Genomic DNA, 93001 nt, shown 5'->3' with positions numbered 1-93001 from the left:
CACGTTTCCCCTGACGACCTCGAGGGGCGAGCCCACTTCCGATGCACAGGGGACAGCCCCGCCCCGGCTGTCCACAGCCTCGTCCGGCCGAGGGGTCGGGGGCACCGATCCGGGCCACAACCTCACCATGCTCGAACTCGACTCCATCGACCCGCGTGACCCCCGGGTGATCATGCGCCACGAACTCATGGCGGCCGGCTACGACGGTCGTCTCATCGCTCGCCTGTGCCGGTCCGGCCTGCTGCACCGCGTCCGGCACGGCGCCTACACCGACGGCGCGGTCTGGACGATGTTGGACGGCTGCGAGCGGCGCCGGCTCACGGCCCGGGCGGCGCTCCGCAGCGCCCGGTCACCCGTCATGCTCACCGGACCGAGCGCGGCCGACGAGCTCGGCGCACCGGTCTGGGACATGGGGGACGAGACCCACTTCGCCCGCCTCGACGGACGCGCCGGTCGACGGGAGGCCGGGATCGTGCAGCACCGGACCCGGGTCCTGGTCGGCGACCTGACCATCCGCAACGGCCTACCGGTCGCGAGCGGCACCAGGACAGCCGTCGACATGCTCACCCTCACGGACCCCGAGCATGCGCTGGTCACGATCAACGGCCTGCTCCACACGGGAGAGACGACCCTCGACCTGATCGGGCAACGTGTCGAGGGAATGGCGATGAACCCGCACACGCTGAACGCCCCGATCGTGCTGGGCCTGGCAGAGCCTCGGTGCGAGTCCGCTGGCGAGACACGCGCGATGTTCCTGCTCTGGCGCCACCACCTGCCGCGCCCCCAGGTTCAGCTGGTGATCGTCGATGCCCGCGGGCGGGTCGTCGCTCGGGTCGACTTCGCCTGGCCCGAGCTCGGCGTCTTCCTCGAGTTCGACGGGCTCGAGAAGTACCACCGCTTCCGACGCGAGGGCGAGTCGATCGCGGAGATGGTGCTCCGGGAGAAGCGGCGGGAGGAGCTGATCTGCGGCTTGACCGGTTGGCGCTGCATCCGCATGACCTGGGCCGACCTGCAGCGTCCGGCCCGGACCGCCGCCCGGATCGCCTCCACCCTCGCCGGCCAGGCGTGGGCCGCCTGAGCGGCCGGGTCGTCAGGGGAAATGTGCAGGACACGCCGGGCGCTCCCGGCGTGTCCTGCACATTTCACCGGCCGACCGGCGAAACGAACGACGTCAGACGGCATCGCCGACCTGCACCCGGGCCTCGTCCGCCTCCTGGTCGGTGGCCATCAGCTGGGACTGGCGCTCGGCCTCGACCCGGCGCAGGTAGTGGTCGACCTCCTCGGCGGTGCGGGCGGCGTCCCAGCCGAGCTCGTCGGCGACGAGGGTGGCGACGGCGGGGGCGGCGGTGACGCCGCGGTCGAAGGTCTCGATCGAGATGCGGGTACGGCGGGTGAGCACGTCGTCGAGGTGGCGCGCGCCCTCGTGGGTGACCGCGTAGACGATCTCCGCGCCCAGGTGGTCGGCGGCGCCATCCACCGGCTCGCCCAGCTCCGGCCGCGCCTCGACCAGCGCGAGCAGGTCGTCGATGCGGCCGCCGTACCGCTCCAGCAGGTGGTCGATGCGCGCGATGTTGAGCCCCGACCGCCGGGCCAGCAGCACCCGCTGGTTCTGGCGCGTCTCGTAGTCGGTGGCCCCGAGCAGCGGGACCCGGTCGGTGATGGAGGGGCGCACGGTGAGACCCAGCTGCGACAGCGAGTCCGCGGCGGCGTCGACGGCGTCGCGGCCCATCACGCGGTACGTCGTCAGCTTGCCGCCCGCGATCAGCACCAGGCCCGGCACCGGCATGGCGACGGTGTGCTCGCGGGAGATCCGCGAGGTCGGCTCCGACTCGCCGGACAGCAGCGGCCGCAGCCCGGCGTACACGCCCTCGACGTCGTCGTGGTCCAGCGGCTCGCGCAGGATGGAGTTGACGTGGCCGAGCAGGTAGTCGATGTCCGAGCGGGAGGCCGCGGGGTGTGCCTTGTCGAGGTCCCAGGGGGTGTCGGTGGTGCCGATGATCCAGTGCCGGCCCCACGGGATGACGAACAGGACCGACTTCTCCGTGCGCATGATGAACCCGGCCTCGGAACGGATCCGGTCACGGGGCACGACGAGGTGGATGCCCTTGGACGCCTGCACGTGGAGGGCGCCGTGGCCACCGAGGAGGTCCTGGATCTCGTCGGTCCAGACGCCGGCGGCGTTGACGACCACCTTGGCGCGGATCTCGAGCTCGGCCGAGCCCGGCGCCTCCAGGTCCCGCGCGCGTACGCCGACGACGCGCTCGCCCTCGCGGAGGAAGCCGGTCACCTTCACCCGGGTGGCGACCTGGGCCCCGTGGGCGGCCGCGGTGCGGGCGATGGTGAGGACCAGGCGGGCGTCGTCGACCTGGCAGTCCCAGTACTGGATGGCGCCGGCGAGGGCGTCGGGGTCGAAGTCCGGGGCGATCCGGGAGACGCCCTTGCGGGTCAGGTGCCGGTGGTGGGGCAGGCCCATCCGGTGCTTGCCGACCATGGCCATGCCGTCGTAGAGCGTCAGGCCGGCGCCGATGTAGGGCCGCTCCCACACCCGGTGGGTCAGCGGGTAGAGGAACGACACGGGCCGGACCAGGTGCGGGGCGAGCCGGGTCAGGAGCAGGCCGCGCTCCTGCAGGGCCTCGCGGACCAGCGCGAAGTCCATCATCTCCAGGTAGCGCAGCCCGCCGTGCACGAGCTTGCTGCTGCGGCTCGACGTGCCACTGGCCAGGTCGCGCTGCTCGACCAGACCGGTGCTGAGGCCGCGGGTGACGGCGTCGAGCGCGATGCCGGTGCCGACGATGCCGCCGCCCACGACCAGCAGGTCGAGCTCGGGCTGGGTGGAGTCGGACATCGCGGCGATCGCACGCTCCCGAGCCTGCGGGCTGAGTGCACTGGGGTCCTCGGCACGGCGCTGGGTCATGGACCCAGTGTGTCAGGGGCCGGTCGCCGGAAACCCCGGGCGAAGGACCCGAAAGTGCCGTTGACTGGTCCCATGCGCAGGTGGGTCGTCGTCGGAGCCTTCCTGCTCGCGCTCGCCGCGGCCGGCTGCGACGACCAGGGGCCGGCCGACATCGGCCAGGACCCCCAGGGGGCGCCATCGACGCCCGCGCCCGGCCCGACCGACCCGGTGACGACGGACAGCCCCACGACCAGTCCGACCGGTCCGCGCACGGTCAGCATCGTGATGAGCGGCGACCTGCTGTGGCACAACACGGTCTGGTTCAGCGCCGCCGAGGACGCCCACCGCGCCGGCACCGGAGCGCCGTACGACTGGGACCCGATGTTCGCCTGGCTCAAGCCGACCATCGAGGACGCCGACCTCGCGATCTGCCACGAGGAGGTCCCGTTCGCGGCGCGGGGCCAGGAGCCCGAGTCCTACCCGGTCTTCGCGGCGCCCCGCTCGATCGGGCCCTGGATCGCGAGCATGGGCTGGGACGCGTGCACGACGGCGTCCAACCACAGCTGGGACCAGGGCTTCGAGGGCGTCGAGACGACCGCCGACCTGCTGGACCGCAACGGGGTCGCCCACGTCGGCACCTTCCGCAGCGCCGCCGAGCGGGACCAGCCGGTCATCATCACCACCGCCGAGGGCGTGAAGGTCGGGCTCGTGGCCGGCACCTTCGGGCTCAACGGGTTCGTCGTCCCGCCGGAGCAGGACTTCGCCGTCTCGATGTGGGACGCCACCAACCTCCTGGACCAGGCGCGGGCCGCGCGGGAGGCGGGGGCCGACGTGGTCGTCGTCCACGTGCACTGGGGCATCGAGTACGACCACAGCCCCGACGCCGCGCAGGTCGAGCTCGCCCGGCAGCTGACCGCCTCGCCGGACGTCGACCTGGTGCTGGGCGAGCACGCCCACGTGGTGCAGCCGATCACCAAGGTCAACGGCAAGTGGGTCGTCTACGGGATGGGCAACGCGGTCGCGCAGAACGAGGTCTCGATCCCGTCGAGCTACGAGGGCATCACGGTGCACTTCGACCTGGCCGAGCAGCCGGACGGCGGCTGGCGGGTCGACCGCGCGTCCTACCTGCCGACCCAGTGGAACCACTACGTGCCGGGCGACCCGATCCGCATCACCCGGGCCACCGGCTCGCACCTCGCGTCGATCCGCGCCGCCGTCGACGGAGTCGGCCACAACGCGGGCCTGCAGGAGGACTGACCCGGGCGGCACCAGGCAGGCCTACCCGACCACGACCTCCACGCGCTGGAACTCCTTGAGCTCGGTGTAGCCCGTCGTGGCCAGCGACCGGCGCAGGGCGCCGATCAGGTTCATGGTGCCGTCGGCGACGCGCGAGGGCCCGAACAGGATCTCCTCGGTCGTGCCGACCGTCTCGAAGCGCACCCGCTCGCCTCGCGGCAGCTCCCGGTGATGGGCCTCGGAGCCCCAGTGCAGCCCGCGGCCGGGCGCGTCGGTCGCGCGGGCGAACGGCGACCCCACCATCACGGCGTCGGCGCCGCAGGCGATCGCCTTGGCGATGTCTCCGGACTTGCCGATCGAGCCGTCGGCGATGACGTGGACGTAGCGGCCGCCGGACTCGTCGAGGTAGTCACGCCGCGCGGCGGCGACGTCGGCGACCGCGCTCGCCATCGGCACCGCGACGCCGAGCACGGTGCGCGTCGTGTGGGCCGCTCCCCCGCCGAAGCCGACCAGGACGCCGGCAGCACCGGTGCGCATCAGGTGCAGGGCCGCCTGGTGGGTGGCACAGCCGCCGACGATCACCGGCACGTCGAGCTCGTAGATGAACTCCTTGAGGTTGAGCGGCTCGGACTGGGAGGAGACGTGCTCGGCGGAGACCGTGGTGCCACGGATGACGAACATGTCGACGCCCGCGTCCACCACGGTCTTGGCGAACTCCTTGGTCCGCTGCGGGGAGAGCGACCCGGCGACGGTGACACCCGCCTCCCTGATCTCGCGCAGGCGCTCGCTGATCAGCTCGGCCTTCACCGGCCCGCGGTAGATCTCCTGCAGCCGACGGGTCGCGTCGTCACCGTGCAGGCCGGAGACCTCCTCCAGCAGCGGGTCCGGGTCGTCGTACCGGGTCCAGAGGCCCTCGAGGTTGAGCACCCCGAGGCCGCCGTACCGCCCCAGCGCGATCGCCGTGGTCGGCGACATCACCGAGTCCATCGGCGCCGCGAGCACCGGGATGTCGAAGCGGTAGGCGTCGATCTGCCAGGCGGTGCTGACCTCCTCCGGGTCGCGGGTGCGCCGCGAGGGCACGATGGCGATGTCGTCGAAGGAGTACGCGCGCCGTGCCCGCTTGGCACGCCCGATCTCGATGTCCGTCACCGGCCCAGCCTACCGAGGCGGCTCGGCCGCGCGTCCCGGGCAACCGAACCGGACTGCCACCGCGTCGGGCTGGGTATGGAAGCCATGACCGGCGGACGGCCGGCCACGTTCTCGGGAGGGTCGTTGTCGGGGGGCCAGGCGGTCGACTTCGACGACTTCGTCGCGGCGCGCTCGACCGGGCTGCTGCGCACGGCGTACCTCCTCACCCGCGACCACGCGCTGGCCGAGGACCTGCTGCAGACCGCCATCACGAAGGCCTGGTTCGCGTGGTCGCGGATCGAGGGCGAGCCCGAGCCGTACGTCCGCAGGGTCCTCGTCAACACGTTCGCCTCGTGGTGGCGACGGAAGTGGAACGGCGAGCAGGCGTGGGCCGAGCCACCCGAGCCCGAGCCGTCGCCGGACGGGGGTGCGGACGCCGCGGTCGACCGGCGCCACGACCTGTGGGTCGCCATGGGACGGCTCCCGCGCCGGCAGCGCGCCGTGGTCGTGCTGCGGTTCGTCGAGGACCTCAGCGAGGCGGAGACGGCCCGGCTGCTCGGCATCTCGCCCGGCACCGTGAAGAGCCAGACCAGCAAGGCGCTCGCGAAGCTGCGGATCGACCCCGCGCTCGCGCACCAGGAGGAGGAGCGATGAACACCCTCGACGACCTGCGCACGGTGCTCGGCGACCGTGCGGACGACCTCCGCGACGACGACCGCTACCTGCGCCCGGCCGCCGTCCGGGAGCGGATCCGCGTCGCCCGCCGGCGCCGCACGGCGACCGCCGCGGTCGTCGCGGCCGCCGCGGTCGCGGTGACCGCGATCGGGGTCGGCACCCTGCGCGGCGGCGACGCCGTCGAGCCGGCGAGCCGGGTGGTGGGCGTGGACGTGCCGTCCCGGGTCTCGGTCTACGGGTTCCCGTACGCCGTGTCGCGCACCCTCGACTTCCCCGCGGGCCGGCCCCGGCTGCTGCTGAGCGACACCGCGGACGACCGTGCGGTCTCGCTGGTCGCGCGCGGCCTCGGCCGCGGCTCCGCCACGCTGTACGCCGACGGCGAGCCCGTCGCCCGGGCCTTCGGTGACCAGGACGTGGAGGTGCCCGTCCCGACCGCCGCGACGCGGTTCCGGGTGCGGTTCGACCGGGCCCCGGCGTCCGCGCGGGCCGGGGTGGCCGTCTACGACTGGACCGGCGAGCTGGCCGACGGGGTCGCGGACGCGGGCGGGAAGGCGGTGTTCCGCCGGGCCATGGGGGCCGACCGGCTGCTCGCCGGCGCCTTCTCCGAGCCCGGCAGCTCCACGGTGAGCGTGCCGTTCACCGGAGCCTTCGACGGCGTGCGGTTCTCGGAGTACTGCACCACCGACCAGAAGGGTCTCTGGCTCAACGTCGAGGTCGACCACCAGGGCCCGATCAGCGGTCCCTGCCGCGAGGACGGGCGGGACCCCGGATCGGCGAGCGCGACCTTCCTCGGCCACCGGGTGCGCGACCGCGTGGTCCGGGCCTACGTGACACGCGGGGCCGAGGGCCCCGTGGTCCGCTCCGCCTCGACGGTGGTCGGCGTCGCGGTCTACACCACGCCGTCGGCGCCGCGGGTGCTGGGGATGCGGGTCGCACCGAGCGTCGAGTACGGCGGGCGCACCTGGGTCCTGGACTCCGTGGAGACCGCCCCCCTGACGCTCGACACCCGTGAGGACGTCGTCATCGGGCTGGTCGCAAGGGGCGCCGCGGTGCACGCCGACTGGCACGGCCGGCTCGTCAGCGGGACGTCGGCACGGCTCGGCGCCACCTCGGGCCCGGCCTCCACGCTCGCGACCGAGCTGCTCGCCGGCGACCGCTACCGGATCGACGTCCGCGGCGGACAGGGCCGCCTGCTGGTCTACCGCCCGGAGTAGTTCGGCGCCTCGACGGTCATCTGCACCCCGTGCGGGTGGCTCTCCTGCAGCGAGGCCTGGGTGATCCGCACGAAGCGGCCCTTCTCCTGCAGCTCGGGGACGGTCCGCGCGCCGACGTAGAACATCGACTGGTTCAGGCCGCCGATCAGCTGGTGCGCCACCGCGGAGAGCGGGCCGCGGTAGGCGACCTGGCCCTCGATGCCCTCCGGGACGATCTTGTCGTCGCTCTCGACCTCGGCCTGGAAGTAGCGGTCCTTGGAGTAGGACTTCTTGCCCCGGCTCGACATCGCGCCGAGCGAGCCCATGCCCCGGTAGGACTTGAACTGCTTGCCGTTGACGAAGACCAGGTCGCCCGGCGACTCCTCGCACCCGGCGAGCAGCGAGCCGATCATGACGCTGTCCGCGCCCGCCACCAGGGCCTTCGCGATCTCACCGGAGTGCTTGAGCCCGCCGTCGGCGATGACCGGCACGCCTGCGGCCTTGCACGCGAGCGCGGCCTCGTAGACCGCGGTCACCTGCGGCACGCCGACGCCGGTGACGACGCGGGTGGTGCAGATCGAGCCCGGTCCGACACCGACCTTGACGGCGTCGGCGCCGGCGTCGACGAACGCCTGGGCGCCGTCCTTGGTCGCGACGTTGCCACCGACCACCTGCACGTGACGGGTGGCGGGGTCGGACTTGAGCCGCTGCACCATGTCGAGCAGCATCCGCACGTTGCCGTGGGCGGTGTCCGCGACGAGCACGTCGACCCCGGCCTCGATCAGCGTGCCGGCGCGCTGCCAGGCGTCGCCGAAGTAGCCGATCGCCGCGCCGACGAGCAGCCGGCCGGCGTCGTCGTACGACGCGTTGGGGAACTGCTCGCCCTTGACGAAGTCCTTGACGGTGATCAGGCCGGTCAGGTGGCCCTGGTCGTCGATGAGCGGCAGCCGCTCGCGCTTGTGCTTGCGCAGCAGCAGCGTGGCGTCCTCGCGGCTGATGTCGGACGGTCCGGTGATGAGCGGCATCGGCGTCATCACCTCGTCGACCTTGGTCGTCGCCCACTCCGCGACCGGCGTGAAGCGCAGGTCGCGGTTGGTGATCATGCCGAGCAGCCGGTGGTCGGTGTCGACGACCGGGAAGCCCGAGATGCGGTACTCCCCCGCGAGCTGGTCGAGCTGCTCGAGGGTCGCGTCCGGGCCGATGGTGACGGGATTGGAGATGATGCCGGTCTGGGTCCGCTTCACCAGGTCGACCTGGTAGGCCTGGTCGTCGATCGAGAGGTTGCGGTGCAGCACGCCGAGGCCGCCCTGGCGGGCCATGGCGATCGCCATCCGCGACTCGGTGACGGTGTCCATCGCGGCGCTCACCAGCGGCACGTTGAGGCTGATCTCGCGCGTCAGCCGCGTGGTCAGGTCGATGTCCGTGGGCGCCAGGTCGGAGTGACCGGGCAGCAGGAGGACGTCGTCGTAGGTCAGGCCCAGGGTGGCGAACTTCTCGGGAACCTCCACCCCCACAGCCTACCGGCGTGCGGGGCTCAGGCCCGCAGCGGCTTGAGGTCGCGCACCGGGATCCGCACCGTCAGCGTGTCCGCCGCCATCCGGATCCGTCCGCGGAGCCCGGCGGCCATGACCATCGGCAGCACCGCCTGGTTGTCCGACCGGGTGGTGAGCACGATGTCGGTGGCACCCAGCCCGCTGGCCAGCCGGGCGGCGTCGACGAGGAGCCGGGTCCCGATCCCGCGGCGCTGCCAGCCGGTCTCCACGCGCAGGACCACCTCGCGCACGCCGCCGTCGAGGGTCTCGGGCCGGACCTCGGCCACCCCGACGGTGACCTCGTCGACGGTGGCGGTGACCGTGAGGCCGTCCGCCGCGTACTGCGGGCTCGCTCCCCCGCCGACCCGGCGGCCGGTCCCCGGCGCGACGACACCGCGGCCGCGCTCGAGGACGTCGGAGACCAGGTCGGCCATCGCCGCACCGCGCGCGTGCTCGGTCGCGGTGAACGGCGCCGTGCGCCGCACCTGGACCTGCACGTCGCCCACGACCATGTCCATCACGTCCTGCTCGGGCGCGTCCGGGTCCGGCGCCGGCTCGGACTCGGCGTCGAAGAGGTGCGCCACGACCTCCGGGAAGGACATCGGCTGGGACAGGATGGCGCGGGCGGCCTGCACGTAGCGGGTGGGCTGGTCGGTCAGGGCCGCCTCGGTGCACGGTGCCGCGCTGACCGAGTGGCCGCCGGACCGCTCCAGGAAGTCGGCGATCTCGGGCTCGTGCCAGTCGTCGGGCGTGCGGAGCACGAGTTCGTCGGTCACGGACTCGACGCCCGGGAAGATCTGCAGCCCGAGGATGTTCACCCCCGCTGCGCCGCAGGACTGGGCGAGCGACGCCAGCGCGCCGGGGCGGTCGGGCAGGGTGGTGCGCACTCTCCAGAGCATGGCGCCAGGGTGCGTGGCCGAGGTTGCCGACGCGCTTCCGCCGTGTTTCGGCGGGGTGACGTTGTCGTGGTCGGCCGGTGGGCGGCTGGTGGGCGGCCGGCCGCCGGCTGGCCGCTGGCTGAGGGCTGCCGCCACCGTTTCATCAGGGGATGCAGGTGAGCCCGCACTTCCCATGGTGGGCACACCACGGGAAGTGCGGGTTCACCGACAGACCGTGATGAAACGGCGAACTCACGGTCGGTGCACCGAGCGCGCCGCGCGGCCACGCGGACGTGGCCGGGACGGCACGAGGCCCCGTCCGTGCGGACGGGGCCTCGTGGGTGGACCGGGTGGAGCGTGGCTCAGTGACCGTGCCCGTGGCCGTGGCCGGCGGGAGCGGGCTCCTCCTCCTCGGGCTTGTCGACGACCAGCGTCTCGGTCGTCAGCAGCATGCCGGCGATCGAGGTGGCGTTGACCAGCGCGGAGCGGGTCACCTTGACCGGGTCGAGCACGCCCTGGGCGACCAGGTCGCCGTACTCCTCGGTGGCGGCGTTGTAGCCGTTGCCGACGCCGAGCTCGCGGACCTTGGTCGTGACGACGTAGCCGTTCTGGCCGCCGTTCTCGGCGATCCAGCGCAGCGGCTCGTCGACCGACTTGCGGACGATCTTGACGCCCAGCGCCTCGTCGCCGGTGAGGCCGAGGTCGTCGGAGAGCACCGACGCCGCGTGGACCAGCGCCGAGCCGCCACCGGGGACGATGCCCTCCTCGATCGCGGCACGGGTCGCCGACACGGCGTCCTCGATGCGGTGCTTCTTCTCCTTCAGCTCCACCTCGGTGGCGGCGCCGACCTTGATCACACACACGCCGCCGGCCAGCTTCGCGAGGCGCTCCTGGAGCTTCTCGCGGTCCCAGTCGGAGTCGGTCGACTCGATCTCGGCCTTGATCTGGTTGACGCGGCCCTCGACCTCGGCGGCGTCGCCGGCGCCGTCGACGATCGTGGTGTTGTCCTTGGTGACGACGACGCGGCGGGCCTGGCCGAGCACCTCGAGACCGACCTGGTCGAGCTTGAGGCCGACCTCGGGGGCGACGACCTGACCACCGGTCAGGGTCGCGATGTCCTGCATCATCGCCTTGCGGCGGTCGCCGAAGGCCGGGCTCTTCACCGCGACCGCGTTGAACGTGCCGCGGATCTTGTTGACCACCAGCGTCGAGAGCGCCTCGCCGTCGACGTCCTCGGCGAGGATGAACAGCGGCTTGCCGGACTGGATGACCTTCTCCAGCAGCGGGAGCAGCTCGGCGACGGCCGAGATCTTGCCCTGGTGCAGCAGGATGTAGGGGTCGTCGAGGACGGCCTCCATGCGCTCGGCGTCGGAGACGAAGTACGCCGAGATGTAGCCCTTGTCGAACTGCATGCCCTCGGTGAACTCGAGCTCGGTGCCCATCGAGTTCGACTCCTCGACGGTGATCACGCCGTCCTTGCCGACCTTGTCGAAGGCCTGCGAGAGCAGGTCGCCGATCACGCTGTCGCGGCTGGAGATCGTGGCGACCGACGCCATGTCCTCCACCGACTCGACCTCGCGGGCGGCCTCCTTGAGCGCGTCGCCCACGGCCTCCGCCGCGGCGTCCATGCCCCGCTTGAGGCCCATCGGGTTGGCGCCGGCGGCGACCGCGCGCAGCCCCTCGTGGACCATCGCCTGCGCGAGGACGGTCGCAGTCGTCGTACCGTCGCCGGCGACGTCGTTGGTCTTGGTCGCGACCTCCTTGGTGAGCTGCGCACCGAGGTTCTCGAACGGGTCGTCGAGCTCGACCTCACGCGCGACGGTCACGCCGTCGTTGGTGATGGTCGGCGCGCCCCACTTCTTGTCGAGGACGACGTAGCGGCCCTTGGGGCCCAGCGTCACCTTGACGGCGTTGGCGAGCGCGTCGACGCCGCGCTCGAGGGCACGGCGGGCGCTCTCGTCGAACTCCAGGATCTTGGGCATTTCTCTCCTACGTCAGGAAACTGAACCGGGTCGTGTGCCTGCGCACGCGCCATGGCGCGTCGTCAGGCACACGACCCGGGATGGATCAGGAAACGACAGCCAGGACGTCGCGCGCCGAGAGGATGAGGTACTCCTCGCCGGCGTACTTGACCTCGGTGCCGCCGTACTTGCTGTAGATGACCTTGTCGCCGACGCTCACGTCGAGCGGGACGCGGTTGCCGTTGTCGTCGATCCGACCGGGACCGATCGCCAGGACCTCGCCCTCCTGGGGCTTCTCCTTGGCCGTGTCCGGGATGACCAGGCCCGAGGCCGTGGTCTGCTCGGCGTCGAGCGGCTTGACGACGATGCGGTCCTCGAGGGGCTTGATGTTGACCGACACTACTGATCAACCTCCACTTTCTGGCACTTCGTGAATGAGTTGGGTGGTGCACGTCTGGTGCTTGCGGATGGGGTACGCCGTCGCGGGGGTCGCACCCTGGACGCAAGCGCTGGCACACTCACGGGGAGAGTGCCAGATCAGAAACTAGCACTCTGACCAACAGAGTGCCAGGGAACCCCCCGTGCGGCAGGATCCGACCGTGGACCTCGACGCGTTCCGGTGGCTCCTGACCGATCCCGGCCAGGCGCTCCTCGCCGCCGCGGTGGACGAGGTGGGCACCGGTGGACGGGACGAGCTCGCGGCCCAGGCCCGGCTCCGCCGGGGCGCGACGGCCGAGCACGTGGCCGCCGCGCTCACCCAGGCCACCCTGCGGGTGCGGGCCCGCGACAAGCTCGGCGACCTGGCCGACCGGATGTACTTCACCCCCGACGGGCTCGAGCAGGCCACCCGGCTGCGGGTCGCGGAGCACCGTGCCGGCCGGCTCGTCGCCGCGTCCACCCGGACGGTCGTCGACCTCGGCTGCGGCATCGGCGGGGACCTGGTCGCCGCCGCCCGCGCCGGCCTGGTCGCGGCCGGGGTCGACCTCGACCCCGTGCGGGTCGCGGTCGCGGAGGCGAACCTCGCAGCGCTCGGGCTGCCGGGCGCGGTGGCGGTGGCGGACGCCACGACGGTCGACACGACACCGTTCGACGTCGCGTTCGCCGACCCCGCCCGGCGCACCGCGCGCGGACGGGTCTTCGACGTGGACGGGTGGACCCCACCGTGGGCGTTCGTCGAGGCCCTGCTGACGCGCGACTCGTGCGTGAAGGTCGCCCCGGGCATCCCGCACGACCTGGTGCCCGCCGGGGTCGAGGCGGAGTGGGTGAGCGACCACGGCGACGTCAAGGAGGCGGCGCTGTGGTCGGGGCGGCTCGCGACGACGGCGCGCCGGGCCACCGTCATCGGCGACGGCGGGCTGGCCACGCTCACCGACGAGGACGACCCCGGCGCGCCGGTGCGCGACCTGGGCGGCTTCCTCTACGAGCCCGACGGGGCGGTGATCCGCGCCGGGCTGGTGACCGCCGTCGCTGCCGGGGTGGGCGGTGGGCTGCTCGACGAGCACATCGCCTACGTCACCTCCGACCAGGCCTTCCGCACGCCGTTCGCGCGGGCGTACGCCGTCCTCGAGGAGCTGCCCTACCGCGAGAAGGCGCTGCGGGCGGCCCTGCGCGAGCGCGGCGTCGGCCGGCTGACGATCAAGAAGCGCGGCGTCGACGTCGTCCCCGAGCAGCTGCGCAAGCGGCTGGACCTGCACGGGGAGCAGGAGGCGACCATCGTGCTGACCCGGGTGGCCGGGCACGGCACCGCGCTGCTGGTGCGGCCGATCTGAGCACCGCCTGGACCGAGCTCGCTCGGGCCAGGAGCCCGGTGCCAGGTCGAGTGCCCGCGCGAGCGAGGCACGAGCTCGCGACCGGGCGCACCGAGACCTGACCACGCTGGGGCCGGGCTCGCTCGGGCGAGGAGCCCGGTGTGCGCCACGCCCGCCCCAGGGGCACCACCGGTCAGGGAGTTCATGTCGGGGGTTGCAACCCCCGACAACGTCAGGTTTCCCCGGCTGACCGGGGATTCATCCACTCCCCACGACAGCACGACGCCCGGGAGCGTGTGGTGCTCCCGGGCGAGGTGCGTGGTGACGCGGGTGACGCGGTCCGTCAGGCGGTCAGCGGCGCTGCGCCGGTGACCTCGGCGGTCGCCTCCTTCTCGGCCCGGCGGGCGTGCCGCAGGCCCAGACCCCACAGGGCCAGCAGGAGGACGGCGCCGACCCAGGAGACGATCGCGGCGATGCCGGCGATGGTCCCGATGGTGGCGAACGCGTAGCCGTAGAGGAGCAGGCCGCGCAGGGTGTTGCCCATGAACAGTGTCTGACGCAGCCCGGCGAGCGCCTGGCCTTCCTCGGACGCCTGCTGCTCGGGGGTCATGGTGATGAACTCGCCACTGACCTCCTCGTACGTGCGGCCGTCGGGGGCCGCGTCGGTCTTGCTGGCCTCGTTCATGTGGACCAGGATGTAGTGGTTCGCGAACGCCTTGGCCTCGGGGCCGGTGTCCAGCGCGCTGCCGGCGTAGGGCTTGAGGGCGTCGGCGTCGGCCTGGGGCAGGCCGGCAAGGGCGTCACCCTCGGGCATGGTGATGCCCTGCATGGTGAGCTGCTCGTCGACCTGGTTGCCGATGAAGCTGTGGGCCCACCACAACAGGCCACCGGCCACGAGGAGGACGACGGCCATCAGGAGGCCGGTCCAGGAGATGAACTTGTCGAATGCCGAGCGCATGGTGCGCCTCCTCTTGCTGGCGGGAACTCCGTCGTTCCCGCTCCGTGCCACCACGCTAAGGACGAAGTCCCGGCTCAACTCAGGGCCGGATGTCCACTCCCGCAAGGCGCAAGGTCCCGAGTTGTTCGACTTTCCACTAGTTCGACGGACCCGTCGCCCGCGCCCGCTCGGCACCGATCGTGGTGTCGGCGCCGTGCCCGGTGTGCACGACCGTCTCGTCCGGCAGCGCGAACAGGCGTTCGCGGATGGACGCGACGATCAGGTCGGCGTCGGAGTAGGAGCGCCCGGTCGCGCCGGGGCCACCCTCGAAGAGGGTGTCGCCCGTGAACACGCAGCCCAGGTCGGGCGCGTGCAGGCACACGGCCCCGGGGGCGTGCCCGGGTGTGTGCAGGACCTCCAGCGTCGTGCCGCCGACCTCGATGCGTACGCCGTCGGCCAGGTCGAGGTCCCACAAGTAGCCGTCCGCGGCGTCGGGCCCGCCGTGGGTCAGCTCCCAGAGCGGCCGGTCGTCGGGGTGCAGCATGATCGGCGCGCCCTGCCCGTCGTTGACCCGCTCCCGCAGCTCGGGCGCCACCCGCACGTGGTCGTCATGGGCGTGGGTGCACACGATCGCCTTGACCCGGCGGTCGCCGACGACCGCGAGGATCCCGTCCACGTCGTGCGGGGCGTCGATGACGACGCACTCGTCGTCGTCGCCGACCACCCACACGTTGTTGTCGACGTCGAAGGTCTGTCCGTCGAGACTGAAGGTCCCGCTCGTCACGCCGTGGTCGACCCGGGCGGCACCGGCCATCAGAGGACCACGACCGAGCGCAGCACGCCGCCGTGGTGCATCTTCTCGAACGCCGCCTCAACGTCGCCGATGCCGATCTCCTCGGTCACGAAGGCGTCCAGGTCGAGCCGGCCCTGCCGGTAGAGGTCCACCAGCATCGGGAAGTCCCGGCTGGGCAGGCAGTCCCCGTACCAGCTCGACTTCAGGGAGCCGCCCCGACCGAACACGTCGATCAGCGGGATGTCGGGCACCGTCATGTCCGGGGTGGGGACGCCGACCAGCACCACGGTGCCGGCGAGGTCTCGGGCGTAGAACGCCTGCTTCCAGGTCTCCGGTCGCCCCACGGCCTCGATGACGACGTCGGCCCCGAACCCCCCGGTGAGCTCCTGGATGGCGGCCACGGGGTCGGTGACGGACGAGTCGACGGTGTGAGTGGCGCCCATCCGCTTCGCCGCCTCCAGCTTCCCCGCGTCGATGTCGACCGCGATGATCGGGCTCGCGCCCGCGAGGGCCGAGCCGGCCACCGCCGCCACGCCGACGCCTCCGCAACCGATGACGGCGACGGACCGGCCTCGGGTCACCGCACCGGTGTTGATCGCCGCACCGATGCCGGCCATCACGCCACAGCCCAGCAGGCCCACCGCCGCCGGCCGCGCCGACGGGTCGACCTTGGTGCACTGCCCCGCGGCGACCAGCGTCTTCTCCGCGAACGCCCCGATCCCCAACGCCGGCGACAGCTCGGTCCCGGCATCCGGCCCGTCCGCCAGCGTCATCCGCTGGGTCGCGTTGTGGGTGGCGAAGCAGTACCACGGCTCGCCGCGCTCGCAGGCCCGACAGGTCCCGCAGACCGCCCGCCAGTTGAGGACCACGAAGTCACCGGGCACCACCGAGGTGACGCCGGGGCCGACCGCCTCGACCACGCCCGCGGCCTCGTGGCCGAGCAGGAACGGGAAGTCGTCGTTGATGCCGCCCTCGCGGTAGTGCAGGTCGGTGTGGCACACCCCGCACGCCTGCACCTTCACCACCGCCTCACCCGGGCCGGGGTCGGGCACGTTGATCGTCGTCAGCTCGACCGGCTGACCCTTCCCCCGGGCGACCACGCCCTTCACCTGCTGCATGGCTCCACCCAAGCGGATCACGGGAGAATTGCAACCACCTCGGGCGAGTTCGCGTCTGGGGGGTGTGACGACGGACCAGGCAGGAGTGACGACGGTGGACCGGGACACCGACTTCACGGCGTACCTCGCGGCGCGGCAGGCCCGGCTGCTGCGCACGGCCTACCTGCTCACCGGCGACCAGCACCAGGCCGAGGACCTCCTCCAGACCTCGCTGGCCAAGCTCTACCTGGCGTGGGACCGGGTGCAGGACCGTGGCTCCGTGGACGCCTACGTCCGCCGGATCATGGTCAACGAGAACAACTCGCTCTGGCGCCGGCCGTGGAAGCGCCGCGAGGTCGCCAGCGACAGGCTGCCCGACTCCCGCGGGGTCCACGACGCGTACGACGAGGGGCTCGGTGCGGCCGTGTGGGCGGTCGTGCAGACGCTCCCCCGCCGGGCGCGGGCCGTCGTCGTCCTGCGCTACTACGAGCAGCTGAGCGAGGCCGAGACGGCTGAGGTGCTCGGGATCTCCGTCGGCACCGTCAAGTCCCAGACCAGCAGAGCCCTGGCGGCCCTGCGCGATCGAACACCGGCAGACCTCGACCCGACCCTGCGGCCGGCCAGCGGGGAGGAGCAGTGATGAGCGAGCAGACCCTCGTCCGGGAGCTGGAGCGCCGCGCCGGCGACGTGCACGGTGCACCGCTGACCCTCGACGCCGTGCGGGGCCGGGCCCGCTCGATCCGGCGCCGTCGCCGTGCTGCGGCGGCCGGCGCCGTGGCCGCCGTCGTCGCGCTGGTGCTGGTGCTGCCGGCCGTGCTCGGCGGCCACCACGAGCGTGCCGTCGAGCCGGCGCCGGCCCCGCGCGGGCACACCGCGGTGCTGCACGACGGCGTCGTCACCCGCGCCGACGGGTCCAGGGTGCGCATCGGCGTCGACAGCGCCGATGTCACGAACTTCGCGGCGCTGGCCGACGGGCGCGTCGTCGTCGCGCTGCAGCAGCCCTACGCGGTCCGGGTGTACGCCGCCGACGGCTCCCGGCAGGCGCAGTACGCGGTGCAGGCCAACGTGGTCACCGCGAGCAACGACGGGACCGCCGTCGCCTGGGTGGCCGAGGACTTCACCATCCGTGTCCTGCGCAGCGGCGTGGCCCGCCCCGTCGAGCGTCCCGGCATCCCGATGCCCGGTGAGGCCGTCGGGACGATCGACGCGGTCGTGGACGCCGACCTCCTGCTCGTCGGCGACGGCGCGCGGACGACCAGCGGGGTGACACCGGACGGTGAGGGGTCGGTGGTGCTCCCGACCGGCCTCCCGCGCAACGCGCGGGTCAGCGACATCAGCCCCGACGGGACCCTGTGGGCGCTGGACTTCGTCCCGGGGCCCGATGAGCAGTTCGGCTGCGCCGGGCTCTTCGACCTGGACACCTACGAGGTGGTCGCCCGTACCTGCGAGACCTCGAGCCTCCGGTTCTCCCCCGACGGGCAGCACCTGCTCGGCACGCGGGGAGACAACAACATGGTCGGCGAGGTCCAGGTCCTCGACCTCGATCTGAAGCGGGTCTGGTCCTCGCGGCTCTCGGGCGCGGTCGTCAGCCGGTCCGCCTGGGCCGACGACGACGAGGTCCTCCTCGCGACGACGGACCTGTCCGGCCGGGACTGGCAGCTGGTGCGGGAGCGGGCCCTCCCGCCGCTGGACGACCTCGACCCGGTCGTCGTGGACGGGCCGGCACCCGGCGGCAACCCCGAGATCGTGGCCGAGTACCAGTTCTCGGACTAGGTCCTGACAGTCGTGATGCTCACCGTGCGCCCGAGCGCACCGTGGGCATCACGACTGCTGCCGTGGCCTCGCGATCAGACCAGGACCTCGGTGACCGGCAGCGAGGAGTCGGCGGGGAGGTCGAGCGACGAGGGCGTGCGACCGCGGGCGACCATCTCGGCGCCGAGGGCCGCGACCATCGCACCGTTGTCGGTGCACAGGCCGGGGCGCGGCACGCGCACCCGGATGCCGCGCGCGGAGGCCCGCTCCTCGGCCATCGCGCGCAGCCGCGAGTTCGCGGCGACCCCGCCGCCGATGAGGATGGCGTCGATGCCCTGGGCGGCGGCGGCGTCCACCGCCTTGCGGGTGAGCACGTCGCACACCGCCTCCTGGAACGACGCCGCGACGTCGGCGACCGGGACCGGCTCGCCCGCCCGCTCGCGCGCCTCGACCCAGCGCGCGACGGCGGTCTTGAGACCGGAGAACGAGAAGTCGAACCGGTGCCGCTCGAGGTCGCGGCGGGAGGTGAGCCCGCGCGGGAAGTCGATGGCGACGCCGTCGCCCTCGCGGGCCGCCCGGTCGATGTGGGGGCCACCGGGGAACGGCAGGCCGAGCAGCCGGGCGACCTTGTCGAAGGCCTCACCCGCTGCGTCGTCGATCGTCGACCCGAGCGGGTCGACGCCCGAGGTGACGTCCTCGACCCGCAGCAGGGAGGAGTGCCCGCCGCTGACCAGCATCGCCAGACAGGGCTCGGGCAGCGGCCCGTGCTCGAGCTGGTCGACCGCGACGTGCGCGGCGAGGTGGTTGACGCCGTAGAGCGGCTTGCCCAGCCCGATCGCGAGCGCCTTCGCCGCGGCGACCCCGACCATGAGCGCACCGGCCAGGCCGGGACCGCTGGTGACCGCGATCGCGTCGACGTCGTGCAGGGCGATGCCGGCGGTCTCGCAGGCGCGCTCGACCGTCGGCACCATCGCCTCGAGGTGCGCCCTGCTGGCGACCTCGGGGACGACCCCGCCGAACCGGGCGTGCTCGTCGACGCTGCTCGCGACCGCATCGGCGAGCAGGGTGTGGCCGCGGACGATCCCGACCCCGGTCTCGTCGCAGGAGGTCTCGATGCCGAGGACGAGGGGCTCGCTCATGGGCACATCCTCACACCTGTCTTCCCATCCGATCCGGGGCGGGCGTACGTTGCTCCGGTCAACCATCTGCTCGACCGCCCTCCACGACACAGGAGCACCATGCGACTCTCGGGACGCACCGGCACGCGCGCGCTCGTCGCGGCCGTCTCATCCGCCACGCTGCTCGTCGGCACCGCCGCGACCGCCACCACCACCTCAGCCCACACCGCGGGACGCGACGACAGCGCGCTCACCCCGCGCACGCACTTCGTCGTGCACCCGCTGAACCCCGACGGGTCGACGCCCAAGCCGCCGGCGAACGGCGAGGCGATCCCCAACATCGACTCGGTGAAGTCGACGATCCGCACCTACTACCACGCCACCAACGGCATCGCGGACAAGTCGAGCTCCCCCTACATCACCGAGCTCACCGGCATCGAGCAGTCGATCCTGGACCAGCTGCCCGACCCGTCTCCGGCGGACCATCTGGCCGTGGTCTTCGACGCCGACGACACCACGCTGTGGACCTACGACATGGAGGACGCGGCGATGCACTTCAACTTCGACCCGGCTCTCCAGAACACCTGGGTCCAGCAGGGCCTCTTCCCGGCGACCCCGGGGATGCCGGCGCTGGTCCAGGAGGTCGAGGACCGCGGGTACGACGTCTACGGCATCACCGGCCGTAGCGCGAGCCAGGAGCAGGCGACCCTCGACAACCTCGCCGACGTCGGCTACGACGCCTTCGACGCCGACAACTTCTACACGAAGTTCGACAGCAGCACCCCGAAGCCGGACTGGCTGGACTGCCACACCAGCACCGACCCGAACGACGACCCGGCCAAGTGCACGACGGTGGAGTACAAGTCCGGCACCCGCGCGCACATCGAGTCGACGGGCGAGACGATCGTGCTCAACGTCGGCGACCAGTACTCCGACCTCCAGGGCGGGCACGCGCAACACAGCGTGAAGCTGCCCAACCCGACCTACTACCTGCCGAGCCCCGACGTCACCGGCGCGCCGGAGAGCGACGCCGACCTCACGCTGCCGACCGCCTTCGACATGGCCGCCGACGGCTCGAGCGGGCTGACCACGCCGGGTGACCACATCCCGAACATCGACAACGTCAAGGCCGAGATCCGCGCCTACCACGGCGCTACGAACGGGATCGCCGACAAGACGAGCTCGCCCTACATCAGCCAGATGACGCGCATCGCGACGGTCTGGCGGCACAAGCTGAGCGTCCTGTGCAGCCAGGGAGTGAAGAAGCGGCAGCACCCGGCCGTCGTGTTCGACGCCGACGACACGACGCTGTGGACCTACGACATGGAGGACGGGGCGATGAAGTTCAACTTCGACCCCACCCTGCAGAACACCTGGGTGCAGGAGGGCCGGTTCCCGGCCACCCCGCGGATGCCCGGCGTGGTGCTCGCCGCCGCCAAGGCCGGCTGCCGCATCGTCGGGCTGACCGGTCGCAACAACGCCCAGCGGGTCGCGACGCTCGACAACCTGGCGCGCTACTACCACGACGGCGCGGGCAACCCGCTGTTCAAGTCGGCCTACTACTTCACCAAGTGGACCAGCAGCGACACGCCGCCGGCGTACGTCGACTGCGGACTGGACGGCAACCCGGCCACCTGCTCGACGATCGACTACAAGGCGTCGACGCGCCGGCACGTGCAGGACGGGCTGCACCTGCACATCGTGGCGAACTTCGGCGACCAGTTCAGCGACCTGATCGGCGGCTACTCCGACCGGGTGGTCAAGCTGCCGAACCCGACCTACTACCTGCCGTAGGAGCAGGTCGGACCCAGGCCCCGACGGAGGACGACCGCGGTGGCGCCGTCGCGGTAGTAGCGGCGGCGCCGGTCGACCTCCACGAAGCCGTGCGCGGCGTAGAACGCCAGCGCCGACGCGTTGTCCTCGCGGACCTCCAGCAGCAGCCGGTCGGCACCACCCTCACGGGCGGTGCCGACCACGGCGTCCAGGAGGGCGGTGGCGAGGCCGGTGCGCCGGTGGGCCGGGTCGACCGCGATCCGCTGCAGCTCGGCGATGTCGCCCGCCACGCTCGCGACCGCGTGCCCGACGACCGCCCCGTCGACCTCGACCACGACGTAGGAGACGGTGGGCAGGTCGCCGGCGACACCGTCGGCCACCAGCGCCTGCGACCAGGCGTCCGGGCCGAGGTTGTCGCGCTCGAGCGCCGCGATCGCCGGCACGTCGGCGGTGGTGGCGGGGCGGACGGTCACGAGACGCGCTTGGGCGCGTGCGGGATGGCGGCGTCCGGCCGGCGCAGGTAGAGCGGCTCGGGGTCGCGCAGCTCGGCGAGCTCCTCGGCGACCGTCCGGGCCAGCCAGCCGGCGCTCGGCGCCGTCGGTCCGACCTGCAGCGGGAACGCCTCGGGGTAGAGCCCGACCCCGGGCCCGACCGCCGGGCCGTCGTCCGCGAGGTCGGCCGGCTTGCCGACCACGGGTCCGTCGAGGCGGACGCCCTCGGCGTCGTACGCCGCCAGGTAGACCTCCTTGCGCCGAGCATCGGTCACCACGACGAAGTCGCGGTCCACGGCGCGCGTCGCCACGGCCTCCACGGCGAGCACGTCGAGCGAGCACACGCCGTAGACCGGGACCTCCAGCGCGAAGCCGAGGGTCCGTGCCGTCACCAGGCCGACCCGGAGCCCGGTGAAGGGTCCCGGCCCGACGCCCACCGCCACCGCCGTCAGGTCCTGCCGGACCAGCCCGGTCTCGCGCAGGGCCCGCTCGATCAGCGGTGCCAGCTGCTCCGCATGCTTCATCGGGCGCTCGGCGGTGAGCTCGACGACCACGTCGGCACCGTCGTGCAGGGCGACGGTGACCAGCGGCGTTGCCGTGTCGAGGGCGAGGAGCACCCGCCGAGGCTAACCCGTTACCGAATCCTTGCTGACTTGTGGATCGCCCGTGGGCCGGACGTGGGAGACCCCGCCCTAGTGTTCAGGAGTCGGTGGGGGACACGCCGGCACCCGGGAGGCCCGACGGGGGGACGGCCGGCCGGTGGACAGCTGCAGACGTCGGACACCATCGCGGAGCGTGGGGATCTGCGAACGCCTGGGGGGAGGCGACGCGGTGGTCCGACAGGCCCGCTCCGCGCGCTCGGATCCCCGAGAAGGCGGGGCGGGCCTTCTGCCGTGCCCACTCCCCCGCCCGCTGCAGCGCTCAGTCGCCCGCGAGCTCGACGACGATGTCGAGGTGGCCGGCGTGGCGTGCGTACTCCGCGACCACGTGGAAGCAGATCCACTCCAGCGTCGGCGGGTCGGCCGCGAACCGACCGCCCGGCGCGGCGACGGCGTCCAGCGGGTGCTCCCGGAGCACCGCGCGGGTGCGCTCGGCCACCGCCCACAGCTGGGCGACCAGCTCCTCGGCCGTCACGTCGGCAGCGACCACCCAGCGCCCGCCGCTGCCCTCGTCCCAGGGCTCGTCGACGCTCCAGTCGCCCCACGGCTCGGCCACGTCCTCGCCGAGGAACCCCCACACGAACCAGCGCTGCTCCATGTGGAGCACGTGGCTGAGCAGCTCGATCGGCGTCCACCCCGACGGCAGCCGCGTCGTGCGCTGCTCCCCAGGTGGGAGCCGCAGGACGCCGTACGCGACGTCGTCGCGCAGCCAGTCGAGGTAGGCCGACCAGCGTGCGGCGCCGGCCGGGCCGTGCTTGCCGGGCTCACCGTCCGCGCGGGCGACGCGCTGGTCGTCGGTCACAGGTCGATCGTGCCACTGCTCGGGAAGCCGTGCTCGATCCCCCACGCGACCGCCTGCGAGCGGGTGGTGACCCCGATCTTCCGGTAGGCCGAGCGGATCAGTGACTTCACCGTGTTGATGCTGAGGTAGAGCTCGCCCGCCACCTCCTCGTTGGACCGGCCCCCGACGATCAGCCCCAGGACGTCCAGCTCGCGCTGGGAGAGTCCGACGTCGCGTCCGAGCTGGCGCCGGCGGTCGGCCTGGTTGTCCAGGTCGGCCTGCGAGCCGTCACCGAGGTGGCCCGCGTCGAACGCCACGATGGCGTGCACGAGCTCGTCGGCCCCGATGCCGAGCGACACCGAGGCGACCGCCCCCATCGCCAGCGCCCGGGCGGCCAGGCCGGGCTGCAGCTCTCGGGAGAGCGCCAGGACCCGTCCCGGGCAGGCCTTCACCGCGGCCTCGAGGTCCGCGCCGTCCCCGTCGCTGAGCGTGAGGACGTCGAAGAGCAGCACGTCGACGTCATCCAGGCGCGAGCCGGGCCCGGGCTCGACGACACGCACCCGGTCGGCGTACGGCGCCAGCAGGCTGCGGACGCCCGCACGGACGATCTCGTGCTGGGTCACCAGGGCCACGCGGATGGGGCGGGGGCGGGCCGCGGACGGCATGCTCATCACCTCAGAGGTCGATCGCAGACCGGATTCCCGGCATCGCGCGGGCCCAAACCCGGACCGGACCAGGCGTGAGGGATCCCACGCCGGCCCCGCCGGGGGCGGCTACTCGACCCGGTTGCCGTCCGCGTCCCAGTGCTCGGCGACCTTCTTGCTCGGCTGCACCCGCGGCGGCTCGCCCGGCATCTTCGGGTAGTCGGGCGGGAAGTTGAGCTCCCCTCCGGGGAGCTCGTCCCACAGTCGCAGCAGGGGCTCGAGCGAGAACGCCTCGTCGTCGATGCTCGCCCACGGGTCGCCGTCCGCAACCCGGTCGGGGACCGTGAAGAGGTTGAAGTCGGCCGGGTCGGTCACGCCGGCCAGCTCGTCCCAGGTGACCGGGGTCGAGACGGGAGCGCCGGGCAAGGGGCGCAACGAGTACGCCGACGCGATGGTGCGGTCGCGGTTGTTCTGGTTGAAGTCCACGAAGATGCGCTCACCGCGCTCCTCCTTCCACCAGTCGACCGTGACCCCGTCGTCCCGTCGGGCGAGCTCACGGCCGAAGCCGATGGCTGCGTGCCGGACGTCGGTGAACTCCCACCGCGGTTCGATCCGGACGTAGACGTGGACGCCGCGGTTGCCCGAGGTCTTGGGGTAGCCGCGCAGCCCGAGCTCCTCGAGCAGCTCGCGGGCGACGCCCGCCACGCGGACCGCGTCGGCGAACGTGGTGCCGGGCTGCGGATCCAGGTCGATCCGCAGCTCGTCGGGGTGGTCGACGTCGGACCGCCGCACCGGCCACGGGTGGAAGACCAGCGTGCCCATGTGGGCGCACCAGACGGGGACGGCGATCTCGGTGGGACAGATCTCGTCCGCGGTCCGTCCGGACGGGAAGGTGACCTCGACGGTCTCCAGGTAGTCGGGCGCCCCCTTCGGCACCCGCTTCTGGTAGAACGCGTCGGCGTCCTTGTCCTGCGGTCCGGTCGCCAGCCTCATCCCGGGGCGGACGCCGGCGGTCCAGCGTTCGAGCGCGGTCGGCCGGTCGCGCAGGGCCCGCATCAGCCCGTCCTCGACGCTCGCGAAGTACTCCGCGACCATCAGCTTGGTCACCTCAGGGGTGCGGTCGGTCGCCTCGTAGACCACCCGGTCCGGGCTCGACACCCGGACCGCCCGGCCACCTGCCACGACCTCGGCCGCCGCTGCCTTCGCCATGCGCACGACCATAGGACACAGGTCCGACGTGGACCTCCGGCTGAGGACGGCCGTCGCCTCCAGCGTCGCCTGGTACGACGACGCGTTCGCCGCCCTCGGCATCCCGGTCGCCCGCCGGGGCGACCTCTGGGTCGCGGGCGGCCTCCACCTGCTCATCGATGCCACCTGGCTGCACCGCCCCGGTTCGACGGGCGTGATGCCCGCCGGGTGGCGGATTGTCGCGGACGCACCGTGGAGCGCCGCTGGACCGTCGGACGCGGAACGTCATCACGATCGTGGTGACAGTTGCTCGGATGTGATGACGTCCCGGCTCGGACTCGCCGACGTTCCTACCGGGGTTGACGCCCAGGACCCGGTCGGCCAGGTCGATCTTGCGCAGGTGGAGGGTGTCCAGCGCGGTCTTCTGCTCGGGGGTGTTCACCCAGCCTGACCGGGGCGGATGCCTTCACGGGCGCGGCGAGAGGACGACCACCGCGGTCTCATGCGGCCGGCGCGCGGCGTACCCCTCGAGGTTCTCGTCGACCTCGCCCCAACGGGCCCACAGGCGGTCGCGCTCGACGCCTGTGGCGCGATGGGCGAGGACCCGGCGCCGACCCTCCCGGGTCCAGACCACGGCCTCCGGGTGCGCCTGCAGGTTCAGCCACCACGCGGGCTCCGAGGCACCCCAGCCGTTCATCGCCATCGTGACCAGGTCGTCATCGTCCTCGAGGTACCCGACCACGACGCGGCGTCGGCGACCACTGCGCCGGCCGGTCGTCGTGAGCCAGAGCGCACCCCATCCGCCGGGCTTGGGTCGCCACAGCCCGACCCGACCACCGGTGAGGCGCAGGAGCAACCGGTGCCCGTGCCAGAAGGTCACGACGAACCACCGGGGCGGCAGCGGAGCCGCTCGCGAGCGACGCTTCTCGGCCACGTCTCGACCTTGCCTCCGGCCCGCGCGACGGTCCAGAGCCGAAGGTCACCGTCAGAGCAGCAGGCTCGGCTCGAACCTCGGCCGTCGGTCGGCGTCGTCCCCGGCGGGACGGACGAACTCGAAGGCGGCGGTGGTCACCAGCTCCGTCTCGTCCCGCTCCCCCAGGCCGGCCGCGCACTCCACGTGCATCGGCGGCAGGTGGAAGGCGTTGCGGCCGACCTCCTCCGGCGTACCGCGGAAGGCGATCGGCCGGCCGAGGGACTCACCGCAGACGCCGCAGATCCGGCTCAGCGCGCACTGGGTGACCCAGCGCCGGGTGGTGAGGCGCTCCGCGAGGTCGGCGAGCGGCGCCGCGCTCACGAGGCGCTCCGCATCCACCTGCCCAGCTCCTTGCGGCGCGGCGGCCGCTCGGCGTCCGACTTGCGCTTGCGCCTGCGCTCCGGAGACGGCGGCTCGGTCATCGCGGGAGCTTGGTTGCTCGACGTCATCCGGTTGGGCAGCGACAGCTTCATGATCGTGCGCAGCGCCTGTCCGTACTGCCGGTGCAGTGGTCCGGTCGTGTAGGGCAGGTCGTACTTCTCGCACAGCTCCCGCACCCGCACCGAGATCTGGGCGTAGCGGTTGCTCGGGAGGTCGGGGAAGAGGTGGTGCTCGATCTGGAAGCCGAGGTTGCCGGACATGACGTGCAGCAGCGGGCCGCCCTCGAAGTTGGCCGACCCGAGCATCTGCCGCAGGTACCACTCGGCCCGGGTCTCGTCCTCGATCTCCTCCTCGGTGAAGTGCATCGCACCGTCCGGGAAGTGGCCGCAGAAGATGATCATGTAGGCCCACAGGTTGCGCGCCAGGTTGGCCGTCGCGTTGGCGACCAGCACGGTCTTCCACTGCTTCCCGGCGAGGGCGGGATGGACCACGTAGTCCTTGAGCACCTGGTTGCGGCCCTTGCGCAGGATCTGCCGGAGCTGCCGCTTCATCTCCCGGGGGTCCTTCTCACCCTTCCGGATCCGCTCGATGTCGAGGTCGTGGAGGGCGACGCCCCACTGGAAGAGCGTGGCGAGCAGCGCGTTGTAGACCGGCTGCCCGAGGTGGTACGGCGTCCAGCGCTGCTCCCGCGCCATGCGCAGGACCCCGTAGCCGATGTCGTTGTCGTAGCCGAGCACGTTGGTGAACTGGTGGTGCACGTAGTTGTGGCTGTGCTTCCACTGCTCGGCCGGCTGGGCGGTGTCCCACTCCCAGTTGGAGGAGTGGATCTCCGGGTCGTTCATCCAGTCCCACTGCCCGTGCATGACGTTGTGCCCGATCTCCATGTTCTCGAGGATCTTGTGGAGCCCGAGCAGCGTGGCGCCGGCGATCGCCGCGGGCACGCGCGTCCGCCTGGACTGCGTCCCCAGCAGCAGGATCACCCGCCCGGCCACCGCCAGGTAGCGCTGGATGCGGATCAGCCGGTTGATGTACGCCGCGTCCGCGTCGCCGCGCGACTCCTCGATCTCGGCGCGGATCGCGTCGAGCTCGCGGCCGAGCTGCTCCACCTCCTCGTCGGTGAGATGGGTGTACTCCTGGACGTCCGAGATCGCCACGTCGGTGTTCCTTTCGTCTCACTGGGTCTCGAGACAGGCGCAGAGCGCCTTCCTCGACCGGTGTGGATGGTCAGATGTCGAGGGTGCAGTCGCCCACGGCGGCGGTGACGCAGGTCTGCACCTGTTCGTTGGGCTGGTCGAACTCCTCGCCGCTGCGCAGGTCGCGGACCCTTCCGCTGACCAGCGTGAGCGTGCAGGTGTGGCAGATGCCCATCCGGCAGCCGTAGGGCATCCCGACGCCGGCCTCCTCGCCGGCCTCGAGGACCGTGGTCGCGCCGTCCGCCTCCACGGTCTTGCCGGAGGTGCGGAAGGTGATGGTGCCGCCCTCGCCGCCGTCCCCGCCGAGGTCGAGGGAGAACCGTTCGAAGTGGAGCCGCTCCTCCAGGCCGGCCCGCTCGAAGTGCTCGGTGATCGCGTCGAGCATCGGGGCCGGCCCGCAGGCGTAGGTCTCGCGCTCGCGCCAGTCCGGGCAGATCGTGTCGAGGTCCGCCAGGTCCAGCATGCCCTCGGTGTCGGTGTGCAGCCGATGGACGGTGAGACCGTCGTGCTCGCGCTCGAGCCGGTCGAGCTCGTCGCGGAAGATCATCCGCTCCGGCGTGGGCGAGGAGTAGTGCATGACGACGTCGGGCATGGCCGCACCCCCGCGTCGGGAGCGCCGGTCCATCGTGCGCAGCATCGCCATCACCGGTGTGACCCCGCTCCCGCCGACGAGGAAGAGCATCTTCGCCGGCGGCGGCTCGGGCAGCACGAAGTCGCCCTCAGGCCGGGCGAGCCGGACGATCGTGCCCGGCTCGAGGCCGTTGACCAGGTGGCTGGACAGCTTGCCCTCCGGCATCGCCCGCACCGTGATCGCGATGGTGCGCCCGTCCCGCCGTGGCGGGGAGCTCACCGAGTAGGAGCGCCACTGGAAGCGCCCGTCGACCTGGACCCCGATGCCGACGTACTGACCGGGCCGGTGGTCGTAGCGCCAGCCCCAGCCGGGCCGGATCACGAGCGTGGCGGCGTCGTCGGTCTCGGGACGGACCTCTTCGACCCGCCCGCGCAGCTCGCGCTGGCTCCAGAGCGGGTGGACCAGGTGGAGGTAGTCGTCGGGGTGCAGCGGGGTCGTCAGCTTCGCACCGGCGCCCCGGATGCGCTCCCACGAGATGGTGGCGGCCATGCGATCCCAGTGAACAGGTGTTCTCTCACTGAGTCAACGCCCGGAAGGGTGGCGCGCGCCACGCCTCTCCCCCGGCCGCGCCCTCAGGAGCCCGGCGACGTGCCGAGCTCCGCCAGCGCCCGTTCGAAGGCCCGGCCGGCGGCCCGCCAGGGCCCGGACGGTCCGTCCGGGCCCACCAGCCCGAGGAGGTGCGGGGTGAGGTCGGCGCTGAACCCCTCGCTGGCCTCGCGCGGCAGCAGCGACGGAAGGTTGTCGATCGCGATGACCTCCAGCGCCGGGTGTCCCCCGCCGCCGTCGACGAGTCGCCGGACCGGCTCGCGCCAGGTGGTGACGGCGGTGTTCACCGGCAGCATGTTGGTCGGGCCGGTGACGTCGCAGGTGACGTCGGCCAGCACGCGCAACCGGCGCTCGTGGTCGAGGTCCGCCTGCTCCACGAAGGGCGTCGTGGGCGTGTGCGTGACGACGCAGTTGACCAGCAGGTCGTGGCCGAGCAGGGCCTGCTTGTGCAGGTCGCGCGTCTCCTGGCGGTCCCACCGGGTGGCCGGCAGCCCGGCGGTCGTCAGGGCAGCCTGCGCCCCGCGCCCGGACCGGCCGTGCGCCCCGGTCACCAGCGCCAGCAGCTCGGCGACCCCGGCCCTGCCGGCGGCCTCGAGCTCCGCGTCGAGCTCGTGCTTGGCCATCGGGGCGAGCGGCGCGACCAGCCGGCCGGCCAGGTGCAGGACGCCGAGCGCGGCGCCGACGTAGCCGGCCCAGTAGCCGAAGGCCACGACCCGCCTCCCGTCCCCGTCGGTGAGGTACTCGACGTCGAGCAGGCGGCCGCCGCCGCGCCGGAAGCGCTCCAGGGTGCTCCGGGCGCCGTCTTGGCCCTTGAAGGCGTGGGCGAAGTAGATGTGCCGGTGACGCAGGGTCGCCGGCTCGTCGGGGAGCTCCTTGATCCCGAGGACGTAGGCGTCGTGGGGCGCGTCGACCCAGGTCCCCTCCCCGACGACGGTCGCGCCGGCGGCGTCGTACTCCTCGATCGGGAAGACGCGTGACACCGACTCCTCGACCGTCACCTCGATGCCGGCGTCGAGCAGGACCGGCACGTCGGCGGGCACGAGCGGCGCCCGCCGCTCGGTGCCACGGGACTCGGACCGGACCCAGACATGGACGGGCTGCATCGGGCCAGGATGCCACCGTCAGGTCCGCCGTCCAGGTCGGGGCTGCCTTCTCCGCCCACCTGATATGTAGTGGCCGCCTGTCAAGAGCAGGGTGAGGCGCCCGTCCCGATCGTTGCGGGGCGGGCGCCTCGTGCTTCGCCGTCGTGGTTGCTGGTGAGCGTGTCGTTGGCGACGCGCGGTCAGACTGATATGCGCGGGTTGGTTACCGCAGGACGGTGCTTTCGGCAGGAGCGGGACCGCTTGTCTAGCGTCGAGCGTCGCGGACGAGGGTGTCGGCTGCTCATAGGTGTTTCGCGGGTCGCTCCACGCGCTGCCACCGGCCGCCGTGAACGACGAAGCAGATCGTGGTCGGCTACTCCTCGAGCACGGCCAGGGACCAGCACCAGCCGGCCAGTTCGCGGGCGATCGCGACGTTGGCGATGGTGGGCTTCTTCTTGCGGTCGATGAACTTCACCCACCGCTGGTGCAGCCGCCGGTTGCCCTCGTCGCCACGAACCCGAGCAGCTGCGGGGGCCAGGTCCCACCGATCCCGCATGGTCTTGCCCACGACGTAGCGGGCACGGTGGTGCCAGGCCGCCTCGACCAGTAGCCGACGCACGTGGGTGTTGCCGGTCTTGGTGATCGACCCCTGAACACGTGAGGACCCGGAGGAGTACTCGCTGGGCACCAGACCGACGAAGGAGCCGATGGTGTTGCCGGTGAACCGGTGCCAGTCACCAATTTCGACCGCAAGTGCGAACCCGGTCAGGGTGCTGACCCCACGCAGGCATCCGAGGCGGTGCACCAGGTCGGTGAACTCGGAATCGCCTGCCATCTGGCCGATCGCGGTGTCGAGCCGGTCCCGGCGAGCTTTGGCCGTCAAGACGTTCTCGTAGTCGGAGTCAAAGGTCAGCCGGGTCGCACGGCTGGTCAGCTGCGGGAGGGCTTGGTGCCGCAGCCAAGCGTCGTGCTTCCCGGTCCATGCCTGACCGCCGTAGTAGACGATCCCGTGGCGCAGCAGCAGCTTGGACAGCCGGTGCCGGGCCCGCATCAGGTCACCACGGCAGTCCTCGCGAGCACGGACCAGGTCGCGGGCGGCCTCTTGGTCCGCGGTGGGAGTCGCCACTGCGGTGATCTCGTCGAGTCGCAGCAGCCGGGCCAGGTGGACCGCGTCCTTGGCGTCGGTCTTGATCCGATCGCCCGAGGGCCTCTGCAGTTTCGATGGCGCCGCGACCACGCACCGGATCCCGGCTGCATCCAGGTGACGCTGAAGCCCGAACCCAGTCGGGCCGGCCTCATAGGTGACCGCCACCGGACCCGGCAGCTCTTCGATCCAGGACCGGATGTGCTCGTGCGAAGGGGTCAGCTTCGCTTGGACCAACTCGCCCGTGACGCCATCGATCGCCGCCGCCGCGACTGATCGTGCGTGCACGTCGAGCCCAACGCTCGTACGCTCGGTGAACACCGGGGCCTCCCACAACTGTTGGATAGGCCGAGCAGGCCAGCCCTACTCGGTAACCCACGACCATTTGTGAGTGGGGCCCCGGCCTACAACCCTCAGCAGCCCTGAGAGGTCACTCCATACCGTCTAGACTGGGCCCATGCCCTACGACGTGGAGAAGACCGACGCGGAGTGGCGCGAGCAGCTCTCGCCCGAGGAGTACGCCGTCCTCCGCCAGGCCGGCACCGAGCGCGCCTTCACCGGCGAGTACACCGACACCGAGACCACCGGCGTCTACTCCTGCAGGGCCTGCGGGGCCAGGCTCTTCGAGTCCGACACCAAGTTCCACTCCGGCTGCGGCTGGCCCTCCTTCTACCAGCCGATCTCAGACACGATCGAGTACCTCGAGGACACCTCGCACGGCATGAAGCGGGTCGAGGTCCGCTGCGCGAGCTGCGGGTCGCACCTGGGCCACGTCTTCCCCGACGGCTACGGCACCCCCACGGGAGACCGCTACTGCATCAACTCGATCAGCCTGACGCTCGAACCCGCCGAGCAGCCGAGCTGACGGTCCGCGGCGGGAACTCTGCCGACATCGCGGTCACGCGAACCCGGAGACGGCTCCCGACCAGGCTGACCGGGATCCGGTACGTCGGACGTCGGGCGCCGGCGATCGGCTCCCCGTCGGCGAGCCACTGGTAGCGGAAGCCCCGTTCGCCGGTCCAGCGCCCCGGGTCCGCCGCAGCCCTCGTACCGACACGCACCGGCCCGGTGATCGACGGCCGCCGCCGGTTGGTCGGTGGACCCGCGGTGCCGCACGGCCCGGCGCCCCGTGCCTGGCAGGCCTGGGGCTGGGGTGCGTCGGCGGTCGGGTCGCCGCACGAGCCGGCATTCAGCTCGGGCAGCTCGACCGCCGGGTCGGCTTCGTGGAGCTTCGCCACCTGGTCGAACCCTGCCTGGACGAGGTTCGACGGCAGCGGCGCGTAACCGTACGGTGCCGCCTTCGACTGTCCCTCGCAGAGTGCGTACTGCAGGAAGTCCGTCAGGGCCTGCCGCTTGCCCGTGGTCATCCGCGGGTCGTCCGCCCCGGTCGGGAGCAGCAGGTAGGAGTACGCCGACAGGGGGTACGCACGTGGGTCCGGATTCGTCCAGACGTCGTCGAGGTCGACCACCAGGTCGCCGCTGACGGTCGCTGCGGTCAGTGCTACCGCCGCATCGCCCGCCGTCGGGCCGACGTAGTAGCCAGCGCTGTTGAGCACCTGGGCTGCGGGGAAGTCGGCCATGAGCGGGTAGGTGTACTCGACGTACCCGATGGCGCCGTTGCCGGCTCCGCTCCGGATCAGGTTCATCACGGCGTCCGATCCGGCCCGGCCCACCATCCGGGTCCCGGCCTGCCTCGGGTAGTACGAGGTCCACCCGGCCCGCCCCAGGTAGGGGCGCCAGAGTCCGGGGTGCTCGTGGTCCAACCACGCGGTCAGCTGCGCGGTGGTGCCCGCGCCGTCGGAACGGACGACCGGGGTGACCGGCAGGGACGGGAATCTCCGGCCGTTGTTGTCCCGCGCGATCGCGGGGTCGTCCCAGCTGGTGACCCGGTTCGTGAAGATCTTCGCGATGGTCGCGCTGGAGAGCCGCAGGTTCCGGATCATCCGGCCCCCGACCGTGAGGTGATAGCTGAATGCCGTGCCGCTCGCCGTGACCGGGACGTAGGCGAAGTCCCGATCGCCGCTGGTGTCGGGCGCCCCGGACTCGTCGACGCCCTGGTACGGGATGTCGGAGATCCCGAAGTCCGTGCTTGCGTGGGCGAAGTCCGAGCGGCCCGTCGAGGAGCCGCGAGCGCTGTAGTCGATCTTCATGCCGACGGAGTCCGCGTCCGCGACCCACTGCTGGAGGAGCAGCTCCGCGCTCGTCGAGCCGGAGCCCTCGATCCGGGCGTACGTCGCGGCGCTCGCGACGGGTGGGGTCGCGTCTGCCGTGGCCAGCAGGGCGGCCAGGGTGATCAGCAGTCCGAGGAGGCGCACGGGCGGACCGTAGGCTCCGGACCAGACCATCAGGTGACGGCACGGCAAACTCCTGGCGCGGTTCGGCCGAGCGAAGCATCGTGCTGCGCATGACCACCACCCCGACCTCCCCTGCCGAGCGCCTCCGCGACCTCTGCGGCGGCCGCGTCCACCTGCCCGGTGACCCCGGGTACGACGTCGCGCGCACACCCTGGAACCTCGCCGTCGACCAGCGGCCGGCCGCCGTCGCCGTCCCGCACTCCGCGGCCGAGGTCGCCGACGTCGTGCGGGCGGCCGCCGCGGCCGGCCTCCGCGTCGCCCCGCAGAGCAGCGGCCACGGCGCCGGGCCGTTCATGCAGCGCGACCTCGGCGACGCCGTCCTGGTGCGGCTGCACGAGCTCACCGGCGTCACCGTCGACCCCGCGGCCCGCACGGCCCGGGTCCTCGGCGGGACCCTGTGGCAGGACGTCGTCGCAGCGGCGGCGCCGCACGGCCTGACCGCCCTGCACGGCTCCTCCCCGGACGTCGCCGTCGCCGGCTACACCCTGGGGGGCGGGCTCTCCTTCTACGGCCGCCGGCACGGCCTGGCCGCCAACAGCCTGCGCGCCGTCGAGGTCGTGACCGCCGAGGGTTCCCTGGTCCGCGCGACGGCCGACGACCACCCGGACCTCTTCTGGGCCCTGCGCGGCGGTGGCGGCAGCTTCGGTGTCGTCGTCGCGCTCGAGCTCGACCTGCTGCCGTACGCCGACGTGTTCGCCGGCATGCTGCTCTGGGACCGCGAGCGTGCGCCCGAGGTGGTGCCCGCGTGGGCGGCCTGGACCCGGGAGGTCCCGGAGTCGGTGACGACCTCGCTGCGCGTGATGAGCTTCCCGCCCCTCCCCGACCTGCCGCCGTTCCTCAGCGGCCGCCAGCTCGTCGTCGTCGACGGCGCGGTGCTCGAGGACGACGACCGGGCCGCGGAGCTGCTCGCCCCCCTACGGGCGCTCGGACCCGAGATGGACACCTTCGCCCGGATCCCGGCCGCCGGCCTGACGGGGGTGCACATGGACCCGCCCGCCCCGGCCCCCGCGGTGGCCGACCACGCCGTGCTCGCCGAGCTGCCCGAGGAGGCCGTAGCGGCGTACCTCGGCGCGGTCGGCCCGGGGTCGACCACCTCGCTGCTGTTCGCCGAGCTGCGCCACCTCGGGGGCGCGCTCGGTCGGCCCGCTGAGGGCGGCGGGGTCACCTCGCACCTGGAGGGCGCCTACGCGCTCTTCTGCGTCGCGATCGCCCCGACGCCGGAGGCGGCCGCGCAGGGAGTCGCCGACGCGGCCGCCGCCTGCGCCGCGATGGCGGCCTGGACGACCGGCACCCACGTCCTGAACTTCAGCGACGTGCCGGTCGACCTGGCGACCGTCCACAGCGATCGGTACGAGCGGCTGCGCGCGGTCCGCGCCGCGGTCGACCCGGCTGGGGTGTTCCTGGCCCAGCACCCGGTCGACTGAGCTACCCCTCGACGTCCACGAGCGCCGGCACCAGCACCACGGTGCCGGCGCCGTGGGCGGCGTCGACCTGGTCCTGCAGGCTGCCGTCGTCGTAGGTGACACCGACGACGACGCGGTCACCCTCGACGGCCGCGGTCTGCGCCCCGGGCAGGTTCCGCAGCAGCTCGTCGGCGACGGCCTGCAGCTCAGCGGGACCGAGGCGCCCGGACGCCGGCGCCCCGCTGGGCGCCGGCTCGGGCGCCGCGTCGTACGCCGCAGCGGGGATCGCGCCCTGGTAGGTGAACGTGGTGCCGTCCCAGAGGCCCTCGACGCGGTACTCGCCCCACCGCACGGAGCCGGAGCGCTCGAAGGTGCCCGGGTGGTCGACCCAGTCCCATCCCTCGATCCGCGGGCCGTCGCACTGGGGCGGCCAGGACTCGGCGACGGCGCCGAGGCACAGCTCGGGCACCCCGGTGTCCATCACGGTCACGAGGCCACGGGTGGTCACCACCCCGGGCGCCGCCGGCACGGCCGTCGCACTGGGCCGGCCCCGGGGCTCCACGGTGTCGTGGCCCTCGGAGCCGCACGCAGCGAGGAGCAGCAGCAGGGCGAGCGTCGGAGCGAGGGTCCTCATGCCGGTCGGACGGCGGGAGTGACCGCCCGGTTCCACGCCCCGGTTCCACGCCCCGGGCCGGGAACCGGGCCGGCAGCCGGGCCGGCACTCGGATCAGGGCAGCCGGTCGACGAGGTCCGCGACCTCGACGCGGGCGCCGGTGTAGAACGGCACCTCCTCGCGCACGTGGCGCCGGGCCTCGGACCCGCGCAGGTGCCGCATCAGGTCGACGATGCGGTAGAGCTCGTCGGCCTCGAACGCGAGGATCCACTCGTAGTCGCCGAGGGCGAAGCTGGCGACCGTGTTCGCCCGGACGTCGGGGTAGCCGCGGGCCATCTGGCCGTGCTCGGCCAGCAGCCGCCGGCGCTCGTCGTCCTCGAGGAGGTACCAGTCGTAGGAGCGCACGAACGGGTAGACGCACAGGTGCGCCTTGGGCTCCTCGTCCATGAGGAACGCCGGCACGTGGCCCTTGTTGAACTCCGCAGGCCGGTGCAGCGCCAGCTGGGACCACACCGGCTCCAGGCGGGACCCGAAGGCCGTGCGGCGGAACCGCTGGTAGGCGTCCTGCAGCTCCTCCGACGTCTCGGCGTGCCACCAGACCATGACGTCGGCGTCGGCCCGCAGACCGCTCAGCTCGTAGGTGCCGCGGACGACGACGCCCGACCCGGCGAGCTCGGCGAAGAGCTTCTCGACCTCGGCGCCCTCGGTCGCCCGGTCGGCGGCGCCGAGCGGCTCGGCGAGCCGGAAGACCGACCACATCACGTAGCGGATGGAGTCGTTGATCTCCCGGACCTTGGCGGCGTTGCTGACCATGCCCTCCATTGTGCCAACCGTGCCGAGCGCACCCGAAGGGACTATCGGCCCGGCTGGTCGCGACCATAGCCCGCCTCGCGGGCCTTGATGATCGCCTCGGCCCGGCCGGCCGCGTGCAGCTTGGCGTAGATGCCGGACACCGCGTTGCGCACCGTCTTGCTCGACACGTAGAGCTCGGCAGCGATCGCGTCGTTCGACCGGCCGGCCGCCAGGAGGCGCAGCACGTCGCGCTCACGGTCGGTGAGCTCGGGGAACGGCTCCGGTTCGGCGGGCGCGGGCCCCGCCGAGGCCGAGAAGTACGACGCCACCCGTGCCGCCAGGCTCGCCCCGAAGACCATCCCGCCGGCCGCGGCCGCGCGGATCGCGGTCAGCACCTCGTCGGCACCCGACCCCTTCAGCAGGTACCCGCTGGCCCCGGCCCGGATCGCGCTGAGCACGGTCTCGTCGTCCTCGTTCATCGTGAGCATCACCACCCGGGTGCCGGGCTGGCGCCCGGTGATCATCCGGGTCGCCTCGATGCCGTCCAGGTGCGGCATCGAGATGTCCATGACGACCACGTCGGGGCGTGCCTCGGCGGCGACGTGCACCGCGTCGCGGCCGTCCGCGGCGGTGCCGACCACGTCGATGCCGTCGAGCGCACCGAGCAGCGAGGCCAGGCCCTCGCGGACGATCTGGTGGTCGTCGACGACCACCACCCGGATGTCGGTCCCGGTCATCGGTCGCTCCTCAGGGGCAGCCAGGCGCGCACGACCGTGCCGCCCGTGGGTGGACAGGTGACCTCGCTGCGGCCGCCGAGCTCCGCGGCCCGCTCGCGCAGGCCGACCAGGCCGACGCCGGCCTGGACGTCGACCGGGATGCCGACCCCGTCGTCGGCGACCTCGACGGCGAGCGCGGCACCGGCGACGCCGAGCCGCACGGTGCACGTCGCCGCCCCCGCGTGGCGCGCCACGTTGGTCATCGCCTCGCTCGCGATCCGGTAGGCCGCGACCTCGACCGCGGCCGGCAGGGTGCCGAGGTCCCCGGCGACCACGGTCGCGGGCGGGTCCAGGGTGCCGGCGAGCTGCCGCAGGGCGCCCACGAGGCCGAGGTCGTCGAGGGCCGGTGGCCGCAGGTCGTGGACCAGGCGACGGACGTCGGCGACGACGTCCTGCACGTGCCGACTGGTCCTCCCGATCTGGTCCTGCGCCGCCGCCGGGTCCCGGTCGACGAGCAGGCGTGCGGACTCGAGCTGGAAGACCACGCCGCTCAAGGCCGGGCCGAGCCCGTCGTGCAGGTCGCGGCGGATCCGCCGCCGCTCCTCCTCCCGGGCGGTGACCAACCGCTCCCGGCTGTCCTGCAGCTCCTCGGCGAGCCTGCTGGTGCGGGCCGCGGTGGCCGCCTGGCGCACCAGGTCGCCGAGCAGCTCCTCGTCGCGCCGGGACAGGCGGCTGCGCAGGCCGCGCGCCGGGAGGACGAGCCGTCCTACCGCGGCACCCCGATAGGCGATCGGCAGGCTCCGCGTCTCGGCCGGGCGGTCGCCGTACGTCGCGACCAGCCGCTCGCCCCCGCTCCGGTCGACCTCGACGCTCACGAAGCCGACGCCGAACGCGTCCGCGACGGCGCGGGCGACCGCGGCCAGCTGCTCGGCGCCCTCGTCGGTGGACTCCAGGGTCGAGGCGAGGCCGGCGACGGCGTCGTACGGCGTGGCGCGCTCGCCGAGGACCACCCGCCGGATCCACCGCCCGAGCCGCTGGCGCAGCGGGCCGTAGAGCAGGACCGTCGTCAACAGCACCAGCAGCACCACCGTGGACTGGTCCATCGAGTCGTCCAGCACGGCGGTGAGGCCGGCGACGACCACGAAGTCGACGACCAGCAGCACGGCCGCGAGCGCCGCGAGCAGGACCGTGCGGCCGAGCAGGTCCTCGATGGAGACCACCCTCGGGTCCACGACCGCGATCGTCATCGCCACCGGGACCACGACGATGCAGGCGAAGAAGACGACGCCGTTCAGCGCGCCCAGGTCCAAGAACACAGCGACGACGACGATCGAGGCGGCGACCAGCGCCCCCCACAGCAGCCAGCGCATCTGGTCGCGCGCCTCGCCGCGGGAGTCGCGGTAGCGCCGCACCACGACGCCGACGGGCACGACCACGCCCAGCAGCGTGGCCGCGTGGAGCACCGCGTTGACCGCCTCGGCGACCGGCTCGAGCGCCCAGATCGTCGTGGGATCGGGGTCGACGCCAGGGGGGAGGTGGCTGGTCGACTGCAGGTACGGCGTGACGGTGACCGCCAGCGCGCTCAGCACCATCACGCCCATGCACGCCCAGCTCGCGACGCCCCAGCGCCCCGGTAGGAATCGTCCGTCGGGGAACAGCAGCGGGAGCACCACGATCGTGGCCGGCAGCAGGGCCGTGAACCGGGCGAGGAACCACACCGCGAACGTCATGGCGGGCAGGGCGTGGTCGGTGACCGTGCCGAGACGGACGTAGGCCTCCGAGAGCCCGTCGAGCGCCCAGAAGAGGCCGACGCCGCCGAGCGCCCACCCGATCGCGCGCGTCGCGCGGTCTCCGGGGTGGCGCAGGACAACCGCGGAGAGCAGGCCGAGGACGAGGCCCAGGAGGCCGGTCCCGATGCCCCGCCCGATCGCGATGTCGTCGCCGAAGGACCAGAGGACCGGCTCGCCGGCCGACCGCAGCCCGAGCAGGACGATCCCGACCACGCAGGCCGCCGACAGTGCGGGCAGCACAGCAGCGACCGGCCAGGAGACCGGTCGCTGCTGCTGCTCGGGCCCGAGTGTCACCGGGACATCATGACCGGAAGGCCCGGTCACCGAAGGTGAACCCGGCGGCGGTGACGACCAGCCAGATCGCCCCGGTCATCCCGGCCAGGTACTCCAGCGGGGAGACGCCGAGCAGGACGGTCAGGCCACCGAGCACCAGGCCGACGCGGCCGATCCAGCGCGGGACGCCGCCGGCGCGGGCGACGACGTGAAGGGCCAGTCCGGCCAGGCCGGCGAGGACCCAGCACCAGGGGATGGTCCCGATCCAGTGGTTGTACATCGCGGCGTTGCTGTCGTCGATGATCCCGTCACCCTGGGCGAACGGCATCATGAACTCGGTGTCGAGGCCGGCGCCGAGGACGCTGACGACCGCGGTGCCGGCGAGGCCGGCGAGGGCCACGACCGGGGCGAGCCCGTCGGGAGAGACGGCCCGCATCCGGCGGAACAGGCCGGCGGCGAAGACGACCATGAGCAGCGCGCCGAGGGTCGTGATCGAGTGGAAGGCGAACATCACGCCGGCCTTGTCCTGCAGGGCCTCCGAGACGCCCGCGGTGGTGCCCGCGAACTCCTCCCGGTAGACGACATCGACCATCGAGGAGGTGACGATCGTGGCCACGCCGGCGAGGCCGGCGCCGAGGCCGGCGACCGCCCAGCGACGGGAGGTGCGGCCGGCGGGGACGGGGGTGAGGTCCGCGCGGACCGGGTTGTCGGTGTGGACCCGGGTGTGGGCCGGGGGGTGGGTGCTGGTGGTGGTCATCGAGGTGACTTTCTGTGAGTGGGGTGTGCTCGATGACCCGAGGTTGTCGGGCCCGGTGTCCCGCAGGACAGGGACAACGGGGCAGACCTGCCGGGATCCCGGTCCCGGCGCCAGGGTCGCGGCAGGGTTGCGGCAGGGTGCGGCAGGGTGCGGCAGGGTGCGGCAGGGTGCGGCAGGGTGCGGCAGGGTGCGGCGGGGTCCGGCGCTACGGCGCCAGCGCGGCGACGGCGCGGTGGGCGGAGCCGATGACGGCGGGGATGCCGACGCCGTCGTAGGCCGCCCCGCAGACGGCGAGGCCGGGCACGGCCGCGACCGCGGACCGGACCCGCGCGACACGGTCGAGGTGCCCCACGGCGTACTGCGGCAGTCCGCCGCCCCAGCGCTGGACGTGGGTGTCGACGGGCCGGGCGGTCAGCCCGACCGCCTCCTGCAGGTCGGCGAGCGACCAGGCGACCAGCTCCTCGTCGCTCGCCTGGAGGGCGACCTCCTCGCCGTGCCGGCCCAGCGACGTGCGCAGGATGAGCAGGTCGTCGCCGTCGAGGGCGTCGGCGCCTGCGGCACGGACCCAGCCCCACTTGGCGAAGGAGAAGGTGGACGCCTTCACCCTCCGACCGTCGACCGGCGGCACCAGGAAGCCCGACGAGTCGGTCGCGGCGAGGTCGGGCGCGTCGGCGGCGCGGAGCGCGAAGGTCACCACGACCACCGACGCCGCCTCCATCGCGGCCAGCTCGGTCGCCGCGAGCGGCGCCGCGCCGGCCAGCAGCCGCGCCGCCGGTGCCGCGGGGACGGCCAGGACGACCGCGTCCGCGGTGACCTCCTCGGCCGCGGTCGTCGGTCCGACGGTCAGCGCCCAGCCGGAGCCCGACCGGCGCAGCTCGCGCACCGTCGCGCCCGTGCGGACCGGCAGCCGGGTCGCGAGGGTCTCGGGCAGCAGGCCCATCCCACCGGTGATGCCGGCGAAGACGGGCGCGTCGTAGGTCGTCGGGATCGTCGCGGCCTGCTCGGTCATCGACCCGCGCTCGGCGAAGGCCACCAGCTGCGGGACGGACGCGCGGGCCGAGAGCCGGCGGGCGTGGCCGGCGTACACACCGCCGAGGAGGGGCTCGACGAGGCGGTCGGTGACCTCGGGCCCGAAGCGCTCGTCGACCAGGTCGCCGACCGACACGTCGCCGTCGATCCGCGAGGCCCCGATCGAGGCCTCCGCACGCACCCGCTCCATGCCCTCGGGCGAGAGCACGCCGGACGCCTCGAGCTCGGGCAGGTCCAGCGGCACGCCCATCAGCGAGCGCGGCAGCGGCCGCAGCGCGCCCCGGGTCCAGATCCTCGACGCGGCCACGGTGGGGTGCTCGATCGGCAGGTCGAGCGCGCGGGCGAGGTCGACACCCTCCGGGCGCCGGTTGAGCATCGCCTCCGCACCGACGTCGACGGTGACACCTGCGACCTGGGCCCGGCGCAGCTTGCCGCCGACCCGGTCGGACGCCTCCAGCACCGTGACGTCGTGGCCCGCGGCGACCAGCTCGAGCGCGGCCGAGAGACCCGCGACGCCACCACCGACGACCACCACCCTGCTCACCCGACCAGTCTTCCAGGTCGGCCGTCGGCCCCTTATGTCGACAAGATTGATATAGATTGGGCGGCCCGAGCCCCCGGAGAGGAGCACGCGGGTGCGCATCGAGCAGCTGGAGTACCTCGCGGCCGTGACCCAGTACGGGTCGCTGCGACGGGCCAGCGAGCGTCTCCACGTCTCCCAGCCGGCGCTCAGCGAGGCGGTCTCCAAGCTCGAGCGCGAGCTCGGCGTCACCCTGCTGGACCGGCGCCGGTCCGGGTCGCGGATCAGCCGCCGCGGGCGCGAGCTGCTGCAGCCGATGGTCGAGGTGCTGGAGGCGGTCGAGCGGTTGCGCGTCGCGGCGGGCGACCAGGCGACGGGGCACCACGTGGTCAGGGTCGGCACCGTCAGCGCCGCGACAGCCACCCTCCTGGTCCCCGCCATGCACGACTTCCGGTCCGCCCACCCGGGCAGCACCGTCGAGGTGGTCAACAGCCAGCAGGCCGGGGTCAACCAGGGCGTCTCCGAGGGTGCCCTCGACCTCGGGCTCGTCAACGTGCTGGCGGGCGACGACCCCCCGGTCGACCTCGTCTCCACCGGCCTCGTGCACGGTCGCCCGGTCGTCGTGCTGCCGGCCGACCACCCGCTGACGGCGTACGACGAGGTGACGACCGACCAGTTGCGTGCCGAGCCGTTCGTGGCGATGCGCGAGGGCTCGCTGATGCACCGCTTCGTCCACCGACTCTTCGGCTCCCGGCTGCCGTCGGTGTCCTACACGACCGACGGGTCCGAGCTGGGCAAGGTGATGGTCGCCCAGGGCCTCGGCCTCACGGTGCTCCCCGACTACAGCGTGGCCGGTGACCCGATGGAGCGGGCCGGTCTGATCGCCTTCCGGCGGCTGGCCGACGACACGTCCTCGGTCAGCCTGGTGCTGCGGAAGCGACGACAGCAGCACGTGTCGCGCCGGGTGCGAGACCTCGAGACGATCCTGCTCCAGCACGCCCGGGCGCACGCCGGCCACCCCGAGCGCTCCCCAGGAACGGATCGGTCGGGAACCGATGGCCCGGGAGGCACGTCCCAGAGCGCATGACCCCACGCGCCGCCGCTCCCGCCCTCGCCGTCCTCTCGGTCCTGCTCGCCGGCGCCCTGGTCGGCTGCAGCGGTGGTTCCTCCGGCGGCGACGGCGGGTCGACCGCCGCCGACGCGTCGGTCGTGGGGGGTGCGCCCGCGGCCGAGCTCCAAGACAGTGCGGGGGGCGCGGCCGACTCCGTGTCCGCGGTCGGCCGCGACCGGGCCGAGACCGGGCCCGGTGTCCCGGCGCAGGCGGTGATCCGGCACGGCAACGTCGCGCTGCGCGCCGACGACGTGGCGGACGTCCAGCAGGAGGTGCAGAAGGTCGTCGACCGCTACGCCGGCCAGGTCACCGAGGAGAAGACCACGACCGACGACGACGGGAAGCCGGCGTACACCCGGATGGTGCTGCGGATCCCGAGCGAGCGCTTCTCCGACACGATGGACGCGCTCCAGGGCGTCGACGGCGCGGAGCTCGAGTCGGCGAACAGCACCGAGGACGACGTCACGACCAAGCTGATCGACACCCGCACGCGGGTGGCGGCGCAGAAGCGCAGCATCGCGCGGATCACGGTGCTCTTCGACCGGGCCGAGAGCATCCGCGACATCATGGCCATCGAGTCCGAGCTCTCCCAGCGGCAGGCCGACCTCGACTCCCTCGAGCGGCAGCTGGCCTACCTGGAGAGCCAGACGTCGCTCTCGACGATCACGGTCAGCATCGACGAGAACCCGGCCCCGGCGCCGGCCACCGAGGACGGCTCCGGGTTCGTCGCCGGCCTCTCGGCCGGGTGGGACGCGCTCGCGGCGTTCGCCGTCGCGCTGGCCACCGGGTTCGGCGCGGTCCTCCCCTGGCTGGTCGCCGCGCTGGTGCTCGGGCCGCCGGCGTACCTGCTGGTCCGCGCGGTGCGCCGGCGGCTCAGCTCCCGTAGGACTGGACGAACTCCGTCAGCCGCATGAGCTGGTCGGGGTCGGTGGTCGGGATGACGCCGTGCCCGAGGTTGAAGATGTGGCCCGTCGCGGCGCGGCCGGCCTCGATGACCTCCGCGGCGCGGGCGGTCATCACGTCGGTGGGCGCGAACACCAGGGTCGGGTCCAGGTTGCCCTGCACGCCCCGGTCGCCGACCTTGCCGATCGCCTCCGCGAGCGGGGTGCGCCAGTCGACCCCCACCACGTCCGCGCCGGCCTCCCCCATCAGCCCGAGGAGGTTGGCGGTGCCGACGCCGAAGTGGATGCGCGGCACGCCGAGCGCCCCCGCCCGCGCGAGGACCGCGGCGGAGTGGGGCATCACCTGGTCGCGGTAGTCGCGCGGCGTGAGCGCGCCGGCCCAGGAGTCGAAGAGCTGGACCGCCGACGCCCCGGCGGCGACCTGCACCTCCAGGTAGGCCGCCGAGATGCCCGCGATCTTGCGCATCAGGGCGTCCCAGACGTCGGGGGCGCCGAACATCATGGCCTTGGTGCGGGCGTGCTCCTTGGACGGGCCGCCCTCGACCAGGTACGACGCCACCGTGAAGGGCGCGCCGGCGAACCCGATCAGCGGCGTGCCGCCCAGCTCGGCGACCAGACCCTCGACGGCCTCGGTGATGAACGGGACCTGGTCGGGCGTCAGGTCGGGGATCGCGTCCACGTCGGCGAGCGTGCGCACCGGCTTGGCGACCACCGGCCCGACCCCGGGCTTGATGTCGAGGTCGACCCCGACGGCCTTGAGCGGGAGCACGATGTCGGAGAAGAAGATGGCCGCGTCGACGCCGTACCGGCGCACCGGCTGCAGGGTGATCTCGATGACCAGCGCGGGGTCCATGCAGGACTCCAGCATGCCGACGCCGCTGCGGACCTCGAGGTACTCCGGGAGCGACCGGCCCGCCTGGCGCATGAACCAGACCGGCGTGTGCGGCACCGGCTCGCCCCGCGCCGCCTTGAGGAAAGCGCTCTCCGCCAGGCGCGGGTCGGGGCTCGTCTCGGGGCTGGTCACGGCACGAGGGTGGCAGGTCGACCGGCGTGTTCGCACATCGGGACCGCACGGATCGACCTACTGTGACCCCATGGTCGTCGGTCAGGAGACGCACCCGGGCGCGGGGGCGGGCGCGGTGCCCCCGGAGTTCCGGGACGCCGTGGCGACCATGCACACCGCGCGACTGCGGCCCGAGGTGCTGTGCGAGGAGATGCCCGCGCCCCAGCGCATCGCCCCCTACGCCTCGGCGCTCTCCGCGGACGTCACCATCGACGACACCGACGTCGGCACCGGACGGATCATCCTGCTGCACGACCCCGCCGGCAACGACGCGTGGGAGGGCACCTTCCGGTGCGTCGCCTACGCGCGCGCCGACGTCGACCTCGAGCAGGCCGTCGACCCGATGCTCGCGGCGGTCGGCTGGTCCTGGCTCACCGAGGCGCTCGACGCGCACGGGGCGTCGTACGCCGCGATCTCGGGCACCGTCACCCGCGTCTCGACCGAGAGCTTCGGCGGCATGGCGGACGAGGGCGGCACCGCGCAGATCGAGATCCGCGCGTCGTGGACGCCGCTGCCGCCCGAGGACGCCCCCGCCCTGGCGCCGCTCGACGTCGCACCGCACGTCGAGGCGTGGGGCGAGCTGCTCTGCACGGCGGTCGGGCTGCCCCCGGTGCCCGAGGGCGTCGCCGTGATGCCGAGCCGCCGCGGCCAGCGGGGCTCGGGACGCTGAGATGACGTCCGACCCCCACCCCGACGACAGCGAGCCCACCCCGATCCCGCTGCTGACCCTGCGCGACGGGCTGCCCCCGGTGGTGGACACCGACGCCGCCCTGCGCGACGTGTGCGACCGGCTCGCGGCCGGGTCCGGCCCCGTCGCGATCGACGCCGAGCGGGCGTCGGGCTACCGCTACTCCTCCCGGGCCTACCTGATCCAGCTGCGTCGCGAGGGTGCCGGCACCTTCCTCGTCGACCCGATCCCGTTCGGGTCGTTGCCCCAGCTGCAGGAGGCGCTGGACGGCACCGAGTGGATCCTGCACGCCGCCACCCAGGACCTGCCCTGCCTCGCCGAGGTGGGCCTGCACCCGGCGGCGCTGTTCGACACCGAGCTCGCCGGCCGGCTGCTCGGCTACCCGCGGGTGGGACTGGCGACGCTCGTCGAGAGCCTGCTCGGCGCCCGCCTGGCCAAGGAGCACTCGGCGGTCGACTGGTCGACCCGGCCGCTGCCCGGCCCGTGGCTGGAGTACGCCGCCCTCGACGTCGAGGTGCTCGTCGAACTGCGCGCGCTGCTGCACGCCGAGCTCGTCGCCGCCGGGAAGGACGGGTGGGCCCAGGAGGAGTTCGACCACCTGCGCAGCTTCCAGCCGACGCCACGCGTCGACGCGTGGCGGCGCACCTCCGGGGTCCACCGGGTCAAGGGCCGCCGCGCGCTCGCCGCCGTGCGCGCCCTGTGGGAGGTGCGCGACTCGATCGCCGAGCAGCGCGACGTCACGCCGGGCCGGATCCTCCCGGACTCCGCGATCGTCGCGGCCGCTCAGGAGCTGCCCCTCGACCGCGACACGCTCCTGCGCACGAAGGGCTTCCACGGCCGCGGCGCCGACCGGTACGCCTCGCGCTGGGTCGCGGCACTTCGCGAGGCGGCCGGCCTGCCCGAGGCCGAGCTCCCCACCCGCGCGCCCCGCGGCGACGGGCCGCCGCTCGCCCGCGCCTGGGCGGAGAAGGACCCCGTCGCCGCACGCCGGCTCGCGCTCGCCCGCGACGCCGTCGCCGCCCGCGCGGAGGAGCTCGAGCTGCCGGTCGAGAACCTGCTCACCCCCGACTACCTGCGCCGCACCCTGTGGACCCCGCCGGCCACCCGTGACCCCGAGGCACTGGCCGTCGCGGTCGCGGACCAGCTGGCGGCGTACGGCGCCCGCCCGTGGCAGGTCGACCTCGTCGGGCCGATCCTGGTCGACGCGATCATCGGCGCAGACCAGCCGCCGGAGCCGCCGGAGCCGCCGTCTGAGGGACCTCAGGCCTGAGCGCCTCGGCTGGTCCGGCGGCGGGGCGCGGTTGCCGTTTCACCATGGTCTGCAGATGAACCTGCACCTCCCATGGTGTGCCCGCCGTGGGAAGTGCAGGTTCGGCGACAGACCGTGATGAACCTGCGGCGGTTGAGGCGCGAGAGGCCGCGCGCGAGCAGAGCGCTCGCGACGGGCGACCGGAGCAGGCACCGTCAGGGAAAATCGGAGCGTTGTCGGCACCTGGTGCCGGAAACCCTCCGACTTCTCGCCCGCCGGCGACCGCGACCCGGGAAGCAGCGCTGATCGGAGGCCGCCTTGTCGTCGCTGCCTGTCGATCGCAACCCCGGCGGACCCGCGAGCTGCCGGCAGCGGCCCGGGCGCGGGGGTCTCGACAGCGCCCGACCGCCAGTGGTCAGGCGTCGGCGGGACGCTCGTTGTAGACGCCCGCCTCCTCCTGGCCGGTCAGGGCCGCGATGGCGCGCATCACCTCGTCGGTCACCTCGCGCCGAGCCCTGCCCAGCGGGACGCCGTCGTACCGGCCCACGACCTCGATCGGCTCGCCGAAGCGGACCGTGACCGGGACGACCCGGGGGAGGCGGGCACCGACCGGCTGGAGCCGCTCGGTGCCGGTGAGCCCGACCGGCACGACCGGGACCCCGGCGGTGAGGGCGAGGTGGGCGACGCCGGTGCGGCCGCGGTAGAGCCGGCCGTCGCGGGAGCGGGTCCCCTCGGGGTAGAGGCCGAAGGCCTCGCCGCGGTCGAGCACCGCAAGGGCGGTGTCGAGGCTCGCGATCGCGGCCTTCGGGTCGTCCCGGTCGACCGGCAGCATGCCCATGCCCTCGAACCAGGCCTTCTGCAGCCGGCCGCGCACCCCGCCTCCGGCGAAGTAGTCCGACTTCGCCAGGAAGACCACCTTGCGGGGCGCCACGATCGGGATCACCAGCGAGTCGGCGAAGCTGAGGTGGTTGCTGGCCAGCAGCACCGGTCCGGTGCTGGGCACATTCTCCAGCCCGGTGACCGTCGGCCGCCAGACCGTCCTGGCGAGCGGCGGGACCACCGCGTGCAGCACCGTGTACATGACCACGGCGCCAGTCTCGTGGTTACCGACCGGTCCGCCGAACCGGCGGGGCGGAAATAGGTGAAGGGCCCTCGAAAGTATGAGTTCCAAGGGCCCTTCAGGTGACCGGTACTGGTGACGCTCCCGGTCGACAGCTCTTCCACTCCGGTCCCAGCGGCCCCGTCACCCAGCCGCTGCGCCCTGCTCCGGCAAGCCGGCGCCTGGCGTTCGGACCCTCGTCTCCGAGCTGTCCCGCTCCTCGTTTCCGAAGGGCGTGGGAGAAGTTCTACGCCCGCTCCGGAGCACCGCGCAAGGGTTCTGGCGAACATTCTTCCGGTTCCACCGGAATCGGCCGGTTCGTCCACAGAACCACCCCCGGTCATCCACAGGAAGCGCCGAGATTCCCACAGTTGAGCGGGATTCCGACCGGGCAACATCACCGGGCGACACCACCGGGCGACACCACCGGGCGACACCACCGGGCGACACCACCGGCCGACCCTCGGCCGAAATGGACGAAGGGCCCTCGCGAGTATGAGTCGCAAGGGCCCTTCGAGGCGGCCGGTACTGGTGACGCTCCCAGCCGACAGCTCGTCTCCTCCGGTCCCAACGGCCTCGCCACCCAGCCGCTGCGCCCTGCTCCGACAAGCCGGCGCCTGGCGTTCGGACCCTCGTCTCCGAGCTGTCCCGCTCCCCGTCTCCGGAGGGCGTGGGAGAAGTTGTATGCCTCCGGGCTCCGCGTCCGCAAGGGGTTCGCGGGACATTCCGTCGGTCCCACAGCAGGTGGCCCTTCCGTCCACAGCCGAGGGGCCCGCCCTCCACAGGATCAGGGCCCATGGTCCACAACTTCCGGCCGACCTGTGGAGAAGCGGTCCAGCCCACCGGGTGGCACGATGCCGGGGTGAGCGACCACGCGGAGGACGCCTTCGCTGCCGCCTGGCGGGCCTGGCACGAGGCCCGGGAGCAGCGGCTGCGCGACCCGCGCGGCTGGCTGGCCGTCACCGCCATCCACTGGCTCAGCCGCGCGCCTCGGCGATTCGACGACGCACCCGGCGCCTGGTCCGCCGTCCCGCTCGGGGACGCGGTCGGGGCCACGGTCACCCTGGACGACGGTGAGGAGCTGACCCACGACGGAGCGGTCCTGCGCGCCGGCGCCCACCGCCTGGGCCCACTGGACGAGCGCGGGACGACGCTCGCGTCGGGCGACGCGGTGGTCGAGGTCGCCGAGCGCGACGGCCGCGTCATCGTCCGACCACGGCACCCGGACTCCTCGCACCTGCGCGCCTACCGCGGCACCCCCTGCTACCCGCCGGACCCGGCCTGGGTGCTGCCGGCGCGCTACGCGCCCTACCCCTCGCCGCGCGGCGAGGCCGTCGGGGAGGTGGTCCTCCACCGTGCGGGGAGCGAGCATCGGCTGGTCGCGTGGGACGGGGACCAGGGCTGCCTGTGGATCCTCTTCCGCGACCAGACGTCGGGCGTGACGACGTACGCCGCCAACCGCCAGCTGCTGACCGACCCGCCGACACCCGACGGGCACGTCGTGCTCGACCTCAACCGGGCGACCAACATGCCGTGTGCCTACACCGACTTCGCCACCTGCCCGGTCGCGCCGGCGACCAACGTGCTCCCCTTCGCGGTGGAGGCCGGCGAGCAGATGCCGCTCCTGCGCCCCTGAGCGCGGACGGGAGGAAACTCGCGCGACAGCCGTCGGCGCCGGGCGGCAGAGTGACCGGTGATGTTCGCCGCCCTGCTCCGTCACGCGCGACCACCCTCACCTCTCGCGGGTCGGCTCGCCGTGCAGTCCTTGCTGTTCGCTCTCGGCGAGGGCACCTTCATGACCGGCTCGGCGGTGTTCTTCACCCAGATCGTCGGGCTCTCGGCCGCCCAGGTGGGCCTCGGCCTGACCATCGCCGGGGCCGCGGCGTTCCTCGCGGCGCTGCCGGCCGGCAAGCTCGTCGACCGCTTCGGGCCGAAGCGGATGTGGTCGGTCAGCGCGCTCGGGCAGTCGGCGATGTTCGCCTTCTGGCCGTTCGTCGGCGACTTCCACGGCTACGTGCTGATGGCGGTAGGGATGGAGGTGCTCGGGGCCCTCGGCGGTGCGGCGCACGGTGCGTACACGATCGACGTGCTGCCGCCCGACGAGCGGGTGCACTCGCGCGCCTACATGTACTCGGCGCTCAACCTCGGGTTCACCCTCGGCTCGCTGATCGGGGGCGTCGCGCTGGCGTTCCACTCCGACACGCTCCTGCACTCGCTGCCCTGGTTCACCGCCGCCGTCTTCCTCGTCAACGCCCTGGCGATCACGCGGCTGCCGCGCGCCTCGCACGACGAGCGCACCCCGGAGGACCGCAAGGTCAAGGTCCCCGGCCCCGGGCCGATGCGCAACGTGGGCTGGCTGCTGTCGACCTTCTTCATCGGCGTCTTCTGGACCAACCAGGTGCTGCTCAACATCGTGATCCCCCTGTGGCTGGTCGAGGAGACCGACGCCCCGCGGGTGCTGCTGGCGTTCCTCTTCGGGACCAACACGGTGATGTGCATCTTCCTGCCGATGGCCGCGGCCCGTGGGGTCCGCGACGTGCCGACCGCGCTCAGGGCGATCCACATCTCGTCGACCTTCTTCGTGGTCTCCTGCCTGATCACCCTGGCCACCCACGACACCCTCGGCTGGACGACGATCGCGCTGGTCTGGCTGGGCCACGTGACGGTGACCGGGGCGGAGCTCTACCTGTCCGCCGCGACCTGGGCGTTCGAGGCCGAGCTCATGGACCCGCGGCGGCGTGGCGCCTACCAGGGCGCAGCAGAGCTGAGCAGCACGCTGGGCAAGGTGTGGGCGCCGGCGGTCTACACCTTCCTCGCGATGAGCTGGGGCGCCGGCGGCTGGCTGGTGATCGCCGGGATCATCGTGCTCGCGACCGTCGCCATCCACCCCTCGACCCGGCTCGCGCGGCAGTTCCTGGAGCGGCACGTCCCCGCCGAGGTGCTGGCCGACGCCCGGATCTCCGAGCCCGTGGCCGAGGACGGTCTCGCGGTCGGGCCGCCGTCCCTGATCGACGCCGACGACCCGGTCCCGGGCCCTACCGGGCGGTGAGCTGCTCGACCGCGGCGGCGACCTCGAGGAGGAACCGGTCGCGGCCGTGGGCGGCGACCAGCTGCAGCCCGACGGGCAGGCCGTCGCGGGTCCGCCCGAAGGGCACCGAGATCGCGGGGCAGCCGGTGACGGTGATGAGGTACGCCGCGCGCATCCAGTCCAGGTAGGACGACATCGGCCGCCCGTTGATCGCCGACGGGTACTCCTGTTCCACCGGGAACGGCGGCACCTGCGAGACCGGGAGCACCAGCACGTCGTACCGCTCGAAGAACCGCCGCATCCGGTCCGACAGCGCGGTGCGCTGCGCGTAGGCCCGGGCGACGTCGGCCCCCGTCAGGCCGGCACCGGCGCGGATGTTGTCGGCCAGGGACGGCTTGAGGTCGTCGGGGTGTGCCTCGAGCAGCGCGCCGAAGGCCGCCTGGAACAGCCAGGCGCGCAGCGTCCGGAAGGTGTCGTCGGCCTCGGCCAGGTCGGGGTGGTCGTCGACGACGGCGGCACCGGCCTCGGAGAGCACCGGACCCGAGGAGCGGACGACCCCGGCCACCTCGTGGTCGACCTCGAAGGCACCGCCGAGGTCGACCGAGAGCGCCACCCGCAGCCCCGCCACCGAGCCGGAGACCGGCGGCGCGAACGCCGTCCCGGGGTCACCCAGCGCCTGCGGCGACCGCGGGTCCGGGCCGGCGATGACGGAGAGGAGCAGGGCGAGGTCGCCCACGTCGCGGGCCATCGGGCCGCTGACCGCCGTGGTCTCCCACAGGTTGTCGGTGGGCCAGGTCGGCACCCGGCCCAGGGAGGGGCGCAGGCCGACGACGCCGCAGAACGACGCCGGGTTGCGCAGCGACCCGCCCATGTCCGAGCCGTCCGCGAGAGGCACCATGCCGGCGGCCAGCGCGCAGGCCGCTCCCCCGCTCGAGCCGCCGGCGGAGCGGGACGGGTCGACCGGGTTGCGGGTCAGGCCGAAGGTCCGGTTGAAGGTGTGGGAGCCGGCCGCGAACTCGGGCACGTTGGTCCGACCGACCACCACGACCCCGGCCCGGCGGATGCGCTCGACGACGAGGTCGTCGGCGTCCGGGACGTGCTCGGCGAACAGCGGCGACCCGTAGGTCGTGCGCCACCCGGCGACGTCGTGGGTGTCCTTGAACGCGAACGGCAGGCCGTGCAGGGGCCCCACCTCCGCGCCCGCGGCGAGCCGCTCGTCGGCGGCGAGGGCAGACGCCCGCGCACGCTCCTCGTCCAGCGAGACGATCGCGTTGAGCTCGGGGTTGCGCTCGGCGATGCGGGCCAGGTGCAGCTCGAGCAGCTCTCGCGCCGAGATCTCCCGCCGGCGTACAGCGGCCGCCTGGTCGCGCGCGGTCGACCCGACGGTGAGGTCGCTCATGCCGGGCCTCCGCCGGCCGGCGGTGAGTGATCCACCGGATCCGTCGCGCAGGAGGTGGGCAGCTCACCGCCACCCGGGGTCAGCGCGGGGCGGCGGTGAGTGATCCACCGAATCCGTCGCGCAGGAGGTGGACAGCTCACCGCTGCCCGGCGCCGCAGGCTCACCGGCGGCGCCCGAGGACCGCACCGGCGGCGACGCCGAGCAGCACCAGCCCCGCGCCGACCGCGACACCGGTGTAGAAGTCGCCGCGGCCGCCGGGCACCCGGCCGGGCACCGCGTCGCGGTAGTACACCGGCATCTCCTGGCTCGGCGCCGGCGCACCGGTCCCAGCCTCGGCGACGGGCGCCGGGCCCTGGGCCGGACCTTGGGCGATCGCCTCGGCGACGTTGCCGAAGAACTCGCCGGCCATCCGTCGCGACACGCTGGTGAGCATCCGCTGGCCGACCCCGCCGACCATGCCACCCACGATCGCGTCCGCCTCGTAGTCGACCTTGGTCAGCCCGGCGTCGGCCTCCCCGAACCACACGCGCACGGTCGCGTCGACGGTGCCGGGCGCACCGGCGCCGCGCAGGCTCATGACGAGCGACTCGTGCTCGTGCAGGTCCGAGAGGGTGCACGAGCCCTCGTAGGTCCCCTTGATCGACGCGACGCCGGCGGTGACCGTCATGTCGTAGGCGTGGGTGTCGGTCTCGACGAGCCGCTCGCAGCCGGGGATGGTCGCGACCAGGACCCGCGGGTCGAGCAGCGAGTCCCACACCCGCTCGACCGGGAACGGCACGACGTTGGAGCCGGTGATCTTCATGGACGGCCGCCTTTCGACACGGGTGGTTCCGAGGCTCGCGGCGCTCGCACCTCAACCACCGTGCGCCAGTCGGAGGTGGAAGAGCTCGGACGGGGAGATCGGCATCGCGGTGATCCCGAAGTCGGGCACCGCCACCCGCTCGGCGTCCTCGATCGCCGCCGCGAACACGGCGGCCGACGGGATCACGCCGGCCTCGCCCGCGCCCTTGATGCCCAGCGGGTTCAGCGGCGACGGCGTCTCGAGGTGGTCGACGTCGATGCCGTCGGGCACCTCGGTGACGTAGGGCATCAGGAAGTCCATGAACGAGGCGTTGAGCAGCTGGCCGGACTCGTCGTACGCCATCCGCTCGTAGAGGGCTCCCCCGACGCCCTGGGCGACGCCGCCGTGGATCTGGCCCTCGACGATCATCGGGTTGATCAGGGTGCCGCAGTCGTGGACGACGGCGTACCTGAGGATCGAGATCTCCGCAGTCTCGGGGTCGGTCTCGACGATGACGGCGTGCATGCCGGACGCGAACGTGGCCCGCTCGGGAGAGTAGAAGTCCTTGCCCTCCAGCCCCGGCTCGTCGTCCTCGGCGACCGGCGGCTTGCCCGGGTCGCCGACGGAGAACTGGGTCGCGGCCTTGGACGCCTCGTCGAAGGCGTAGCGCAGCGGGTTGGAGAGCACCGACACGGTGCCGAGGTCGATGGACGTGCCCGGCGACCCCTTCACCGACACGACCCCGTCGACGATCTGCAGGTCGTCCTCGGAGGCCTCGAGCGCCTCGGCGGCGATCCGCAGCACCTTCTCCTTGGTGCGCTTGGCGGCCAGGTGGATCGCCGAGCCGCTCATGACAGCGGCCCGCGAGGCGAAGGTGCCGACGGCGTACGGCATCCGGCGGGTGTCGCCGGTGACGACCTCGACGTCCTCGAACCGGACGCCGAGCTCGTCGGCGACCAGCTGCGCGAAGACCGTCTGGTGCCCCTGACCCTGCGTGGTCAGCCCGGTCGCGACCTTCACCTTGCCGGTGGTCTCGACGTGCACGTGGGCGCCCTCGTAGGGGCCGACGCCGGTGCCCTCGACGTAGCAGGCCAGCCCGATGCCGACCCGGCGCCCCGCTGCTGCCATCTCCTGCTGGTACGCCGGGAACCCGTCCCACCCGACCAGCGCCTTGATCTTCTCCAGCATCGCCGGGTAGTCGCCGGAGTCGTACTCCAGCTCGCGGCCGTCCTGGAAGACCAGGCCCTGGTCGTAGGGGAACTCGTCGGGCTGGATGAAGTTGACCGCGCGCACCTCGGTGCGGTCCCGGCCGAGGTAGGTGGCGATCGCGTCCATCGTCCGCTCCATCGCGTAGCACCCCTGCGGCCGCCCGGCGCCGCGGTAGGGGGTGACCATCACCGTGTTGGTGTAGAGCGACTCGAACACGACCCGGTAGCTCTGCGGCTTGTAGGGGCCGAGCAGCTGGGTGGAGGTGATGATCGGGACGATCAGGCCGTACGGCGTGTACGCGCCGTGGTCGTGCCAGATCTCGACGTCGAGGCCCAGCAGCCGGCCGTCGTCGTCGAACCCGACCTCGACGTGCTGCACCTGGCCGCGCTCGTGCGCGGAGGAGATGAAGTGCTCGCGCCGGTCCTCGGTGAACTTCACCGTGCGGCCCAGGGCCCGGGCCGCCATCGGCACGAGCAGCTCCTCGGGCCACGGGTGGTTGATCTTCACCCCGAACCCGCCGCCGACGTCGGGGGTGACCACGTCGACCTGACCGAGGTCGAGACCCATCTTGACCGCGACGGCGGCCCGCACGCCGGTGGAGGTCTGCGTGGACGTCCACACGACCAGCCGGCCCAGGTCGGCGTCCCACCGCGCCACCGTCCCCCGGCCCTCCAGGGGTGTGCAGGCGCTGCGCTCGACGGTCAGGTCGAGCGCGAGCCGGTGCGGCGCCGCGGCGATCGCCGCCGGCGCGTCACCGACGGCCTGCTCGAGCCGAGCGCCGACGTTGCCCGGGACGTCCTCGTGCACCAGGTGCCGGGCGGCGCGGGCCGCCTCGAGGCCCACCACGGGCGGCAGCGGCTCGAGGTCGACGCGGATCCGCGAGACGGCGTCCTCGGCGACGTACCGGTCGTCGGCGACGACGAACGCGATCGCCTCGCCGACGTAGTTCACCTCGTCCTTCGCCAGCGCGTACTGGGTGCGCCCGTGGGTGAGTGCCGGATGCGGGATCAGCAGCGGCAGCGGCTCGGCCATCGGACCGGTCAGGTCGTCGTAGGTGTAGACGGCGTGGACGCCCTCGACGTCGAGGACGCCGGAGACGTCGATGTCGCGGATCCGTGCGTGGGCGTGCGGCGAGCGCAGCACGGCGGCGTGCAGGGTGGTGGCGTCGAGGGCGAGGTCGTCGAGGTAGCGGCCCGCGCCACGCAGGAAGCGGTCGTCCTCGACCCGCGGGACCTTCTGGCCCACCAGGCGGGTGCTCATGGGCGGTCCCGCTGCAGCTCGGCCGCACGCTCCACGGCCGCGACGATGTTCTGGTAGCCGGTGCAGCGGCACAGGTTGCCGGCGACCATCTCGCGGGCCTCCTCGTGGGTCGGACGGGGGTTGTCGCGCAACCCGGCGGTGACGGTGGTGAGGAACCCCGGCGTGCAGAACCCGCACTGCAGGCCGTGGCACTCCGCGAACGCCTGCTGCACCGGCGAGAGGGCGCCGTCGTCCGCGGCGAGCCCCTCCACTGTCGTGATCGCCAGCCCCTCGGAGGCGACCGCGAGCATCAGGCAGGCGCGCGCGGGCGCTCCGTCGACCAGGACCGTGCAGGCGCCGCAGACCCCGTGCTCGCAGCCGACGTGGGTGCCGGTCAGGCCGAGGTCGTGGCGCAGCGCGTCGGACAGCAGGCGGCGCGCGGGCACGCGGACGTCGTACGTCGTGCCGTTGACCGTCAGCCGGACGTCGTGCTGCTCCTCGCTCATCGCATGTCTTTCGGTTGTCGAGCTTGTCGCGACACCCGCGCCCTGCCTACCACGCGGCGGGTCAGCACCCGCACGAGCTGGGCGCGGTACGCCGCGGTCGCGTGGATGTCGTCAGCAGGGTCCAGGTGCTCGAGCGCCGCCTCACCGAGGTCGTCGTCGGCGACACCGGTCAGGTCGACGACGGTGGGCACGTCGGCGACCGAGAGGTAGCCGACCCGCACCCGGTCGTCCTCCACGAGCGCGGCGGCACCGACCAACGCGTAGTCACCGTGGCGCCGGGAGACCTCGTCGAAGGCGACGCTGGCACCGGCGGGCAGGGCCGGGAACCACGCCGACACCGCGATCTCGTCGGCGCGGACCGACGACTCCAGCGGGCCGACGTACAGCTGGTCGGCCGGGATCGTCCGTCGCCCGCTCGGCCCCTCGACGTCGAGGGACCCGCCGAGGAGGGTCAGCACCACGGGCATCTCCGCGGCCGCGTCGGCGTGGACGAGCGACCCGACGGTGGTGCCGCGGTTGCGGATCGTCGCGTGGGCGACGTGGGCCAGCGCCATCGGGACCAGCGGCTGCACCCGGCGCACGTCGTCGGAGGCGAGGACCGCCGCGTGCCGGGCGAGCGCGCCGACCCGGACGCCGGCGTCGTCGACCTCGACGGCGTCCAGGCCGGGCACCCCGTTGATGTCCACGAGCACCGATGGCGCCGCCAGCCGCATCGAGAGCAGCGGGACCAGGCTCTGCCCGCCGGCGAGCACCTTGGCCCCGGGCTCGCCGGCCAGGGTCGCGACCGCCTCGGCGAGCGACCCCGGTCGGCGGTAGGCGAACGGTGCTGGCTTCACGCGGCCGTCTTCACAGGACCTTCGTGACGTCGTCGGCCCCGACGTGGTGGTCCGGTCGTCGGTGTCCGCGGTTGACGATGTGGAAGTAGACGATCACGAGGATGGTGCCGAGGGCGATGCCGCTCAGCTCGAAGTCATCGGTGATCTGGAGGGTCACGCCGCCGATGCCGGCGATGATGCCCGCGGAGAGACCGACCAGGTTGACCGGGTCGCCGAAGTCGACGCCGTTCTCGACCCAGATCTTGGCGCCCACCAGGCCGATCATGCCGTAGAGGATCACGGTGATGCCGCCGAGGACGCCGCCCGGTGTCGCGCTGACGACCTGGCCGAACTTCGGGCAGAGCCCGAGCAGGATCGCGACCGCAGCCGCCACGTAGTAGGCCGCGGTCGAGTAGACCCGCGTCGCACCCATGACGCCGATGTTCTCGGCGTACGTCGTCGTCGGCGAGCCCCCGAACGCGCTCGCCAGCGCGGTCGCCACACCGTCGGCGCCGATCGCGCGACCCATGTAGGGGTCGAGGTCGTCACCGGTCATCTCGGCGACCGCCTTGACGTGGCCGGTGTTCTCGGCGATCAGGGCGATCACGCCGGGCAGCACCAGGAGGATGAACGTGAGCGAGAAGCTCGGGGAGTGCACGACGCTGACACCGTCGCTCAGCGTGCCGCTGGGCAGACCGACCCAGTCCGCCGCCTTGACGCCGGCCCAGGAGATGCGGTCGTGGTCGATCTCCTTGCCGTTGCTCGAGCCGGTGATCGAGTGGATCTGGCCGAAGACCGCGTCGAAGAGCCAGGACACCAGGTAGCCGAAGATCAGCGCCAGGAAGACCGCGATGCGCGACCAGAAGCCCGGGAGGAGGGTGGCGGCGAAGACCAGGAAGGTGGCGGTCAGGAGCGCGACCCACTGGTCCTGCGGCCAGTAGATGTTGGCGACGACCGGCGCCAGGTTGAAGCCGATCAGCATGACCACGGCGCCGGTGACCGCGGGGGGCAGCACCTTGTGGATCGCGCCGGTGCCCGAGAAGTGGACCAGGACGCCGACCGCGGCGAGCACCAGGCCGCAGACCAGGATCGAGCCGGTGACGTCGGCCGAGTCACCGCCCTGCGCGCGGATGGCCGCGACGCCGGCGACGAACGAGGCACTGGTGCCGAGGTAGCTCGGCACCTTGTTCTGGGTGACGAGCAGGAACAGGATCGTGCAGATCCCGGAGAACAGGATCGCCAGGTTGGGGTCCAGGCCCATGACGAGCGGGAAGACGAAGGTCGCCCCGAACATCGCCACGACATGCTGCGCGCCGATCCCGATCGTCTTGCCCCAGGGCAGCCGCTGGTTGGGCGCCACCGGTTGCCCGGGACCGGGATCGACCATCTGCCAGTTGAACATCGACATGAGACGCACCCTCTCGCTTGCGGGACCGAGCCCCGAGTGGCCACAAGTTAGTGATGCCTATGACACACCCACGAGAGCGACATCTGCCGAAGCAGCGCCGGACCGGCTGGCACGTGTTGTGGGCGCGAGTCGGGTGGGGTCGTCAGGGGAAATGTGCAGGACACGCCGTGCCCACCGGCGTGTCCTGCACATTTCCCCGGTCGACCGGCGAAACGAGCAGCCTCAGCCCACCACCTCCCGCACCCGCAGCGCGACGGCGACGTCGAGGCGCAGGTGCGGGTCGGTGGACAGCGGGCCGAGGAGGCGCTCGAGCTTGGCGACCCGGTAGCGCATCGTGTTGTAGTGGAAGAACTGCACGCGCGCGGCCTCGGCCACGTTGAAGTTGGTGTCGAGGAGGACCTGCAGGGTCTCGCGGAGGTCGGCGGCCTCGGTGGTGTCGTCGGCGAGCGGCCCCAGCACGTCGCGCACGAAGGAGCGCAGCTCGCCGTCGGGCTCCGGCCCGTCGGGCACCAGGGCGATGAGCCGGTGCAGCCCCAGCTGGTCGAAGAACGTCGTCGACCCGGCCCCGTGCACGCGGCGGCCGACGTCGACCGCGCGCCGCGCCTGGGCGTACGCCGCGGGCAGCTGGTCGACCGACGGCGCCATCCGGCTCACCCCGACCGAGAAGGGCCGGCGCCCGCCACCCTTGTCACCGGCGACGGCGGTCACCACGCGACGCACCACGCCGTGCCCGGCGACCGGCTCCTCGTCCCCGTCGACGACGGGGAGCAGCGCCACCACCTCCGAGGAGAAGTCGACGGCCGGGGTGCCGGGCGCCACGGCGGCGGTCACCTGCCGCCACGCCGCGGCGAACCGCTCCTGCCACTGCCGCCGCTGCGTCCCCGACGCCGGCTCGTCACCCGGGTCGATCTCGGCGACCACCACGACGACCGGTCGCTCGAGGTCCCAGCCGAAGGTCGCCGCGTGCTCGCCGACGTACGCCGGGTCGGCCGCGCGCCGCAGCAGGAGGTCGCGCAGGAAGTCGCCCTGGTACTTGCTCTCGACGGCCGTGACCGCCTCCTCGCGCGTGATGAGCAGGGCGGCGACCGCGGCTGCCCGCTCCAGCGCGTGCACGTCGTCCGGGGTCAGCGGTCCGTCCAGACGCAGGCACAGCAGCCGGGCCAGGTCGGCGCCGCCCGCCGCCACCCGCAGCCCCCGCACCTGGCCGGCACCGACCGCCGGGGCCTCGGCGACCACCCGCTCGACCCGCAGCCGGCCGGTGGGGTCGACCAGCCCGGAGCCGGCGAGCAGCTCCCGGGCCTGCGCGGTCAGCGCGGCGGCCCGCTCGCGTCCGTCGGTGGAGGTGAAGGCGACCCCGACCCCGAGCACGCGCGCCACCTCGGCCGCGATCCCGTCGAGGTTGCCGCCCTCGAGCACGATCTGGGTGAGCGCGGTGTGCAGCGCGTCCACCCGCGCGAGGGCAGCGCTGGCGAGCTCCTCCCGGTCCCCGGTGATCAACTCTTGCGCTCCTCCGGCCGTCTCGCTGGCAGAACCTGACATCGGCAAACCGTAATCCGCCCGGCTAGCGTCGGCCAGGTGATCCCCGTCAGCGCGCCGCCCCGGGTGCACCGCCGGCTGCACGCCGCCGACGACGGACCGGTGCCCGTGGTCCACCGCGGCCGCGACGCCGTGTACGTCGACGTCGCGGGCCGCTGCGTCGCCGTGCTCGGACGGCGGGCGACCGCCGTGCCGTGCGGGGTGCGGTCCGGGCTGGACGTCCTGCCGGACGTCGGCCGGGCCCACGTCGCGGGCGGGGTGCTGCACCTCGACGGTGAGCCGGTCGCCGTCGGCCGGCTGCACGACGTGACCGTGCCCCGCCTCCCCCGGCGCTCCCGGTCCGCTGCCCCACCCCCGGGCGACGTGACCGGCACGATCGGCAGCGGCGGGGGCCTGACGCCGTACCAGGACGACGTGGTCTGCGGCTGGCTCGCCGCCCACCGGGCGGCGGGAGTGCCGACGCCGGCGGTGGACGCGGCGGTCCGACGCTCGCTGCACCGCACGACGCTGCTGTCCGCGACGCTGCTCGAGTGCGCGCTGCTCGGCGAGGTCCTGCCCGAGCTCGCGGCCTGGCTGGCCGACCCGACCGACGACGAGGCGGCCGACCGGCTCCTCGCGGTCGGCCACTCGTCGGGCCGGGGGCTGCTCGAGGGTGCTCGGGCCGCGCTGCGGACCCTCGGACCCGCGGCGGTGGCGGCGTGACCCACACCCACGTGGAGATCCGTCCCGGCGCCTACGCCGACTCGGTGACGCTGCTGCAGGTCAGCCGCGCCGTCCAGGGCCTCGACGGGGTCCGGGCCGCCCAGGTCGCGATGGCGACGCCGCTCAATGTCGAGGTGCTGACCGGCATGGGGTTCGAGGTCCCCGAGGAGACGACCGCCAACGACCTGGTCGTGGCGCTGCGGCTGGACGCCCCTGACCTGCTGGCCGGCGCGCTGGCGGGCGTCGACGACGCCCTGCGCGGTGCCGGCCGCCGCGAGACCGGCGCCACCACCGAGGTGCCGCCGCGGACCACCCGCAGCGCCCACCGCCGCACCCCCGACGCGGTCACGCTGGTCTCCGTGCCCGGCGCGAGCGCGTTCGTGGAGGCGGTCGACGCCCTCGAGGCCGGCCACGACGTGATGGTGTTCAGCGACCATGTGCCGGTGTGGCAGGAGGTCGCGCTCAAGCGCCTCGCGGCCGAGCACGGACTGCTGGTCATGGGCCCCGACTGCGGCACTGCCGTCGTCGGCGGCCTCGGACTCGGCTTCGCCAACGTCGTCGCCCCCGGCCCGGTCGGCGTCGTCGCCGCGTCGGGCACCGGGTGCCAGCAGGTGCTCGCGCTCCTCGACCACGCCGGCGTCGGGGTCTCCTCCGCGCTCGGCGTCGGTGGCCGCGACCTGTCGTCGGACGTGGGCGGGCTGGCCACCCTCGAGGCGCTGCGCCGGCTCGACGCGGACCCGTCGGTCGAGCTGGTCGTGCTGGTCTCCAAGCCGCCGGCAGACGAGGTCGCCGCCACCGTGGAGGCGTACGCCGGCAGCCTGGCCACCCCGGTCGAGCAGGCCCTCCTCGGGCCCGGCCGGCCCGACCTCACCGCCGCGACCGAGGCCGTGCTGCGCCGCCTCGGCGTCGACGTGCCGGCGTGGCCGGTGGTGGGCGAGGTGCGCGCGTCCCGCGGCCCGGGTGCGGTGCGCGGCCTCTTCGTGGGCGGCACCCTCGCGGCCGAGGCACGGGTCATCGCGGGCGGGGACGGCGACCACACGTTCGTCGACTTCGGCGACGACGACTACACGGCCGGCCGGGCGCACCCGATGATCGACCCGTCCATCCGCCTCGAGCACCTGGCCCGGGCGGCCGCCGACCCCGGGACCGCCGTGCTCCTCCTCGACGTCGTGCTCGGTCACGGCGCCGAGCCGGACCCCGCTGCGGCGCTGGCGCCGGCCCTGAGCGGGCTGGACCTACCGGTCGTCGTCACGGTGGTGGGCACGAGCGCGGACCCGCAGCACCGGACCCGTCAGGTCCAGGCGCTGGTCGACGCCGGCGCCGAGGTGCACCTGTCCAGCGCCGGCGCCACCCGGCGCGCGCTCGCCCTCTGCCGGTCGACCAGCGCAGGAGGTCCGCGATGAGCACCCCGGACGCCGTCGTGACCGTCGGCGCGGACCTGCTCGCCGACGCGGTCGCCGACCAGGCCGTGCCGGTCACCCGGGTCGACTGGCGACCGCCGATGCCCGGCACCGAGGACGACCTCGCCGTCGTCGCCGCCGACCCGCGCCGACGGGAGGCGAACGAGCGCGCGCTGGCCGCGGTCCTCGAGGTGACCGCGACCCTCGTCGACGTCGCGCCCGCCTCGGAGGTGCTGGGCCTGCAGCCCGGCGAGTTCCTGCACGCCGGGCCGCCGATCACGTGGGAGCGCGCGTCCGGCCCCCTGCGCGGCGCGCTCATGGGCGGCGCGGCGCTCGAGGGCCTGGTCGACGACCCGGAGGACGCCGAACCCCTCTTCGAGGCGGGCACGTCGGTCAGCCTCGAGCCGTGCCACCACCGCTCCGCCGTCGGGCCGATGGCCGGCGTGGTGACCCCGAGCATGTGGATGTTCGTGCTCGAGGACCGGGCCTCCGGCCGGCGCACGTACTGCTCGCTCAACGAGGGCCTGGGCAAGGTGCTGCGCTACGGCGCCTACGGGCCCGAGGTGCTCGACCGACTGCGCTGGATGGGTGACGTGCTCGGCCCGCTCCTGCAGTCGGCCGTCCGGTCCGTGCGGGACGACCGGGGGCCGGTCGACGTGACCGGCATCCTCACCCAGATGCTCCAGATGGGCGACGAGGCCCACAACCGCAACCGCGCCGGCACGCTGATGCTGCTGCGCGACCTCTCCCCCGCGCTGGTCCTCGGCACCCGACGGGGCGCGGACCCGGCCGACGTCGCCGAGGTGCTGCGCTTCGTCGGCGGCAACGACCACTTCTTCCTCAACCTCGCGATGCCCGCCTGCAAGCTCGCCCTCGACGCCGCTCGCGGCACCGAGGGCTCGACGATGGTCGTCGCGATGGCCCGCAACGGCACCGACTTCGGCATCCAGGTCGCCGGCACCGGCGACGAGTGGTTCACCGGCCCGGCCCAGCTGGCCGACGGCCTCTTCCTCGGCGACTACGGGCCCGACGACGCGAACCCCGACATCGGCGACTCGGCCATCACCGAGACGGCGGGCATCGGCGGGTTCGCGATGGCCACGGCCCCGGCGATCGTGCGCTTCGTCGGAGGCTCGGTGCCCGACGCGCTCGCGACCACCCGCCGGATGCACGAGATCACCCTGGGCGAGAACCCCCGCTGGTCGGTGCCCGCGCTGGAGTTCCAGGGCACGCCGACCGGCATCGACGTCGGCCTGGTCTGCCGGACCGGCATCCTGCCGCAGATCAACACCGGCATGGCCGGCAAGGTGGCCGGCGTCGGTCAGGTCGGGGCCGGCCTGGTGACCCCGCCGGCGGAGATCTTCCCGCGGGCGCTCGCGCGGCTCGCCGAGCTGGCGCGTCCGTTCACGGGCGCCACAGCGCCCGCCTGATGTCCACCGTGCCGGTCGGTCGCAACGGGGTGCCCTCCTCGAGGTAGTGCTGGCGCGCCTCGCCCTGGTGGCTGGGCGGCAGCGAGCCGTCCGCCCGCACGACCCGCCACCACGGCACCGGCCCACCGTGCGCGGCCAGCACCGACCCGACCAGGCGCGGGCCACCGCCACCGAGCCGAGCGCCCACCACCTCCGCGATCGCGCCATAGGTCGTCACGCGTCCCCGCGGCACCCGCTCGACGCAGGCGAGCACCTGCTCGACGTACTCCTCGTGGTCCAGGCTCACCGCTGACCCCCACCGGACCCGAGTGCGATCGTCGCCACCACGGTCGCGACGCACGCCGCGGTGACGCCGAGCAGCCAGATCCCCGGCTGCTCGGGCTCGCCGTGGAGGACCCGGACGGCAGCGAACGTCGCCGGCACCACCAGCAGCACGACGGCTCCCCGGGGCACCCACCGCCGCAGCGTGGCGGCGTCGAGCGGCATCGCCGGCGGTCCGTACGACGCCAGCAGCGCCGCCAGGTGCGCGGCGACCAGCGCGACGGCGGCGAGCACCGCCCAGCCGGGTACGCCCTGGTCGAGCCCGATCGTCCACCACACCAGCACCACCAGCCCGATCCCGGCCAGGACCGGCGAGTCGGGCGCGGCCACCGCCGCCCCGGTCCCGGCCACGACGGCCAGCACGAGCCACCACGGCGGCCAGTGCCCGGCCGGGCCGGTCGCGAGCAGGGCGAGCACGGGCCCGACGGCGACGACCGCCCGCAGGAGGAGCTGGGAACGCGAGATCACCGGCCCACCACCCGGGGCAGCTGGGACCGGCGGGCCAGGCGTCGCATCACGTCGTCCAGGGTGCCCGGCCCCCGCCAGGCGACCACGGGGCAGCCGAGTGCCGCGAGCCGGTCGAGCACCACCGACCGCTCCAGCAGCCGCATCCGCCACGCGAGGTCGGCCACCCGAGGATCGACACCCTGCGGCACCGCGGGCCGCACGTCGGCGGGCAGCGTGTCGACCACCAGCACGGCGACCCCGCGTCGGGTCAGCGCCGCAGCCACGGTGCCGACCGGCTCCGCGAGCACCGGCGAGAGGACGACCACCACGGCCCCGCCGGTGACGCCGAGCTGGAGGACGCCCGAGTCGGGCTCCGAGACCTCCCCGACCGAGACGGTGGCGAGCCGGTCCTGGATCCGGCGCAGGTGGCGGGCACCCGCGCCGTACCCGACCTGCTCACGGCCGCGGCCGACCACCCGCAGCGCGACCCGGTCGCCGCTGCGCACGTGGTGCTCCGCGATCGCGGCGGCGGCGCGCACGGTCAGGTCCATGCTGCTCGGCGGGCCGTCGACGCCACCGGAGATCCCGTGGTCGGCGAGCGCGTCGACCACCAGCAGCACCCCGGTGTCCTCCTCGGCGCGCGTGGTGACCACGTGCAGGGCCCCGGTGCGCAGGGACACCCGCCAGTTGATCCGGCGCAGCCGGTCACCGGCGAGGAAGGGCCGGATGCCGGCGAGCTCGGTGCCGCTCCCGGTGCGTCGTGAGCGGTGCGCCCCGACCAGGCCCAGTGGTTGGGGCGCCTCGGACCGTGAGTCGTAGGGCGTGGTCGCCGGGAGCACCCGCACCGGCTGCCCACCGAGCACCACCGGCCCGAGACGGAACCCCGCCCAGGGCGAGTGCAGCGCCACCTTCTCCTCGCCGAGCAGCCGCCGGCCCCAGCGGCGGGGGCTGAGCTCCACCGCGGGTGCGCCCTGCTCGGCGAGCCCGCCGACCTGGCCGTCGTCGGGCCGCACCGAGACGTGCGCCGGCCGGGCGGAGGCCCGCGTCACGTGCTCGACGTCCTCGGCGTCGGTGAGCGTGAGCCGGGAGGTGGTGCCGACCCCCTCGCGCAGCACCACGTGGTCGAGCCGGGTGTCGAGCCGCGGCGTGCGGGTGGGCCGGTGCGCCAGGGTCACGGCGGCGAGCACGACGAACGGCGCGGCCAGCACGACCAGCACCGGGTCGCCGGCGACCAGGCCGAGGACGAGCCCGACGCCCCCGAGCACGAGGGCGCGCCCCAGCGCAGCGGTGGGCGCCCAGGCGGTCATCGCGACCGGCTCATCGGTTGAGGGTCGCCGGGGTCGGGACCTGCGTGAGCACGGCGTCGACGACGCTGCGCCCGCTGGTGTCGGTCATCCAGAGCTCGGGCCGGACCGTGATCCGGTGGCTGAGCACCGACCGGGCGACCGCCTTGACGTCCTCGGGCACCACGTAGTCGCGACCGCGCAGCAGCGCGAAGGCGCGCGCGGCGAGCACCAGGCCGAGCGACCCGCGCGGCGAGGCCCCGGTCAGCACGTCCGGATGGGTGCGGGTGGCGACGGCGAGGTCGACGCAGTAGCGGCCGACGCTCTCGTCGACGGTGACGGTCTCGACCGCGGCCTGGAGGGCGAGCAGGCCGGGGCCGTCGGTCACCTGCTCGAGGTCGACCTCCTCGCGACGGCGCTCCAGCCGCCGGGCGAGCACGTCGTACTCCTCACCCGAGGACGGGTAGCCGAAACCGACCCGCAGGAGGAACCGGTCGAGCTGGGCCTCCGGGAGGGGGAAGGTGCCCTCGTACTCGATGGGGTTGGCGGTGGCCAGGACGTGGAACGGCTCGCGCAGGGGGAAGGTCTCCCCCTCCACCGTGACCTGGTGCTCCTGCATGGCCTCCAGCAGCGCCGCCTGGGTCTTGGGGGGTGTCCGGTTGATCTCGTCGGCCAGCAGCAGCCCGGTGAACAGCGGACCACGCCGGAACTCGAACTCGCCGCGTCGCTGGTCGTAGACGAAGGAGCCGGTCAGGTCGGCCGGGAGCAGGTCCGGGGTGAACTGCGCCCGGGTGAACTCGATCCCCAGCGCCCGCGCGAACGAGCGCGCGGCCAACGTCTTGCCGAGGCCGGGGTAGTCCTCGAGCAGCACGTGGCCCTTGGCCAGGACCGCGGCGAGCACCTGCATCAGCGCCCCGCGCTTGCCGACGACGGCCTTCTCGACCTCGTCGAGCACCCGGCCGGCGAGCACGGACGCCTCGGCGACGGTCAGTTCCACGGGGTCAGCCATTCACAGCTCCTCGATCCGGGTCAGGCAGCGGTCGATCTCGGACGGCTCCAGCCGGCGCGGTGGGCCCGCGAGGACCGCCAGCAGCTCGTCACCCAGCAGCTCGGCCGCGCGCGGGTCGGCCCGGGTGATGCCGTGCCGCTGGCGCAGCACCTGGTCGGCCAGGACGCCGAGGCGGTCCCGCAGCGCGGTGTCGCCCGACCGGGCCGACAGGTGCCCCTCGAGCACGCCGACGAGCCGGGCCAGGCGCGGGTCACCGGCGACGCGCGACAGCGGCTGGTCGGTCTCCAGCGCCCACGACGGACCCGGGTCGGACAGCGTGTCGAGCACCAGCCCGAGCACCGCGACGCAGGTGGCGACCAGGAGCGCGAGGCGGAGGGCGTCGGGGCCGGCCTCGGCGGCCGTGAGGACGACCTCGAGGCAGACGAACGCCAGGGCACCGCCGGCCAGGCGGCGCCACCAGCGACCGGCGTTCACGCCGACGCTCCGGTCGCGGCGCCGATCGTGCGGTGACCGATCGTGCGGTGACCGATCGTGCGGTGGATGGTGTCCAGCGCCGCCACCGCCTCCGCACGGTGCGCCTCGGTCAGCTCGTGCTCGGAGAAACGGGCCTCCCGGTAGAGCTCGCCGAGACGGGAGACCGCGGGCTGGTGGGCGTCGACGAGGTCCAGGACGCGCATCGTGAACTCCGAGGACGTCTCCCACGGCCGGCGCGCCAGCCCCGCCGCGGCGGCCTGCGTCTCGAACCGGTGCCAGCAGGCGACGACGGCGTTGCGGGGCGACCCGTCCGCCTCCAGCTCCTCGCGCTGGGCGCCGGCGTCGGCGAGCATCGCCCGCGCCACGGCCCGGGCCGAGCCCAGGACGTCGAAGTCCTCCTCACCCGCCTCCACCCGCCGGCGCCGCTGCCGGCGGTCCCGGCGGAGGCGGACACCGGCGCGGGTCAGCGGCAGGACCACGAACCGCAGCAGCAGCCACCCCACGACGACCGCCGCGGCCAGGTTGAGCAGGAGCGCCGCGGTCCGCACCCAGCCCGGCGGGTGGTGCGCCGCGGCCTCCTGGCCGGGCAGGAGCGGCCCCGTCGCCGCGCTGGCACTGGCGGTGTCCGTCGGGGTGCCGACCGGCGAGGGTCCGGTCCCCGTGAGCACGTCGGCCGGACCGATCGACGCGGCCCAGGCGGCGAGCAGCACCACCACCAGGGCGGTCGCGACCACGGCGGCCACCGCCACCGCCCCCGACCGCCGAGCTGTCATGCCCGGCAAACTACCCGAGGAAGCCGGCGGCCCCGCCCGCTCGGGACGGGGCCGTCGGGAGCTCCCTCGTGGTGACGTGGATCAGGGACGTGGATCAGAGCAGCGGCGAGAAGGGCTCGGTCCCGTGGACCAGCTGCAGCCCCGACATCCCGTGCGCGTTGGCGTAGGCCAGTTCGTGGGCGAGGTCGCCGATGTTGTTGGAGGCGGGCAGGGGTGCGAGGCCGAGGGTGGACAGGACGCCGATGGCGGTGCCGTCGGCGGAGAGGAACCCGGAGCCGGAGTCGCCGGGGATGCCGGGGGTGACGGTGTAGAGCGGGTGGGACCAGCCACCGTCGGCGGCCTGGTCGCCCAGGCTGATGCCGGTGTGGGGGGACAGCGGGGCGAGGCCGGCGCGCAGGCTGGAGTTGCCGTAGGTGTAGACCCGGTCGCCGGCGGCGGTGCCGTCGGTGTCGATGCCGGTGGGTCCGCCCCAGAACGGGACGGACGGGTTGACCTTGCCCACGTCGGCCGCGGCCACCTTCACCAGCGCCAGGTCGTTGTAGGCACACGTGTTCGGGTCGGTCTCACCGGCCTTGCGCATGGCGTCCCACGACGAGTAGGCCAGGGTGCCCGAGCCCACCTGGGTGCCCTCGCTGACCAGGCTGCCGCCCTCGGTGAAGGCCACCGGGGTGCCGAGCGGCAGCGACTGGGTCTGGCAGCCGTCGGTGTCGGTCGAGGAGCCGGTGCCGGCGCAGTGGGCGGCGTACCCGACGTAGACCGTGCCGGCGCTGTCGGTGAACACGAAGTTCGCGGTGCACTGGGCGCCCGCGGTGTACATCATCGTGCCGGGGTGGATCTTCGCCGACGCGGCCGGCGCCCACGACGTCGCGGCGCCCGCCGTCGGCGCCACCGCCAGCCACAGGGCCGTGAGCGCGGTGAGCACCACGGCGACGACGAGAGCGGACCGCTGGGAGTGGGTGAGCCTCATGCGGCGCTCAACGAGGACCTCCGCGCTCGGGTTACGCCGGCGCCCCGAATCTCGATACGCGCCGTCGCGGCCTCGTCCCTCGGCCGCGGGCGCTAGTCGATCTGGCACCGGGGTCCCAGCCGGAGCAAGCTCCGGCTGGGCGGTGCTCATCAGTAGCTGGGCTGCGACGGGTCGATCTGGTTGACCCAGGCCACCACGCCGCCACCGACGTGCACGGCGTCGGCGTAGCCGGCGCCCTTGACGATCGCCAGCGTCTCGGCCGACCGGACGCCGGACTTGCAGTGCATCACGATCTGCTTGTCCGACGGGAGCTTCTCGAGGGCGGAGCCGTTGAGGAAGTCACCCTTGGGGATCAGCACCGAGCCCGGGATCTTGTTGATCTCGTACTCGTTGGGCTCGCGCACGTCGATCAGCACGAAGTCGCGGGTGCCCTCGTCGCGCTCCTTGAGCATGTGCTCGAGCTGGACCACCGAGATGGTCGACCCGGCGGCGGCCTCGGCCGCCTCCTCGGACACCGCGCCGCAGAAGGACTCGTAGTCGATCAGACCGGTGACCGTGGGGTTCTCGCCGCACAGGGCGCAGCTGGGGTCCTTGCGCACCTTGAGCTTGCGCCACTCGAGCTCGAGTGCGTCGTAGATGACCAGCTTGCCGATCGCCGGGTCGCCGATGCCGGTGAGCAGCTTGATCGCCTCGTTGACCTGGATCGAGCCGATCGCGGCGCAGAGCACGCCGAGCACGCCGCCCTCGGCGCAGCTGGGGACCATGCCGGGCGGCGGGGGCTCGGGGTAGAGGCAGCGGTAGCAGGGGGCGTCGTCGGCGAGCGTCGGCGCGAACACCGACGCCTGGCCGTCGAAGCGGTAGATCGAGCCCCAGACGTAGGGGATGCCGAGGAAGTACGCCGCGTCGTTGACCATGTAGCGGGTCGCGAAGTTGTCGGTGCCGTCGACGATCAGGTCGTAGCCGGTGAAGACGTCCATCACGTTGTCGTTGTCGAGGCGCTGCTCGTGCACCACGACCTCGACGTACGGGTTGGTCTCGGCGATCGACTCCTTGGCCGACTGCGCCTTGGACTTCCCGATGTCGGACTGGCCGTGGATCACCTGGCGCTGCAGGTTGGACTCGTCGACCTCGTCGAACTCGGCGATGCCGATGGTGCCCACGCCCGCCGCCGCCAGGTAGAGCAGCGCCGGGCTCCCGAGCCCGCCCGCGCCGATGACCAGCACCTTGGCGTTCTTCAGCCGCTTCTGCCCGCTCATCCCGACGTCGGGGATGATCAGGTGCCGGCTGTAGCGGCGGACCTCGTCGATGGTCAGCTCGTCCGCGGGCTCCACGAGCGCGGGAAAGGACACGGCGTACTCCTTGGTGGGTCGGTTCGCCTCACCGAACAACGTCCGGTCCTGCCATGTTCCCCGGCACCCCGGCGCGAGACGCGCGCGTCCCGTCATCCGGACGCGCCGGTCACCCTTGTAGTGTTCGCCGGGTGACGGCTGAGCAGTACGACGCGACCGCGGCCCGCCCGCGGGGTGCGCGCATGCCGCGGCGCGAGCGCCGGGCCCAGCTGATGGAGTCCGCCCTGGAGGTGTTCGTCGCGCAGGGCTACCACGCGGCCGCCATGGACGACATCGCCGAACGCGCGGGTGTCTCGAAGCCGGTGCTCTACCAGCACTTCCCCGGCAAGCTCGACCTCTACCTCGCGCTGCTGGACCAGTCCTGCGACACGATCATCGCCAACACCCGCGCCGCGCTGGAGTCCACGCACGACAACAAGCAGCGCGTGGGCGCCACCATGGACGTCTTCTTCGAGTACGTCGCGGGCGACACCGGCGCGTTCCGGCTGGTCTTCGAGTCCGACCTGACCAACGAGCCGGCCGTGCGGGCCCAGGTCGACCGGGTCACCACCGAGTGCGCGGCGATGATCGCGCACGTCATCCACGACGACACCGGTCTGCCCGACGACGCCTCGCGGCTGCTCGCGGTCTCCCTGGTGGGAATGGCCCAGGTCAGCGCCCGGTTCTGGCTCTCGGACTCGAGCACGATCAGCAAGTCCGACGCGGCCTCGTTGGTCGCCGGCCTGGCCTGGCGGGGCATCCGCGGCTACCCCCGGGCCGACGAGCGCGCCGACGAGCGCTGACCAGCACCCCCGACCGAGAAGGACCCAGAAGGAGGACCTCGTGGAGGTCAAGATCGGCGTCCAGAACGCCGCCCGCGAGCTGCACATCGAGACCGACGAGACGGCCGAGGCCATCGGCAAGGCGGTCGCGGACGCACTGGCGGCCGGCGGCGTGCTGACGCTGAAGGACGTCAAGGGCCGGACCCTGGTGGTCCCCACCGACAAGCTCGCCTACGTCGAGATCGGCCACGGCACGGTCGGCCAGGTCGGCTTCCGGTCATAGCGGAGACGCGTCAGCGGATCCGCTGATGGTGGTCGAGCGAGGCGCGCGACCGAGGAACGAGGTCGCGACCGCCGTGTCGAGACCCGGTGAGGCGGACGACGGCCTCAGCTGCTGAGGCCGAGCTCGCTCATCCGCTCGGCGTGCCGCTCGGTGAGCCGGGTGAACATCCGCCCGATGGCGGCGAGGTCCAGGCCGGGACGGTCGATGCCGCCGGCCAGCAGCGCCGTGAGCGCGTCGCGCTCGGCGGCGACGTGCTGGGCCTGGGTCAGCGCCTCCCCCATCAGCCGCCGCGCCCAGAGCGCCAACCGGCCGCCGAGCCGCGGGTCGGCGGCGATCGCCTTGCGCACGCGGTCGACGACGAACGCCGAGTGGCCGGAGTCCTCCAGGGACGCCACGACGAGATCGCGCGTGTCCGTGTCCAGGTAGGCCGCGATCTCGCGGTAGAAGTCGTTGGCGAGCCCGTCGCCGACGTACGCCTTGATCAGGCCCTCGTACCAGTCCGCCGGCGCCGTGTGCTCGTGGAACCGGTCGATCGGACCCTGGAACGGCGCCATCGCGCCGAACGGCTCGGCCCCCAGCGCGGCCAGCCGCTCGGTCAGCGGCGCGACGTGGGCGAACTCCGCGCTCGCCATCGCGGCGATCGCCACCTTGTCCTCGAGCGAGGGAGCCAGCTTGCCGTCCTCCACCAGCCGCTCGAAGGCGGAGATCTCGCCGTAGGCGATGACACCCAGCAGGTCGACGACCGCCTCCCGGTACTGCGGGTCCTCGAACGCGACGGGCGTGGATGCGGTCACGATCGAACCCTACCGATAGACTGACCGTGATCACCGCAGGTGATCGAGGCCGCCGCAGCACCCTGGCGGCCCGTATGTGCGCGGCAGACGATCCACGAGTCCGCCGCTCCCGAACCTCAATCGGTAGACGCCGGCTGACTCACGAAAGCGACAAGACCCTGACCACCTTCCGAGAGCTCGGGGTGCTCCCCGAGATCTGCGACGCCCTCGAGCGCGCCAACATCGTCACCCCGTTCGCCATCCAGGAGATGACCCTCTCCGTCGCCCTCCTGGGCACCGACCTGATCGGCCAGGCCCGCACCGGCACCGGCAAGACCCTGGCGTTCGGCATCCCGGTCCTCCAGCGCAGCGTCGCTCCCAAGGACCCCGACTACGCCGACCTCCCGCAGGGCAAGCCCCAGGCGCTGATCGTCGCCCCGACCCGCGAGCTCGCGCTCCAGGTCTCCAGCGACCTCGCGCTGGCCGGCGCCGACCGCGGCCTCCGCGTCCTGACCGTGTACGGCGGCGTGGGCTACGAGCCGCAGATCGAGGCCCTCCAGGAGGGCGTCGACATCGTGGTCGGCACCCCGGGCCGCCTCATCGACCTGTGCAACCGCCGGATCCTCGACATCAGCCACGTGCACGCGCTCGTGCTCGACGAGGCCGACGAGATGCTCGACCTCGGCTTCCTTCCCGACGTCGAGAAGATCCTGCGGATGACCCCGGAGACGCGGCAGACGATGCTGTTCTCCGCCACGATGCCGGCCGCGATCGTGTCGCTGGCCCGCATGCACATGCGCCACCCGATGAACATCCGCGCGGAGTCGTCGTACGAGAACGCGACGGTGCCGGCGACGGCGCAGTTCATCTACCAGGTGCACGACCTCGACAAGCCCGAGATCATCGGGCGGGTGCTCCAGGCCGAGGACGCCGGCAAGATCATCGTCTTCACCCGCACCAAGCGGCAGGCGCAGCGGGTCGCCGACGACCTGTCCGAGCGCGGCTTCAGCGCGTCGCCCCTGCACGGGGACATGGCGCAGGTCGCCCGCGAGAAAGCGCTGACCAGGTTCCGCGAGGACAAGCTGCGGGTGCTCGTCGCCACCGACGTCGCCGCGCGCGGCATCGACGTCGCCGGCGTCTCCCACGTCATCAACTACAGCTGCCCCGAGGACGACAAGACCTACGTGCACCGCATCGGCCGCACCGGCCGGGCCGGGGCGTCGGGCATCGCGATCACCTTCGTGGACTGGCAGGACCTGCACCGCTGGAAGATGATCAACAAGGCGCTCGACCTGCCCTTCGACGAGCCGCAGGAGACGTACTCGACCTCCGAGCACCTCTACCACGACCAGGGCATCGCCCCGGGCACGAAGGGCCGCATCGTCGACCCGAAGCCGGTCGAGCGGGCGCCGCGCGAGGAGCGGGCTCCTCGCGAGCGCTCCCAGCGCAACCGCAACCGGACCCGCACCCGGGGCGGCGAGTCCGTCGCCCGCGAGGACGGCGCCGCCAGCAGCGCCCCCGCCGGCGAGCGGACCGGCGCCAGCCGCAACCGCCGCCGGCGCCGCCGCTCCTCGGGCGGCACCACGCCGGCCACCCCGGCCGCGGAGTAGTCCCGGCCCCGGCCGTCGGCCCCCGGACTCCGGTTCGCGGCGGTCGCGGTGCGGTGCGGTTTCACCACGGGATGCAGGCGAACCTGCACCTCCCACGGCGGGCTCGCCCCGGGAGGTGCAGGTTCGCCCACAGACCGTGATGAACCTGCGACACCCGGGGCACCCGCGACAGCGACCGCCAACCCGGCGCTCAGGCGGTGACGACGACCGTCGTGCCGATCGGGGCGAAGTCCCAGAGGGCGAGGGCGTCGGACTCCTTCTGCCGGATGCACCCGTGCGACTGCGGGGTGCCGAGCTGGGCGACCGTCTGCACCGGCTTGCCGTCGGCGACCGGGATGTCGTGGAAGCCGATGGCGGCGTTCTCACCCTGGGTGAAGCGGACGAACCACTTCATGGTCCCGGAGTCGTTGATGCCGTAGGCCTGCTCCGAGCGCGAGTAGACCGAGTACGTGCCCGGGTCCAGGTTGTCGTAGACGCTGCCGGACACCAGGTAGGTGCGCTGGACGTCGCCCTTGGCGGAGACCAGCCACACGCGCTGCTCGCCCTGGCTGAAGACGACCCTCTTGCCCTCGCCCGATCCCGCGGGCAGCGGCGGCTCCTGACTCGGCAGCTGGGAGGACTCGAGGGCGGTCGCGCTCGCGCCCTGGCCCGAGGACGTCGGCGGGGTCGGTGTGGCGCTGGCGGCCGGGGACTCTGCCGGCAGGGCGTCGGAGGAGCCGCCCAGAGCGGCCGGTGCGGCCGCGGCCGGGTCGGGGTCGCTGCCAGTGGCCGTCGGGAGCAGGCCCGCGCCACCGAGCACGGCGACCACCGTGACGGCGAGGGCAGCGAGGAGCGCCGCGAACCGCCCGTACCTCGGGCGGACCTCTGCGCGGTGCTTGCTCACGCCTCGGCCTTCCTCGGCGCCTTCTTCTGCTTCGGCTTCTTCTGCCGGGGCCGCTGCGAGCGGGTGACCAGGTTCTCGGCCACCTCGCGGTAGGCCCGCGCGCCCTTGCTGCTGCGGCTGGTCGCCAGGATGGAGCGACCAGCGGCCGGCGCCTCGGCGAACTTGATCGTCTTGGGGATCGGGGGCCCGATCACCTCGAGGTCATAGGTGTCGGAGATCGTCTCCAGCACGGTCCGGGAGTGGGTGGTCCGACCGTCGTACAGCGTCGGCAGCACCCCCCAGACCTCGAGGCGCCGGTTGGTGAAGCGCCGCACGTCGTGCACGGTGTCCAGGAGCTGTCCGACGCCGCGGTGGGACAGCGTCTCGCACTGCAGCGGCACCAGGACGCCGTCGGCGGCGGTCAGGGCCGCGACGGTGAGCACGCCCAGCGACGGCGGGCAGTCGAGGAGCACCCAGTCGTAGTCGAGCTCGTCCTCCTCCAGCGCCTCGATCATCGACCGGAGCACGTGCTCGCGGCCCGTGCGGGTCAGCAGCTCCGCCTCCGCCCGGGCGAGCTCGATCGTCGCCGGCACCAGGTCGACGCCGTCCTCGGTCTCGATGAGCACCTCGGCGGGGTCGAGGCCCTTGGTGAGCACGTGGTGCACCGAGAGCTCGAGGTCCTCGGGGTCGATGCCGAGGGAGAAGGTCAGGCACGCCTGGGGGTCGAGGTCGACCAGCAGCACCGAGTGCCCGAGCTCGGCGAGCGCGGCGCCGACCGAGGCGACGGTGGTCGTCTTGGCGACGCCGCCCTTCTGGTTCGCGATCGCGAGCGTGATGGTCATCGACCCCATCATGCCCGACCGGGGTCCGCGGATCGTGGAGCACCTGCTTGACTTGCCGCATGTCCAGCCGCAGCACTGCGCTCGTCACGGGGCCGACCGCCGGGATCGGTCGCTCCTTCGCCCACCAGCTGGCCCAGCAGGGCCATGACCTGGTGCTCGTCGCCCGCGACCGGGCTCGGCTGGAGGCCGAGGCCGCACAGCTGCGGTCGACGTACGGCGTCGACGTCGAGGTCCTGGTGGCCGACCTGACCGACCGCGCCGAGCTGGCCGCGGTCGAGGCCCGGCTGGCCGACGCCGACCGCCCGGTGGACCTGCTGGTCAACAACGCCGGGTTCGGCCTGAAGGGGCGCTTCCTGACCAACGACGTCGACGCCGAGCAGGCGATGCTCGACGTGCTGGTCACCGCCGTCATGCGGCTCAGCCACGCGGCGCTCGGCGCGATGGCGGAGCGCGGCAGCGGCGGCATCATCAACGTCTCCAGCGTCGCGGCCTTCCTGCCGCGCGGCACGTACTCCGCCGCCAAGGCCTACGTGAACAGCTTCTCGGAGTGGGCGGCCCGCGAGTACGGCCCGCAGGGCGTCACGGTCACCTGCCTGTGCCCCGGCTTCACCAAGACCGAGTTCCACGAGCGGATGCAGGTCAGCCGCGGGTCGGCGCCGGACTTCATGTGGCTGGACGCCGACGACCTGGTCGCCGCCGCCCTCAAGGACCACGCCAAGGGACGGATCTTCTCCATCCCGGGAGCGCAGTACAAGGCGATCACCCGGGCGGCGCGGGTCGTGCCGAACGGCCTGCTGCAGCGGTTCCAGGCGATGGGGCGGAAGTAGCCGTCAGCGGTTGACGACGTCGGGGGTGACGCGGCCCGACGCCGCCGCTGCCGCGTCCGCCGCCTCGAGCAGCCGCGCGAGCTCGTCGGGCTCGGTCGTGTTGCACCCCAGGTCGTGGTCGAGCTTCCCGTCGCCGTGGTAGTCGCTCGCGCCCGTGGTCACCAGCCCGAGGTTGCGCGCGATCGCGCGCAGCTCCGCGCGGGCCCGCTGGTCGTGGTCCTGGTGGTCGACCTCGATCCCGGTCAGGCCGATCTCCTGCAGGTGGGCCAGGGTCTCCTCGTCGGGACGGCCCATCCCGCCCCGGCCCCACGGGTGCGCCACGACGGACGCTCCCCCGGCCTCGGAGACCCACCGCACCATGTCCTCCAGCGGGGTGGCGTAGCGGTCGACGTGGGCCGGGCGTCCCCACCCGAGGTAGCGGTCGAACGCGGCGGTCCGGTCCGGCACCACCCCCAGGGTGACCAGGGCGTCGGCGACGTGCGGCCGACCGGAGGCGGCGGTGCCGTGCGAGGCGCGACGTACGTCGTCCTCCGTGATCGCGATGCCGAGGTCGTTGAGCCGGCCGACGATCGTCGGCACCCGGGCCTCCCGTCCGCCGCGGACCCGGGCGAGCTCTGCGGCCAGCTCGGGATGGCTCGGGTCGGCCAGGAAGGCCAGCAGGTGCACCCCCCGGCCCCGGTGCCGCGTGCTGACCTCCATCCCCGGCACCAGCGTGAGGCCGGTCTCGGACGCCGCCTGGGCCGCCTCGTCCCAGCCGTCGGCCGTGTCGTGGTCGGTGATCGCCAGGACGTCGAGGCCGGCGTCCACGGCCGCCCGCACCAGCTCCGACGGCGAGTCGGTGCCGTCGCTCGCCCGCGAGTGCGTGTGGAGGTCGATGCGCACCGCTGCAGCCTAGGCCACCGGCCGGAGCGGCTCACCAGCCCGGGCGCGGACCTCCGAAGGGCATCTCCAGGAGCTGCGGGCCGACGGCGGACACGTCACGCAGGATCCACTCGTCCTGGAGCAGCAGGAGCGCCGACGCCGGCCGCAGCACGATCCACAGCCAGCGCCCGCCCGCCTCGCCGGCGACCACCGATCGGTCGAACTCCCCGTCCGCAGCGCTGGTCGAGACGTCCCAGAGGTTGACCGACTGGCTGCCGATCCGCACCCGGGCGGTCGGCGGCCGTCCGGCGATCTCGGTGCCCGGGTCGTCGTACCGCGTGCCCGCGCAGCGCGCGCCCAGGCCGGTCCCCGCCTCCTCGGCGACCACCACCACGTCGACGGGACCGTCGAGCTCGCTGGTGCCCGAGGTGCAGGTGAGCGTCGCGGTGGCGTGCTCCACGCCGTCCCCGACCAGCGCGAAGTCCGTGACGCTCCAGCCGGGGCTCATCGGCCACGGGAGGTAGGTCGGGAAGTGTCGCGAGGCCAGCAGGTGCTCGGCGAACGCGTCGTAGGTCGCCTCCTCCTCCGTCCGCCACAGCGGGTGCCGCCCGTCGTGCTCGGGGCAGGGCACCACCGGTGCCGAGCACCGCACGCAGCCGGCCACGAGGGACATGGCCCTTACGCTCCAGACCCACGCGGTGCGCGTCAAGGGCCGTCCGTCCTCGCGGCCCTGCCGGGCCGCGGTCAGCCGGCCGGCGGCGCCATCGGCTGGTGCACGACCACGTCGTACGCCGGACCGCTGACCGTCGTTGAGCAGGCACCTGCTGTCGCGGGCAGGTCCGCGGCGGCCTGGGCGCCCGCGCCGCCCACCCACAGCGACATGACCACCAGCTCCGGCAGCTCGCGGCCGCGCAGCGCCAGCGTGCCGGTGCACTCCGCTGCGGACGCCATGGCCTCGGCCGACCGCGTCAGCTGGGCCGGGGCGACGTCCTCGACGGGGCAGCGGTCCTCGCGCAGCACGAGGCCGCCGACCTCGCTCATCTGCGACTCCTGGGCGAGGGCCCCACGGAAGTCCGCGCCCAGCACGTCCCAGGTCCACGGCCCCTCGAACTCCGAGGACGACAGACCCCGCATCGCGTGGGAGGCGGACGCGCCGAAGTGCCGGCTCCCGAGCTCCGCCTGGGCGGACTCCCAGTAGTTGAGCCCCACCAGCACCCGGTGCGCCCGGTCGACCAGGACCAGCACGCCGAGGTAGCCGGGGAACGGCTTCAGCCGCGGCACGACCTCTGCGCAGAAGGCGTCGGCGACCGCCGGGTCGTGCAGGTCACCACCCGTGAGCCGCCACATCCGGGCGACCGGACCCGGACCGTGCTCGACCATCAGCACCGACCCCCTCGCACCCGTCGGCGGGTCCCACGCTACTCCCCGGGCGCCGCGGCGATGCGCTGCAAGGTCCCCCAGCCGCGGGTCGTCGCGGGCCGGCCGGTCGCCTGTTCCACCAACCGGTTGACGTGTGGCCGGGCCCCGCCAAGGACCGGGCGGGCGGCCAGCACCTCGCGGTCGAGGAGGTCGACGAGCACGGTGCGACGAGGGTCGCCCAGCCCGGAGCCCGTCACCGGTGGCGCGTCGTGGCGCAGGAACGCGACCTCGGTCGCCCACGCCGAGCCCGGGTAGCCCGCGAACCGATCGACGGCCACGAGGTCGAGCAGCCACCCGACCGAGCGGACCGCGACCATCTCCCGTCGGCCGAGGACGGCCCCGACCGCGTCCTCGAGCCGCTCCGCCACGCCGTCGAGCTCGTCGTCGGGGGCGTCGAAGGTGACGTTGCCCGTGGTCAGGTACGACCGGGGGCCCACGCCCCCGGCCGACCGGACGGCGTCCAGCAGGACGTCGCGGGAGAGCCCCTCGCGGCCCAGCATCACGTTGCGGACCAGGCCGACCCAGCGCGTCACGAGTTCCACTGCAGGACGACGGGCGCCTCGTGCTCCCATCCGAGCGTCGAGAGCGTCGCGGTGTCCAGCCGCAGGTGCTGACCGAGGGAGACCGGCTGCCGCAGCCAGCGCGCCGCGAGCGCGCGCAGGGCGTGGCCGTGCCCGAAGACCAGCGTCGGCCCGTCGGCGCCCTGGGCGCGGGCGACCACCCGGTCCAGCCGCTCGGTCACGGCCGGAGCGGTCTCGCCGCCCGGGACCGGTTGGTTCCAGACCGTCCACCCGGGCACCCGGGCGCGGATCTCCTTGGTCGTGACGCCCTCGTAGTCGCCGTAGTCCCACTCGACCAGGTCCTCGTCGACCTCGGCGCCGGGGAAGCCGGCCAGTGCCGCCGTACGGCGCGCCCGTTCGCGCGGACTGGTCAGCACCAGGTCGAAGTCGACCGGGGCGAGCCGCGGCGCGAGGGACCGTGCGACCTCCTCCCCCTCCGGGAGCAGCGGGAGGTCGGTCGTCGACGTGTGCCGCCCGGACTCACTCCACTCGGTGGCGCCGTGCCGGACCAGCCAGGGCTCGTTCACGCAGCCCATCAGACCACAGTGGCAAACGATCAGCTCTCCGCGAGCACGACCACCCGGTCGCCGGGCAGCACCCGGAAGGTCTCCGCCTTGGCCGGGTTGACGCGGACGCCGAACGACGCCTCGCCCTCCGCCAGCGCAGCGCTCTTGTAGCCGATCGCGGTCTCGCCGCGGCGTGCCGCACCGGCGACGATGGTCGCGTAGGTCACCTCGGCGCCGGCCCGGACGTACCACTCGGCGGGCCGCAGGTAGATCTCGCTTCCCTCGTCCCCCAGGAGCTGGTCGAAGACCAGCTCCAGGCGCGGGTCCTCGGAGAGCTGGGTGACCAGGAGGCTGACGATCTCGCCGCTGACCACCACGTCGTCGACGTGGGCGACCTGCGCGAGGACCCGGTTGCGGTCGTCGAGCATCTCGCTGACGACGGGCGTCGCGGCATCGGCGCCCCCGAGGATGTCGCGCACGTGCAGCAGGGTCACGAGCGTGCGGGCGTCGGCGGCCTGCGGCTCGAGGTGGTCGGAGTAGCAGAGCACCAGCACCTGGTCGAGGTCCGGCAGGACGTGCTGCTCGAGGGTGCGCCGGTCCGTGGTCTGTCCCGCGACGACCGTCACCGCCAGGTTCTCCAGCGCCGGCACGTCACGGACCTCGAACGACGTCAGCACCGTCAGGGCCGAGCCGGGCGGTGCGTAGTGGTCGAGCTCGCGCAGCACGATCGGCGCTCGCTCGTTCCAGCCGACCAGCAGCGCGCGCGTCGGGTGCTCGTCCTCGCCCGCCCCGCTCCCGAGGAGCCCGAGGTCCGGCCGCACGGTGGCATCGGGCTCGGAGGTGAGGGCCGAGTCGTCCTCCGCGACGACGATGAGGACGGCGCCCTCGACCGGCGTGTCCGCCGCCGGGTTCAGCGCGGGGACGCCGTCGGCGATCACGCCGATGACGGAAGCCTCCTCGAAGGCCAGCTGCGCCTCGGCGTACGTCGCCGCCCCGAGGGCGTGGTCCTCGAGGAAGTAGATCTCGTCGCCGCCGTAGTCGAACAGCTCGGTGTAGACGGCGGCCGCGCCGGACTGGCGCGAGGTCTGCACGACCAGCTTCGCGACGGTCTCGCGGATGTCGAGGAGGACGGTCCGGTCGGCGCCGACCAACCGGGCGGCCTCGAGGTTGCTGGGGTTGCGGATCTCCGCGACGATCCGGGGACCCTCGGGCCCGGAGTGGGTCAGGGCGAGCAGCGTCTTGATGACCTCGCTGTCGGGGTCCTCGGAGTCCTCGGGTGCCAGCAGGATCACCGACCGGGCCGTGAGGTGACTGCTCAGTCGCAGGTCGTCGATGTCCATCGGCGAGCCGGAGCGGCACACGACCCGGGTGCCCCGGAAGTCACCGACCTTCGCGCGGAGGTCCTCCTCCATCTCGACCTTGTCGCGGTCGGCGAGGACGACGATGACCGGCCGGCGCCTGCTCTCGTTCGCGATGCTGAGCTCGCGGACGATCGTGAAGATGGAGTCCGACCAGCCCAGGATCACAGTGTGGTCCCGCTCGAGCACGATGGACCGGCCGCGGCGCAGGTCCGCGAGCCGGGTGTCGATGCCGGCGGCGATGACGCCGATGAGCGCGCTCACGATGAACAGACCCGCGATGGTCAGCGCCAGCATGGTCAGCTTGAAGGCCCAGCTGCCCTGGTCGCCCCCGATGGTGCCGGGATCGAGCGCGTGCAGCAGGTTGCCGAACATCGAGGACCCGAAGTCCCCCTGCTGGTCGCGGCTGAGACGGAACACGCTGACGACCAGTGAGAAGAGCAGGATCAGCAGCAGGGTCACCACGGACAGCCAGGCGATCAGGGCCGGCGTGCCACGGGACATGCTGTTGTCGAAGCGGTAGCGCAGCCGGTCGCGCAGCCCCGGCTCGTGGCCGGTCGACCGGGGTGCGGGTCCCCCGGCCGACGAGCTCGAGGGCGTGGACGGAGACGCCTGGCCCATCGCCTTCGCGGTCCGCTGCCGCATCTGCTGACCCGTGCGTGCCACGGCTCCACCTCCCGACGTCGATGCTCGGGGCATCGTCGCGCACCAGCTCGCCGGCAGCACCGGTTTTGCCGCAACGCGGTGGTCGGCGCCCCGGGCGTGCCACGATGCCGCCCATGGACCTGCGCCGGGCACGTGCCGCGACCGCCACCGCGTTCCTGGTGCAGGCACTCGTGCTGCTCAGCCTCACCACCCGGCTCCCCGACTTCCAGGACAAGTGGGGGCTCACCGACGTCCAGCTCTCGCTGCTCCTGCTGATGATGATCCTGCTCGCCGGCGTCGGGTCGGTGGCCGCCGAGGTGCTCGCCAAGCGTCTCAACAGCGCGATCCTGCTGCGCACCGGCCTGGTCGTGATCGCCGTCGGCGTGCCGATCCTCTGCACCGCCCCCGCGACGCCGTTCTTCGTCGGCGGGCTGGCCGTCTACGGCTTCGGCCTCGGCATGGTCGACGCCTGCTCGAACATGCAGGCCGTCGCGCTCGAGCACCGCTACGAGCGGCCGATCCTGCCGTCGTTCTACGGCGCGTGGACCTTCGGCGGCATCATCGGCGCCGCGCTCACCCTGGTCACCTCCGGGCTCCCGCTGGCCGCCGGCGCCGCCCTCGGCGTCCTGCCGCTGGTCGTCGCGCTCGGGCCGTTCCTGCCTCGCGACCACGGCCCGACCGAGCTCGAGACCTCGGCCGCCGTGCCGTGGCGCCCGATCGTGCTCGTCGGCGTCGCGATGGTGCTCTTCTACATGATCGACACCGGTGTGCAGACCTGGGGACCGCTGTTCCTCGACCACACCTTCGACACCCCGCAGCGGTACGTCGCCCTCGCGGCGCTCTGCTACCTGCTCGCGAGCGGGACGATGCGCCTGGCCGGCGACCGGCTGGTCGCCCGGTTCGGCCCGGTGCCCGTGCTGCGGATCGGCGCCCTGGTCGGCGCCGGCGCCCTGGCGGTCGTCGTGTTCTCGCCGACCTGGCAGGTCGCGGTCCTGGGCTTCGCGATCCTCGGCGCCGGGGTCGCGGTGGTCGCCCCGCTCAGCTTCTCGGCTGCGGCGAGGATCGCCGGCGGTGAGGGCTTCACCCCCGCCGTGCGACAGGCGCGGGTGGACGCCGTGATCGGCCGGTTCAACCAGTTCAACTACATCGGCGCGCTGCTCGGGTCGGTGATGACCGGGCTGGTCGGCCAGGACTCGCTCCGCGTCGGCTTCGCGGTCCCGATGGTGCTGGTGCTGGGCATCATCCCGCTCGCGCCGGCCTTCGCGCCGCGGCTGTTGCCCGTCCGGGTCAGTGCACCCCGGCCATCAGCCTCCTGATCGGCCTCGTCGCGAGCAGGACCACGACGCCGGTCGCGACGGCCGCGAGACCCAGCCACAGGAAGTACGCCGTCTCGTCGGTCCAGTCGTAGGAGCCGGCCAGCTTGCCCGACATGGCGGTGCCGAGCGCGATCGACAGGAAGTAGAGGGCCACCATCTGGGTGGCGAACTGTCGCGGCGCGAGCTTCGTCGACAGCGAGAGGCCCACCGGCGAGATGAACAGCTCGGCGATCGTGAAGACCAGGAGGATGCCGGCCAGCGCCAGCAGCGGGGCGGTGTTCTCTCCGCCGGGCACCAGGAGGAACAGCAGGAAGGCCGCCCCCATCAGCACCGTGCCGATGCCGAACTTCACCGGGGTCGACGGCTGCCTCGGGCCCAGCCGGGTCCACACGGCCGCGAAGACCGGCGCCAGCGCAATGATGAAGACCGGGTTGATCGACTGCACCCACGAGACCGGCATCTCCCAGCCGAACAGGTCGCGGTCCAGCCGCTTGTCGGAGTAGATCGTCACGACCGTGAACTGCTGCTGGTAGAGCGACCAGAACACCACGTTGGTCACGAACAGCGGCACGAAGGACCACACCCGGCTGCGTTCCACCGAGCTGATCCTGCGGTTGGCCAGCATCACGGCGAAGTAGGCGACCGCGGCGACGACGGTGACCCAGATGACGGTGTCGGAGAGGTTGTCGGCGGCGACGACACCGGACACGAGCAGCACCACGAGCAGGCCGAGCGCGACGACCGCCGCTCCGGCGTACCGCAGGCGCTCGGTCGCCGCGAGCGGGTGCGGCGCGGCCCGCGTCGCATCGGGCAGCCGGCGGCGGCCGATGGAGTACTGCAGCAGCCCGGCGGCCATGCCGACGGCGGCGAGCGCGAACCCGGCGTGGAAGCCCCAGTCCTCCTGCAGGAGGCCGGTGAGCAGCGGTCCGGCGAAGGCGCCGATGTTGATGCCCATGTAGAACAGCGAGAAGCCGCCGTCGCGGCGCTCGTCGTCCTCGGCGTAGAGCGAGCCGACCAGCGAGCTGGCGTTCGCCTTCACTCCCCCGCTGCCCAGCGCGATGAGGACCAGGCCGACCGTGACGCCGGCCAGGCCGGGGATGGCGGAGAGCGCGATGTGCCCGCTCATCACCACGACCGCCGCGTAGAAGAGGGTCCGCTCCGGGCCGAGCACCCGGTCGGCCAGCCAGGCGCCGACGATGGTCGCGAGGTAGACGCCGCCGCCGTACGCCCCGACGATCTGGGTCGCCGTGGCCTCGGAGATGCCCAGGCCGCGCTCGGCGGCGCCGTAGTAGAGGTAGATCAGCAGGATGCCCTGCATCCCGTAGAAGCTGAACCGCTCCCACATCTCCACGCCGAAGAGGTTGGCGAGGGGTCGGGGGTGCCCGAAGAAGGCGCGGTCGTCGGCCTCGGCGACCGGCGGCCGCCGTACGTCGTCGGTGGTGGTGCTCACCCGGGGACCCTGCCCGGGGCCGCGCGGGGTGAAACGGAGACCTACGGCACCGTCCCGCGGGCCCGCCGTGGTTGCGCGGATTGGTCACAAACCGCACGTATTCGGGCCGAGAACGTGCGGTTGGTGACCAAACGTCGACCTACTGGCCGCCGCCTGCTCGTCTTCGGGCCGGTTTCGAGACGCGTCGGTCAGTGCGTCGCTGCGCTCCGCCCTGACCCGACGCTCCTCAACCCGCGGCGCTGACGCGGACTTCGCGAGCTCAGTCCGCGGCGCCTTGCCAGTTCTTGTCCGGCTGGGGGACGGGGCGGCCCGGCTGCTCGCCGCCACGGGCCTCGAGGTAGTTCTGCTTGGGCACCATCACCTTGCGGCGGAAGATGCACACGACCTTGCCGTCCTGGTTGTAGCCGATCGTCTCCACGTGCACGACGCCGCGGTCGTCCTTGCTGGTGGACTCCCACTTGTCCAGCACGGTCGTCTCGCCGTAGAGGGTGTCGCCGTGGAACGTCGGCGCGACGTGGCGCAGCGACTCGATCTCCAGGTTGGCGATCGCCTTGCCGGAGATGTCCGGCACGCTCATGCCGAGCAGGATCGAGTAGACGTAGTTGCCGACCACGACGTTCTTGCCGAACTGGGTGGTCTCCTCGGCGTAGTGCGCGTCGAGGTGCAACGGGTGGTGGTTCATCGTGAGCAGGCAGAACAGGTGGTCGTCGTACTCGGTCACCGTCTTGCCGGGCCAGTGCTGGTAGGTCGCGCCGACCTCGAACTCCTCGTAGCTGCGTCCGAACTGCATGGGCACACTCTGCCCGCCGGAGCACCCCGAGCGCACCGTGGCTTATCCCACAGGGCGCTCTCCCTGCGGGCGGTCGGTCACGACCCGCCGCCCCCGGCCTTGCGCCGGTGCGTCCTCGGGCCACCGCCCGCGACCTCGGACCCGTGCGCCTTCTCCCGCACCGGGCCGTCCTGGTGCACGCCCTTCTCCTGGGTGTTCTTCCGATCCAGGGCCTCGCGCATCTTCGCCTTCAGGTCGTCGTTGTCCCTCGAGTCGGTCATGCCTCACCATGGCACGCGAGCAGCGCCGGGGGCCAGGGACTTCCGGGGTCCCTCTCACACCAGCGCGTGGAAGCGCTCCGGGAGGCGCAGCAGCGGCGCCTCGACCATGGTCCGCAGCTGCCGGCGACCGGTCGCCGTCCACTCGTCGCCGAACCGGCGGACGAGGGCGGCCGGGTCCACGGCCTGCGGGTCGAGCTCCGGCACGTCCTCGCCTCCGGTCAGGAAGGAGCGCAGCTGCGCCGCCATCTCGTCCCCGGTCCGGGCCCATGCGCTCGCCTCGGAGAGACCGGCCTCGCGCCGCACCGCGTGTCGCATGTCGGCGGTCCGGCGCAGCAGGTCGAGGTCGGCGAACTTCAGGTGCACCATCAGCAGACCGCGGTCGGGGACGAAGGGGGCCCGGATCCCGTGGGACGCCCGGACCCAGGGCTCGTCGATCCGCTTGAGGGCGGGCTTGGAGAGCTTGCCGACGAGCTTCACGAACCGCCGCTGCCCGAGCACCGGACGCTCGGCCACGAGCGGACCCTCGAGGTCGAGGTGGTGCACGACGTTGACCCCGAGTCCCGCAGCCACGTCGAGCTCCGGGCGCCGCACCACGAAGTCGAGCAGGCCGTCGTAGCGAGCCGGATCGGCGAGCAGGAGCTCGTCGGCGTCGGCGAGGAGCACGGCGTCGTGGTCGACCAGGAGCTCGGACGCCAGCCGGTTCACCAGCCGCATGCGGTCCTTCTCGAACCGACCCGGCGCGAAGCCGTCGTGCCGGAGCACCCGGCACGGCAGGTGGTCGGTCGACCCGTCGGTCGACCGGTCGTCCACGACCAGCAGGTGGTCGAGACCGAGCTCGGCACCGTAGTAGCCGACCCACCGCGGCAGCATCGCCGCCTCGTCGCGTACGACGGTGAGCGCGGCGACCCGGGGCCGCCGGACGGTCACGGACGGGTCCGGTCGGCCTGCCGCACGCTCGCCCGCACCAGGTCCGCGAGGGCCCGGACGGCTCCGTCCGCGTCGTCGGGATCGCCCCACCGGGGCAGGTCCGCGCCGACGGGCCGGTCGGCGAGGACCTCGCGGAGCCCGTCGAACCCGAACCGGGCCGCAGCCACCAGGTCCTCCTCCGACGTGGCGGAGGGGTCCACACCGCGGGCGGCGACCGGTGCCAGGTCGTGCCAGTCCCCTTCCAGCCGCACCCCGGTGGCGCCGAGGCGGGTCACCAGCTCCCCCGCGGTGCCGACCACCCACGGCTCCACCTCGAGACCGATCGGCTGCTCCTGATCCCGGCGCGCGCTGAGGACCTGCTTGGCGAGGAGGGCCTTGCGCACGGCTCGGGCGTCGGAGTCGCCCAGCCCGAGGTCGGACAGGCGGGCGTTGACGCGCTGCAGCAGCTGCGCGGACGCCGCTCCCAGCGACGTGTTCTGCGACGCGGGAGCGGCCAGGCCCGACGGGTCGAACCCGACCGCCCTCCCGAAACGGTCGAGCAGGGTGCTCCGCGGCGCCCCGGGTGCCGGCAGTGTCACGACCGTCACGCGGTCGACCCCGACCACGGACGACCAGCGGTCGACGATGCGGCAGGCGTGCTGCTGGCGCCAGAACGTCCGTCCCGGCTCGCTGACGACACGAGGCGGGTCCGGGTGCCACGGACGCGCGTCGCGGGCGCCGGCGCGGTAGTCCGGCCAGGACCAGGACCGCCCGTTCTGGACGACCTCCTGCCACAGCGACGGGATGGTCCGGTTCAGGTCCCGCAGGGTCACCACGACGTCGACGGGGAGGTCGCCGAAGCTCGCGACCGCGGCCTCGACCCGGTGCGGGAGGAACGGCCCGAGGTACTCCATGGAGATCACCGAGGTCCCGTCCCACGCCCGGGCCTGCTCGACCAGGCGCAGCCAGCGGTCGTCGGGCGCCTCGGGACGATCGATCAGCGCCTGCACCCCGTGCGCCTGCTCGTTCCAGCGCCGCCCGAGCGGGAGCACCCCCTGTTCGACCAGCGCTGCGCGCTGGCCGAACAGGAAGGACTGGATGCTGGTCGTCCCCGACTTCATGGTCCCGACGTGCAGCACGACGCGCCGGGCCGGTCGCGCCCTTGGCCCCACTGCCGCTCGCGTCACGCCTCGTCGCCCCGTGCCTTCGCCCGGGCGACCTCCTCCGCCTGCCGGCGGAGCACCTCGGCCAGCGCCGCGACCGCCACGTCGAGGACCTCGTCGGTCGCCAGGTCCGCCGGCGACACCCCCGGGACGTCGACCGGGACCAGGTCGTCGAGCGAGCCGACCACCCGCACCCCGGTCTCCGCGAGGTTGCGCCGCATGCTCGCAGCCCGCTTCTCGAGCCAGGGCTCGACCGGGCACCCCAGCGCCGGCTCCTCGCCACGACGCGTGGCCAGCAGCCGCTTCGCGAAGTCGAACTTCACCGTCTTGGAGTACGCCGGCCAGGGCAGCCCGGCACCCTCGAGCCGGACGTTGACCCGGCGCAGCACCTCCGCCGAGACCACCCCCAGCGACTCGTTGGCCGGCTGCACCGGCGGGCACAGCGCGGGGTCGAGCCCGGCGGCCAGGCAGAACCTGTCCCACAGGGTCTCCGCAGGCGCTCCCGGCGGGGGGACGGTGACCACGGTGACGTTCCCCAGCCCCACCGCGTCCGCCCAGTTGCGCACGACGCGGGCGGCCCGCTGCTCGCGCCAGAACCGGGCACCGGGGCCGACGTCGTCCCGCACGGCCGCGACGTAGTCCGGCCACGGCGTGGTGGCACCGTTCTTCGCGGTCTCCTGCCACATCGCCGGGAGGACCCGGTTGAGGTCGCGGGCCGTGACGACGACCTGGACCGGCATCGGTGCCAGCGACGAGACCACCGCCGCGATCTTCGGCGGGGCCGCGGGTCCGAGGAACTCCATCGAGACCACCGCGTCTCCGGGCCAGGCGTGGAGCCGCCGGACCAGGTCGTCCCAGGCGCCGGGTGCGTCGTCGGGGCGAGGCCGACGTCCGATGTCCAGCACGTCCACGACCCCGTCGACCTGGCGGCGCCACCCCGGGAACCAGATGCCCTGGTCCTTCAGGAAGCGTCGCCGGGAACCGAGACGCTCCTGCAGGTAGCTGGTGCCGGTCTTGAGCAGCCCGACGTGGAGCACCACGCGTTCAGCCATCGCGGCCCGTCCCGCTGCACGTCGTCACGGGCCCCAGTCTCCGCCACGAAGGGGTCGTCCGGGAGAACGCGCCGGGACCGGACGACGAACAGCGCAGGATCGTCCTGCGGTCCCGGGTCACCTGGCGGCGTACTCCTTGAGGAGGGCTCGCCCGATGATCATCTTCTGGATGTCGCTGGTGCCCTCGCCGATGAGCATGAAGGCGGCCTCGCGGTAGAGCCGCTCGATCTCGTACTCCTTGGAGTAGCCGTAGCCGCCGTGGATGCGGAAGGAGTCCTGCACGACCTCGTTGCAGTACTCCGCGGCCAGCATCTTGGCCATCCCGGCCTCGACGTCGTTGCGCTCGCCCTTGTCCTTGATCCGAGCGGCCTTGACCATCATCGCGTGGGCGGCCTCGATCTTGGTGGCCATCTCGGCCAGGCGGAACATGATCGCCTGGTGCTGGGCGATCGGCTTGCCGAACGTCTCGCGCTGCTGGGCGTAGTCGATGGCGAGCTCGAAGGAGCGCAGCGCGATCCCGCAGGCACGGGCGGCCACGTTGACGCGGCCGACCTCGACGCCGTCCATCATCTGGTAGAAGCCCTTGCCGGTCTGGCCGCCGAGGACCTGGTCGGCCGAGACCCGGTGGCCCTCGAAGACCGCCTCGGTGGTGTCGACGCCCTTGTAGCCCATCTTGTCGATCTTGCCGGGGATGGTCAGGCCGGGAGCGACCTCGCCGAAGCCGGTCGGCTTCTCCACCAGCAGCGTCGTCATGTTGCGGTAGACCGAGTCGGCACCCTCGTCGGTCTTGACCAGGAGCGCGATCAGGGTCGAGGAGCCGCCGTTGGTCAGCCACATCTTCTGGCCGTCGATCACGTAGTCGTCCCCGTCGCGGGTGGCCTTGCAGGTGATCGCGGACACGTCGGACCCCAGGCCCGGCTCGGACATCGAGAACGCCCCGCGCACCTCGCCGGCCGCCATCAGCGGCAGGTACTTGCGCTTCTGCTCCTCGGTGCCGTGCTGCATGATCATGTAGGCGACGATGAAGTGGGTGTTGATGACGCCCGAGACGCTCATCCAGCCGCGCGCGATCTCCTCCACGCACAGTGCGTAGGTCAGCAGCGACTCGCCCAGCCCGTCGTACTCCTCGGGGATCATCAGCCCGAAGACGCCGAGCTCCTTCAGCCCGTCGACGATCTCCTGGGGGTACTCGTCGGCGTGCTCGAGCTCCGTGGCGACCGGCAGGATCTTCTCGTCGACGAACGTCCGCACGGCCTTGAGGATCTCCCGCTGGTCCTCGGTCAGTCCGTCGGTCTGGGCTAGGCGGCTCATGCTCGGCTCCTCGGTGATCGGGCTTCCGGCGGCGAGGCTACCGCGCGCGTCGGGCGCCCACACCAGGTCCGGGTGAGCGACGAATCACACCGGACGGCGGTCTTCCACTATCGTGGCCGGGGCTGCGGGACGACCGAGCTGGAGGCAGGCAGTGCAAGGACGTGGTGGTGCGCGGAAGGCGCAGCGGCCGTCCCGCCTGCGCAGACGCGGGAATCCCCGCTCCTCCGGTCGCCGGCGAGCCTCTCGCCGCATCCGCCTGGTCGGTCCGGCCGGCGTGCTCGCGGCCCTCGTGACCCTGGCCGCTGTCGGGGTCGGGACCCTGCACCCTGTGTCATACGTCACGGCGGCGCTGGTCGACAGCCCGACCGTCGCCGACCCGAGCGCACCGCCGGACCCCGTGTCGTCGCCCGACCCGGCGGCGCCGGCCTCCGCCGGCAACGACGCTGCGGCAGCGGCGCCGGCTCCCGAGCCCGCTCCGGCCACCCGGACGCCGAGGTACCGCGTCCTGGAGTCGACGACCCTGCGCCCGACGCCCGAGGCCCAGCGGAAGGTCGTCGTGTCGCGGTACGCAGCGCGGGGCTTCAGCCGGGTCGACCCGACCGACCTCCAGGCCACGTCCGTGACCATCGCGAGCTTCAACGTCCTGGGCGCCAGCCACTCCGCGTCCCGTGGGGCGCGCAGCGGCGTGGCCCGGATGGCGTCCACGGTGGGCCTGCTGCGGGCCCACGGCGTCAGCGTCGTGGGGCTCCAGGAGTTCCAGGAGCCTCAGTACCGCGCCTTCGAGTCGATGGCCGGCGGTGAGTACGACGTGTGGCCCGGTGTCCTGCACGGCACCCACGTCGACGTGCAGAACTCGATCGCCTGGCGGTCCGCTGACTGGAGCCTCGTGGAGGCGCACACACTGTCGGTGCCGTACTTCTTCGGCCACCGCGTTCCGATGCCGGTCATCCTGCTCGAGAACCGCGACTCCGGCCGACGGGTCTGGTTCATGAACTTCCACAACCCGGCCGATGCGCACGGCAACGCCGCCGGCTACCGCGCCGCGGCCCGGGCGATCGAGGCCGCCGAGGCCAACCGGCTCAAGGCCGAGGCGCCCGTCGTCCTCACCGGAGACATGAACGACCGTTCCGAGTTCGCCTGCCCGTTCGCGGCGGCGACCGGGATGCACTCGGCCGACGGGGTGACCGACAACGGTCACTGCACGCTGCCGCAGCACACCAACGTGGACTGGATCTTCGGCACCCCCGACATCGAGTTCAGCTCCTTCGTCACCGACTTCAGCACCAAGGACCGTGGGGTCAGCGACCACCCGATGGTGCGCGCGACGCTCACCCTCCCCGCCGTCGCCGACCCGGCCGCGTGCGAGAAGGAGAAGGCCGCCGGCACGACCCTCTGGTTCTGCCCGCGCCGCTGAGGGACGGTCCGTCCGACGCCGCATCGGCAGCCCCCAGGGGCACCGGGAGCCGCTGCTACGCTCGCGCCGTGGCGAGGACGGTCGTGGTTCACATCGGGCTGATGAAGACCGGAACCTCCTTCATCCAGGGCCGACTGGCCGCCAACACCGACCTGCTCGCCGAGCAGGGCCTGCTCTTCCCCGGCGGGGCGAGGTGGGCCACCCAGGTCCGGGGCATCTCGGACCTGATCGGCGGCAAGCACCACGGCTCGGGGGCCTGGGCGGAGCTCAGCGCGCAGGTCGACGGACACGACGGCACGGCGATCATCTCCATGGAGTACCTCGCAGCGGTCGGTCGGCCGGCGATCGAACGGCTGCGCGACCGGTTCCCGTCCTCCGAGGTCCGCGCGGTGATGACGGTGCGCGACCTGGGCCGGGCCGTGCCGTCGCAGTGGCAGGAGTCGGTGAAGAACCGGGCCACCAGGTCGTGGGAGGAGTACGTCGAGGGCATCCGCCGCCACGACGAGGCGGGCCGGCCGTTCTGGCGTCAGCAGGGCGCCGACCGGATCGCCGCCCGGTGGGCCGAGGTGCTCGGCGCGGCGGACGTCCACGTGGTGACCGTGCCCCCGCCGGGATCGCCCTCCCACCTGCTGTGGGACCGGTTCGCCGAGGTCGCCGGGATCGGCCCCGCAGCGTGGCACCGGTCGACCCGGTCGAACCCCTCCCTGGGTGCGGCCTCGACCGAGGTCCTGCGCCTGCTCAACCTGGCGACGCCGGACCAGCCCCAGGCCAAGTCCCGGGTCAAGCGGCTCGCGCGCCGCATCATCGCCGCCCAGGCCGAGCCCGAGGACATGATCGGCTTCGAGCCCCCCGCCTGGCTGCACGACGAGGCCGACCGCATCGTCGCCGCCCTCACGGAGGGCGGCTACCCGGTCGCCGGCGACCTCGCCGAGCTGCGACCCGTCGCCGTACCGGGTGTCGACCCCGGCTCGCAGAGCGACGCGGTCCGGCTGGACGCGGCCGTGCGCGCCCTCGGCGCCGTGCTGTTCGCCGAGGCCGCGGGCGACGCCGACGACGACTGATCCGTCGACCTGCCCGCGACCGCGCTCGCCCAGCCACCGAAGGTTCATCACGGTCTGTCGGTGAACCGACACCTCCCACGGCGGGCACGCCACGGGAGGCGCAGGTTCACCTGCATCCCCTGGCGAAACCGCGGCAGCGCCAGGCCCGGACCCGCCCAGGCCCGTGGGACGAGTGACGCCCGGGTGCCATCGGCACCCGGGCGTCAGCCGGTCGTCGTGGGTGACCTATCGATCAGTCGCCTTCCCAGAACGGGCCGCTCGGGGCCGGCTCGTAGGAGCCCGGGTCGTCGACCATCCGGCGGCCGTCGATGCCGCCGCTCTCGGTCGGCGGGGCGTCGAGGATGGCCGGGTGGTAGTCCGCGCCGGAGGTCGGGCTCCAGCTGACGCTGTGCGACCGGCTCTTCCAGAGCCAGTTGAAGTCCTTGGCGTAGTACGGGTAGGCGCCCATGCCGTTGATGGTGAAGATCTCCTCGTCACCGCGCATGCCGTCGACCGTCCAGTTGCTCGACCCGGTCACGACCAGCTGGGTGTTGCGGCTGGTGCCGTAGTGGCCGGAGATGAACAGATTCTTCTGGTGCGTGTAGAGGTCGAGCTCACCGTCGAGGACGCCGCCGTCACCGCGGGTGTCGTAGCCGGTGGAGCGGATCGGGACGCGGCCGCGCGAGGTCGGCTTGCTGAGCGTCGCCCGCACCTGGGCGCCGGTGAAGCCGTAGAGCAGCTTGACGTCGCAACCCTGCGCGTAGAGGTTCCGGATCCGCTTGGCGATCCGGTTGCCGCGCTCGGCGTTCCAGGCGTGGATGATCACCCGGACGATGGTGCGGCCGTGAGTGCCGGTGCTGCCGGTGGCGCCGGTGCACTTGACCGGGGCCAGGATCTTCATGATCGGGTCCTTGTCACCCGGCCCGTGGAACGGCGTGGTCTCCAGGCGCATCCGACCGTCGTCGATGTTGTACGTGATGTGGCCGGGGTGGTCCTGCTTGTCGCGCTTGAGCCGCGTGAACAGGTCCAGGAAGGCGCCGTAGAGCTCGGCGTCGTTGTTGTGCGTCCACAGGTCGTTGTACTGGTTGGCCGCGCCGTTGAGCTTCATGTTGATCGAGCCGGTCATCACGACGTAGCGCGCGGCACCCGACTGCGAGAACAGGTAGAACTTGTCGTGCAGGTTCTCGCCGGTCGAGCGGCACCCGTTGGTGCACTGGTAGATCCAGCTGTTCTTCTTGCGGTTCTTGCCGAGTTTCTTGCGCATCACGCGCTGGGCGTGGGTGACCTCGTGGTTGTTGACGAGCACCTGGACGCTCACCCCGCGCTTCTTGGCACGGATCAGGGCGTTGGCGACCGGCATCCGGTCGAAGGAGAACATGCTGAAGCGGATCAGCGAGCCCTTCGGCGAGTGGTTGATCGCGCCGATGACCTGGCGCTCCAGGCGCAGCTCGTTGTCGAGGCTTGAGCGGGGCACGTTGAACTTGGCGCCCTCCTGCGGCGCCCACCGAGCCTTCTGGGCCGGCGCCTTCGCAGCCGGGGCTGCCGACACCCCGGTCGGCGCGCTCTCGACCAGCGCTCCACTGACCAGCGTGAACGCTGCGACCAGCGTGACGGCACCGGCCTTCCACGACCTGCCTGACATCCAGCTCCCCCTACCTCTCAGCGGCGACGCCCTCGGAGCACCCGTGTCCGAAACCAGGGCCACCGGTCGAGCACGCTAGCACCGCCGCCTGAGAGTTGTGGCTTCGTCGCCGTGATCGTCTCCGTACGGTCGCTCACGCCCAGTCGTGCGACGAGGTCAGCCGACGCGCCGTGTCGCGCAGGGTCGCCGCCAGGTCCGTGGGCGGCCCGTCGGGCGGGACCGCGCCGCCGTCGAGTCTCGCGGCGTAGGCCCAGCCGGCGTGCGCGGCCCGCAGGACCTGTGCCGGGTCGGGCGCCTCGACGCGACCGGGGAAGGCGCCGAGGTCGGCGTCGACGGGGAGGTCGTCGACCGTGCCCACCAGCGGGCACCCGTGCGCCGCCACGGCGTCTCGGGCCCGGCGGTTCAGGTCGAGCGCGAACTCGGCTGCGGTCCGGTCCAGCGCCGGACGCTGCTCGTCGGAGCGGAGACCGACCAGGGCCGCGCGCACC

The 93001-nt window shown here is 73.1% G+C and carries 90 protein-coding genes (1 of these 90 only partly in view); 27 read left to right on the top strand and 63 right to left on the bottom strand.

Features of this window, described 5'->3' with window-relative positions; genetic code table 11:
* Positions 1–127: 127 nt before the first annotated feature.
* Positions 128–1078, top strand: coding sequence for a hypothetical protein (locus ACILRH_RS13340; protein ID WP_395694023.1), 951 nt, complete (start codon positions 128–130; stop codon positions 1076–1078).
* A gap of 93 nt (positions 1079–1171) precedes the next feature.
* On the opposite strand, the gene ACILRH_RS13335 is transcribed toward ACILRH_RS13340, so the two are convergent.
* Positions 1172–2914: a glycerol-3-phosphate dehydrogenase/oxidase gene (locus ACILRH_RS13335; RefSeq protein WP_395694021.1), complete on the bottom strand. Its 1743-nt coding sequence runs from the start codon at positions 2912–2914 to the stop codon at positions 1172–1174.
* A 72-nt stretch (positions 2915–2986) separates the two neighbouring features.
* On the opposite strand from ACILRH_RS13335, the gene ACILRH_RS13330 reads away from it, so the two are divergent.
* On the top strand, positions 2987–4150 hold the full coding sequence (locus ACILRH_RS13330; protein WP_395694019.1) for a CapA family protein: 1164 nt from the start codon (positions 2987–2989) through the stop codon (positions 4148–4150).
* A 21-nt stretch (positions 4151–4171) separates the two neighbouring features.
* On the opposite strand, the gene ACILRH_RS13325 is transcribed toward ACILRH_RS13330, so the two are convergent.
* On the bottom strand, positions 4172–5278 hold the full coding sequence (locus tag ACILRH_RS13325; RefSeq protein WP_395694018.1) for a GuaB3 family IMP dehydrogenase-related protein: 1107 nt from the start codon (positions 5276–5278) through the stop codon (positions 4172–4174).
* An 84-nt stretch (positions 5279–5362) separates the two neighbouring features.
* Here ACILRH_RS13325 and ACILRH_RS13320 point away from each other — a divergent pair, with 84 nt between their 5' ends.
* Together ACILRH_RS13320 and ACILRH_RS13315 are read left to right on the top strand one after the other, a co-directional pair.
* Positions 5363–5911: a SigE family RNA polymerase sigma factor gene (locus ACILRH_RS13320; RefSeq protein WP_395694016.1), complete on the top strand. Its 549-nt coding sequence runs from the start codon at positions 5363–5365 to the stop codon at positions 5909–5911.
* The gene (locus ACILRH_RS13315) at positions 5908–7146 is read left to right on the top strand and encodes a hypothetical protein (protein WP_395694014.1); all 1239 of its coding nucleotides are present in this window, start codon (positions 5908–5910) and stop codon (positions 7144–7146) included. Before ACILRH_RS13320 ends, ACILRH_RS13315 begins: the two co-directional genes overlap by 4 nt.
* Here ACILRH_RS13315 and guaB read toward each other — a convergent pair.
* From guaB to groES, 4 genes are all read right to left on the bottom strand, one after another.
* Positions 7131–8633, bottom strand: a complete 1503-nt coding sequence (gene guaB, locus ACILRH_RS13310) for an IMP dehydrogenase (RefSeq protein ID WP_395694012.1) — start codon at positions 8631–8633, stop codon at positions 7131–7133. The two genes, ACILRH_RS13315 and guaB, sit on opposite strands and share 16 nt — an antisense overlap.
* A 26-nt stretch (positions 8634–8659) precedes the next feature.
* Positions 8660–9556, bottom strand: a complete 897-nt coding sequence (locus ACILRH_RS13305; RefSeq protein WP_395694010.1) for a GNAT family N-acetyltransferase — start codon at positions 9554–9556, stop codon at positions 8660–8662.
* A gap of 341 nt (positions 9557–9897) precedes the next feature.
* Positions 9898–11517, bottom strand: a complete 1620-nt coding sequence (gene groL, locus ACILRH_RS13300; RefSeq protein ID WP_395694008.1) for a chaperonin GroEL — start codon at positions 11515–11517, stop codon at positions 9898–9900.
* Positions 11518–11602: 85 nt separating this feature from the next.
* Positions 11603–11896, bottom strand: a complete 294-nt coding sequence (groES, locus tag ACILRH_RS13295) for a co-chaperone GroES (RefSeq protein WP_183592203.1) — start codon at positions 11894–11896, stop codon at positions 11603–11605.
* Positions 11897–12095: 199 nt separating this feature from the next.
* Between groES and ACILRH_RS13290 the strand changes: the two genes are divergently transcribed.
* Positions 12096–13265, top strand: coding sequence for a THUMP-like domain-containing protein (locus tag ACILRH_RS13290; protein WP_395694006.1), 1170 nt, complete (start codon positions 12096–12098; stop codon positions 13263–13265).
* A gap of 322 nt (positions 13266–13587) precedes the next feature.
* Here ACILRH_RS13290 and ACILRH_RS13285 read toward each other — a convergent pair whose 3' ends face one another.
* From ACILRH_RS13285 to ACILRH_RS13275, 3 genes are all read right to left on the bottom strand, one after another.
* Positions 13588–14202 carry a hypothetical protein gene (locus ACILRH_RS13285; protein WP_395694005.1) on the bottom strand — a complete coding sequence of 205 codons (615 nt, stop codon included), beginning with the start codon at positions 14200–14202 and terminating at the stop codon, positions 13588–13590.
* Between the two features lie 136 nt (positions 14203–14338).
* A complete protein-coding gene (locus tag ACILRH_RS13280) occupies positions 14339–14995 on the bottom strand; it encodes an MBL fold metallo-hydrolase (RefSeq protein WP_395694003.1) in 657 nt (218 codons plus the stop codon).
* Complete coding sequence (locus tag ACILRH_RS13275; RefSeq protein WP_395694001.1) at positions 14995–16092, bottom strand: S-(hydroxymethyl)mycothiol dehydrogenase; 1098 nt, start codon at positions 16090–16092, stop codon at positions 14995–14997. Before ACILRH_RS13275 ends, ACILRH_RS13280 begins: the two co-directional genes overlap by 1 nt.
* A 94-nt stretch (positions 16093–16186) precedes the next feature.
* Between ACILRH_RS13275 and ACILRH_RS13270 the strand changes: the two genes are divergently transcribed.
* Entirely contained in the window at positions 16187–16711 is a 525-nt protein-coding gene (locus tag ACILRH_RS13270) for a SigE family RNA polymerase sigma factor (protein ID WP_395693999.1), read from the top strand.
* On the top strand, positions 16711–17844 hold the full coding sequence (locus tag ACILRH_RS13265; RefSeq protein ID WP_395693998.1) for a hypothetical protein: 1134 nt from the start codon (positions 16711–16713) through the stop codon (positions 17842–17844). Before ACILRH_RS13270 ends, ACILRH_RS13265 begins: the two co-directional genes overlap by 1 nt.
* 74 nt (positions 17845–17918) lie before the next feature.
* On the opposite strand, the gene tsaD is transcribed toward ACILRH_RS13265, so the two are convergent.
* Positions 17919–18962, bottom strand: a complete 1044-nt coding sequence (gene tsaD / locus ACILRH_RS13260; protein ID WP_395693996.1) for a tRNA (adenosine(37)-N6)-threonylcarbamoyltransferase complex transferase subunit TsaD — start codon at positions 18960–18962, stop codon at positions 17919–17921.
* Positions 18963–19061: 99 nt separating this feature from the next.
* Here tsaD and ACILRH_RS13255 point away from each other — a divergent pair, with 99 nt between their 5' ends.
* Entirely contained in the window at positions 19062–20735 is a 1674-nt protein-coding gene (locus ACILRH_RS13255; protein WP_395693994.1) for an HAD family acid phosphatase, read from the top strand.
* Here the strand turns inward: ACILRH_RS13255 and rimI are convergent.
* The 5 genes from rimI to ACILRH_RS13230 all read right to left on the bottom strand — a co-directional run bounded on the left by rimI (position 20723) and on the right by ACILRH_RS13230 (position 24498).
* Complete coding sequence (rimI, locus tag ACILRH_RS13250) at positions 20723–21187, bottom strand: ribosomal protein S18-alanine N-acetyltransferase (protein ID WP_395693993.1); 465 nt, start codon at positions 21185–21187, stop codon at positions 20723–20725. The two genes, ACILRH_RS13255 and rimI, sit on opposite strands and share 13 nt — an antisense overlap.
* Positions 21184–21822, bottom strand: a complete 639-nt coding sequence (tsaB, locus tag ACILRH_RS13245; protein ID WP_395693991.1) for a tRNA (adenosine(37)-N6)-threonylcarbamoyltransferase complex dimerization subunit type 1 TsaB — start codon at positions 21820–21822, stop codon at positions 21184–21186. Before tsaB ends, rimI begins: the two co-directional genes overlap by 4 nt.
* 304 nt (positions 21823–22126) lie before the next feature.
* Positions 22127–22666: a DUF664 domain-containing protein gene (locus tag ACILRH_RS13240; RefSeq protein ID WP_395693990.1), complete on the bottom strand. Its 540-nt coding sequence runs from the start codon at positions 22664–22666 to the stop codon at positions 22127–22129.
* The gene (locus ACILRH_RS13235; protein WP_395693988.1) at positions 22663–23310 is read right to left on the bottom strand and encodes a LuxR C-terminal-related transcriptional regulator; all 648 of its coding nucleotides are present in this window, start codon (positions 23308–23310) and stop codon (positions 22663–22665) included. Before ACILRH_RS13235 ends, ACILRH_RS13240 begins: the two co-directional genes overlap by 4 nt.
* A gap of 108 nt (positions 23311–23418) precedes the next feature.
* Positions 23419–24498, bottom strand: a complete 1080-nt coding sequence (locus ACILRH_RS13230) for a DNA polymerase domain-containing protein (RefSeq protein WP_395693986.1) — start codon at positions 24496–24498, stop codon at positions 23419–23421.
* Positions 24499–24526: 28 nt separating this feature from the next.
* Between ACILRH_RS13230 and ACILRH_RS13225 the strand changes: the two genes are divergently transcribed.
* Entirely contained in the window at positions 24527–24928 is a 402-nt protein-coding gene (locus tag ACILRH_RS13225) for a hypothetical protein (RefSeq protein ID WP_395693984.1), read from the top strand.
* 15 nt (positions 24929–24943) lie between these two features.
* Here ACILRH_RS13225 and ACILRH_RS13220 read toward each other — a convergent pair whose 3' ends face one another.
* From ACILRH_RS13220 to ACILRH_RS13195, 6 genes are all read right to left on the bottom strand, one after another.
* Positions 24944–25411 carry a nitroreductase/quinone reductase family protein gene (locus ACILRH_RS13220; RefSeq protein ID WP_395693983.1) on the bottom strand — a complete coding sequence of 156 codons (468 nt, stop codon included), beginning with the start codon at positions 25409–25411 and terminating at the stop codon, positions 24944–24946.
* Between the two features lie 51 nt (positions 25412–25462).
* Entirely contained in the window at positions 25463–25789 is a 327-nt protein-coding gene (locus tag ACILRH_RS13215) for a hypothetical protein (protein ID WP_395693981.1), read from the bottom strand.
* Positions 25768–26985: a fatty acid desaturase family protein gene (locus tag ACILRH_RS13210; RefSeq protein ID WP_395693979.1), complete on the bottom strand. Its 1218-nt coding sequence runs from the start codon at positions 26983–26985 to the stop codon at positions 25768–25770. The genes ACILRH_RS13215 and ACILRH_RS13210 overlap by 22 nt, the downstream gene beginning before the upstream one ends.
* A 70-nt stretch (positions 26986–27055) precedes the next feature.
* Complete coding sequence (locus ACILRH_RS13205; RefSeq protein ID WP_395693977.1) at positions 27056–28144, bottom strand: ferredoxin reductase; 1089 nt, start codon at positions 28142–28144, stop codon at positions 27056–27058.
* Between the two features lie 83 nt (positions 28145–28227).
* Positions 28228–29304, bottom strand: a complete 1077-nt coding sequence (locus ACILRH_RS13200) for a saccharopine dehydrogenase (protein WP_395693975.1) — start codon at positions 29302–29304, stop codon at positions 28228–28230.
* Between the two features lie 352 nt (positions 29305–29656).
* A complete protein-coding gene (locus ACILRH_RS13195) occupies positions 29657–30715 on the bottom strand; it encodes an IS110 family transposase (protein WP_395693973.1) in 1059 nt (352 codons plus the stop codon).
* Positions 30716–30884: 169 nt separating this feature from the next.
* Here ACILRH_RS13195 and msrB point away from each other — a divergent pair, with 169 nt between their 5' ends.
* Positions 30885–31292: a peptide-methionine (R)-S-oxide reductase MsrB gene (gene msrB, locus ACILRH_RS13190; RefSeq protein ID WP_395693971.1), complete on the top strand. Its 408-nt coding sequence runs from the start codon at positions 30885–30887 to the stop codon at positions 31290–31292.
* On the opposite strand, the gene ACILRH_RS13185 is transcribed toward msrB, so the two are convergent.
* Complete coding sequence (locus tag ACILRH_RS13185) at positions 31255–32742, bottom strand: substrate-binding domain-containing protein (protein ID WP_395693969.1); 1488 nt, start codon at positions 32740–32742, stop codon at positions 31255–31257. The genes msrB and ACILRH_RS13185 overlap by 38 nt on opposite strands.
* Before the next feature lie 89 nt (positions 32743–32831).
* Between ACILRH_RS13185 and ACILRH_RS13180 the strand changes: the two genes are divergently transcribed.
* Positions 32832–34205, top strand: a complete 1374-nt coding sequence (locus ACILRH_RS13180) for an FAD-binding oxidoreductase (RefSeq protein WP_395693967.1) — start codon at positions 32832–32834, stop codon at positions 34203–34205.
* 1 nt (position 34206) lies between these two features.
* Here the strand turns inward: ACILRH_RS13180 and ACILRH_RS13175 are convergent, their stop codons facing one another.
* From ACILRH_RS13175 to hemG, 6 genes are all read right to left on the bottom strand, one after another.
* Positions 34207–34818, bottom strand: a complete 612-nt coding sequence (locus ACILRH_RS13175) for a hypothetical protein (RefSeq protein ID WP_395693966.1) — start codon at positions 34816–34818, stop codon at positions 34207–34209.
* Positions 34819–34911: 93 nt separating this feature from the next.
* Positions 34912–35619, bottom strand: coding sequence for a hydrogen peroxide-dependent heme synthase (gene hemQ, locus ACILRH_RS13170; protein WP_395693964.1), 708 nt, complete (start codon positions 35617–35619; stop codon positions 34912–34914).
* A 32-nt stretch (positions 35620–35651) separates the two neighbouring features.
* Entirely contained in the window at positions 35652–36326 is a 675-nt protein-coding gene (locus ACILRH_RS13165; RefSeq protein ID WP_395693962.1) for a response regulator, read from the bottom strand.
* A complete protein-coding gene (locus tag ACILRH_RS13160) occupies positions 36323–38389 on the bottom strand; it encodes a sensor histidine kinase (protein WP_395693960.1) in 2067 nt (688 codons plus the stop codon). Before ACILRH_RS13160 ends, ACILRH_RS13165 begins: the two co-directional genes overlap by 4 nt.
* Before the next feature lie 7 nt (positions 38390–38396).
* Positions 38397–39125: a hypothetical protein gene (locus tag ACILRH_RS13155; RefSeq protein WP_395693958.1), complete on the bottom strand. Its 729-nt coding sequence runs from the start codon at positions 39123–39125 to the stop codon at positions 38397–38399.
* Between the two features lie 205 nt (positions 39126–39330).
* On the bottom strand, positions 39331–40698 hold the full coding sequence (hemG, locus tag ACILRH_RS13150) for a protoporphyrinogen oxidase (RefSeq protein WP_395693956.1): 1368 nt from the start codon (positions 40696–40698) through the stop codon (positions 39331–39333).
* Positions 40699–40789: 91 nt separating this feature from the next.
* Here hemG and ACILRH_RS13145 point away from each other — a divergent pair, with 91 nt between their 5' ends.
* Both ACILRH_RS13145 and ACILRH_RS13140 read left to right on the top strand, forming a co-directional pair.
* Entirely contained in the window at positions 40790–41761 is a 972-nt protein-coding gene (locus ACILRH_RS13145; protein ID WP_395693955.1) for a LysR family transcriptional regulator, read from the top strand.
* Positions 41758–42699, top strand: coding sequence for a DUF4349 domain-containing protein (locus ACILRH_RS13140; RefSeq protein WP_395693953.1), 942 nt, complete (start codon positions 41758–41760; stop codon positions 42697–42699). The genes ACILRH_RS13145 and ACILRH_RS13140 overlap by 4 nt, the downstream gene beginning before the upstream one ends.
* On the opposite strand, the gene hemE is transcribed toward ACILRH_RS13140, so the two are convergent.
* The gene (gene hemE / locus ACILRH_RS13135; RefSeq protein ID WP_395693951.1) at positions 42659–43711 is read right to left on the bottom strand and encodes a uroporphyrinogen decarboxylase; all 1053 of its coding nucleotides are present in this window, start codon (positions 43709–43711) and stop codon (positions 42659–42661) included. The two genes, ACILRH_RS13140 and hemE, sit on opposite strands and share 41 nt — an antisense overlap.
* Positions 43712–43781: 70 nt before the next feature.
* Here hemE and ACILRH_RS13130 point away from each other — a divergent pair, with 70 nt between their 5' ends.
* Together ACILRH_RS13130 and ACILRH_RS13125 are read left to right on the top strand one after the other, a co-directional pair.
* Positions 43782–44420 carry a DUF3000 domain-containing protein gene (locus ACILRH_RS13130; RefSeq protein ID WP_395693950.1) on the top strand — a complete coding sequence of 213 codons (639 nt, stop codon included), beginning with the start codon at positions 43782–43784 and terminating at the stop codon, positions 44418–44420.
* Between the two features lies 1 nt (position 44421).
* Positions 44422–45708, top strand: a complete 1287-nt coding sequence (locus tag ACILRH_RS13125; RefSeq protein WP_395693948.1) for a ribonuclease D — start codon at positions 44422–44424, stop codon at positions 45706–45708.
* A gap of 394 nt (positions 45709–46102) precedes the next feature.
* Here ACILRH_RS13125 and ACILRH_RS13120 read toward each other — a convergent pair whose 3' ends face one another.
* Positions 46103–46768 (bottom strand): lysophospholipid acyltransferase family protein, encoded by a 666-nt coding sequence (locus ACILRH_RS13120; protein WP_395694128.1) that lies wholly within the window; start codon positions 46766–46768, stop codon positions 46103–46105.
* 880 nt (positions 46769–47648) lie between these two features.
* Here ACILRH_RS13120 and ACILRH_RS13115 point away from each other — a divergent pair.
* Together ACILRH_RS13115 and ACILRH_RS13110 are read left to right on the top strand one after the other, a co-directional pair.
* Positions 47649–48422, top strand: a complete 774-nt coding sequence (locus ACILRH_RS13115) for a DUF1684 domain-containing protein (protein ID WP_395693946.1) — start codon at positions 47649–47651, stop codon at positions 48420–48422.
* Between the two features lie 60 nt (positions 48423–48482).
* A complete protein-coding gene (locus ACILRH_RS13110) occupies positions 48483–49835 on the top strand; it encodes an MFS transporter (RefSeq protein WP_395693944.1) in 1353 nt (450 codons plus the stop codon).
* Here the strand turns inward: ACILRH_RS13110 and ACILRH_RS13105 are convergent.
* From ACILRH_RS13105 to ACILRH_RS13075, 7 genes are all read right to left on the bottom strand, one after another.
* A complete protein-coding gene (locus ACILRH_RS13105) occupies positions 49822–51213 on the bottom strand; it encodes an amidase (protein ID WP_395693943.1) in 1392 nt (463 codons plus the stop codon). The two genes, ACILRH_RS13110 and ACILRH_RS13105, sit on opposite strands and share 14 nt — an antisense overlap.
* Before the next feature lie 160 nt (positions 51214–51373).
* Complete coding sequence (locus ACILRH_RS13100) at positions 51374–52015, bottom strand: carbon monoxide dehydrogenase subunit G (RefSeq protein ID WP_395693941.1); 642 nt, start codon at positions 52013–52015, stop codon at positions 51374–51376.
* Between the two features lie 51 nt (positions 52016–52066).
* Positions 52067–54463 carry an aerobic carbon-monoxide dehydrogenase large subunit gene (gene cutA, locus ACILRH_RS13095; protein WP_395693939.1) on the bottom strand — a complete coding sequence of 799 codons (2397 nt, stop codon included), beginning with the start codon at positions 54461–54463 and terminating at the stop codon, positions 52067–52069.
* Positions 54460–54948 (bottom strand): (2Fe-2S)-binding protein, encoded by a 489-nt coding sequence (locus ACILRH_RS13090; protein WP_395693937.1) that lies wholly within the window; start codon positions 54946–54948, stop codon positions 54460–54462. Before ACILRH_RS13090 ends, cutA begins: the two co-directional genes overlap by 4 nt.
* The gene (locus tag ACILRH_RS13085; RefSeq protein WP_395693936.1) at positions 54945–55784 is read right to left on the bottom strand and encodes an FAD binding domain-containing protein; all 840 of its coding nucleotides are present in this window, start codon (positions 55782–55784) and stop codon (positions 54945–54947) included. The genes ACILRH_RS13090 and ACILRH_RS13085 overlap by 4 nt, the downstream gene beginning before the upstream one ends.
* A 10-nt stretch (positions 55785–55794) precedes the next feature.
* Entirely contained in the window at positions 55795–57171 is a 1377-nt protein-coding gene (locus ACILRH_RS13080; RefSeq protein WP_395693934.1) for a uracil-xanthine permease family protein, read from the bottom strand.
* Positions 57172–57393: 222 nt separating this feature from the next.
* Complete coding sequence (locus tag ACILRH_RS13075; RefSeq protein WP_395693932.1) at positions 57394–58668, bottom strand: PucR family transcriptional regulator; 1275 nt, start codon at positions 58666–58668, stop codon at positions 57394–57396.
* A 78-nt stretch (positions 58669–58746) separates the two neighbouring features.
* Here ACILRH_RS13075 and ACILRH_RS13070 point away from each other — a divergent pair, with 78 nt between their 5' ends.
* The 3 genes from ACILRH_RS13070 to ACILRH_RS13060 are packed head-to-tail and all read left to right on the top strand — an operon-like array spanning position 58747 to position 62239.
* Positions 58747–59409 carry a DUF2877 domain-containing protein gene (locus ACILRH_RS13070; protein WP_395693930.1) on the top strand — a complete coding sequence of 221 codons (663 nt, stop codon included), beginning with the start codon at positions 58747–58749 and terminating at the stop codon, positions 59407–59409.
* Positions 59406–60812 (top strand): FdrA family protein, encoded by a 1407-nt coding sequence (locus ACILRH_RS13065; protein ID WP_395693929.1) that lies wholly within the window; start codon positions 59406–59408, stop codon positions 60810–60812. The genes ACILRH_RS13070 and ACILRH_RS13065 overlap by 4 nt, the downstream gene beginning before the upstream one ends.
* Entirely contained in the window at positions 60809–62239 is a 1431-nt protein-coding gene (locus ACILRH_RS13060) for a DUF1116 domain-containing protein (protein ID WP_395693927.1), read from the top strand. The genes ACILRH_RS13065 and ACILRH_RS13060 overlap by 4 nt, the downstream gene beginning before the upstream one ends.
* Here ACILRH_RS13060 and ACILRH_RS13055 read toward each other — a convergent pair.
* The 8 genes from ACILRH_RS13055 to moeZ all read right to left on the bottom strand — a co-directional run bounded on the left by ACILRH_RS13055 (position 62214) and on the right by moeZ (position 68862).
* Entirely contained in the window at positions 62214–62525 is a 312-nt protein-coding gene (locus ACILRH_RS13055) for an MGMT family protein (RefSeq protein ID WP_395693925.1), read from the bottom strand. The genes ACILRH_RS13060 and ACILRH_RS13055 overlap by 26 nt on opposite strands.
* A complete protein-coding gene (locus tag ACILRH_RS13050) occupies positions 62522–63028 on the bottom strand; it encodes a hypothetical protein (protein ID WP_395693923.1) in 507 nt (168 codons plus the stop codon). Before ACILRH_RS13050 ends, ACILRH_RS13055 begins: the two co-directional genes overlap by 4 nt.
* Positions 63025–64314 (bottom strand): DUF58 domain-containing protein, encoded by a 1290-nt coding sequence (locus ACILRH_RS13045; RefSeq protein WP_395693921.1) that lies wholly within the window; start codon positions 64312–64314, stop codon positions 63025–63027. Before ACILRH_RS13045 ends, ACILRH_RS13050 begins: the two co-directional genes overlap by 4 nt.
* 10 nt (positions 64315–64324) lie before the next feature.
* Positions 64325–65299 (bottom strand): AAA family ATPase, encoded by a 975-nt coding sequence (locus tag ACILRH_RS13040; RefSeq protein ID WP_395693919.1) that lies wholly within the window; start codon positions 65297–65299, stop codon positions 64325–64327.
* Entirely contained in the window at positions 65300–65773 is a 474-nt protein-coding gene (locus ACILRH_RS13035) for a hypothetical protein (RefSeq protein WP_395693918.1), read from the bottom strand.
* Complete coding sequence (locus tag ACILRH_RS13030) at positions 65770–66546, bottom strand: DUF4129 domain-containing protein (protein ID WP_395693916.1); 777 nt, start codon at positions 66544–66546, stop codon at positions 65770–65772. Before ACILRH_RS13030 ends, ACILRH_RS13035 begins: the two co-directional genes overlap by 4 nt.
* A 94-nt stretch (positions 66547–66640) precedes the next feature.
* Positions 66641–67513, bottom strand: coding sequence for a hypothetical protein (locus ACILRH_RS13025; RefSeq protein WP_395693914.1), 873 nt, complete (start codon positions 67511–67513; stop codon positions 66641–66643).
* Between the two features lie 149 nt (positions 67514–67662).
* On the bottom strand, positions 67663–68862 hold the full coding sequence (gene moeZ, locus ACILRH_RS13020) for an adenylyltransferase/sulfurtransferase MoeZ (protein WP_395693912.1): 1200 nt from the start codon (positions 68860–68862) through the stop codon (positions 67663–67665).
* Between the two features lie 182 nt (positions 68863–69044).
* On the opposite strand from moeZ, the gene ACILRH_RS13015 reads away from it, so the two are divergent.
* A complete protein-coding gene (locus ACILRH_RS13015; RefSeq protein ID WP_395694126.1) occupies positions 69045–69644 on the top strand; it encodes a TetR/AcrR family transcriptional regulator in 600 nt (199 codons plus the stop codon).
* Between the two features lie 40 nt (positions 69645–69684).
* Positions 69685–69906 carry a DUF3107 domain-containing protein gene (locus tag ACILRH_RS13010; RefSeq protein ID WP_395693910.1) on the top strand — a complete coding sequence of 74 codons (222 nt, stop codon included), beginning with the start codon at positions 69685–69687 and terminating at the stop codon, positions 69904–69906.
* Between the two features lie 104 nt (positions 69907–70010).
* Here the strand turns inward: ACILRH_RS13010 and ACILRH_RS13005 are convergent, their stop codons facing one another.
* Positions 70011–70700, bottom strand: a complete 690-nt coding sequence (locus ACILRH_RS13005) for a ferritin-like fold-containing protein (protein ID WP_395693909.1) — start codon at positions 70698–70700, stop codon at positions 70011–70013.
* Positions 70701–70882: 182 nt separating this feature from the next.
* Between ACILRH_RS13005 and ACILRH_RS13000 the strand changes: the two genes are divergently transcribed.
* Positions 70883–72289, top strand: coding sequence for a DEAD/DEAH box helicase (locus tag ACILRH_RS13000; RefSeq protein WP_395693907.1), 1407 nt, complete (start codon positions 70883–70885; stop codon positions 72287–72289).
* 190 nt (positions 72290–72479) lie between these two features.
* Here the strand turns inward: ACILRH_RS13000 and ACILRH_RS12995 are convergent, their stop codons facing one another.
* Together ACILRH_RS12995 and ACILRH_RS12990 are read right to left on the bottom strand one after the other, a co-directional pair.
* Positions 72480–73172, bottom strand: a complete 693-nt coding sequence (locus tag ACILRH_RS12995) for a L,D-transpeptidase (protein ID WP_395693905.1) — start codon at positions 73170–73172, stop codon at positions 72480–72482.
* Positions 73169–73993 (bottom strand): ParA family protein, encoded by an 825-nt coding sequence (locus ACILRH_RS12990; RefSeq protein WP_395693903.1) that lies wholly within the window; start codon positions 73991–73993, stop codon positions 73169–73171. Before ACILRH_RS12990 ends, ACILRH_RS12995 begins: the two co-directional genes overlap by 4 nt.
* A gap of 59 nt (positions 73994–74052) precedes the next feature.
* Here ACILRH_RS12990 and ACILRH_RS12985 point away from each other — a divergent pair, with 59 nt between their 5' ends.
* Positions 74053–74820: an SDR family NAD(P)-dependent oxidoreductase gene (locus ACILRH_RS12985; protein WP_395693901.1), complete on the top strand. Its 768-nt coding sequence runs from the start codon at positions 74053–74055 to the stop codon at positions 74818–74820.
* Positions 74821–74823: 3 nt separating this feature from the next.
* Here the strand turns inward: ACILRH_RS12985 and ACILRH_RS12980 are convergent, their stop codons facing one another.
* The 6 genes from ACILRH_RS12980 to ACILRH_RS12955 all read right to left on the bottom strand — a co-directional run bounded on the left by ACILRH_RS12980 (position 74824) and on the right by ACILRH_RS12955 (position 80190).
* Positions 74824–75702: a PHP domain-containing protein gene (locus tag ACILRH_RS12980; RefSeq protein WP_395693900.1), complete on the bottom strand. Its 879-nt coding sequence runs from the start codon at positions 75700–75702 to the stop codon at positions 74824–74826.
* A gap of 31 nt (positions 75703–75733) precedes the next feature.
* Positions 75734–76354, bottom strand: a complete 621-nt coding sequence (locus ACILRH_RS12975; RefSeq protein ID WP_395693898.1) for a DUF6758 family protein — start codon at positions 76352–76354, stop codon at positions 75734–75736.
* A 71-nt stretch (positions 76355–76425) separates the two neighbouring features.
* The gene (locus tag ACILRH_RS12970; RefSeq protein ID WP_395693897.1) at positions 76426–77061 is read right to left on the bottom strand and encodes a hypothetical protein; all 636 of its coding nucleotides are present in this window, start codon (positions 77059–77061) and stop codon (positions 76426–76428) included.
* 38 nt (positions 77062–77099) lie between these two features.
* Positions 77100–77633 carry a DUF1697 domain-containing protein gene (locus ACILRH_RS12965; RefSeq protein WP_395693895.1) on the bottom strand — a complete coding sequence of 178 codons (534 nt, stop codon included), beginning with the start codon at positions 77631–77633 and terminating at the stop codon, positions 77100–77102.
* Positions 77630–78196, bottom strand: a complete 567-nt coding sequence (locus tag ACILRH_RS12960) for a histidine phosphatase family protein (RefSeq protein ID WP_395693893.1) — start codon at positions 78194–78196, stop codon at positions 77630–77632. Before ACILRH_RS12960 ends, ACILRH_RS12965 begins: the two co-directional genes overlap by 4 nt.
* Positions 78197–78216: 20 nt before the next feature.
* On the bottom strand, positions 78217–80190 hold the full coding sequence (locus ACILRH_RS12955) for a CASTOR/POLLUX-related putative ion channel (RefSeq protein WP_395693891.1): 1974 nt from the start codon (positions 80188–80190) through the stop codon (positions 78217–78219).
* A 113-nt stretch (positions 80191–80303) separates the two neighbouring features.
* Here ACILRH_RS12955 and ACILRH_RS12950 point away from each other — a divergent pair, with 113 nt between their 5' ends.
* Complete coding sequence (locus ACILRH_RS12950) at positions 80304–81485, top strand: MFS transporter (protein WP_395693889.1); 1182 nt, start codon at positions 80304–80306, stop codon at positions 81483–81485.
* Here ACILRH_RS12950 and ACILRH_RS12945 read toward each other — a convergent pair.
* The 7 genes from ACILRH_RS12945 to ACILRH_RS12915 all read right to left on the bottom strand — a co-directional run bounded on the left by ACILRH_RS12945 (position 81457) and on the right by ACILRH_RS12915 (position 88417).
* The gene (locus tag ACILRH_RS12945) at positions 81457–82935 is read right to left on the bottom strand and encodes a peptide MFS transporter (RefSeq protein WP_395693887.1); all 1479 of its coding nucleotides are present in this window, start codon (positions 82933–82935) and stop codon (positions 81457–81459) included. The two genes, ACILRH_RS12950 and ACILRH_RS12945, sit on opposite strands and share 29 nt — an antisense overlap.
* A gap of 259 nt (positions 82936–83194) precedes the next feature.
* Positions 83195–83725 carry a MaoC family dehydratase gene (locus ACILRH_RS12940; RefSeq protein WP_395693886.1) on the bottom strand — a complete coding sequence of 177 codons (531 nt, stop codon included), beginning with the start codon at positions 83723–83725 and terminating at the stop codon, positions 83195–83197.
* 77 nt (positions 83726–83802) lie between these two features.
* Positions 83803–83985, bottom strand: a complete 183-nt coding sequence (locus ACILRH_RS12935) for a DUF5302 domain-containing protein (RefSeq protein ID WP_395693884.1) — start codon at positions 83983–83985, stop codon at positions 83803–83805.
* A 54-nt stretch (positions 83986–84039) separates the two neighbouring features.
* The gene (locus tag ACILRH_RS12930) at positions 84040–84912 is read right to left on the bottom strand and encodes a glycosyltransferase family 2 protein (protein ID WP_395693883.1); all 873 of its coding nucleotides are present in this window, start codon (positions 84910–84912) and stop codon (positions 84040–84042) included.
* A complete protein-coding gene (locus ACILRH_RS12925) occupies positions 84909–86012 on the bottom strand; it encodes a hypothetical protein (RefSeq protein ID WP_395693881.1) in 1104 nt (367 codons plus the stop codon). Before ACILRH_RS12925 ends, ACILRH_RS12930 begins: the two co-directional genes overlap by 4 nt.
* Before the next feature lie 62 nt (positions 86013–86074).
* A complete protein-coding gene (locus tag ACILRH_RS12920; RefSeq protein ID WP_395693879.1) occupies positions 86075–87106 on the bottom strand; it encodes a hypothetical protein in 1032 nt (343 codons plus the stop codon).
* A gap of 117 nt (positions 87107–87223) precedes the next feature.
* Entirely contained in the window at positions 87224–88417 is a 1194-nt protein-coding gene (locus ACILRH_RS12915) for an acyl-CoA dehydrogenase family protein (RefSeq protein WP_395693878.1), read from the bottom strand.
* Positions 88418–88745: 328 nt separating this feature from the next.
* Between ACILRH_RS12915 and ACILRH_RS12910 the strand changes: the two genes are divergently transcribed.
* Positions 88746–89831 (top strand): endonuclease/exonuclease/phosphatase family protein, encoded by a 1086-nt coding sequence (locus ACILRH_RS12910; RefSeq protein ID WP_395693877.1) that lies wholly within the window; start codon positions 88746–88748, stop codon positions 89829–89831.
* Between the two features lie 101 nt (positions 89832–89932).
* Positions 89933–90892, top strand: coding sequence for a hypothetical protein (locus ACILRH_RS12905; RefSeq protein WP_395693876.1), 960 nt, complete (start codon positions 89933–89935; stop codon positions 90890–90892).
* A 232-nt stretch (positions 90893–91124) separates the two neighbouring features.
* On the opposite strand, the gene ACILRH_RS12900 is transcribed toward ACILRH_RS12905, so the two are convergent.
* Together ACILRH_RS12900 and ACILRH_RS12895 are read right to left on the bottom strand one after the other, a co-directional pair.
* On the bottom strand, positions 91125–92513 hold the full coding sequence (locus ACILRH_RS12900) for a phospholipase D-like domain-containing protein (RefSeq protein WP_395693875.1): 1389 nt from the start codon (positions 92511–92513) through the stop codon (positions 91125–91127).
* A 133-nt stretch (positions 92514–92646) separates the two neighbouring features.
* Positions 92647–93001, bottom strand: the end of a protein-coding gene (locus ACILRH_RS12895) for a hypothetical protein (RefSeq protein WP_395693873.1). 704 nt of this gene lie beyond the right edge of the window; only the last 355 of its 1059 coding nucleotides appear in the window; its start codon lies beyond the right edge, outside the window; it ends in the stop codon at positions 92647–92649.

This window comes from Nocardioides sp., assembly GCF_044226765.1.
Lineage (GTDB): Bacteria > Actinomycetota > Actinomycetes > Propionibacteriales > Nocardioidaceae > Nocardioides.
This window is presented reverse-complemented; position numbering and strand designations above follow the sequence as displayed.

Excerpts from the sequence above, each read along its gene's own strand:
- ACILRH_RS13340 (WP_395694023.1), top strand. The coding sequence starts at position 128 with ATGCTCGAACTCGACTCCATCGACCCGCGTGACCCCCGGGTGATCATG.
- ACILRH_RS13335 (WP_395694021.1), bottom strand. The coding sequence starts at position 2,914 with ATGACCCAGCGCCGTGCCGAGGACCCCAGTGCACTCAGCCCGCAGGCT.
- ACILRH_RS13330 (WP_395694019.1), top strand. The coding sequence starts at position 2,987 with ATGCGCAGGTGGGTCGTCGTCGGAGCCTTCCTGCTCGCGCTCGCCGCG.
- ACILRH_RS13320 (WP_395694016.1), top strand. The coding sequence starts at position 5,363 with ATGACCGGCGGACGGCCGGCCACGTTCTCGGGAGGGTCGTTGTCGGGG.
- ACILRH_RS13315 (WP_395694014.1), top strand. The coding sequence starts at position 5,908 with ATGAACACCCTCGACGACCTGCGCACGGTGCTCGGCGACCGTGCGGAC.
- ACILRH_RS13305 (WP_395694010.1), bottom strand. The coding sequence starts at position 9,556 with ATGCTCTGGAGAGTGCGCACCACCCTGCCCGACCGCCCCGGCGCGCTG.
- groL (WP_395694008.1), bottom strand. The coding sequence starts at position 11,517 with ATGCCCAAGATCCTGGAGTTCGACGAGAGCGCCCGCCGTGCCCTCGAG.
- ACILRH_RS13285 (WP_395694005.1), bottom strand. The coding sequence starts at position 14,202 with ATGCGCTCGGCATTCGACAAGTTCATCTCCTGGACCGGCCTCCTGATG.
- ACILRH_RS13280 (WP_395694003.1), bottom strand. The coding sequence starts at position 14,995 with ATGGCCGGTGCCGCCCGGGTCGACCACGGCGTGACGAGCGGGACCTTC.
- ACILRH_RS13275 (WP_395694001.1), bottom strand. The coding sequence starts at position 16,092 with ATGCAGCAGGTGAAGGGCGTGGTCGCCCGGGGGAAGGGTCAGCCGGTC.
- ACILRH_RS13265 (WP_395693998.1), top strand. The coding sequence starts at position 16,711 with ATGAGCGAGCAGACCCTCGTCCGGGAGCTGGAGCGCCGCGCCGGCGAC.
- tsaD (WP_395693996.1), bottom strand. The coding sequence starts at position 18,962 with ATGAGCGAGCCCCTCGTCCTCGGCATCGAGACCTCCTGCGACGAGACC.
- ACILRH_RS13255 (WP_395693994.1), top strand. The coding sequence starts at position 19,062 with ATGCGACTCTCGGGACGCACCGGCACGCGCGCGCTCGTCGCGGCCGTC.
- ACILRH_RS13235 (WP_395693988.1), bottom strand. The coding sequence starts at position 23,310 with ATGCCGTCCGCGGCCCGCCCCCGCCCCATCCGCGTGGCCCTGGTGACC.
- ACILRH_RS13230 (WP_395693986.1), bottom strand. The coding sequence starts at position 24,498 with ATGGCGAAGGCAGCGGCGGCCGAGGTCGTGGCAGGTGGCCGGGCGGTC.
- ACILRH_RS13205 (WP_395693977.1), bottom strand. The coding sequence starts at position 28,144 with ATGGCCGCCACCATCTCGTGGGAGCGCATCCGGGGCGCCGGTGCGAAG.
- ACILRH_RS13200 (WP_395693975.1), bottom strand. The coding sequence starts at position 29,304 with ATGCAGCCCGTCCATGTCTGGGTCCGGTCCGAGTCCCGTGGCACCGAG.
- msrB (WP_395693971.1), top strand. The coding sequence starts at position 30,885 with ATGCCCTACGACGTGGAGAAGACCGACGCGGAGTGGCGCGAGCAGCTC.
- ACILRH_RS13180 (WP_395693967.1), top strand. The coding sequence starts at position 32,832 with ATGACCACCACCCCGACCTCCCCTGCCGAGCGCCTCCGCGACCTCTGC.
- ACILRH_RS13175 (WP_395693966.1), bottom strand. The coding sequence starts at position 34,818 with ATGAGGACCCTCGCTCCGACGCTCGCCCTGCTGCTGCTCCTCGCTGCG.
- hemQ (WP_395693964.1), bottom strand. The coding sequence starts at position 35,619 with ATGGAGGGCATGGTCAGCAACGCCGCCAAGGTCCGGGAGATCAACGAC.
- ACILRH_RS13165 (WP_395693962.1), bottom strand. The coding sequence starts at position 36,326 with ATGACCGGGACCGACATCCGGGTGGTGGTCGTCGACGACCACCAGATC.
- ACILRH_RS13155 (WP_395693958.1), bottom strand. The coding sequence starts at position 39,125 with ATGACCACCACCAGCACCCACCCCCCGGCCCACACCCGGGTCCACACC.
- ACILRH_RS13140 (WP_395693953.1), top strand. The coding sequence starts at position 41,758 with ATGACCCCACGCGCCGCCGCTCCCGCCCTCGCCGTCCTCTCGGTCCTG.
- ACILRH_RS13130 (WP_395693950.1), top strand. The coding sequence starts at position 43,782 with ATGGTCGTCGGTCAGGAGACGCACCCGGGCGCGGGGGCGGGCGCGGTG.
- ACILRH_RS13125 (WP_395693948.1), top strand. The coding sequence starts at position 44,422 with ATGACGTCCGACCCCCACCCCGACGACAGCGAGCCCACCCCGATCCCG.
- ACILRH_RS13120 (WP_395694128.1), bottom strand. The coding sequence starts at position 46,768 with ATGTACACGGTGCTGCACGCGGTGGTCCCGCCGCTCGCCAGGACGGTC.
- ACILRH_RS13110 (WP_395693944.1), top strand. The coding sequence starts at position 48,483 with ATGTTCGCCGCCCTGCTCCGTCACGCGCGACCACCCTCACCTCTCGCG.
- ACILRH_RS13105 (WP_395693943.1), bottom strand. The coding sequence starts at position 51,213 with ATGAGCGACCTCACCGTCGGGTCGACCGCGCGCGACCAGGCGGCCGCT.
- ACILRH_RS13100 (WP_395693941.1), bottom strand. The coding sequence starts at position 52,015 with ATGAAGATCACCGGCTCCAACGTCGTGCCGTTCCCGGTCGAGCGGGTG.
- cutA (WP_395693939.1), bottom strand. The coding sequence starts at position 54,463 with ATGAGCACCCGCCTGGTGGGCCAGAAGGTCCCGCGGGTCGAGGACGAC.
- ACILRH_RS13090 (WP_395693937.1), bottom strand. The coding sequence starts at position 54,948 with ATGAGCGAGGAGCAGCACGACGTCCGGCTGACGGTCAACGGCACGACG.
- ACILRH_RS13080 (WP_395693934.1), bottom strand. The coding sequence starts at position 57,171 with ATGTCGATGTTCAACTGGCAGATGGTCGATCCCGGTCCCGGGCAACCG.
- ACILRH_RS13060 (WP_395693927.1), top strand. The coding sequence starts at position 60,809 with ATGAGCACCCCGGACGCCGTCGTGACCGTCGGCGCGGACCTGCTCGCC.
- ACILRH_RS13045 (WP_395693921.1), bottom strand. The coding sequence starts at position 64,314 with ATGACCGCCTGGGCGCCCACCGCTGCGCTGGGGCGCGCCCTCGTGCTC.
- ACILRH_RS13040 (WP_395693919.1), bottom strand. The coding sequence starts at position 65,299 with ATGGCTGACCCCGTGGAACTGACCGTCGCCGAGGCGTCCGTGCTCGCC.
- ACILRH_RS13030 (WP_395693916.1), bottom strand. The coding sequence starts at position 66,546 with ATGACAGCTCGGCGGTCGGGGGCGGTGGCGGTGGCCGCCGTGGTCGCG.
- ACILRH_RS13025 (WP_395693914.1), bottom strand. The coding sequence starts at position 67,513 with ATGAGGCTCACCCACTCCCAGCGGTCCGCTCTCGTCGTCGCCGTGGTG.
- ACILRH_RS13015 (WP_395694126.1), top strand. The coding sequence starts at position 69,045 with ATGCCGCGGCGCGAGCGCCGGGCCCAGCTGATGGAGTCCGCCCTGGAG.
- ACILRH_RS12990 (WP_395693903.1), bottom strand. The coding sequence starts at position 73,993 with ATGACCATCACGCTCGCGATCGCGAACCAGAAGGGCGGCGTCGCCAAG.
- ACILRH_RS12985 (WP_395693901.1), top strand. The coding sequence starts at position 74,053 with ATGTCCAGCCGCAGCACTGCGCTCGTCACGGGGCCGACCGCCGGGATC.
- ACILRH_RS12975 (WP_395693898.1), bottom strand. The coding sequence starts at position 76,354 with ATGTCCCTCGTGGCCGGCTGCGTGCGGTGCTCGGCACCGGTGGTGCCC.
- ACILRH_RS12970 (WP_395693897.1), bottom strand. The coding sequence starts at position 77,061 with ATGGTCGAGCACGGTCCGGGTCCGGTCGCCCGGATGTGGCGGCTCACG.
- ACILRH_RS12960 (WP_395693893.1), bottom strand. The coding sequence starts at position 78,196 with ATGGGCTGCGTGAACGAGCCCTGGCTGGTCCGGCACGGCGCCACCGAG.
- ACILRH_RS12950 (WP_395693889.1), top strand. The coding sequence starts at position 80,304 with ATGGACCTGCGCCGGGCACGTGCCGCGACCGCCACCGCGTTCCTGGTG.
- ACILRH_RS12940 (WP_395693886.1), bottom strand. The coding sequence starts at position 83,725 with ATGCAGTTCGGACGCAGCTACGAGGAGTTCGAGGTCGGCGCGACCTAC.
- ACILRH_RS12935 (WP_395693884.1), bottom strand. The coding sequence starts at position 83,985 with ATGACCGACTCGAGGGACAACGACGACCTGAAGGCGAAGATGCGCGAG.
- ACILRH_RS12925 (WP_395693881.1), bottom strand. The coding sequence starts at position 86,012 with ATGAAGTCGGGGACGACCAGCATCCAGTCCTTCCTGTTCGGCCAGCGC.
- ACILRH_RS12920 (WP_395693879.1), bottom strand. The coding sequence starts at position 87,106 with ATGGCTGAACGCGTGGTGCTCCACGTCGGGCTGCTCAAGACCGGCACC.
- ACILRH_RS12915 (WP_395693878.1), bottom strand. The coding sequence starts at position 88,417 with ATGAGCCGCCTAGCCCAGACCGACGGACTGACCGAGGACCAGCGGGAG.
- ACILRH_RS12905 (WP_395693876.1), top strand. The coding sequence starts at position 89,933 with ATGAAGACCGGAACCTCCTTCATCCAGGGCCGACTGGCCGCCAACACC.
- ACILRH_RS12900 (WP_395693875.1), bottom strand. The coding sequence starts at position 92,513 with ATGTCAGGCAGGTCGTGGAAGGCCGGTGCCGTCACGCTGGTCGCAGCG.